This window comes from Mesorhizobium sp. LNHC229A00 (assembly GCF_000502415.1).
In the GTDB taxonomy this organism is placed as follows: Bacteria; Pseudomonadota; Alphaproteobacteria; order Rhizobiales; family Rhizobiaceae; genus Mesorhizobium.
In genome coordinates this window covers 1-115,343 of the sequence record NZ_AYWQ01000021.1, presented here as the reverse complement: position 1 = coordinate 115,343, position 115,343 = coordinate 1, and the positions used below count along the sequence as shown (strand labels likewise).

Sequence of the window (115,343 nt, the reverse complement as noted above, 5' to 3'; positions counted from 1 at the left end):
AACCGGGGCACGAGACGTGGAAGAACGACGCCTGGCAAACCGGCGGCGGCCCGACATGGGTGACGGGTAGCTACGATCCATCGCTCGATCTCGTGTACTGGGGCGTGGGCAACCCGGGCCCGGACTATAATGGCGACGTACGCCCCGGCGACAACCTGTACACCAATAGCGCGGTCGCGCTGCATGCGGACACCGGCAAGCTCGCATGGCACTTCCAGTTCACGCCCCATGACGAACACGACTGGGACTCGAACCAGACGCCTATCCTTACCGATCTCACCATCAACGGCGCCAAACGCAAGGTGATTTGCTGGGCAAACAGGAACGGATTCTACTATGTGCTCGACAGGGTCACCGGGGAATTCCTGACCGGCGTAAACTTCGTGGAGCAGAATTGGGCCGATGGCATGGATCACGCGGGGCGGCCGGTCCTGTCGGCGGGCGCTTCGACCCAGGGGCGCCTCATACGGCCGGGCGGCGGAGGAACGAACTGGCAAAATCCGGCCTTCGACCAAGGCCGAGGGCTGGTCTTCGTGCCGACGACCGAAGGGGCATCGATTTTTACGAAAACCGATCCGGACAATGTCCAACGAGGGGAGGGGGGGCTGTTTGTCGCAAGCGGGGCCGCGTGGGTTTCTCCGCCGGTGCGGGCCGTGCGTGCGCTCGATGCTGCGACTGGCGAGAGGAAATGGGAATTCCGCTCCCCCACGGCAAAGGACTCAGGTTACGGCGGCCTGCTGGCGACCGCCGGCGGGCTGGTTTTCGGCGCCTCCGGAGGGGTGCTGTTCGCGCTCGACTCCGCCTCCGGCCAGGAGCTTTGGCGCGTGCCGCTTGGCGGAGAGACGAGAGCCGCTCCGATCTCGTTCACCGTGGACGGCCGGCAGGCCATCGCGATCGAGGCCGGCCGCGCGCTGTTCGTCTTCGGACCGTAGGACTCGAGCTCCAAAAACACGGTTTCGGCGGTCCCTGAGACAACATCCGAAAGGATTAGGCGCGCACCAACCGAATGACCTATTCGGCGGCAGGGCCTCGTCCAACAGGGCATTCCGACCGCCTATTGGCGTTCTCGCCCAGCTCTTTGAGCCTCGGTAGGCTCTGCACCATCACTATCTGCTTGAGGAAGATGCGCGATGAAAGTCATGGTAACCGGCCATCAAGGCTATATCGGATCGGTGATGGTGCCGATGCTGCTTCGTGCCGGGCATTCGGTGATGGGCTATGACAGCGATCTCTACCGGCGCTGCACCTTTGCCGCTGGGGGCGAGCGGGCTTCAATTCCATCCATCCAAAAGGATGTCAGGGACGTGCATGCGCGCGACCTCGAAGGGTTCGATGCCGTCATCCACCTTGCGGCCCTTTCCAATGACCCGCTGTCCGACCTTGATCCGGACATCACCTACGAAATCAACCATAAGGGCAGCGTCCGCTTTGCGAAGGCGGCCAAGGACGCCGGCGTGTCGCGCTTCCTGTTCGCCTCGTCGTGCAGCAATTACGGACAGGCAGGCGACGGGATGGTCGATGAAACTGGCGAACTGAATCCGGTCACGCCCTATGGTTGGTCGAAGGTCCTTTCAGAACGGGATATTTCCGAACTGGCCAGCAGCAGCTTTTCTCCCACCTATTTCCGCCCCGCCACGGCCTATGGGCTCTCGCCGCGGCTCCGTTTCGACATCGTATTGAACAATCTGGTCGCGTGGGCGGTCACCAAAGGCGTCATCCTCCTGAAGTCCGATGGAACACCGTGGCGACCGATTGTCCATATCGAGGACATTTCCAGGGCATTCATTGCCGGGCTGGAGGCGCCCCGCGAGGCCATTCACAATCAAGCCTTTAACGTGGGACGAACCGACCACAATTACAGGATCCGGGACATCGCCGAGATCGTCGCCGAGATCGTGCCCGATTGCCGGCTTGAACTCGCGCCCGACGCCGGGCCCGACAAACGCTCCTATCGGGTCAACTTCGACAAGATCGCGCTTGCCCTGCCTGCCTTCAGGCCACAATGGGATGCGCGCAAGGGTGCCGAGCAACTCTACCAGGCATACCGGAAGTCGAATGTCACGCTGGATGAATTCGAGGGGCCGCGCTTCCAGCGCATCGGTCACATCAGGCATCTGTTGACCAGCGGACTTCTGGACGAGCGGATGCGGGTTGCTGGAGTATCCAAGCCATTGGAGGAGGCGCTCGGATAAGCTGGATGGAACACCTGAACCCCGCCGGGATCGGCCCGCCGGCAACCGGAGTCGGTCACGAAATTTATGCCCTGGCCGAACGTCTGTTTCCTATCTGCCGGAGCATCACCGGAAACGGCGTGCGAGCAACGCTGGATGTCCTTTCGCAGCATATCGAGCTGCAACGGCACGAAGTGCCCACCGGGACGCAGCTGTTCGACTGGACCGTTCCAAAGGAATGGAACATACGCTCTGCAACCATCACAGGCCCGGACGGACAGACGGTCCTCGATTTTGCGGATTCCAACCTGCACGTCGTCAACTACAGCTTGCCGTTCAAGGGCATCCTGCCGCTCGCCGAGCTGAGGCCGCACATTCATACTCTGCCCGAACAGCCGCAGCTGATCCCCTACCGCACCAGCTATTACGCCCCGACCTGGGGCTTCTGCGCAGCCCATGTGCGTGTGGCCGACCTGCCCGACGGTTTCTACCGTGTGGAGATCGACGCCGAGCTCGAGGACGGCACTCTCACATACGGCGAATACTTGCACCGCGGGCAGAGCGAGCGGGAATTCCTCCTCTCGGCGCACATTTGCCATCCCTCACTTGCCAACGACAACTGTTCGGGCTTGGCGCTGCTGGCAATGCTGGCGAGAAGTCTTAAGGCAAGGAAGACACGATACAGCTACCGCTTCCTATTCGCTCCCGGCACGATCGGCGCGCTCGCGTGGTTGTCGCGCAACGAGGACCGTACATGTCTCATCGACCACGGTCTCGTGCTGTCATGCGTTGGTGATTCAGGAGACCCGGCATACAAGCGCAGCCGCCGTGGGGACGCCTTTATTGACCGAGCCATGTCCCACGTGCTGGGGCGTCGAGCCGGGGCAAAGCTGATGGATTTCTCCCCCTACGGTTATGACGAACGGCAATATTGTTCGCCGGGCTTCAATCTTCCGGTCGGCATGTTCCAGCGAAGCGTCCACGGCACATTTCCCGAATACCACACCTCGGCCGACAATCTTGACTTCATCAGGCCAGAGCATCTCGAGGATTCCTTCCGCATCTTGATGGAGGTGATCGACATTGTCGAAGAGGACTGGACGCCGTTGAACCGCTTGCCCAAGGGCGAGCCGCAGCTCGGCAAACGCGGCCTTTATGCAGCCGTGGGAGGGCAGAAGTCGTCGGGCGCGACGTCGATGTCCCTGCTTTGGGTGCTGAACCTCGCCGACGGGCAGCATTCGCTTCTGGCCATTGCGGAGCGCTCGAACCTGCCCTTCAAGGAACTGGCCGCCGCTGCCAAACTGCTGTTAGAACATGAGCTCCTGGTAGCCTTATGAGGCCGTTGCGGTTCGCCGTCTGATAAGGGGCCAGCTTTTGTCCCTTTCCGACATGGCCGTCGGCATCAAGGGCCATCCGATGGACAAGGTGGGGTCATTGTAATGAACGCCGGTCGAAGCGTTGGGCGTATAGAACTGTGATATGAGATACGAGACCTCGGTGCCGTCGGTTAGGGTCTGGAGGCCGTGGGCGAACCCGGCAGGGATATAGAGCTGCTTCATGTTTTCGGAAGTCAGCTCGAAACCGAGCCATTTGTAGCGCGTCGACGAATTCGGGCGCAGGTCCACGACGACATCAAAAATCGCGCCGCGGACACAGGAGACCAGCTTGACCTCTGCGTAAGGCTCCTCCTGGTAGTGCAGCCCCCTAAGAGTTCCCTTTTTGATCGAATGAGCCCGGCTGTGCTGGACAAAGCGCGTCGCCAGACCACAATCGGCCATCTCCTTCTCACAGAAAAGGCGGGTGAAAGAGCCACGGTCGTCAAGCATGGGAGTAGGCTCGATTACCCAGACCCCTTGAAGCTCGGTTTCGGTAAACTGCATGGGTTGACTCCCCGGCGCCGAGTGAGACTGCCGCCTCAATTGTCAGCGTCGCCAGCCCACGCTGTAAGGGCTACCTAAGCCTTAGCTGGCCTCTCCGATAGCGGTACGTGCGGACGACAGCTGACTACCCGTTCGGCGAGCCTGGTATCGGCATCGCCGCCGCCGGCTCGCTATAAGGATTAATGCACCCGACGGATTGGCAAATCGAACCGGAGAGGGCCGGATCTTAACCTGTCATCTGTCTACGGAGGCGCGGCAGACATGGGTTCTGCGTAGCGCCTGCGTCTCCGTTAGACGGCGGATAGGAGCGGGGAAATGAACATTCAGCCTATCGAAACCGTTCGCGGTCACAATGCGGCAAGCCGGAATGTCGGTTGCAGGCTCTGCGGGTCGCGCCTGCGCCACACATTGGTCGATCTAGGCATGTCTCCACCTTGCGAAAGCTTCCTGCAGGCCGAGCAGCTTGACCAAATGGAAGCTTACTATCCTCTCAACGTGCTTGTCTGCGACGCCTGCTACCTGGTGCAGCTCAAGGAGTATCTGAGCCCCGAGACCATTTTCAGCGAATATGCCTACTTCTCTTCGTTCTCCTCCAGCTGGGTGGCTCATTCGAAAGTGTATTGCGAGGCCATCACCAGACGGCTTGGACTTGGCCGTGACAGTCTTGCGGTCGAGCTCGCTAGCAACGATGGTTACCTGCTGCAGCACTTTCTGCCGCTGGGCGTTCCTGTACTGGGCGTCGAACCGGCCGCCAATGTTGCGCGCGCCGCGATCGAGAAAGGTGTACCCACCCGGGTCGACTTCTTCGGGGTTCGGTTGGCAAGTCAGATGATGAGCGAAGGACATTGCGCCGACCTCATCATTGGCAACAACGTCCTGGCGCAGGTGCCGGACCTTAATGACTTCGTCGCCGGGATGAAAATCCTGCTCAAACCTCAGGGGGTGGTCACGCTCGAGTTTCCACATATCGAGCGGCTGATGGCGGAGAATCAGTTCGACACCATTTATCATGAGCACTTTTCATATTTCTCGCTGCTGACGATCGAACTGATGGCGGCGCGCCACGGATTGCGGCTGATCGACGTCGAGGAGTTGCCCACCCACGGCGGCTCGCTGCGTGTCTATCTCGCCCATGAGGGCAGTCGCTGGGGCGTGGATGACAGCGTGGGCAAACTTCTCGCCCGAGAAAAACGCCACGGGCTGACGGAGATGATTACCTATGCCTCCTTCGGTCACAAAGCGCAGCGTGCCAAGCGCGACCTCTTGGCGTTCCTTATCTCGGCCAAGAACGAAGGGAAGAAGATTTGTGGCTACGGCGCTCCAGGTAAGGGCAACACGCTGCTCAATTACTGCGCCATCGGCACCGACTTCCTCGACTTCACGGTCGACCGTAATCCTTACAAGCATGGTCGCTTCACACCGGGGATGCATATCCCGATCAAATCCGTCGAGGCCATCGACGAAGCCCGGCCAGATTACATCCTCATCCTTCCGTGGAACCTGAAGGACGAGATCATCGAACAGATGCGCCATGTCGCCTCCTGGGGTGCAAGGTTTGTGGTCCCAATTCCTTTTGTGGCGGTGATCGATCCATCGGAGTTAGGCAGATGAAAGTTGTCCTCTTCTGCGGCGGTCGCGGAACCCGGATCCGCGACTATTCCGACAGTATACCCAAGCCGATGATCCCGCTTGGCCACCAGCCGATCCTGCGCCACGTGATGCAGTGGTACAGCGATTATGGACATGATGAATTCGTCTTGTGCCTGGGCTACAAAGCCAATGTCATCAAGGATTTCTTCCTCAACACACGGCCGCAGACCTTTTCCGATTGCGTGGTCACGCAGGGAGGTCAAGACGTGAAACTGCTCGGCGACCAGGTCAAGGACTGGAGCATTACCCTGCTTGATACCGGGGTCTGGCGCAATATCGGCGAACGCCTCTGGGCGGCAAGGGACCAGGTAAAGAACGAGAAGATGTTCCTGGCCAACTACTCCGATGGTCTGACCAACGTCGATCTCGACGACGTGGTGGCGAAATTTGAAGCCAGCGGCAAGATCGGTTGTTTTCTCGCGGTGCGCGCACCACTGACATACCATTTGGCCGATATCGCGGAAGACGGTCGCGTGCGTGAGTTCCGCACAACCGATACCTCGGAGATCTGGATCAACGGCGGCTACTTCCTGTTCCGCCCGCAAATCTTCGACTATATGCGCGATGGCGAGGAGCTCGTTCTGGAACCTTTCAGGCGACTGATCGACGACAACATGCTCATGGCGTACAAACATGATGGCTTCTGGCGGTCGATGGATACGCTGCGCGATTGGCAATCGCTCGAAGACATGGTCGAACGGGGCGACATGCCCTGGAATAGAAAGGTTACCGCCGAAAAAACCAGACGCGGTCTGGTAATGGCCGCTTCGTGAGAGGGCTTGGCCTCGCACGTGGCGGGGAGGAACTCTCGATCCTCTGCCTTGGCGCCCATTCGGATGACATCGAGATCGGCGCCGGCGGCACTATCCTTGGTCTGATCGCGTCGGGGGTGAAACTGGACGTCCACTGGTGTGTGCTGAGCGCCGGCGGCCAGCGGGCGGTCGAGGCCCGCGCCTCGGCCGAAGCGTTCCTGAAAGGATCGAAGTCGTCCGTAATCGACATCGCGGATTTCGAAGACAGCTATTTCCCGGCCCATAGCCGAGCGATAAAGCAGCGGTTGATAGATCTAAGATCTCGCGTCCATCCCGACCTGGTGCTGACCCATGCTAGGTTCGATGCCCATCAAGACCACCGGGAGGTCAATCAACTGACCTGGAATGTTTTTCGCGATCATCTTGTGATCGAATACGAAATTCCCAAATGGGATGGAGATCTTTGCCAGCCAAATGCCTACGTGCCGCTCTCTGCTGCAGTGCTGGAACGCAAGATCGAGCTCCTGCAACAGCACTTCGGCACGCAGCGCTCCAAGGACTGGTTCGACCGCGACACATTCGCGGGGCTGGCGAGATTGCGCGGGATGGAGTGCAGGGCGCCGGAACATTTCGCCGAGGCGTTTACACTCAGAAAAGCCAGACTTCTTTAGCGGATTTCCGTCCCGATTTGCTTGAGGGCTTGTCTGAGCCAAGGGGGCACACCATCCTCGACGTGGTTGGCGATCTTCGCACGACACTTTTGGGGCACCACGCTCTGCCAGATCGAGGTTACCGGCTCATGAAGTGGATACGAGCCCGCGGGTTTCTGATTGCCGTTTGGTCTCACTGCTCGCTGGCCGAGGGTTCTGTGAGACCGCCGGTATCGGGGCCTGTGCATCGCCATTGTTGAAGCGACGAAACACGATCTGCGAGGGGCGGCCAACCAAAAATTGGCTTGCTCCCGAATCCAGGGCCTTCGCGTACACGCCCAGAGCACCATCGACGGCGTCTATGGTTTTCATGACGGCCGCGTCGTCGTGCGTGTAGCTGACGACGAGAGATGGCATCAGGACACCACGCTTGATCGTCTCCTGCAGGAACAGGGAACGGTATGTCTGTGAGGGCTTGCCGTCCTGGTCAAGCGTGGCGTAGGCGAGACAACTGGGACGGCCGACAACTTTGAAGTGCCGATCCAGTCCATGGTGTCTGGAAACCTCCATGATACCTTCCTTCAATTTCGTTCCCTGATGGTGCAGGTGTTCGATGACGGGCTGGTCCCGATAGACCCCTACGGTCGCGATGGCCGCGGCAAGCGCGTGGGTTTCCGCGCCATGCGTAGTCGACAGCAGAAACACACGGGGGCGATCCGTATGCTCGAGCCCACCCAGCCGCATATATTCGCGTTTGCCTGCCAGGGCAGAAACCGAAAAACCATTGCCAAGAGCCTTGCCGAACGTCGACAAGTCCGGTTCGATGCCATAGAGCCTTTGTGCTCCCGCTGCATGCCATCTGAACCCGGTGATCATTTCATCGAGAATGAACAGCGCGCCATTTTCCCGGCAAAGACGCTGGACATTATGCAGGAAGCCGTCGGCCGGATCGTCGCCACGGGAAGGTTCCAGGATCAGAGCGGCCACCTTACTCGGGTGCCTGTCGAACAAATCCTTGACACTAGCGATGTCGTTGTACCGGAAGGTGAGGGTCAGGTTTTGAACCGCTTCTGGAATTCCCGCATTCATCGGTGTGGTACCGATGAACCAATCGTCTGTCGAAAAGAAAGGGTGGTCGGCGCAGCACGCGACGAGATCGCGACCCGTGTAGGCGCGGGCAAGGCGGACGGCGCCTGACGTCGCGTCCGATCCGTCCTTGCAGAATTTTACCATCTGCGCGCCGACGAGTTCAAGGAAGGTTTCGGCGCAGTCAACTTCGATCCTTGCGGGGCGCGTGAAGTTGGCTCCGCCGGCAAGCGCCGCCTCCACCGCCCTGAGCACCGTTGGGTATGCATGCCCCAGCCCGACGGAACGGTTGCCCATGCCGTATTCGATGTATTGGTTTCCGTCGACATCCCAGACGTGGCACCCCAGACCACGTTCGATAAAGCCCGGCGCGAGAATGGGATACTGATCCTCGCCTTTCGCGTAGGTGTGACTGCCGCCTGGGATCAGCTCACGGCCACGTTCTTGAAGGCGTCCCGATTTGCGAAAACAGAGGCTTTGCTCAGGCATGCGGACTGCTCCAGTTCGACAGAAAGTCTAGATGTCTGAGCCTGGATTTTCGCGTTCTCCATAAGGTCACCGGTTTAGCACTTATGGTGGATAGAAGGCGCGATTGTGCGGTCTTGTGCGGCAAACGCGCCAACTGACAAGCAGCATCAAGGCGCAAGCGAATGAGTTGGCGCAGCGTTTCCCCATGCCGGGAGCAGCTAATCCAGCGTAGGTTGCTTGAACTAGGCTCAACGCTGGAAGCTGGGGGAACAATTTGGCGTGCGCGAAAACGCGCTGAGGAGCATTGCGCCGCGGCTGTTGCTAAGTACGATCCCTCACCCGGACATCCCGGAAATTCCAGGCGATCCTGCCAAATAGCGGTCCCTCACGTGATCACGCCATTCCCGGGAAAGAATCTTATGGTAAACAGCTAGCAGCGGTCGATTCCCCCGGGATGTAGCCGCTCAGAATGAAGCCCGCCCGGGTCGCTACCGTGGCGGGCTTTTCGTTGACCGCGACCCGCTTGGTGCGTTCGCTACATAAGACCGCGATCGTACATTGAGGGAAGGCGGCGGATTGCGATCACCGTTCAGCCGCAGTTCCTTCCGCGAAGAGATCATTGACCTTGTATGCGACTTCCGTGCGGTTGGTCGCCTTGAGCTTTTTCATGATGTTGCGGATGTGCACCTTCACCGTGCTTTCGCGCAGGTTCAGTTCAAAGGCGATGATCTTGTTGGCCTTGCCGCGTCGGAGCGCCTGCGCGACCTCAGCCTGCCTGAGCGTGAACATGCCGGTCAAAGGCGCATCACGGCTGCCTGAATCTATCAGGTGCCGCATAGACAGAACGCTACTTGCCGGAACGAAGATGCCTCCCGCTGCCGCAAGATTGATTGCCTCGACACAGACATCGATCCCTACAGAGGTTGGAATGTAGCCACGCGCGCCACATTCGAGAGCCGTCAGTATCTGTGCGAGGTCTTCGGTGTCCGCCAAAATCACGACGGGCACCGACTTGAATTCGCACGAAATTCGCCTGATCTGGTCCGCGATACCCTGGTCGGTGACTTTCCGGCCGCCCAGATTGAAGAGAATGGCTGCAAGGGTCATCCCCTCTTTGGCGCGCCATTCGGCAATCGATCCCATGGCCTCGACGGCCATGCCGAGATCGTGGTCTTCCAGAGCCGATGCGAGACATTCGCGGTCGAGCGCCCTTCCGTCCAGGATGAGCAGACATTCCCTGCCTGCTCGTTGCACCATTCCCGCTCCGCCCGCCGGGATTTCTGCCTGATCTGCCGAAGTATATTTATGCAGTTCTACTGTGGAGCCCATACTCTTACCCACCCTTTTTCCAAGCGATCCGCCCTGCGGCGGCCCAATTAGCCCCTCACTCTTCAGTTCCTTCAGAAATTGAAAAATAGCGCCCACCGTTTTGGGAGCTTCAGCTGGAATTTGCCCAGCCTTGCACCCACTGCTGTTCCCTGTTCCCAATCCCAACCAGAACAACCTGAGCTTATGGGCTATTTATCAGCCAGCGCTAACTTAGATTAACATTTGGTTAAATTTTTGAATCAGCGAAAAACACTGACGGCTAGCGCCGCCGCAGGCGCTACCGTTTTGGGTAAACATGCGAGCTGGCCGGTCGATGTTGTGGAGCGTCTGAGTATCGCAGGACATCGCAACACTCTGAAGGTGAACCATCCGAAGACGGCTGGCCTGGGCGGTCCTCACCCATAGGCGTAGCCGAGGACTGCTTGCCCCGCCGGCAGTCAAAAGCCATGTATCTCCAAAGCATCGGGGGAGTGCATAGGCGCGGGCACTGTCATCTAAGCGCCTGCTTCGCGCAAAGGACCGCGTAGGGCATCTTCCTGGCGCTCCTTGGACGCTGTGGCAAATGCCAGCTCGTTTGGTTGGGAAGGCAAGGCAAATCCGCCAGCATCCCTTGCGGACATGAGGGTCCGAAGCAGCACACGGTGCCGCCGCACTTACACCGACAGAGCTACGCTATGTACAGCTCGGGCTCAGGCGGTCCCCTGGGGATCATTCTCGGTCAGCCAAGATGCGTCCAGAACAGGTCCGGCATTCTGGACATCGGCTTCGAAGGCGTCGATCAACCTCTTGGCGGCTTTGCTGGCGATATGACTCTCAGGGTAGGTGGCCTTCACGGCCCGTGCACACTCGTAAACCTCCTTGAGTTTCCTAACCTGCTTGAGCCCTAACGCGCGATATACTCCCTGGCTGGTCATATCGCCTCTCCTCCCTATCGTGGAATTCTCCGCTGCCCGGCCTACTATGCGTCAGCCTGACAGTGGGTTTCCTGGCTGAAATCAAAAACTGCCGTGCGACTGTAGTAAGATCGTCGGCTTCCCGGGTCGAGGCGTTCTTTAGGGGGCCCGCCGGAACCTAGGCTTAGCCATTCGCGGGAGGGTATGACCCGTTTCCCGCTCCTTTCGCACACCTGCTTTGTTCTCGCTTGATGATCAGGGCCCGGTCATGTTTAAAATGGACGGCGATGTTGATTAACCGGCGACCTTGGGCTCGAACGCCCTTGGCTGGGGCGCCGGTCGTCTGGCAAGGAGAGGAGGGTTGCCGCCAAAGCCGGTCGCAGCCTGCGGGCTCTGCCGAATTAAGTGCAACACGATGGCGCCACAAGCCTGCCTGACCTGACCTGCGCATCCGACGGCTATATCGTTGCGGGGCAGCTCATCCGTGCGAAGCTGATGCCGGTTTTGCGGATTTTCAGAAGACTTTTATATTGCAATCAATATTTGCTTCCATCACGGGCCTACGGCTTTCGTCGGATACGACCACCGAAAGCTTGCTTTGCAACTCGCCCTGAACTTCGTCCTGTGCCATGGCGACCAGCATTCTGACTGCGTCTACCCGGGCCTCGCGCGCACCGACGTAATGGGTGCCCTCCGTGTCGGGAAAATGGGACTTGCCGTCTCGGACATCGAAAAAAAACAGTGGCATTTTGCATCCGCGCTTAACAACAAACCGCTCGTCAAAGCGGGGTTTGCATCTTGCTCACGGCTGCTTAGGGCATTCTCCCGCAACATTCTAGCAACCTCAGATGGTCCACCGGAGACGGTTGTGGAGAACCCAAATCGGGTTGATCACAAAATATTAAAAGCATTGATCGGCCGGCAGAACCGCTTGCCGAGACTCCCCCTCCTGCATTATCGGGAACGCGCTTTCATCGCCATTCCAAAAGCAGTGTCGGCCCGCTCAGGGGCCCACACTCACGCTCGTCGACTGTCGCGACAGGCTCAGCCAAACTGATAGATAGGCCTGAGGAACGGTTCCAGTAAGCTACCGCCTTGACAAGCGAATGTGTGTCGTTTGCCTCCTGCGGAGTTTCCTCTCGTGCCTCTGAATTTCGTTTCCGAAGCCCGGCCCAACACGTTCGCGTTTGAAACCTCNTGTCGTTTGCATCCTGCGGAGTTTCCTCTCGTGCCTCTGAATTTCGTTTCCGAAGCCCGGCCCAACACGTTCGCGTTTGAAACCTCTGCGCTGATCAAGGCATGCGGATTTAGGGAATATGACGCGCGCTGGTGGTTTGGCCAGGTCGCGCCAGAACTCAATCTGATTGGCGTCCAGGCGCTTGGCATGGGGCTCGGCACGATGATCCGCCGTCTCGGCGTCGGGCCCGACATCGTCACCGGGCATGATTTCCGTTCCTATTCGCTTGGCATCAAGCTGNCACTGCTGGCGCCTTTGCCCCTGAAGCGCTGGAACGGATCGGCTGCGAAGTGATCCCGCTCGATGTCGAGCTTGACCATACGTTTCCAAACTACAATCCCAATCCGGAGGACATGCAGATGCTGCATGCCATCAGGGACAAGGTGCTGGAGACAGGGGCCGATGTCGGGTTGGGATTCGATGGCGACGGCGACCGCTGCGGTGTCGTCGACAATGAAGGCAACGAGATCTTTGCCGACAAGGTCGGCGTCATGCTGGCGCGGGATATCTCGCGGCNCCCCCACTGCGCGGACGATGTGAAGTACGGCGTCGTCGAACGGGTGGTCTCCGATTTTCAGGCTCTGAAGCGTGAAGGCTCCAGTTTTGCCGGCCAGAAGATCGGCGACCTCGTCACCGTCAATGGCGTGCGCGTCGTTGCCGAGGACGGCACCTGGGGTCTGGTGCGGGCTTCGTCGAACAAGCCGGAACTGGTCGTGGTCGTCGAAAGTCCGGTCTCGTCCGAGCGTCGCCGCCAGATGTTCGATGCCGTCGACGCCGTGCTGCGCCGCAGTCCGGAAGTCGGCTCCTACAATCAGACTTTTTGACAGGCCCAAGCGGCAGAATGGCGGCTTGGTGCAACTGATTCATTGCAAAGTGGGACGACGGATCCTTGCATCCGCATGCTGCAGGGCAGGCTCTGCCGGGGTTCGCAGCGTCAAAGGTGTGCCGTAATGGGTCACCGGCAAAATGGTCCTTTAATTGCATCTCCCGTCCGGCGTCAGGGGTGAACCTTTGGCGAGCGCTGGGATAACCATGATGATCGCAAACTCACCGCAGCTCGGCTGCAACAGGTGCAAACTTCCTCTTGTCGGCGATGAGACACGACCATCGAATGTCTTGAGATGCCCCGGTTGTGGGGCTTCAGACACGTGCGAAAATGTGATGCTGGAGATCGACGAAAGGCGAGCCGAAGCACTTTCGCGCGCTCTTTGCCGTCCTGAAGTGCGGAATGTAGGAACGGGTCGGAAAAGAGTGTACCGTTTCGCGCTTCTGTTTGGGGCAGGGCGGCTCGTGCGTGCCGACGTCAAAGATCGGCAGTAGCATTGCGCCGGCGGTCGGACCTTGCCTTGCCGTGCCGACAGCACCGGCAAGATCAGGTGCTTCTGGTGACCTGGTCGGGAGCGGCAATGGGAACCTGTATTCCTCGACGGTTAATTGTCTGCCAGGCTCTTCCTTAGGCAAACGATTTCTGGGCAGTATGCAGCCCTATGGTAGCTATCTGTACCGAGCAATGCAGGTAACGGCCCGCGCCGAGATCCATGGCAGCTGCCGGAAGTACCTGCGGCTTCGAGAATTGTTCGGAGGATCTTCGTCCGTAAGGCTTACTTGAATACTTGCAAGACTATGATGCATACTTGAGGCCACAGATGGTCCTTGGCCGGGCTATCTCAGTGCTGAGCAAGTGGCACTCGGATTACCGGTCGCCTTTAACGGAGCTCAACAATGACGCCCAAGCGCTTCACCCGCCCGGTGCAGGTATTTGTGGGACTTGGTGTTGCGCATGAGGTGTCGTCTGTCATGGACGCCTATCAGCTTCTCGACGAATGGGTCGGGTTCCGCAGCCCAACACACGCGGCCACGCTTGCGCTTTTCCGGTCTGCCCTTGCAGACGACAAAGATGCTGAAACGGCTCGCCTTGCCTTTGAGGCATTCGCTCGATCTCGGGGAATTCTAGCCGCGGAGGCGATCGAGTCCTCTGGTGGTGCTGCAGAAGAGTGGATGACAGCCTATGACAGGCGGTCAGAGATCGTGGTGGACAGCTAACGCAGTCGCCCAACAGTGACCTCGGTTGGGCAAGACGACAGATAAACCAACGATCTCAATTCGTTTCGACGCGAAGCGCTTAGGTGATGACCCGCGGTGGCTTGCAAGCTCTGAACGTGTCCGCACGAGGCCACTTTCGCGGGCGATCCCGCTACGAGCCTGACGATTTCTTGGCAAAATCGGCAAAGCTCAACCAGATACGGGCCCCGCGAGTTCGTCGGCCGCTTCACTGATGCCGCAGGCAGCCGCGCGCTCAAGCCAGACCCGGCCGGCCTCGGGGTCGCACTCGCCGGCCAGCCCTTTGACGAGGTAACGCCCGAGCATGAGCTGGGCTTGGCCATGCCCACGCCCGGCAGCGGCGGCGAACCATTTTTGCGCCGCCTTGTAGTCCACAGGCAGGGCCTGGCCAGCATCGTACAGCGCACCTAGCGCAAACATCGCACCAGCGTGACCGTCGTCGGCGGCCCCTTGGAACAGCTGCACTGCGGTCTCTGGCGTGCTCGTGCCGCCGCGCCCGTTGAGCAGCATCTCGGCAAGCGCGACCTGCGCATCGAGGACGCCAGCATTGGCCGCCCGGGCAAACCAGACGCGGGCCTGCCTTGGATCGGTCGCTACGCCGCGGCCATCCTGGAGGAGGCGGGCATACATATATTGCGCCTCCCCGACACCTTCGGCGGCCCGCCTCAGCCACTGCGCCGCTTGTCCCTCATCCTGGCGCACGCCAACGCCTTTGGCGAAGCAGAGCCCGAGATTGAATGCTGCAATCAGGTCGCCCGATGAGGCGGCGGCCTCGAACCAACCGGCAAGGCTTGCGCGGTCATCGGGCTCGCCGGCTCCTCCGAGCACGAGATTGGCGAGGTCTATCTGTGCGTCCTGATTGCCCGCATTCGCGGAGGCGCGCAGCCAGCGTGCTCCCTCTTCGACGTCCTCAGCCACGCCGTTCCCCGTTAGGTAGAGAGAGGCCAGTGCGCGGGCGGCGGCCTGGTGACCCGCTTCGGCCGCCCGCCGATACCAGTTGGCGGCTTCCGCGAAATCGGGCCGCTGCGTTTTCACATAGCGATCGCCCAGGAGATAGGCGGCCTCGACATTGCCGGCTAAGGCGGCACTGCGCATCCAGGCCTCGCCAGCAGCGGGATCATGGTCGACGAGGCCCCCGTCAATCAGTGCCAAGCCCAGCCGGAACTGGGCGGAGGGAAGGCCCTTCTCCGCAGCGGCCTGATAAAGTTGAGCGGCCGCCGCCAGGTCGCGTGAGACGCCGAGCCCGTGCTCGGTTAGGACCGCCAGAAGATAGGTTGCGGTCGGCAGGCCGGCGTCGGCCGCGCGTCGTACCTCGGCCGCGATCCTGACCCGGTGTTCGCGATTGCCACGCCGGGCGAGCGACAGGGCTAGGCCAAGACATCCTTCGGCACAGCCGGCGGAAGCCGACTTCTCGTACCAGTGATGCGCGGCTTCTGCATTGCGCATCGGCTTAGGACCGCTGGTGAGGATATAGCCAAGGATAGCCTGTCCGGTTGGCGAGCCCGCCTCGGCCGCCTTGGTAGCCAGTTCGAAGGCTGCCGTGAAGTCCGGTTCGCCTGGGCGGTCCCGTTTGAACAATTCTTCCGATCCGGCGCCTTTACTGGCGGCTTCCGCCGCGACCAGCCCGGTGACGTAGAGCGCGGCAAGGAGCGCCTGCGCATCGGCGCTGCCGTGGTTGGCTGCCCGCCGCAGCCAACGCGCCCCTTCCACACGGCTGGGCGGCACACCCGATCCCTCGAGATAGCAACGCGCGACCCGGTACTCGGCGTCGACAATCCCAGCGCGCGCCGCTACCGCCATAAGCGGAAAGGCTTCAGCGGGCTTGCCGCTGTCATAGAGCTGGATCGCCCTGCGCAACGCTGCCGCAGGGGAGGCAAGACCAGCCAGCCGATCTAGGATTGTCATCGAGTCTCGGTTCCTCCAGTGCTCTACGGCTCCCGCATCGCTTCCTGACCGATCGGGAGCATCGCACCGAGAATGTACTTGAGCACTGTGCGCCGGCCGACCTTTACGTCGGCGGTCACCGGCATGCCGGGGCTGACGGTGAAACCGGCAGGCACGCCGTGGAGGGCGACCTGATCGATGGAAATGCGCACGCGATAGAACGGCTCGGCGTCGGAAGGCAGCATGGCCAGCGAGCTGTTTGGATCGCGCGCTTGCTCCTGGGCAGAAAAGGAATCCGGGCTGAGCGTCCGCACGGTGCCATGCGCGAGCCCGTATTGCGAATAGGGGAAAGTGTCGAACTTGATGACCACCTGGTCGCCGACATGGACGAAGCCGCTGCTGCGGCCGACGATGTTTGTCTCGATCTCGAGCGGCGCGTTAGCCGGCACGAGCGTAATCAAGCGTTCGCCGGACTGCAGGACCGAACCGACCGAGACCTTGGCCACCGATTGGACGGTGGCGTCGGCTTCACTCTTCAATTCAACCAACTGCTTGCGCAGCTTTGCCTTGTTGAGAAGTTCGCGGGCGTCGGATATCCGCGAACTCGCCTCCGAAAGGCTTTGCGAGACATCGGCTCGCCATCCCTGAATGTAGCCGTCGCGCTCGGCGGCCACGGCCTGCTGCTGGAGCCTTGCGGCTTGGGCCGTCTGCTCGGCATTGCCAAGCGACCGGGACATTTCGGCGCGATTGTCTTCGGCCATCAGTGTGTTGAGGCGGCTGCCCACCTGCCGTGCTTCGAGCTGCTTGCGCATCTGTTCGATCGAGGCCGCCACTGCGAGCCGCTGGCGGTAGCCGTCGGCATCCGACAGCGAGCGCGAGATCACGGAACCGAGTTCGTCGCGCTGGCGGTCGAAATTTTCGACCTTGGCGTCGTAAACCGCCTTGCGGCGTTCAAAGATCGATGCCTGCAGCGTCCAGCTTGGGTCCAAACCATCATAGTTGAAGACCTTGCCGTCTGCTTCCGCCTTCAGGCGCGCCACTTCGGCTTCAAGCGTCGAAACTTGCATGGCAAGCGCCGCCAGGTCGGCTGAAGCAAAGGTCGCATCGAGGCGAGCAAGCACTTGACCGGCCTGAACGTGCTGTCCCTCACGAACGTCGATCGAACGCACGATCGCCGTCTCCAATGGCTGCACGAGGATGTTGGGCGCGTTTGACACCACCAGCCCCCTTGCCGTCACAACCTGATCCACGGGTATTAGTCCTGCCAGGGCGATCAGCGCCATGACGAGGCTGGCAATGATCCAGACGATGCCGCGCGCGGTGCGCGGAATGGGTGCATTGGTGACGGCGCTCGACGGCCACTGGAACTCGAGTATGGCCGGGGTTGTCGGATCTCTCGTTTCCATGCGCTGCCGTCGGGCGGGGAGGGCGATGATCGAGGTGCTACTCATGGGTTACCGGACCTGAAGCGTATATTGTCTTGGCATCGTCAAACCAGCCGCGGCGGGATGGCGACCGGACGGCCTTGGCGGCCATCGAGATGCCGGTTTTGCTGCGACCACAGCTGGCGATAGAGCGTGCATCGCTCGAGCAGCGTCGCGTGCGGTGCGACGTCGAGCACCTTACCTTGATCCATGACCAGGATGTTGTCGCATTCTGTCAGCGAGGACAGCCGGTGCGAAACGATGATCATGGTGCGCCCGCTGGCGATGCGCATGAGGTTGGCGCTGACCACGGCCTCGCTCTCGGGGTCGAGTGCGCTGGTCGCTTCGTCGAGGATGAGGATTGTCGGATCGTGGATGAGGGCGCGCGCGATCGCCAGCCGCTGCTTTTGACCGCCCGANTTGTCGCATTCTGTCAGCGAGGACAGCCGGTGCGAAACGATGATCATGGTGCGCCCGCTGGCGATGCGCATGAGGTTGGCGCTGACCACTGCCTCGCTCTCGGGGTCGAGTGCGCTTGTCGCTTCGTCGAGGATGAGGATTGTCGGATCATGGATGAGGGCGCGCGCGATCGCCAGCCGCTGCTTTTGACCGCCCGACAGATTGGGCGAACCTTCCTCGATATAGGTGTCGTAGCCATTGGGCATCCGCTCGATGAATTCCTGGGCGCCGGCCAGATGCGCGGCACGCATGGCATCCGAAAGCGTCAGGCCTGGGCGCCCGGCGATGATGTTGTCACGGATCGAGCCGCGGAACAGAAAGTTGTCCTGCAGCACCACGCCAAGCCCTTGGCGAAGATGGCGCAGGTTGATCTCCTTGAGGTCGACGCCGTCGAGCTTGAGGAAGCCGCTGTAATCGCGGTTGATCCCCTGCAGCAGGCGCGCGATTGTCGATTTCCCGGACCCGCTGCGCCCGACAATGCCAAACATGGTGCCGGCAGGAATGTGGAAGCTGACGCGGTCGAGCGCGGGCGTCTTTGTGGCGATATAGCTGAAGGTGAGGTCGCTGAACGCGACCTCGCCGACGAGCTTGGGTCTCAGGCCGGTCGAATTCGAGCTGCTTTCCAGCGGCCGGTTGAGAACCGACGCTGCCTCGCCGATCGCCGCGCCGACCTCCTCGTAGTCTTCAACCAGTCGCGCCAGGCCGACCAGCGGCTGCGCCACGCGCTGGGAGATCATCATGAAGGCGAACAGGCTGCCGACCATGTAGCCGGAACGGTCGTTCATCGCGAGATAGGCGCCGATCAGCATGGTGCCGAGCACCATCACGCGTTCGATCGGCGTGACCAGGGTCTGCGGCCAGCTGGCGAACTGGCCGAAGGCGAGACGGGCCTTTCCCGCTTCGGCCACCCGCTCATCCCAGAGCGCCTTGCGCTGCGGCTCGAGGCCGAGCGCCTTCACCGTCTTGATGCCGACGACCGTTTCGCCGAGCGCCGCCGACTTCCAGGTCTCGGCTTCGACCACCCGTTGGTACCTGCGGCGCAGCGGCTTGAGATAGGCGAGGATGATCAGCATGATCACGACCGCGCAGGCCACCACGATCCAGGCCAGCGTGGCGTTGATATAGAACATTACGGGCACCAGCACGCACAGCGTGATCAGGTCCAGGAACGTGCTGAGGAGCTTTCCGGTCAGGAATTCGCGGATACGATAGACCTGGGCGAGATGATACATGGTCTCGCCGGCTGGATGACGCTCGAAATAGTCGAGCGGCAGGCGCAGGAGCCGGCTAAAGACGTGCAGATGCAGCTTGGTGTCGAGACGGGCGCCGACGACGTTGATGATCATTCGCCGCGCATGGCCAAGCAGGGTCTCGTAGACGAAGACCACGGTAATGATCGCGGACAAGAGCACCAGGGTGGAGAGGCTGTTGAACTGCAGCACCTTGTTGACCAACGTCATGACCATCAGCGGCGGCAAGATGGTAAGGACACTCAGCGTGAAGGATGCAATGGCAATGTCGCGCAGGGGACGGCTTTCCAGCCGCACCAGTTCGGCCAGCCAGTGCAGGGTGAAAGGCGCGTCCGCCGCCACATGCGACCGTGTCGGGCGCAGCAGCACGGCCTCGCCCGTCCACACCTGGGACAGCCGCAGCTCGTCGACGGCGGTGACCTCGCCGTCGTCTGGCGCATCGGCACTTTTAAGGAAGACGACGTTGCGCTCGGCGCTCGCGCCGGTAAGGAGACCCGCGCCGCCATCGTTGAACAACAGGACGACCGGTCCGGTGTCCTGGAACCGCAAGAGGTGGGTCCAGCGGATGCGAATGGCGCGCGACCACATGCCGGCGTTCTGCGCCCACTCGGAGAGATCGGCGGCGCTCGGGACCGGGTTCGCCGTCCTGAATTCCGAGGGGTCGAGTTCGACGCCGTGATAGCGGGCGGCCCGCAGTACGGCCTTGAGGCGCGCCCCGAGCTGGTCGAGCTCGGCGGGACCGCCGGGCGGGTTCTGGCCGTCCGCCTGGCGAGCCGCGGCCTCTACTTCGGTGCCGGCGCGGATCCGGAGCGGCTGATTCTCGGCATTTACGGGAACGTTTACCACAGGCTTCCTATCCGATACGCAGCGCCAAGGACCAGAATGCCCAGGCCGAGGCGTTTCTGCCGAGGTTCCCGGCAATGCCGCACTGTACTCCGAACTGATCGGGAGCGCGACTCTCATGGCATTCCCTCTCTCGAGATGATGAACGCGCGGGTGCCGATTTCCAGCGAAGCCCGCGCGCCCGTTCTTAACCTGGACCAGTTACAGTCCAGTCCGTTCGCCGCTCACTCATGCGGCATCAAGAGATCCTTCAGGGTCGTCTTGGCGGTATGGTCGTTGCTGGCGTAGCCGGCGCCAGGCTTGGTCTGGTCGGAGGTAAGATCCGTGCTCGCCCCCGTCGGCTTGTTTTGGTTCTGACCGGATCCGCTGATCGTCTTGAGGACGTTGAGCAGGTCTGTCGTCACCGATGTCGCTGCAAGCCCGATCAGGCTGCGGAACGACGCTTGGCCGCCGGGGTCACCGCCGTTTCCTATCGAGCTCGACGGCAGGAATTTCGTGGTGTCCTTGAGGCCGAGCGAGTCGGACGTGACCTTGGCGGTCTTCTGGGTCGTTGTCGCCAGGGTCGGCGTGACAATCGAGTCGTGATGACCGCTCGAGGGTCCCGTCGGACCGGTTGGTCCGGTTGGACCTGTCGCGCCCTTGGGCCCGGTGTCGCCCTTAGGTCCGGTCGCGCCAGTCGAGCCGGTTGCGCCGGTCGGACCCGTGGCGCCCTTCGGCCCAGTGTCGCCCTTCGGCCCGGTGTCGCCCTTCGGCCCGGTGGAGCCGGTGGCTCCTGTTGCGCCGGTCGAACCGGTCGCGCCCTTGGGTCCGGTATCACCCTTGGGGCCGGTGTCGCCCTTCGGTCCGGTCGAGCCAGTAGAGCCGGTTGCGCCGGTCGCACCCGTCGCGCCCTTGGGGCCGGTATCGCCTTTCGGTCCTGTGTCGCCCTTAGGCCCGGTCGAGCCGGTTGAGCCCGTGGCACCAGTGGCACCCGTCGCGCCCTTGGGTCCGGTATCACCCTTGGGCCCGGTGTCGCCCTTCGGTCCGGTGTCGCCCTTAGGCCCGGTCGAGCCGGTCGAACCCGTGGCGCCAGTCGCACCCGTCGCGCCCTTCGGTCCGGTTTCACCCTTCGGTCCGGTCGAGCCGGTCGGACCCGTGGCACCGGTCGACCCCGTTGCACCAGTCGAGCCGGTGGCACCAGTCGCCCCGGTATGACCTGTTGCGCCGGTAGAGCCGGTCGAGCCAGTTGCACCTGTGGAGCCGGTGGCACCAGTCGCCCCGGTATGACCTGTTGCGCCGGTAGAGCCGGTCGAGCCAGTTGCACCTGTGGAGCCAGTCGCCCCGGTAGAGCCCGTCGCTCCGGTATGTCCTGTTGCACCTGTGGCTCCGGTTGCCCCGGTAGCGCCCCTGGCACCCGTGTCGCCGGTCGCACCTGTGGCGCCGGTTGCTCCGGTCGAGCCTGTGGCGCCGGTATCGCCGGTCGCACCTGTGGCGCCGGTATCACCAGTTGCGCCAGTGGCTCCGGTTGCTCCGGTCGAACCGGTCGAACCGGTCGCTCCGGTGTCGCCGGTCGCACCGGTTGCCCCAGTTGAGCCAGTTGCTCCGGAGTCGCCGGTAGCGCCTGTGGAACCGGTTGCTCCAGTCGAGCCTGTGGCACCCGTATCGCCGGTTGCACCGGTGGCGCCCGTCGAACCCGTGGCGCCGGTATCGCCGGTCGCACCTGTGGCTCCAGTTGCACCAGTCGAGCCCGTGGCTCCAGTCGAACCTGTGGCGCCTGTATCGCCGGTCGCACCCGTATCGCCGGTCGCACCTGTGGCGCCGGTTGCTCCAGTCGAACCCGTGGCTCCCGTATCGCCGGTCGCGCCTGTGGCTCCGGTGGCACCTGTCGAACCCGTGGCGCCCGTATCGCCGGTCGCACCCGTAGAACCTGTGGCTCCGGTCGAGCCGGTATCGCCTATTGCACCTGTGGCTCCGGTTGCGCCGGTCGAGCCCGTGGCTCCAGTCGAACCTGTGGCGCCTGTATCGCCGGTCGCACCTGTGGCTCCGGTCGAACCGGTATCGCCGGTTGCGCCCGTCGAACCCGTGGCACCCGTATCGCCAGTCGCACCTGTGGCTCCGGTTGCTCCAGTCGAGCCAGTCGCTCCGGTATCGCCGGTGGCACCGGTCGAACNCCGGTCGAACCCGTGGCACCCGTATCGCCGGTCGCACCTGTGGCTCCGGTTGCGCCAGTCGAACCGGTCGCTCCGGTATCGCCGGTCGAACCCGTGGCACCCGTATCGCCGGTCGCACCTGTGGCCCCGGTTGCTCCAGTCGAGCCAGTCGCTCCGGTGTCGCCAGTTGCACCAGTTGAGCCTGTGGCTCCCGTATCGCCGGTCGCACCTGTGGCTCCGGTTGCTCCAGTCGAGCCAGTCGCTCCGGTATCGCCGGTGGCACCGGTCGAACCCGTGGCACCCGTATCGCCGGTCGCACCTGTGGCTCCGGTTGCGCCAGTCGAACCTGTGGCGCCGGTATCACCAGTTGCTCCAGTCGAGCCTGTGGCACCAGTCGAACCCGTTGCACCCGTATCACCAGTCGCTCCGGTATCGCCGGTGGCGCCGGTCGAACCAGTTGCGCCAGTCGAGCCTGTGGCTCCGGTCGAGCCAGTCGCTCCGGTATCGCCGGTCGCACCCGTATCTCCGGTCGCACCTGTGGCTCCAGTTGCTCCGGTCGAGCCCGTTGCACCGGTGTCGCCAGTCGCACCTGTGGCTCCGATTGCTCCAGTCGAACCAGTCGCTCCGGTATCGCCAGTTGCACCAGTTGAGCCCGTCGCTCCGGTATCGCCGGTCGCGCCTGTGGCTCCAGTTGCTCCGGTCGAACCCGTTGCGCCTGTATCACCAGTCGCACCTGTTGCGCCGGTGGCCCCTGTAGAGCCCGTGGCGCCCGTATCACCAGTTGCGCCTGTGGCTCCGGTTGCTCCGGTCGAGCCCGTGGCACCGGTATCGCCGGTCGCACCGGTGGCTCCGGTATCGCCAGTTGCTCCGGTCGAACCCGTGGCACCCGTATCGCCGGTTGCGCCCGTTGCGCCCGTGGCTCCAGTCGAGCCCGTGGCACCCGTATCGCCGGTCGCACCCGTGGCACCGGTTGCTCCNTGCTCCGGTCGAGCCCGTGGCGCCGGTATCGCCGGTCGCACCCGTGGCTCCGGTTGCTCCGGTCGAACCCGTGGCACCTGTATCGCCGGTCGCACCTGTGGCTCCAGTTGCTCCTGTCGAACCCGTGGCTCCCGTATCGCCGGTCGCACCTGTGGCTCCGGTTGCTCCGGTCGAGCCAGTCGCTCCGGTATCGCCAGTTGCACCAGTTGAGCCCGTCGCTCCGGTATCGCCAGTTGCTCCGGTCGAACCCGTGGCACCNGTATCGCCGGTCGCACCTGTGGCTCCGGTTGCTCCGGTCGAACCCGTGGCACCTGTATCGCCGGTCGCACCTGTGGCTCCGGTATCACCCGTCGCGCCTGTGGCACCAGTTGCTCCAGTCGAACCCGTGGCACCTGTAGAGCCCGTGGCTCCGGTATCGCCGGTTGCACCGGTGGCGCCTGTTGCTCCGGTCGAGCCAGTCGCTCCGGTATCACCCGTCGCGCCTGTGGCACCAGTTGCTCCAGTCGAACCCGTGGCACCTGTATCGCCGGTCGCACCCGTGGCACCGGTTGCTCCGGTCGAACCCGTGGCACCGGTTGCTCCGGTCGAGCCCGTGGCCCCTGTAGAGCCCGTTGCACCGGTGTCGCCAGTCGCACCTGTGGCTCCGGTTGCTCCAGTCGAGCCAGTCGCTCCGGTATCGCCAGTTGCACCAGTTGAGCCCGTCGCTCCGGTATCGCCAGTTGCTCCGGTCGAACCCGTGGCACCNGTATCGCCGGTCGCACCCGTGGCACCGGTTGCTCCGGTCGAGCCCGTGGCCCCTGTAGAGCCCGTGGCACCCGTATCGCCTGTCGCACCCGTGGCGCCTGTTGCTCCGGTCGAGCCAGTCGCTCCGGTATCACCCGTCGAGCCCGTGGCACCCGTATCGCCGGTCGCACCCGTGGCACCGGCTGCTCCGGTCGAGCCCGTGGCGCCGGTATCGCCGGTCGCACCCGTGGCTCCGGTTGCTCCGGTCNTGCTCCGGTCGAGCCCGTGGCGCCGGTATCGCCGGTCGCACCCGTGGCTCCGGTTGCTCCGGTCGAACCCGTGGCACCTGTATCGCCTGTCGCACCCGTGGCGCCAGTTGCTCCGGTCGTACCCGTGGCGCCGGTATCGCCGGTCGCACCTGTGGCTCCGGTTGCTCCGGTCGAACCCGCGGCGCCGGTTGCACCTGTCGAACCTGTGGCGCCCGTATCGCCTGTGGCGCCTGTCGTGCCCGTAGCTCCGGTTGCTCCGGTCGAGCCCGTGGCTCCGGTAGCGCCGGTTGAGCCAGTAGCGCCAGTTGAACCTGTGGCCCCGGTTGAGCCAGTCGTGCCGGTTGCGCCCGTTGAACCTGTGGCGCCAGTAGCCCCCGTAGCTCCGGTGGAACCCGTTGCACCCGTCGAGCCCGTGGATCCGGTCGCACCTGTGGCGCCGGTCGCGCCCGTAACACCTGTCGAACCCGTGGCTCCGGTAGCGCCCGTGGCGCCCGTCGAACCTGTGGCGCCGGTTGCGCCTGTGGCGCCGGTTGAGCCAGTCGCGCCGGTCAAGCCAGTGGCGCCGGTCGAACCCGTAGCGCCCGTCGAACCCGTCGCGCCCGTCGAACCTGTGGTGCCCGTCGAACCTGTGGCACCGGTCGCACCCGTAGCGCCGGTTGAACCTGTGGCGCCGGCCGAGCCCGTGGCACCGGTCGAGCCCGTGGCGCCCGTTGAACCTGTGGCGCCAGTCGCGCCCGTGGCGCCGGTCGAGCCCGTGGCACCGGTCGAGCCCGTGGCGCCCGTTGAACCTGTGGCGCCAGTCGCGCCCGTGGCGCCGGTCGAGCCCGTGGCGCCGGTCGAGCCCGTGGCACCGGTCGCACCAGTGGCACCAGTGGCATTGGCAGCCAGCATACTGGTGGTTATTGATCCGGTCTGTTCATTGTTGACTGTATACTGTCCTGCACCTGAGCCGTTGCTCGAATTGAAGGTCGCGTTGTATACACTAATATCAAAAGTGCCGGACGCCGGGGGCCCGACAGAAGCGTCACCGACGTCATAACTACCAGTATTAGAAACAAATACTGGAATCGTATAATTACCTGCCGCACTGCCTGCGGGAACGACAAAATTACCAACGACAGTCTGTGCGCCAGAGCTATTGGTAATTACTACAAAGTATGTCCCCGCTGTTGTATTGACAGGCCAAGATCCATAGAGGTACCAGATACCCGCACTGGTTACATTTATCGTTTCGGCGAGCACCCCCGCATATTGCTCCGTCGCCATCACCGTTAGCGGCGGTCGCGCCGCAGTTCGACCCGGCAGCGCCTCCAGCTCCCACTTTCCGCCGAGCGCTGCCGCGCCGACGAGACCCGTCGCCGCCGTTACGGGCGCGCCGGCTGCTTGCGACAGTGCATCTACAAACGCCCGACCGCGAGCGCCTCCGCCTGTGCTGCAGCCCCACAGCAACAGATCGCCATCAGGCTCCAGGGCAATACCGATCGCCGCGAGATCGTCGAAATACCGGTCGACGTTCGCAAGCGAAAGTGCACCGCTGCTGAAGCTGAGCTCACCCGGGCGACCATGGACGACGATGTGGATCGCATCGAGGCCTTCGCGGCCGCGCAAGGTGTGCGCGATCTCTTGGCAAGCGGGTCTTGCGCCGCCCAGAAGAACCGGCTGAACGCCCGGCCTCAGCCCTGCGACAAGCAAGGCAATGTCGGCGATGGCCGGATCGATGAAGACGATCTCGCGAGCGTTGTTCATCTTGCTGCCCCCCGGTCAGTCTGGTTGGGGGTGACGTCACCTATGTTGTTCAGGGTTGCCGATATCGCCGGGTTGAAGTCGCCGACGGACCATGTCCCAGCATTGTTGCCAGAAGAACTCCAGCGGCCATTGTAGACCGCGATCGTATTCGGGCCTGGAGCGCTTGGACCCACAGTGTAGCGCCCGGCAGGAAGGGCTTCGGAGATCGCAAAAGTGCCGCCGAAATTTGTCGGAACGATAAATTGCCCGACGACATTCAGTGTCCCGCCTTCGTTCAGGACGATGAAATACGTGCCCGCCGCTGTGCCGGCAGGCCACTGCCCGAAAACGGTGAGCCGTTCGCCTTGGCCCGTCGAGGTCAATGGCACAGCCAGCACTGCTGCGTAATTCATGATACCCCCCGGGGTCAGCGGCGGCCGCGCCGCGGCCTCTCTCGTTCGCATGTTTAATTTCCAGTCGCCGCCAAGCGCCGGCGACCCAACCAGGTCGTCGGCGGCCGCGACTGGCGTTCCCGCCGCTCGAGACAGCGCCTCGACAAAATCGGTTCCGGCAGCACCGGCGCCGGCGTTGCAGCTCCACAAAAGCAGTTCGCCGTCCTCGCCCAGCGCCTGGCCGATCGTGGCGAGATCGGCCTCATCGTCCTGCAGCGTCCGCGCCGACCATTCGCCGGCCGCGAAGCACACCAGGCCGGGCGCGCCGTGGGCGATGACGTGCACCGCGTCGAGGCCGTCGCGCCCTTCGAGCGCCAGCGCAATCTGGCGCGCGGCCGGGCGCTCGGAGTCGAGCAGGATCGCTTCGACCTGTGGCCTCAGGTTCGCGAGGACCGTGCCGAGATCGGCTACTGAGGGATCGACGAAAAGGATTTCGGAAGGGCGGGGCGCATCAGTCCCCGCGTTCGGGCGATCAGTCGCAGCGTCCGGTAGCGGATCAATCCGGCGCCCGTCGAACCGCGGGAATGCACCGACGCCCCCATGGGGCACACGCGACAACACTTGACTCACAGCCACCCAACTCCCATCGCCGGTGCCGCCGATGTCTCGACGGCAAACTCGCGAGTGAACTCCGGAATGGGAAACCGTCTGCCTTCCGCCGAAGCATAGGCAACGGACGCGACATGTAACGGTACGCCCTGTGGACGCACCTTCTTCATGCGCGAAATTGCCTTGCTACCCGATCCCTGTCCAACCCACCTGCACAGACCTTACGGCCACCGACCGTGCGATCTGCGGGCACCCTCCATACCCCGCATATTAGTAAATTCGAAAATTAGGCATTTGTAAACTATTAAGTAGGGAATTGGTAAATTTCGGAGAGCGAGGCAGCAGACCTCACTCAATAGTGAGGCATCTGCCTCGCCCAAATTGTTCCTGAAATCGAATACTTGCCGGCTTTCTTTCAGTTGCTGTGAACCTGTGAATAATCCCCGTGGCCGGGCCAGCGGCGGAGTTTGCCGGGTGCCCAGCTGGTCTGACCATGATCGGCGATGGAGGCGCTGCAGGAAGCCAACAAGGAACAACGATCGGCGCGCGGGCTTCCAGCGAAGCCCGCGCGCCCGTTCTCAACCCGGACCATTCACCGTCCGGTCCGTTTGCCGCTCACTCATGCGGCTTCAAGAGATCCTTCAGTGTCGTCTTGACGGTATGGTCGTTGCTGGCGTAGCCGGCGCCAGGCTTGGTCTGGTCCGAGGTGAGATCCGTGCTCGCCCCCGTCGGCTTGTTCGGGTTCTGACCAGATCCGCTAACCGTCTTGAGGACGTTCAGCAGGTCTGTCGTCACCGATGTGGCTGCAAGCCCGATCAGGTTGCGGAACGACGCCTGGCCGCCGGGATCACTGCCGTTTCCGCTCGAGCTCGGCTGCAGGAATTGCGTCGTGTCCTTGAGCCCCAGCGTTCTGGCGGTGACGTTGGCATTGTGCCCGCCGTTCCCGCCGCCAGAGTTGCCCTGACCTTGGTGTCCGCTGTTGTCGGCATTGTTGTGGTCCCCGGAATTACCCGGCGCGGGCTGTTCTCCGTTGCCGTGGCCGTTATTGGCATGGCCAGTGTCACCACCACCCGAACCCGTTCCTCCGGTCGGGCCTGTCGGACCTTGCGAGCCTGTTGCACCGGTCGAACCCGTTGCTCCGGTCGAGCCTGTGGCACCCGTCGAACCCGTTGCGCCGGTCGAGCCAGTGGCACCGGTCGAGCCTGTCGCTCCGGTCGAGCCAGTTGCTCCGGTCGAGCCAGTGGCACCAGTCGAGCCTGTTGCACCGGTCGAGCCAGTCGCTCCGGTCGAGCCTGTTGCACCAGTTGAGCCTGTCGCTCCGGTCGAACCAGTGGCACCGGTCGAGCCAGTCGCACCGGTCGAGCCTGTTGCACCAGTTGAGCCTGTCGCTCCGGTCGAACCGGTGGCTCCAGTCGAGCCAGTCGCTCCGGTCGAACCAGTGGCACCGGTCGAACCGGTTGCTCCGGTCGAACCGGTTGCTCCGGTCGAGCCCGTGGCGCCAGTCGCACCCGTGGCACCGGTCGAACCTGTGGCACCCGTATCGCCGGTCGCACCTGTGGCTCCGGTTGCACCAGTCGAGCCCGTGGCACCGGTCGAGCCGGTCGCACCTGTGGCACCGGTTGCGCCAGTCGAGCCTGTTGCGCCCGTCGAGCCAGTGGCACCGGTCGAGCCAGTGGCACCGGTCGAGCCAGTGGCACCGGTCGAGCCGGTTGCACCAGTCGCGCCGGTTGCGCCGGTCGAGCCAGTGGCACCGGTCGAGCCGGTTGCTCCGGTCGAGCCTGTCGCTCCGGTCGAGCCTGTTGCACCAGTCGAGCCAGTGGCGCCGGTCGAGCCTGTGGCGCCGGTCGAGCCAGTTGCACCGGTTGCTCCGGTCGAGCCGGTGGCGCCGGTCGAGCCTGTCGCTCCGGTCGAGCCAGTCGCTCCGGTCGAACCTGTTGCACCGGTCGAGCCAGTTGCCCCGGTAGAGCCGGTCGCTCCGGTCGAACCGGTCGAGCCGGTCGAGCCGGTCGAGCCAGTCGCACCGGTAGAGCCCGTTGCCCCGGTCGATCCGGTTGCTCCGGTCGAGCCAGTCGCTCCGGTCGCGCCAGTCGACCCCGTGGCACCGGTCGAGCCAGTCGCTCCGGTTGAACCAGTTGCTCCGGTAGAGCCCGTTGCCCCGGTCGATCCGGTTGCTCCGGTCGAGCCAGTCGCACCGGTGGACCCGGTGGCCCCGGTCGAGCCAGTCGCACCGGTGGACCCGGTTGCTCCGGTCGAGCCAGTCGCACCGGTGGACCCGGTTGCTCCAGTCGAACCGGTCGCTCCGGTCGAACCGGTGGCGCCTGTCGACCCGGTTGCTCCGGTCGAGCCAGTTGCTCCGGTCGAGCCAGTGGCACCGGTCGAGCCAGTTGCTCCGGTCGAGCCAGTTGCTCCGGTCGAGCCAGTCGCTCCGGTCGAGCCAGTTGCACCCGTCCAACCGGTTGCCCCGGTCGAGCCGGTGGCCCCGGTAGAGCCAGTTGCGCCGGTCGAGCCGGTGGCCCCGGTAGAGCCAGTTGCGCCGGTCGAGCCTGTCGCTCCGGTCGAGCCTGTTGCACCAGTCGAGCCAGTTGCGCCGGTCGAGCCTGTGGCGCCGGTCGAGCCAGTTGCACCGGTTGCTCCGGTTGCTCCGGTTGAGCCGGTGGCGCCGGTCGAGCCTGTGGCACCCGTCGAGCCCGTGGCACCTGTGGCTCCGGTCGCGCCAGTGGCACCGGTTGCTCCGGTATCACCCGTCGCGCCCGTCGAACCTGTTGCGCCGGTCGAGCCAGTCGCTCCGGTCGAGCCGGTTGCGCCAGTCGAGCCGGTCGCTCCGGTCGAACCTGTTGCGCCGGCCGAGCCAGTGGCACCGGTCGAGCCGGTTGCGCCAGTCGAGCCGGTCGCTCCGGTCGAACCTGTTGCGCCGGTCGAGCCAGTGNCCAGTCGCTCCGGTATCACCAGTCGCTCCGGTATCACCAGTCGCTCCGGTATCACCAGTCGCGCCAGTCGCCCCGGTAGAGCCCGTTGCACCAGTCGAGCCAGTCGCGCCTGTGGCCCCGGTTGCGCCGGTCGAACCTGTCGCTCCTGTATCGCCGGTCGCACCTGGGGCTCCGGTCGCGCCGGTTGCACCGCTCGCTCCGGTCGCACCGGTCGAACCTGTGGCGCCAGACGAACCTGTGGCACCCGTATCGCCGGTCGCACCTGTGGCTCCGGTCGCGCCGGTTGCACCGCCCGCTCCGGTCGCGCCAGTCGAACCTGTGGCGCCGGTAGAGCCTGTGGCACCGGTCGCACCGGTCGCACCCGTCGCGCCGGTCGCGCCAGTAGAGCCGGTTGCACCGCTTGCTCCTGTCGCCCCGGTCGCCCCGGTCGAACCCGTGGCCCCGGTCGAGCCAGTCGCACCCGATGAGCCGCTCGCGCCAGTAGAGCCNCCCGTGGCCCCGGTCGAGCCAGTCGCACCCGACGAGCCGCTCGCGCCAGTAGAGCCCGTGGCTCCTGTCGCGCCCGTGGCTCCAGTCGAGCCAGTCGCACCCGACGAGCCGCTCGCGCCAGTAGAGCCCGTGGCTCCTGTCGCGCCCGTTGCGCCGGTCGAGCCTGTTGCGCCGGTAGCACCCGTGGCTCCGGTCGGGCCTGCGGGGCCTGTCGCACCCACGGTGCCAGCACTCGCGACAGTTAGGGTGCCGTTAGCAAAGTGATTGCCGTCATTGCCCGGCCCGAAATCGTTGATAGGCGTGGTGACGAAAGAATAAGTCGGCGGGTTGGTCAGTTGGAGGCCATTGTTCGGATTGCCGTCGGCGTCGACAGGAGTAAGTGTACCATACAGGTCGAAGCCGCTATCGTAAATTAGATAGGTATGAGTAACGTCCGGAACTGTAATAGTTGCGGAAAAAGTTGGGACTCTTCCGTTGCTTCCAGATGGAAGATTAAAGCTACCGACGACTGTGTCGTCGGAGTTAAGAGCCGTACCATTTGTATCGACAAGGTAGTACGTGTTGATATTGTTTCCGTTACCAGTAGCTATAAGTCCAGTAAGTGTCAGATCGCCCGATGTTGCAAGCACACCGGTGTAACTTGCCACACCATGCGAAGTCAGCGGCGGCAAAGGCGCTCTAACCTGTGTGGATAATTCCCAGGTGCCGCCCAAGGCGGCTGCGCCAACCAGCGATCTCGATGCGCGGACGTCCGCGCCGACAGCCTCTTCCAGCGCCGCTACGAAGCTCTCGCCAGCATTCCCAGATGCCGTCTCGCAGCTCCAAAGCCGCAGTTCGCCGTCCGCTCCAAGCGCCCTGCCGATTGCGGCAAGATCCCCAGCCGCTTCCTTTAATGTGGCGACCGACCACTCTCCGGCGCTGAAGCTAACCCGGCCAGGCGCGCCATGCGCGATGATGTGCACCGCGTCGAGTCCATTGTGCTCGGCCAATGCGGCAGCGATCTGCTTCGCAACTGGTCGACGGCTATCGAGCACGATCGCTCGAACCTCCGGTCGCATGTTGCCGATAGCAGTCTCGAGGTCGGAGATCGAAGGATCGACAAAAAGAATTTCAGAGGCGCGGGCCATGACTGGCTCCTGTTGGCTTCGAATTCTGTTCAAGAGGAAACCGCCGGGCTTGGCCGGCGTGCGGTCGGGAGGAGGGCTTGGGCGCGGTCATCTTCCAGACGGCCCGACGGCGCCGTCGGGACGTTCGACAGCGGGGCTCTCTACGCGGAGGAAGCTGCAGGCCTGGAAATTCCCGCCATCGTCAAACGTGCCAATCGCAAATGGACCGGCTGCGGCCGGAACCTTAACGGTGACAGCCACGGCGAGACTTCGCTTGACGGCCTTGGGAAGAATGACCTGGCCAACGATCGCACTCTTGGCCGTGTCCAGGATAAAATAAGTCACATTTTCGGTCGCATCACCGATCGGCAAAACGCCCCTAACCGTGACTTCCATAACCGCAAACCCTGCTGTGTAACTCATACTATCCTCCTCGGTCGCAGCGACTCCGCGGCGCCTTTCGCGTTCGGCCTTCTAGAAGCGCCCGACCGAGCGCGACGCGGTCGGTCTTGCGGGTGGGTGGCATCTGGTGGGTGGGTGGGCGACGCCGGGCGCCTTTGTGCACCAAGTGTTCCAATGGCGCGCCGCGCTGATGTTTCGATTGTTCGCCTGGCAGGCGGCAGACCGATAACCGATCTCTCGATCGGCTCCGATGTCCAGCCGCGAATGGTTGGGGGTGGCGAAGCTGATGCTTCACATTTCCTGCGATGCGCACGCGATTCTACCGGACTCACGACTCACTCCCGTCATGTTCACGCCGATGTCTCGGCGAAAACTTGAGAGGGATCTCCGGAACGGGAACCCGTCCGCCTCCAGCAGAAGGACAAACGTATACGCGGCAGCGCACGCTTTGCGAACGCACCTGTTCAGCCGCGAAGTGGCCTAGCTACTCCAGAACTTCTAAAACCCTCTCAAGAACGCCAACCCACCCGCGATCTGCGCGAGTGCCCCTCAAAGCTGTATATTAGTAAACAGAAAATTAGGGATTTGTAAACTATAAGCGAACGGATAATTGATCAGGGAGCGGATGGGGGCCATTCTTTAACGCAGTTGCTGAAAATTGTTCTTCAGAACCCTGCCCTTAACGTCTCCTCTCCAGCCCTTGCCATGTCGCAATTGGTCAACGTCAAGCGTGGCACTCCTCTGGCGGGACGCCACTTAGAACCTCGGTTCGACGTTTCTCGATCTTGACGACACCTGGCAAATGGCGGTGAACTAATCGAGGGGCGGCGTGACGGACCGCCGCTCGGAGCCGACGATTCAGATGACAAGCCGCAAGCGCCTCTGCCTCAACATGATCGTCAAGAACGAGATGGCGAACCTTCAGCGCTGCCTTGGAGCGGTGGCCGACCACATCGACTGCTGGGTCATCGGCGATACCGGCTCGACCGACGGGACCCAGGATTTCATCAAATCGTTCTTCGCTGCCCGCAACCTGCCGGGCGAACTGCATGAGTTTCCCTTCCTGAATTTCGAGCAGGCGCGTAATGCGGCACTTGATCACGCCTACGCCTCGGCACTCGCTTACGACTATCTGCTATTTGACGACGCCGACATGGAACTGGTGGTCGAGGACGTAGGCTTCCGAGAACAACTCGTCAGTCCGGGCTACCGGCTGCTGCAGCGATCGGAGTCCGGCCTGACCTATTGGAACACCCGCCTGGTCAGGCGCGACGCCGGCGCGCGCTATCACGGCGTGACCCATGAATATCTCGACGTGCCCGACGGTGTGCTGGAACTGCGCAGTGCCTGGTACAAGGACCACGCCAGCGGATCGAACCGGGTCGACAAGTTCGAGCGTGACGCGAAGCTGTTGCTCGAAGGTCTTGATAGGGAACCGGAAAATCAGCGCTATTGGTTCTATCTGGCGCAATCCTATCGCGACGCCGGCCGGACGGCTGAGGCTGCGGTGGCTTACGCCAAACGCGCCGTGATGGGCGGCTGGGACGAGGAAGCGTGGAACGCACGCCTGCAGGGGGCCCGCTGCTTGCGCAAGCTCGGCGACGAGCCTGGCTTCGTTGAGCAGGCGCTTGCCGCCTTCAATCAACGGCCGCAACGTGCTGAGCCGCTCTATGACCTCGCCAGGTTCTACCGCGACAAGGGAATGAACGATGCCAGTCTGCTGTTTTCCGAAGCGGGGCTGGCGATCAAGCGGCCCGAGCAGGACATCCTGTTTCTCGAGGACTACGTCTACACGACAGGCCTGCTGGAAGAGTTTGCGATCGCCGCGAACTATTCGCGCGATCCTGTGCGCAAGGACCGCGGCTTCGCGGCTTGCAACTGGCTGGCGCTGAACCGGACCATTGGCGACGGACCGAGGGAGCTGGCGTGGTCCAACCTGTTCTTCTATGTGCAGCNCGTGTGCTCTTCCGATCTCTGAACCGGACCATTGGCGACGGCCCTAGGGAACTGGCGTGGTCCAACCTGTTCTTCTATGTGCAGCCCGCCAAGACAATGATGCCGTCCTTCAGCGCGCGTCCGGTCGGCTTCACGGCGCCCGATGGCTATCGGCCATCAAACCCGTCGGTGGCTCGATTGGGCGACCAGATCGTGTTCCTGCAGCGGACGGTTAATTACACCCTGGCCGAAGACAACCTCCAATACGACACGCCGGGCGGCGCTCCGGTTCACACGCGCAATTTCCTGCTCCGATTGAGCGATGAACTTGCCATCCAGTCCGCAAGCGAGATTTTGCCGCCAGTTGACATGCCGGACCCCGCTAATGGCCGGGTTCTCGGATTCGAGGACATGCGCCTGTTCGGTTGGCGTGATGCGCTGTGGGGCGTCTCATGCGTACGCGAGCTGACAGAGGAGGGCTGGTGCGAGCAGGTCGTCGCGCGCATCGACGAGAGTGGCGCCTGTCGGCTGACTGACTGGCGCGTGCTCCATCCGACAGGGCCGCGTGTGCACGAGAAGAATTGGATGCCGCATGTAAAGCCCGGCAAGACGGGGGCAGGGGCAGAGACGCTGCGGTTCATCTACCTCTGCGACCCCACCCGGATTGTGGACGAGCAGGGCGCGACGCTCAGCGAGACTTCTCCCGCGATTGCCGCCCAGAGTTTCAGGGGTGGAACCCAGCTGATCGCATTCGCCGGCGGATGGCTCGCCTTGATTCATGAAGTCCAGTGGCGGACAGCGGAGAAGCGGCGTTATTACCTGCACCGGTTCGTCTGGTTCGATGAAGCCGACACGTTGCGAAAAGTAAGCCGTCCGTTCTTCTTCGACAAAAAGGGCGTCGAGTTCGCCGCCGGGCTGGCGTGGCACCCGGACGAAAGGCAGTTGCTGATTTCCTATAGCATCACCGACAGCCAGTCCTGGATCGCGACCGTCGAGGAGGCGGAGGTGAGGTCGCTGCTGGAGGACGTGGATGGCCTGCCATCGGGTCTGGCTGATACAGCGTCGAGGCTGACGTCGGCCGGTGGGCACAGCAGCACGCCAACGAAAGCAGGGGTCAAGCCTGAACGCGCTGAAGACGATGGGGCCATGTGTGATGCCAGCCAGACGGCGTCGGAAGGCAAGGACGTAGGCGCCAGCGGCATCAAGTCGACAGATGAGATCTTCCATGATCTCGCGCCGTTTCTGCGCGACGTCGATTCTCCGCTTGAGCGACGGGAACGATCGCGCCAGTTCGACACGCGGATTTCTCCCTTCCTTGGCGGCGACGACACCGCCCTTCCGCAGATCAACTGCTTCTACCAGGTGATGTCCGACAAGGCCGAGCATCGCACCATGATTGCCGCCACGACGTCGATGCGGGCAGCGGGCCATCCGGTGCGGGTGTGGAGCTATGCGCCGGAGAAGCTGGAGTTCATCGTCGCGCATGGGGTCGAAGTCCGCAATGCAGACGACGTCATGCCGCGGGCCTTGTTCGAGCGGATCGTCGCCGGCTCCGAGATCAGGTATTTCAGCGATATCTTCCGCTACGCCCTGCTCTACGAGCATGGCGGGCTATGGATGGACTGCGACGTCATCCTGCTGCGGCCGTTCCCGTTTCGCGGCGATCATTTCTTCAATCTGCAATGGCGCGGATCGCACAAAGGTCATTTTGTTTGCGGCAACATCATCTATGCCAAGCCCTATAGCCGCCACCTCAGGGCGCTGTACGAGATGTCGATCTCGCGCTTCCATGACACCAGCGGCAAGGAATTCGGAGACATCGGCCCCAAGCTGCTATCCGACTACATAGCCTCCGATGCGGGAGCGGAACTGCGAGAATGGGTGTTCAGCCCGATGTTCTTCAACACGATCGATTGGAATGAGATCGACCGGTTCGAGAAGCCGATAACGGAATTGGCCGACTATCTGAGCGATGAACGGGTGTTCGGCATCCACCTGTGGACGGCGCGCAACGAGGCCCGGCCGGGCGGCGAAGGGGCGCCGCTTATTTCGACGCTGATCAGCCCACTCGAAAGCTTCCCCACATTCACAAGTCTCGCCGATCGCTTCAATACCGACAAGAACCGGCACACCGGAAACCGACACGCCTATGCCCGGATCTACGATCGCCTGCTGTCGAGCCGAAAATTGTCCATGCGGCGACTGATGGAGATCGGTCTGTGCCGTGGTTTGGCCGAAGGCAACCAGACCGAGACCCCTTCCGTCTCACTTTGGCAAAGCTATTTTCCGTTTTGCCAGGTGGTTGGTGTCGACCTGACGGATTTTTCGCAGCTCAACAATGAACGGTTCAAGTCGTTTGTCGGCGACCAATCCAAGCTGGACGACCTGCGCGGCGTTGCCGCGAAGCTCGATCTGGGATCGCTCGACGTGATCATCGACGACGGCAGTCACGCCTCGTTCGACGAGCAGTTGACGCTCCGCGAGTTCTTCCCGCTGCTCGCCGAGGGTGGTTGGTATTTTCTCGAAGACCTCGACTGGCAGCCGCCCGGCGAGGATGCCGCCAAGATCACGCTGACGAAGAACTTGCTGCGGGAAATCCAGCAGCACGGCAGTGCGCGCTCGATCGATCCGCTGGGGGTGAGCGCGCTTGCAGGTCAGTTCGCAGAGGTTCTGTTCTTCGACAGCCACTATGAGTTGAACCGGGCGAAGCTGACGGGCGGCCTCGTGGCCATACGAAAGCGCGCAGAAACAGGGCATCTTCGGTAAAAATCGCAGCGAGAACCCTCGTTGTCGTATCGGACCAAATTGAATGTTTGAGAATTCGAACGATATTCAGCTGCTGTCCGTCCCGCCTGACCCAAGGCGCTATCTGATTCTGATACGAGCCGGATCGAAGCGCCGCCCTTCCTTTTTTTCCGAGATTCCCGAAGAGGAGCGCCAGTACGACCTCGCCGTAAATTACTACGCCACGCCACACCCGGATGACATTCTTCGAAATAGGGCCGAAATTGTTTTTGCCGGCGGCCGATCAAAAATGCATGGCGCTAAACGGTTCTTCGAGGCTACAGGCCTTCATAACATCTATGAGGGAGTTCTATTCCTTGATGACGATATAGAAATTCTCTTCAATCCTGATGCTTTTTTTGCCATTTGCGATGAGTATTCGCTTGATCTCGCTCAGCCCGCCTTGACTCCGGATTGTGTCGACGCGATGGGGCTGACACGCGAGCATCCTGGCCTCAAGCTGCGGATCACGAATTGGGTCGAGGTTATGGCCCCTTTCTTCAGGCGCGCTTTCCTGAAGGAGATGCTCCATTCCTTTGACCTATCAATCTCGGGATGGGGACTCGACCTATATTGGGGTCATCACCTCGCGGACCGCTGGACTGCCGGCATCGTCGACGAATTTCTGATGCGGCATACCCAAGTAAGCAATCACGAGACGGGTGCATTTTACTCATATCTTCGCTCGATCGGTGTTGATCCTTATGAAGAGATGAAGTCAATTCTTACCATGATTGACACCAATCCATACATCGCCAGGCCGATACGTTTTGTCTACCGAACTTACTCCTTTCGAGCATAGATCCTATGGAAGATTTCTGGTGAAAGTAGCCGTCTACACCATTGCGTTGAACGAGGCCGCAAACGCGGAGCGCTGGGCCAATTCGGCCGTCGACGCCGACTATCGCATTGTGGCCGACACCGGCAGCACCGATGACACGGCGGAACGGCTGACTGCGGCCGGCGTTACGGTGCACCGGATAGCGGTGCGCCCTTGGCGCTTCGACGACGCTCGCAACGCCGCCATGGCGCTTATCCCCGACGACGTCGATGTGTGCTGCACAATGGATATGGACCGGTTTCTCGAGCCCGGCTGGCGGCCGAAGCTCGAGGCGGCCTGGACTCCCGAGACGACAGCCCTTTATTGTCAGACAGTGTACAGAGCGAGCGTCGACAATCCGACCCCACTTCGTAGCTGGCCGGCGAAAAACTTTCATCATCGCTGGGGATATCGCTTCAGGCGGCCAGTCCACGAAGCTCTGGTCTTCACCGGAGAAACGGAAGTCACGGCGAACAGCAGTGACATTATCATGTTCGAGGTGCAGGACCTCGCCAAGCCAACAAGGAGCAACTACCTGCCGCTGATGCAGGTGGCACACAAGGAAGACCCCGACGACGCGCAGATCTGCTTCTGGCTCGGACGGGATTTGATGTGGGCCAACCAACATGAGCGGGCCGTTCCGTTGCTTGAGCGCTACCTTGACTTGCCGACAAGCAAGTGGGCGGAAGAACGCTCCGAGGCGATGCGTTACATCGCGCGCATGCGGCCGGAGCAGAGATTGTCCTGGCTGGACAAGGCCCGGATGGAAGCGCCTCACCGGCGCGAAATGTGGCTCGACCTGGCAGAGGAGTTCCACGGCAAGGCCGACTGGCTGAACCTCTTCTGGGCCTGCACCAATGGGATCGAGAAGACCCACCGCACCGGTAGTTATCTGGACGATCCAAACTGCTGGGGCTTTCGGCTGTATGATCTCGGTGCGATCGCGTCGTGGCGCCTCAATGCCATGGCCCGGGCGGTCGAGTGGGGGCGAACAGCTCTTGAACTCGATCCGAACAACCAGCGTCTCAGGGACAACCTTGATTTTTTCATCGGTCACAGAGACAGCTTACGAGCAGGCGCATGAGCGGTTCTTCTTTCAAACCTGCGCGGCTATTTACTGTGTTCGGCACCGTCATGTACGTCGAGCCCGTCACGGGTGAGTTGCGACACGGCCCCATCGAGAGCAGTCTGGCGAACGCATTTTTTGAGTCGGGCGCGTGTTCCGGAGGCAGCCGTCTGGGTCAGTTGACCCATGTCGTCAACGGTTCACACCAACCGATTGCCTGCTATGCTGAAACCTGCTTTTCCGTCTCACAGTCGGGGCGCGAAAATCCGACAGTCGATCCCACGACATTCGAATTGATACCGCTGGAGCGTGGTCTGCTGACGCTGAAATCCGGCGGTCTTTTCTTGTCGGCCACACCTGACGGCCAAATGAGGCTCTGCGCTGCCGTTTGCAGCACTTGGGAGCTATTCATCGCTTCGGAGATCTGGTGCACTGAGACGCCTGGGTTCGAACTTGGCAACGCCTGGCGCTCCAGTGATCTCGCCTTCGATCGACGAGGGATTGAGAGCTATATTGTTCATCCTTCAATACGGGTGAACGCGAACAGGCAACCACGGGCCAGGAAGATACTAATCTATGGATACACGAAGTGGTCGCATGGGCGTGTGTATTATGATTTGTGTAGGCATCTCCATGAGCAGGGCTATATAGTAGATATACTAGACTGGCAGATGGATAATGCTGACCGCATTCAAGAGATTAGTCTTTATTACGATCTCATTATAGCGGCTCCAGATGGAATTTCCACATTGGTCGGTGCATATGGCATTCCGTACGAAAAAATCATCGCCGTTTCACATCATGAATTCGACATTCGAATGTTGAGTGAGCAGAAGGGGATCGATGTCTTCGACAAATTTGCTAACTATGGGGTGGTGAGCGAGTACGTATATTGCGCGTCAATGATGCGGGGTGTGTCGCGCGCCCCAATGGTTGCGTCGCTAGGCATTAACTACGATGAATTCTATGCCAAGGTCCCGGAATGCCTGACAACAGTTGGTTACGCCTCCTCCATGTCCGTCAAGACTTATGGAGTCGAGTGGAAACGTGGCGATCTCGCGGAGGCAGCTACACTGGATGCGGGTCTCGCGTTCAAAGTCGCGGGTTCAACCGGAAATCAAACCTCCTTTCACGATATGCCCGACTTCTACAAATCGGTTGACGCCGTGGTGACCAGTTCAATCAGCGAGGCTGCTCAGTTACCTGTCATGGAAGCGGCGGCCGCCGGACGGCTTGTGATCGGCACGCCAGTGGGGCATTTCCCGCTCAAGGCTTATCACGGGGGTGGTATCGTTGCCCCGGTGGAGCCCAACAAGTTCAAAAGCTTTACGACAGCCACGCTACGACATTATAAGGAAAATTCAGCCGCTTATGTAGATAAATGCTGTTCGATCCAGGAAGCGGCTCGGAAGTTCGATTGGAAATATTCAATTTTTGAATGGGTTGACCTGATAGAATCAGCAAACATCTGAACTGTGCCAAAATCTGGACGTCTTGTTAAATATTCGGAACATAAGGATTCTCGTGTTTGCGTGTTTTGTCAAACCACATAATTTCTGAAAATGCGCAGGGAGCTCGCATCCTTTGCGCTATTACTTTTCACTTCGATCGAACACGCCTTGGCTATCTAGCGGAAGTCCTGCGCTCGCTTGCGGAATATCCGGTGGCCGCGATGGATGTCATAATCGTAACGAACACGCTCCAAAAAGATGAATTGAGCCTACTCAATCGCCTTTGCAGAGAGACGCTGCCGCCGAACGAGGTGTCTGTTCGCAGTTACGGTGATCTGACCGACGGTTGGGATCTGACGTGGTGTCACAAGACGATCATCGCCAGGGAGTTCATCTACGAGAATCCCGGTCGCTACACGCATTTCATCTATCTCGAGAACGACATTCGCCTTAGCTTCCTCAATTTTTGCTATTTCGTCGAATACCGTGAGGCACTTCGCCGATTCGGGCTGCTGCCGTCATTCATTCGGGTGGAATACAGTAAAGCCCTTGGCGGCTTCACCGCCAGCGACGTTTTTTGGCCGGTTTACGTGCCAGTTCAATCCCATGTGGTACTTGGTGACATGGTGCTAGTGAACATGCCGAACCCCTACAATCCCCTGTTCATCCTCGATCTCGAACTAGGTGCGGAATATGTCCAGTCGCCCTCGTTCGATCGACAGGCAAGCGGGACAGTATGTCCATGGGGTGTGGCGGAGCGGGCAGCAATGGGGCTGTGCTTGGAAAATGTCCCGGCGCCCTTCCAAAGTCGCTACGTTACTCCAGTTTATCGGAAATCTGATACGGCCCCGGCCTTCGCGTTGGTGTGGCACATGCCGAATAACTATGCGGACAATCCGCGCTCGGCTCTGGGCAAAGTTCGGGTTGATCGTATGTTCATCGGCGCGGGAGAGCTGGGACAAGACGGCCGCTGGAGCATCGCAAATTCCATCGCAGTCGCCGCTGACGATCGGGGCGATGAGAGTCTGGGAACCTCCGATGAGTCCGGCCGTTCCCATGCCAGGGCTGTCAGCAACGCCGACCACGACACTGTAGGCGCCGGCGCTTCACTAGTACTCGAGAATGTTCTGTCGTTGCCAGATCAGTATTACCTCATTACTCATCATGATACAGTAGTATTCTTAGATACCGATTCCAGACTGGTTCGCCATGCACCCTTTGGTATTGCGGCGTGGAGCCTCGTGATTGAGTTAGCGGGTCAGAAGGGCCGATTGCTGAGGCGAGGAAAATCTCCTGGGGAAGTTCGCCAGCTATCGGCAGGGAGATTTGACAGCGATACCAGCACGAAAATGGTTCCCACGAATCTCGATTGCGATATTGAGAATTTTTCCGATGGCAGCATCGGCATCCGTGCCGGCGACCACTATCTGGGATCAGACCTGGATGGCTTGGTTCGCCTAAAGGATTGGTGTCGGGACTGGGAGCGTTACCAGCTGGTTAGGGAGGACACGATCGAAGGTTTGACGCTTCTGCGCCGTTACTCTTGGCTCAGCCACACCGATCGACGGGTACACTCCTTGGCCGCGCAGCCGATCGACTTTGGCAGAGAGCGCCCGGCTGAATCCAGCGCGCTGGCGGCGTCGCTTGCACCGGGAGCAATTGCCTTCCGTCGTAAGGTCGCATTCGGGCCAGCTGCCCTGAAGCTGATCGAGAGGCGCCCGCAAATCGTCTTTGAGCCAAGCAATGCGGCTCTCGAGCAACTCATTCCCGAGCGAGTCAAAATACTCGACAGCGACACGGAGGCTCAAAGCGTTTTTTCACTCTTTCGACCGCTCATTCATTTCTGGCTCGGAAACGACCATTCGGAGTTCGAAAAGCTTCGGCATTCACTGGACTCATTAAGCCGGGTGGCAGGACTTGATGCCACAATTTGCATTGCGAGCACTCAATCCAAGACCCACCTAAGACAGCTGGTTCCGGAGAAGTATCGCAATGACGCTTTGTTTTTGGATGCCGATACGACAGGTGCCTATGCGGGCATACACGACTATCATCCTGTGGTTCATGCGTATGTGGGATGCACATTTGGTGTTGATCTCAAGGAAGGCCTCATAGAGTTGCTGCTCTCGCTCAAGGGAGAGTTGGTGCTAGGCTCTGGATTAACAGCGTACGCAAGCCTGCCAAATTTTCTAACACAAAGCGAAAACTTGGATGGTCCCCGGCTATGAGCGTCACGAGCCACAAGAAGCGAGGTAGTGATTCCTGCGTGTTCGGCTTTTACTTGCAGGAAGCAGAACGCCCCACTCCTGTATCGGTAAGAGTGTTAACGGCTTCGCCCAATGAAGAACTTTGTCAATCGTGATTTGCAAGATCGGTAACCCTCCACCACACTGCGCAGCCATCGATTGGAATTAATGGTGACGTAATACCCTCTCTATTCCGGAATTCATTTACAGCTTGAGCGCACGGAGCGAGAAAGTAATCATCAATGATTACAAATCCACCGTATGATAGCTTGCGATAAAGCGCGTCAAGAGCTTGAATTGTTGATTCATACATGTCTCCGTCAAGTCTGAGAATCGCTAATTTTTGTATCGGAGCGCTGGGGAGTGTGTCCTTGAACCAGCCTTCAAGGAAGACAACTTGCTCGTCAAGCAGGTCATATCTGCGGAAGTTTTCTTCCACGTCCTTCCGGGAGATCGCCAGTTGCGTATGCGTGTGGTGAATGTCCCCAGCGTCCGCTGCATAGAGTTCCGGGCTCGGAGGAGGAAGGCCAGCGAAACTGTCAGCGGCGAAGACGCGACGTTGAGTCTCGGCGTACGAGGCAAGAATACCTCTCATAAAAATACATGCCCCGCCGCGCCAAACTCCTGTCTCAATGAAGTCCCCAGGAACATCATTCAAGATCACAGTTTCGCATAAATGCCGCAGATTGCGCATCCTCGCTGAGCCAATCATGGTTTGCGCCAGTCCCGGCCAATCCCGCCCAAGGGCACGCTTGTTCGGATCATATTTCCCGCCCGTCCACGGATCAATGGGCGCGTCGCCATATAGGGTTCCGGTGAGCGATGCTTCCAGAACATTAAGATACCTATTTCGCATCTTCATTGCCGCGGTCACGAAGTCATGACTGTCACTCAACGTTTGTCTCCTTCTGCGAGCCTTAAACGGACCGACACTCCCCGCGCTGGGAACGCGCTCGAAGTCCTTGCGTATCATCGTGTGGAAGATCAATCCAATAGAAAGGTGCCGCAAGATTTTGAAGTTTGGCTGTCTCAAGGCTGAGTAGCCCGATGTTTACATTTGGGAAAAGATAGCCTTGCCCACTTCCAATGCCCTAGCTACTGTCCGGGCCTTCACCATTGGTGGATTATCATGGTAGTTTATATGTGACCGGTGGGACATCAGGAATCGAGTGCGACGACGAGATTTCGTTACACTTTTGGGAGGCTCAGCGGCCGGAGGCCTGCTTCCTGCGGCGTTGACGGATCGGGACGCCCGCGGGGAAAGCAATGCGACCATGGCACCGACTACTCCGTCTCTTCTCTCCGCTCCCATGGAACTCACCGGCGATTGGGGCCACATGCTTCCCCGCTCGGCAGATCAGGTCGTCGAGCGCATGCGGCATGCGTGCCTGGATGGCGTCCGCCTGGTCTCCGATCGCCAGCCGACGCGGCTTCGCGTCGACGAGCATACGTCAGGCGCACCGTCCGTCTGGCTGCACTTTGACGGCACCAGCATGGCGTGGATCATTGTCGACATAGGCGAGCGCGACTGGTCGAAGCTTGCCTACCAGTTCGGGCACGAGCTCGGCCATGTCACGTGCAACAGCTGGCAAGTCGATGCCAAGCCGGCACCGCCCTGCCAATGGCTCGAGGAGGCGATGGTCGAGGCCTTCTCGCTGCGCGGCCTGGGGCGCCTGGCGAAGGGCTGGAAGGAGAACCCCCCATTCGCCGACGACAACGCTTTCGGCGGAGCGATTGCCGAGTATCGCGACAACATCATCCGAGGCTATACCGCACTCGCCGACAGCCAAGGGCTCACGGGCGACGCCGCGGCGTGGTTCGCCGGCCATCGCAGCGAAATCGAAATACCTGGCCTCAATCCTTTCGCCCAGGCGATGTCGGTCACCATTCTGGCCGAATACGATCACGCGCCGGACTGTGTCGAGGCACTGGGTGCACTTAACCGCTGGCCCGGCCGCACCGGTATCCCGATCGCCGAGTACCTGAAGCGATGGGAGGCGAGCTGTGCCGAACTGCAAGCCTCGCCCCGACTGCCGGTCCGCATGCGCGAGCTGTTGCGCATCGCCTGACGAGGTGGGCGAGGATCGTCGGAACCGCCACGCAGAGGCAAGGCCGCCGCGCTGACGCGCAGAATGAAGCCCGTATGCGTCTGCCGGCTCCGCCGGACTTCCCAAGCGCGCTGGGACGTTGACGCGATCGCCATAGAGCACCCCTCCCGATATCGCCAAGAGCGATGCCGATGCCCAGCAGGAGGTGGTGCGTCAGAGGCAAGCCTGTTGCCTCTGTAGGTCAATCGCTGCGGTCATAGCGCTCACCGCACCAGCGTACTGCATTGACGGTGCCGGCTTGGCGTCGGCCTGCCAGCTGTTGGCCGTGACAGCATGGCCGAGTTCGTGCCCGAACTGGTAGGGCAAGCCTTGACCAGTCGCGCTCGCCGATGTCGACGATGATCCACGCCATGCTGCTGCCGTCGGGACGCAGCCAGATGGCCGGCGTACCGGAGGTGTGCTCATCGACGCGCAGCCGCGTCGGCTGGCGGTCGGAGACGAGCCGAACGCCATCCAGGCAGGCATGCCGCATTCGGCGATGCCATTGCCGAGTATCGCCAAAACATCATTAGAGGCTACACCACGCTCGCCGACAGCCAGGGGCTCACCCGCGACGCTGCGGTGTGGTTCGCCGACCATCGCAGCGAGATCGAAATACCCGGCCTCAATCCTTTCGCCCAGGCGATGTCGGTAACCATCCTTGCCGAATATGAAAGCGCGCCCCATTGCGTTGAGGCGCTGGGCGCACCCAACCGTTGGCCCGGCCGCACCGGTGTCCCGATCGATGAGTATCTCAGGCGATGGGAGGCGAGCTGTGCCGAACTGCAGGCCTCGCCCCGATTTCCGGTGGGTGTGCGCGCATCGTGTAGTTGGCGGCTCCATGCATGGCGGAGCTGCCGGGTGCGGGCTCGTGCGGCAGATCGGACACCCGGAAAACCGTGCGACAGCCCGGGACCAAGTGGCTGCAAAGCGGAGAGGGTACTGGCCGCGAAGCGACGGCCGAGGCGAGATAATTTCATTCGCCCAATCCGTTGTCGTCCCTGCAGGGCCCCGATACCACCGCAGGCTCGGTCGCATCGCCAGCTTATTGCGGTACCCACGCCACTGGGTGAGATTGGACTTCGCAGACGAGAACACAATCAGCTCGGATTTGCCGTTCAGCTCTGCCTGATGCGATATCCGGGCAGGGTGTTAGTCTAGCGGCCGATGAAACTCCGCCTCGCGCAATGTTAAAGTACGTTGCTGAGCAGATTGGCGTCGACGCTGGAAAGTTTGCGCTCGATGCACGCCGTGAAGAAACGGCCAATGCACTCAGCCTCTCCTTCTTGTGCTCGCGCAAATGCTCCATATCAAGGTAGCGGCGAATACGGCGAAGCTGCAATGCGGCACCGCCATCAGCAATTCGAAAAGGTTGGCGCCCTTCCAATCGGCCGATACCAGAAGGTCGTGTGGGGACGAAAGCGCGATGATCCGCTGCCGGACTTCGCGACAAAGGCCATAGCCGCAGGCTTCGAAGCTGGACTGTTTCCCAAGGGAAGTGGCTCCAAACCTTCTTGTGATCGCTAGGTGATATCGATAACATGGGGCGCAAGTCGCTAAGTCTGGCGGACGTTAGATTGGCTGGGATGTACTGTGGAGCAGCGTGATGGCCAAGGCAGCTGCATCGAGACCGGGCGAAAGCCACACGCCGACGATGGTCGACGTGGCGCTGCGNGTGGGGACGAAAGCGCGATGATCCGCTGCCGGACTTCGCGACAAAGGCCATAGCCGCAGGCTTCAAAGCTGGACTGTTTCCCAAGGGAAGTGGCTCCAAACCTTCTTGTGATCGCTATGTGATATCGATAACATGGGGCGCAACGCTAAGTCTGGCGGACGTTAGATTGGCTGGGATGTACTGTGGAGCAGTGTGATGGCCAAGGCAGCTGCATCGAGACCGGGCGAAAGCCACACGCCGACGATGGTCGACGTGGCGCTGCGGGCCGGTGTGTCGACCATGACGGTGTCGCGCGCCTTGAAGGAAGGCAGCCGGGTTTCCAAGGCCACGCGCGAAAAGATCATGGCGGCGGTCAACGACCTCGGCTACGTGCTCGACCAATCGGCCGGCAGTCTGTCCTCGCGCAAGACGGGGTTCGTCGCCGCGATCGTCCCTTCGATCAACAATTCCAACTTCGCCGACACGGCGCGCGGCATCACGGACGAGCTTGAAAGCACTGGGCTCCAGCTCTTGCTCGGCTACACCGACTATACGGTCGAGAAGGAGGAACAACTGATCGAGGCGATGCTGCGCCGGCGGCCCGAAGGCATCATCCTGACGGGCGGCGCGCATACAGACCGCGCCCGCAGCCTTCTGAAAAGCGCCGGCATTCCCGTGGTCGAAACCTGGGAGTTGCCGGCAAAGCCCATCGATCAGGTGGTCGGGTTCTCTAACGAAGAGGCGATGGGGCTGCTGGTCAAGACGCTCGCAAAAAAGGGCTACCGGAAGTTCGGTTATATCGGCGGCACGACCTCGCGCGACACGCGCGGCAGCCAGCGGCGCGAAGGCTTCGTCAGGGCCATCGAGGAACTTGGCCTGCCGACCGGCCGGCTCGTTTCCTTCGGCGTGCCGCCGATCTCCATCGAGCAGGGCGGCCAGGCTGTCGTCAGCATGCTGGAACGCTGGCCGGACACCGAGGCCGTGCTTTGCGTCTCCGATCTTTCGGCCTTCGGTGCGCTTATGGAATGCAAGCGCCGGGGCATGCGAGTGCCGCAGGACATCGCGATAGCCGGCTTCGGCGACTATGAGGTCGCCGCCTTCTGCTATCCCGGCATCACCACCGTGAATGTGGACTGCTACGGCATCGGGCAACAGGCTACCCGAAGATTGATCCAGGTGATCCGCGGCGACGAGAAACGCCACGGCCAAGAGATCGTCCTGACCGGCTATCGCGTTGTCGAGCGCGAAAGCACCTGAGGGTCTTCTGTTCCGAAAACCGGTTCCCACTTCTGCGGATCATGCTCTAATTGAAAGCGATCTGGACCTTCATCGACTTGTTTCGGTCACCGGCGATCTCGAAAGCCGCAACCGCCTCGTCGAGAGGATAGATGCCGGTCAGCAGCAGTTTGACATCCACCCGGCGACGGTTGATCAGATCGACGGCGAGCGCGAACTCGTCGTGGAAGCGGAAGCTACCGCGCATCTCGATCTCTTTGGCGACGATCAGGTTCTGCGGGATCGACACGTCGCCGCCGAGGCCGAGCTGCATCAGCACGCCGCGCGGCTTCAGGACATCGAGGCCGGACCGCATGGCGCGTTCGTTGCCGGAGGCTTCGAACATGACGTCGAAACTGCCCTTGTCGACATTGTAGGCCGCGAGCTTTTCGACGTCGGTCGCGACATTGATCGTGCGGTCAGCGCCGATCTCCAGGGCCTTTGTCAGCACGCCGTCCATGACATCGGTGGCGACGATTTCACGCGCGCCGTGGGCTCTGGCTGCCAGGATGCAAAGCGCGCCGATCGGACCGCAGCCGGTAACCAGAACGCGCTTGCCAAGCAGCGAGCCAGCACGGTTCATGGCATGCAGCGTCACCGCAAAGGGCTCGGCGAACGCGGCTTCGTTGATGGAGACATGGTCAGCTATTCTGTGGCACTGCCACGCCTCGGCGACCAGGCGCTGGCGGAACGCCCCCTGGATGTGCGGCATCGGCATGGCGCTGCCGTAGAAGCGCATGTTCAGGCACTGGTTCTGCATTCCTTGCAGGCAGAAGCGGCAGGCATTGCAGGGGCGGCTGGGCGAGACAGCGACGCGGTCGCCGATGGCAAGCGCGGAAACGCCGCCGCCGATGGCCTTCACCGTGCCGGCAACCTCGTGGCCGAGGATCATCGGCTCGCGCAGGCGGATCGCGCCGAAGCCGCCATGGTTGTAGTAGTGCAGATCCGAGCCGCAGATGCCCCCGACTTCGACAGCGATTTCGACCTGCCCATCGCCGAGGACGCCTGGATCGGTCTCTTCGATCCTCAGGTCCTTTGCGGCGTGGATGACGATCGACTTCATAAGGTGATCCTTTCTCAGACGACCGGCGTCAGCAAGGTCTGCCCACTGAAATGGGCCGCGAGATTGTCGCGAACCAGCTGACCCATGGCCTTGCGGGTCTCCACCGTGCCGCTGCCATGGTGCGGTTGCAGCACAACGTTGGAGAGCTTTCCGAAGCGCTCGTCGATCCTCGGTTCGTTCCAGAACACGTCGAGCCCGGCGCCCTTGATCGCACCGCATTCCAGCGCGGCAAGCAGCGCGATCTCGTTGACGGTGCTGCCGCGCGATATGTTGATCAAAATGCCGTCCGGCCCGAGCGCTGCCAGAACCTGTGCATCGACGATGTTCTTGGTGCCTTCGCCACCGGCCAGGGTCACGATCAGGAACTCACTCTGGCGTGCCATCTCAACCAGATCGCTGACGAAGTCGTAAGGCAGGTCGTCGTGTTTGCGGGTGCTGAAATAGGCGATCTCGCAGTCGAAGGCAGCCGCGCGCCGGGCCATGGCCTTGCCGATGCGGCCCATGCCGACAATGCCCAGCCTTTTTCCGTAAACGCGCGTCACCAGCGGCATGTTGGCCTGACGCCAGCTGCCATCGCGCACATAGGCATCGGCCTGAGGAATCTGGCGCGCCACGGCGAGCAGCAGGCCGATGCCGATATCGGCCACATCCTCGGTCAGCACGTCGGGGGTGTTGGTGACGCGGATGCCGTTTCCCCTGGCGTAGACAAGGTCGATGGCGTCGGTGCCCATGCCGTAGCAGGAGACGATTTCGAGCATCGGCAGTTTCGCCATCAGCGCGGCACTGGCGCCAAGCTCGCCGCGCGTCGCAATGGCGCGGATAGCGCCGGCATGGCTTGAGATCAGTGCGCCCTTGTCGTCAGCCTGCCAAAGCTTGTGGACGCGATATTTGACTTCGAGGTCTGCCATGTCCCAGTCCGGATAGGGACCGGTCATCAATATGTCGGTCACGGCATCGTCTCCCGCGCAACTGCATTTTTCCATTGACTATGTTATCGATAACATTCATGTCAATAGGCACTGACGGCGGCGCGGCGGAAATCGTATCCCGCTTCAGGGACATTCCTCGGGAGGAGCACGTGAGCAGTTCGTTGTTCGATTTGACCGGCATGCGGGCGCTGGTCACCGGTTCGGGGCAGGGCATCGGGCTGGCCTTGGCGGAGGGGCTGGCGCAGCACGGCGCCGAAATCGTGCTCAACGGCCGCAGCGGCGAAAAGGTCAAAGCAGCCGCGGATGCGCTGGCGGCGAAGGGATACAAGGCCCATAGCGCAGCCTTCGACGTCACCGATCACGCGGCGGTGGCCAATGGCGTTGCCGAGATCGAGGCGACGATCGGCGCCATCGACATCCTCATCAACAATGCCGGCATGCAGTTCCGCATGCCGCTTGAGGATTTTCCCGCTGACAAATGGGACGAATTGCTGCGCACCAACATCTCCAGCGTGTTCTTTGTCGGGCAAGCGGTGGCGCGGCACATGATCCCGCGCAAGCGCGGCAAGATCATCAACATCGCCTCGGTGCAAAGCGAGCTGGCGCGGACCAACATCGCGCCCTATACGGCCACGAAAGGCGCGGTGCGCAACCTGACGCGCGGCATGTGCGCCGACTGGGCCAAGCATGGCTTGCAGATCAATTCCATCGCGCCGGGCTACTTCAAGACGCCGCTCAACCAGGCGCTGGTTGACAATCCCGAATTTTCAGCCTGGCTGACCAACCGCACGCCAGCAGGACGCTGGGGCGACGTCGGCGAACTGGTCGGGGCGGCGGTGTTTCTGGCCGGACCGGCCTCATCCTTTGTCAATGGACACACGCTCTATGTCGACGGTGGCATCACGACCTGTCTTTGAACCCGCGCTCATTGTCGTGATGGGCGTCAGTGGCTGCGGCAAGACCGAAGTTGGCGTCGAGATCGCCGCGCGGCTTGGTATCGCCTTCGTCGAAGGCGATACGCTGCATCCGCGCGGCAATGTCGAAAAAATGTCGGCGGGCATACCGCTTGCCGACGACGATCGCTGGCCGTGGCTGGACCTGGTCGGCGCGGCCTTGCGCCAGGCGCGTGAGGAGGGCCGCGGGCTCGTCGTCTCTTGCTCGGCGTTGAAGAAGTCCTATCGCGATCGACTTCGCCATGTGCCGGGCGGGCCGCTGTTTTTTGTATTCCTGGACGGATCACGCTCGCTGCTGCAAGCCAGGCTCGCCGCGCGTCGCGACCACTTCTTCCCGCCGGCGCTGCTCGACAGCCAGTTCGCGGCGCTGGAACATCCTGGCGACGAAAAGCTGGTGGTTACAGTGGACATCGACGCCCCCATCGACAGGATTGCCGATGCCACATTGCAAGGGCTGGGCGCCTTTGGGATCGCCACCGCCAGATCAAGGAAAGAGGCTCGTTAAGATGATGCAAGCTGCAAAAGTCGCCGTTGTCGGCGCCGGCATCATGGGGTCGGCAATCGCCACCCGCCTGATCGAGGCCAGGCAGGCGGTCACGGTGTTCGATCTGGACAAGGCCAAGGTCGCCGCCCTGACCGCGAAGGGCGCGGCTGCCGTGGCGTCGGTCGCCGAGGCAACACGAGCGAACGACTTCGTCATCCTCAGTCTCAACCATGCCGATATCGTGCGTTCGGGGGTGTTCGGCGATGCCGGTGTCGCGGCCGCGGCATCATCCGACAAACTGCTGATCGACATGTCGTCGATCGACCCGGCCGACACTGCGCAAATGGCGAAGAAGCTCGCGGCCGAGACCGGGATGAAATGGCTCGACTGCCCGCTGTCGGGCGGCGTTCCCGGCGCGCTGGCCGGCCGGCTGACGGTCATGGCGGGCGGTGACGCCGCAGATTTCGAACGCGCACGCACGGTGATGCAACATCTCTGCGCCAACTACACGCTGATGGGGCCGAGCGGGGCAGGGCAGACGACCAAGTTGATCAACCAGCTGTTCTGTGCGGTGCTGTTCCAGGCCGTTGCCGAGGCGGTGAAACTCGCCGAAGCCGGCGGCGTCGATCCGAAGGCAATTCCGGCCGCACTCAAGGGCGGGCGTGCCGATTCCAGCATCATGCAGGAGTTCATGGCAAAATTCGCCGCTCGCGATTTTTCAGCCACCGGTCGCATCGACAACATGCTGAAGGACCTGGATTCGCTGCAGGCCTTTGCGCTGAAAACCAAGACGCCGATGCCGATGACCGGGCAAGTGGTCGAGATCCACCGCCTGCTCTGCGCCGCTGGACTGGGGCCAAGGGATTCGGCCGAAATGATGCGCCTGCTCGACGGCAAGACCAGCTAAGCTTCGATGCCTGATATTGTCGCTTGACGCTCAGAAATGTTATCGATAACATTCTCTGGCGATCTCGGGAGGAACGCTCCGTGACTGAAGAAAAACTGATCGAGTTCAAGTCGATTACGAAGGAGTTCGGCGGCACCCGCGCGCTCTCCGACGTGTCGCTCGATCTGCACAACGGCGAGATCCTGGCACTGCTCGGCGAGAATGGCGCCGGCAAGTCGACGCTGATCAAGACGCTGGCCGGCATCTACCGCCCCGATGGCGGCAGCATCCTGTTTCGCGGCGAGCCCTATCACCACCGCCCGCCGCGGCCGAACCAGCGCCAGTCCGTCGCCTTCATTCACCAGGATCTCGGTCTGATCGAATGGATGACCGTCGGCGAAAATGTCGGTCTCGCCCAGGGATTTTCGCTGCGCTCTGGCCTCATCGACTGGCGCTCCACCGAAAAGCGGGCGCACGAGGCGCTGAAGCTGGTCGGTTGCGATTTCGATCCGACGACCCGCGTTCAGGATCTGACCCGCACCGAGAAATCGCTGGTCGCCATCGCCCGCGCCCTTGCCACCGAGGCCGATGTGCTGGTGCTCGATGAGCCGACCGCCAGCCTACCGGCCGACGAGGTCGACCGCCTGTTCGACGCCATCCGTCCGCTCAAGCAACGCGGCGTCGGCATGATCTATGTCTCGCACCGCCTCGACGAGATTTTCCGCATCGCCGACCGCGTCGCCGTGCTGCGCGATGGCAGGCTGGTCGGGGAGAAGAAGGTCGCCGACACCAGACCCGACGAGCTGGTCGAGATGATCGTCGGCCGTCCGGTCAGCCAGGTTTTCAGCAAGGCTCAGACGCAGGCCGGCCAGACGGTCTGCACTGTCCGTGACCTGGTCTGCGCCGGAGCCGGCCCGGTGTCGTTCGACGTGCGCAAGGGCGAGTTGCTCGGCCTGGTCGGACTGCGTGGCGCCGGGCAGGAGCTGGTCGGCCGGACGCTGTTCGGTTGCCAGGCCTTTTCCGGCTCGGTGACGATCAATGGCGTTACGCCCGATCTGTCGAGCCCGATCGCTGCGATGTCGGCCGGCGTCGGCCTCATCGCACGCGACCGGACGGAGGAATCGATCGCGGCCTCCTTGTCGATCCGCGAAAACAGTTTCCTCAATCCCGGCGCCGGCAAGCGCAGCCTGTTTTCCTTCTTGGCGACGCACAAGGAAGCAGCACTCGCTCAAGCCATCGGTGCCTCGGTTGGTTTGCGCCCCAACGATCCGAACCTGCCGATCGAGGCCCTGTCTGGCGGCAACCAGCAGAAGGTGGTCGTCGGCCGATGGCTCCACACCGGGCGTACATTGCTGATCGCAGAAGATCCGACCGCCGGCGTCGATGTCGGCGCCAAGGCCGAGATCTATCGGCTGATCGGCCGCGCGCTTGAAGCCGGCCTCGCCGTTGTCGTGGTGTCGACCGATTTCGAGGAGATTGCCCATATCTGCCACCGCGCCCTGGTGTTTTCGCGCGGACAGATCGTGCGCGAACTCACCGGCGACAACCTGACCACATCCGCCGTGATTACCGCGGCATCGGCTTCCGAAGCCGCCTGATTTTTCTGGGAGCGAACCCATGCAATCGATCGAATCCAGCGCACTCGAACCGACCCGCGGCGAAATGGCGGGTTTATCGTTGGGGCAGAAGATCACCCGGCTGCTGCCGGTCTACGGGTTGGTGATCCTGACGGCGCTGCTGATCCTTTTGTTTTCGATCCTGCTGCCGAACACCTTTCCGACGCTGCTCAATTTGCGCTCGATCATATCCGACAAGGCGATCATCGCGCTGCTGTCGCTGGCGGCGATGATCCCGATGGCGTCCGGGCGCATCGACCTCACCGTCGGCTACGGCATCGTGCTGTGGCACATCCTCGCCATCAGCCTGCAGACCATGTTCGGCGTTCCGTGGCCGCTGGCGGTGATCATCGTGCTGCTTCTGGGTGCTGCGACCGGCTTCCTCAACGGACTGCTGGTCGAAATCGCCCGTATCGACTCGTTCATCGCCACGCTCGGCACTGGCACAATGCTCTACGCGCTGGCGCTATGGCACACTGGCGGCCGGCAGGTTGTCGGCGTGCTGCCGAACGGGTTCTACGCGCTCAATGGCACGATGGTGTTCGGGCTGCCGATCACCGGCCTCTATGTTTTGGCGATTGCCGTCGCGCTGTGGACCATCCTCGAATATCTGCCGATCGGGCGCTACGTCTATGCTATCGGCGCCAATCCGAAGGCCGCGGCGCTGAACGGCATTCCGGTGCGCCGCTTCGTCATCGGCGCCTTCATCTCATCGGGTTTCCTGACGGCGCTGACAGGCGTGCTGCTTGCCTCCAAGCTGCGCATCGGCCAGGCCAGCGTCGGGTTGGAATATCTGCTGCCGGCCCTGGTCGGTGCCTTTCTCGGGTCGACCACCATCAAGCCGGGACGCGTCAATGTCTGGGGCACGATGACGGGCGTCGTCATCCTGGCGGTCGGCATTTCCGGCATCCAGCAGTTCGGCGGCTCGTTCTTCGTCGAACCGCTGTTCAACGGCGTGACGCTGCTCGTCGCCATCGGCATCGCCGGCTACGCCCAGCGCAAGCGCGGCGCCGCGCTCCGGGCCAGGACCAAGACCGTGGCGCAGTCCTCGAACTGACCAGCCGAACCATCCCGGGTCCATGACATGAGCGACTACGAGATTCTGGACGACCGCTTCCGAAAGCTGACGATCGGGCATGCCAAGCTCGAACGGCTGTGGACCGGCAGCCGCTGGGCGGAGGGGCCGGTCTACGTTCCCTCAGCAAAGCATTTGCTGTGGTCGGATATCCCTGACGACCGGTTGTTGCGCTACGACGAGAGCGACGGCTCGGTCAGTGTCTTCGAAACCCCTTGCAACAACCAGAACGGCCACACGCTTGATGGCGAAGGCCGCGTCGTCGCCTGCGAACATCGTGGCCGGCGCATCTCCCGGCTCGAGCATGACGGGCGCTGGCAGCCGCTTGTCGAAGCCATCAATGGCAAGCGGTTCAATTCGCCGAACGATGTGGTGGTCAAATCCGATGGGACGATCTGGTTCACCGACCCGGTCTACGGCATCGACAGCCACTATGAAGGCATGATTGCTCGGCCGGAGATCGGCGCGTCCCATGTTTACCGATTCGACGAAGTAACCGGCGACGTGGCAGCCGTCATTACCGATCTGGTGCAGCCGAACGGGCTGGCCTTTTCACCCGACGAGAGCATCCTCTTTGTGTCGGATACCGGCGCAAGCCATGTTCAGGGCCTGCCGCGGGCGATCAAGACCTATGATGTCGCCGTGGACGGACGCTCGCTGCGGTCGCACGGCACGCTCGCCGAATGCGAGGCAGGATTTTTCGACGGGTTCCGCGTCGATCGCGATGGCAACATCTGGGCCTCCAGTGCCGATGCGGTTCGCGTCTACGCGCCGGACGGGACGCTGATCGGGCGCATCCTGGTCCCCGAAATCGTCTCCAATTTGTGCTTCGGCGGTCCGAAGCGCAACCGGCTCTACATCACCGCGCAGACGTCGCTTTATTCCATCTATGTCAACGCGCATCCAGCCGGTTTGGGCCCGGTGGCTGGGCATGTCAGTCAGTGACCTGGCGCCCGAAGTCGAGTTCCGGAAGACCAGACTATTTTTTTGAAACCAAGGGAGGTACCAACATGCAACGCAGAACATTTCTAAAATCATCCGTCGCCTTGATGGCCATGACCATCGCTGCTCCGGTCCTGTTCGCCGGCCAGGCACGGGCGGACGCGATGGCCGACGCCATGGCGGTAGTCGAAAAATATGCGCAGAAAGTCACGGCCTGGGACGGCCCGACCACCGGTCCGAAGGCGCAGCCGGGCAAGACGATCGTCGTGCTCGCCGGCGATCTCAAGAATGGCGGCATTCTCGGCGTCACCACCGGCGTCGAGGAAGCGGCCAAGGCGATCGGCTGGCAGGTCAAGGTGATTGACGGCGCCGGTTCGATCGGCGGCCGCACCGCAGCCTTCGGCCAGGCGATGGCGCTGAAGCCGAATGGCATCGTCATCAACGGCTTTGACGCTGTCGAGCAGGCGCCGGCGCTGGAACAGGCTAAGGCCGCCGGCATCCCGCTGGTTTCCTGGCATGCCGGACCGGTGATCGGCCCCGACGAAAAGAGCGGCGTCTTCGCCAACGTCTCGACCGACGCCATGCAGGTCTCGACGGCTGCGGCCGACTGGGCCTATGCCGATGCCAAGGGCAAACCCGGCGTCGTCATCTTCACCGATTCGACCTACGCCATCGCCATCGCCAAGGCCGACAAGATGAAGGCGGAGATCGAGCGGCTGGGCGGCAAGGTGCTCGAATATGTCGACACGCCGATCGCCGAGACTTCGCAGCGCATGCCGCAGCTCACCACCTCGCTCTTGCAGAAATACGGCGATGCCTGGACGCATTCGCTGGCGATCAACGATCTCTATTTCGACTTCATGGGCCCTTCACTTGCCGCGGCCGGCAAAGCCGGCACCGACGCACCGATCAATGTCGCCGCCGGCGACGGTTCGGAATCGGCCTATCAGCGCATTCGCGCCGGCCAGTTCCAGAAGGTGACGGTGGCCGAGCCGCTCAACCTGCAGGGCTGGCAACTGGTCGACGAATTGAACCGCGCCATCGCCGGAGAAAAATGGTCGGGCTATCAGTCGCCACTGCATGTGGTGACGGCCGACAATGTCGAGTTCGACGGCGGCCCGAAGAACGCGTTCGACCCCGGCAACGGCTACCGCGACGGGTACAAGAAAATCTGGGGCAAATAGGCATTCTCCAACGCGGGCGCATCACGCGATGCGCCCGCAAGCCGGCATCCGCGACATTGGTTCGCAAAGGCGGATCTCCAATGTCCAAGCGCAAGAAAATCAGGAACCATCGTCATGATCATTCGCTACGCTCTCTTCGAAGGTGAGATACACGCCGGACGGGAGAGTGAGTTCCGGCATTTCGTGAGGGAGCGGTTGGTGCCGCTGTGGACGCAGTTTCCGGGCGCGGAAGAGGTGCGCGTCCTGGACGGAACGGCGCGGGACGAGGGCGCCCCCGCCTACGCCATGGCGCTCGCCATCAGCTATCCTGACATGGATAGCTGCAACCGCGCCCTCCAGTCCGAGGTGAGGTTCCAGAGCCGCGACGTAACCGGCGAACTGCTGAAGATGTTCACCGGCCGCGTGCATCATCATGTTTTCGAGGCCAATGAATACGCAACCAACTAATCTTTGATCGACGGTCCTGGCGCAAATGTTACGACAGCCTCGTGAGGCCCGCCATTGTCCGCCAAAAGCTGCTGGCGGTGACATCATGCTCGCCCTCGTTGGAGCGGGCAATTCCGACGATGATGGACCGGACGCAGACGGGCTTTTTGAACGACACCTGCGTCCGAGTTCATAGGCTGGCAATCGTGGGTGTGGGCGACCCCTGCCATTGAAGACGCCAAATGCCACCCTGTCTGAGATTTTGAACGAGATCGGGATAGAAGGCGGCGAGGCAGGTGCCGCTCTGATGTCTCACTGACGGGTAGACGATTCCAATCCCCTGTTCGTCTTTTCGGAGGCGCTTTGCCAGAGCCTGTCCCGCCGGATACGCTGTGGCCGGATCTGAATGCAGCACCGCATCGGTATGAGAGTCTGGCCCGCGCAAATCGTGAAACGACCCGACAAAATCAGCAACCAGCTCCGCATAGTCGGTGACATTGTCGAACCGATCGATCGCCTGCAGCTCGCGCGTCAAGTGGAACGAGACCTCGCCCAATGCCGTCTCCGCGTCAAAGGCACAATACCAGGTGCCGCGGTCGTCATCATTGAAGCGGTTGCCGCCCGGCCTCGTATAGGCGAATGCCGCATTGATAAAATTGTGCCCTGGCCGCCCGAATACCAGTTCGCGCGGGTCAAGGTCGGGCAGCCCACCTTCCTGGGCCTGCAGGCGACCGCTGGTGGCGCCTTCTAGCTCGGCCAGATCCTCCATGGCGCCGTGGTTTTCTGCCAGAGGAAGCAGGACAGGCTCCTTGAGTCGGCCAGTTGGGATCAGTCTGACGGTGTCACGCTGAGAAATGTCAGCGCGCGGCGGAAGTCTCATTCAAAGTCCGCCACGCAATGCATCGATATGACGGCGGACCTGCAGCAGTTTGGGGATGCCCCCTTCGATCATTATATCGAGAGGACGCCGGCCGCCATAGAGTGGACCCTTGTTGGGCAGCCGTATCCATTCATCACCCAGCTGTTCCGAGAACAGCAGCCGCAATCCCTTAAAGATACCAACAAGAGCACTGATCCGCGTCAAGGAATCCTGAGACAGGACTCCGTCCCATTCTCCCTTCTTCATCCGAAACCAGGTTCGCTCCGAAACATCACCGATGAGGGAGCAAATTTCTGTGCTTGTAAGCCGCCACAAATCTGCCAGGCGGACGACGCCGGTCACCGCAGCCGGTGTAAGCCGTTGCCGCGAAGCGGCGTCCGCAAGATTGGCCGGCGGCTTTATCGTTCCGAAGTCACGCGCAGCGTGGGCAACAGCCATTCCGAGCTCCTGTGATTTGGCAACTAATATACTGCCAATTGGCAGTTTTTCAAGAGCGAAGAATGATCTTCTGGAAAATCGGTCCTGGATCGGTGACCCCAAACGAAATCGCCCGGATCTTGGTTCGCGATGAAAGTTCGCGACCTCCTCGACGCTTGGCGGCCGCCGGATGGAGGTCGGACGATGCCTCTTGACGAAGTCGATGCTGACTTGCTCGAAGAACCGCTCGGCTGTGACATGTCCCTTGAGCATCTCGGGGTCGGAACAAGAGCAGTTCGAAGTCGTACGCTAAGGTCGAACGGAGCAGGAACGTTATGCGGCACATAGTAGCCGTGCCGGGAGGCGGAGCGACCTGAAGCCTTCCGGGAGATGCTGCTCGCCGTCCCAGGTGTAGATGCCCGTCAGGTTAATATGCTCCCAACTCAGCGGCGAGATATGCTTCAACAGCGTATCTGGGATGTTCCTTCCCGCTCGTTTGAGCTCTGTGACCGCGCGGTCGAGATAAACAGTGTTCCAGTGGACGATCGCGCTGACGACAAGATTGAGGCCCGATGCGCGGAATGCCTGACTTTCGAACGACCGGTCGCGGAGTTCGCCACGCCCATGAAAGAAGACGGCGCGTTTGAGTTTGTGCGCTGCTTCGCCCTTGTTGAGGCCGGCTTGGCAGCGCCGGCGCAGTGTCAGAGCTCGAGTACCATTCGATCATGAAAAGCGATCGCTCGATGCGGCCGAGTTCCCGAAGAGCCTTGGCCAGTTGGCTTTCCTTCGGTGGCTTTCAAAGCACATCGGGGCGCCGTCAACACCACCCTGATCCTCGATCACTGGGATGATCTGCTTCATCCGCGGCGTTGATCACCACCCGTGCCGTTGTGCCCTCGACGATCTTGAAGAAGCTCTCGGCAGTTTAAGTAATATCACATAGTTGCGAGAGACCGTGTGCAAAAATCGCACAGGAAAGTTCTGCTTCTCTTCTTTTTTTCGTCCCACGACGGAGCCGCCGACAGCCCTATTCGGACGCTCTTTTGCCGACGATATTGACCGCTCCATTGCGGACGTTCGCCGTGATATCCATGACCCTTATTGTCCGACGGGCGTCCAATTTGCCTGGGGTTCCTGGAAGCTTTTCGAACTTACTGCGTCGCGCGTCAGCCCGAATTGCGGTTGCTTATGGACAAAGTGGGACACTAGATTCGGTTTTTGGATAGCTTTGAAGGCAGCGACTTCTGACACATGCGCCAGATAGCGCGTCAGCGCGAACTTCCAAGCGTGCTACCTTTTGAACGGCGGCCCCAATGCTGCCGGGCGGTAATGCGCCTCCTTATCCTTTGAGCCTAGCCGTGATTAACGAACCTGCGTTTCAGGCCTCCCAGTTTGGAGCAAAAGGAGGGTCCACGTAACGTAGGTCCTTCGGCAAAGCCGCGATGGTCGCGCGGTCCTGATCGTCGAGGCGAATGTTGAGCGCATCGAGATTGGCTATCTGGCTCGAGGGGTGAGCGGCTTTGGGAATCGCGATGACTCCTTCCTGGTCCAGAAGCCAGGCGATGGCGATCTGGGCGGCGGTGGCGCTGTGCTTTTCACCGATCCTGGCGAGGACGGGATCCTTTGCGGCCCGACCCTGCGCAAGCGGCGCATAGGCGGTCATCGGAATACCCTTGCCACGAAGATAATCCAGCATCGGCGTCTGCGACAGGAACGGATGATATTCCACCTGATGAACGGCGATGGGGGCGCCGATATCCTCAACAGCGCGCCGGATCATGGGCATGTTGAAGTTGCAGACGCCTATGGCGCGGGCCAGCCCTTCTTCCTTCAGTTTGGTGATCGCTTCCAACGTCGCACCCATCTTCATGTTCGCCGACGGCCAATGGACCAGAAAGAGATCGACATGGTCGAGACGAAGCTTGCCGAGGCTGGCATCGAACGATCGGCGCAGGGCGTCGGGGGCAAGCTTGTCGTGCCAGACCTTGGTGGTGATGAAGAGATCCGCACGCTTCAAGCCGGAAGTGGCGAGTGCGGTCCCGACGGCGGCTTCGTTGTCGTACATGGCTGCCGTATCGATATGTCGGAAACCGAGGGCAAGCCCGCTTTCGACCACGGATCGGGCGGCATCGCCCGGCATCCGGAATGTACCAAGCCCCAGACGGGGGATGGCGACGCCTTGAGTTTCAACCGTTTCCATGATCGTTCCTTTCAATTTGCGAGGGACGCGGCGGCAGAGGCAGAAGCCGTCCGCCGCCCGTTCTCCCGGCGGGCTCAGGCGGTCTCGCTCGCGGCCGCCTGCCGGACCAGCGCTTCGATCACCTGCTCAAGTGACGTCGTGCCCATGGCACGGTTTTCGCCGTCTGCCTTGAAGTCGATCCAGCCTTCGTTGAAGCCGTCGAGCATGCGCATGCGCGGCTGTGGGTTACGCGTACCCTGGGCACGGAACAGGTCCTCCCAGCTTTCCCGAGGGACGATCTCCACCCGCACCGGATGCCCGAGCACCGACGCGAAGGCATTGGCGAGATCGTTGGGCGAGACCCGTGCGGGGCCTTCCAGTTCCACGACCCGCTTGCCGATCCATTGCTCGCGGATCAGATCTGTGGCAAGCCGGCCGATATCCTGCGTCGCCACCATGGCGAAGGTCTTGTCGGCAGGCTGGAGGAAACTGTGCAGCACGCCTTCATCGCGGGCCGGCGCGACGTCCCAGGCCGCATTTTCCATGAACCAGCCGGGCCGCAGGAAGGTGACGGGAAGATCGAGCTCGCCGAGGGCTTGTTCCAGCATCGTCCGCTGGCTCAACAGATTGTCCTCTTCCGCGTCGGCGCCGATGGTGGAGAGGCAGACGACTCTTTCCGGGCGGGCAGCAAGGAGAGCGGTCGTCAGCACCTCATTCTGCTTCGCCGCTTCCGGATAGCCGGGCGCCGGGTCGAATTCCGATGGCGGCAGGATGAACACGCCAGTGGCGCCCTTGAAGGCGGCAGCAAGCTGCGCGGCGGCGTCCATCTCGGCAAAGGCGATTTCGCAACCTCGCTTGCGCCAGATTTCCGCCTTGGCGGGGTCGCGCAGCACCGCACGGACCGGTTCTCCGGCATCGATCAGGGCGTTCGCCAGCGCGCCGCCGACCTTGCCAGTAATTCCTGTAATCGCATACATGATATGTCTCCTGGTGTTGAGGTCGGGATTGATCAGGCGAGGCTGTCGTAGAGGCCGCGCTCGAATGTGCCGTAGAGCTTCACGACCTTTTCGTCGTAGAAGGGCAGAAGCTGGGTGAAGATGGCTCCGGTCACCTTCCTGACCGGGTCGAGCCAGAAATAGCAGTTGAGCAGGCCGGCCCAGGAAATGCTGCCTGCCGACCGACCGTTCGGCCCGGGCAGCGTGTTGATGTCGAACGAATATCCCCACTTGTGGGGCTCGCCGGGAAACTGGTCGAAGCTCTGCGAATAGGCAGGCTGGGCGGTCCTCATGGCATGGACGTCGAGGTCGCCGATCTGGTTGCGCATCATCGACTCGACCGTTTCCGGCTTCAGCACCCGTACGCCTTTATGAGTGCCTCCGTTCAGCAGCATCCGCAGGAAGGCCATGTAGTCGCGCGGCGTACTGAAGCCGCCGCCGCCGCCCATGAAGAATTCCGGCCGCTGGGGCATTTCGAAGGGCGCGGGCGTAAAGCCGCCGTCTTCGCGACGGTTATGGAAGGTGGCGACCCTGGCCTTCTGCTTGCTTCCGATCAGGAAGCCTGAATCGGTCATGCCGAGCGGGGCGAAGATGTTCTCGCGGAAATAGACTTCCAGTGACTGGTCGCTGACCGCTTCCACCAGCTTTCCGACCCAGTCCATGCTGATGCCGTATTGCCAGCGTTCGCCGGGGTCGAATTCGAGCGGTGCCAGGAAGGCGCCGTTCTTGCATGTGGCGATGTCCGGCATGCCGGTGACGTTCTCATATCGGGTTAGAGCATCGCTCCAGATCGAATAGGTATAGCCGGAGGTATGTGTGAGCAGGTGACGCACCTTGATGGCCCGCTTGGCCGGACGCAGGCGCGGCTTGCCGTCGCTGTCGAAACCCTCCAACACCATCGGATTGGCGAGTTGTGGCAGATATTTCGCCGCATCGTCCTCGGGATTGATCCTGCCCTGCTCGATTAGCTGCATGCAGGCCGTGGCGGTGAAAGCCTTCGTCATGGACAGTAGCCAGAATACCGTATCGGTGCGCATCGTTGCTCCGGTGACGGTATTGGCCTTTCCGAAGGTTCCTTCGTAGATCATGCTGTCTGGTCCTGCCGCGGTGGCAACGACGCCGGCGACGGTACCGTCCCGCACCGCCTGATCCATGGCCATGTCGATGGACTTGAAGTTGCCGGACCGCGCTTGCGGGTTGGCCGCGAGTGCGTGGACTGGCGTATTCACGGCGGCCGCGCCCACCGCCAGCAAAAGGCCGCCGCGCGCCAACAGGCTTCTGCGTGAGATCGCATTCATGGATGAATTCCTTCTCTGCAAGGCCGGAGACTCCCGCGGTCCGGTGTGCCGCTGCGCCGTCCGGGCGCTCAAAAATCATCTATGGGAAGCGATGCGATGATTCACGCGCAATAAAATCAAAGATAAGATGACTCAAAATCATCATGATGGGACGTTTGAGATCACCGGCCTTGCAAAGGAGAGAGGGCATGAGTTTCGACACGCGGTTGTTGACCGGGGTCGGCGTTTTCGGGGCGGTGATGGAAGCGGGCAATTTTGTGCGGGCCGCAGATGTTCTCGGTCTCACGCCATCGGGGGTCAGTCGTGCGGTGGCGAGGCTCGAACAACGCGTCGGTGTCAGGTTGTTCGACCGCAATCCGCGCGAGGTCACGCTGACGGAGGAGGGCGCCCGCTTCCATGCCCGGATAATGCCGCTGCTGGCCGGACTGGAGGAGGCGGCCTCCGAAGCCGCCGGTTCGGCGGCATTCGTCGGCGGACGGCTCAGGGTTTCGATCGATCCCTGGTTCGCGCGAATGGTGCTGGCGCCGAGGATCGGTGAATTCCTGGCACGCTACCCCGCACTGTCCCTCGATCTGACCACCAGCAACTATCGCGAAGAGATGATGAGCGGCGCGGATGTCGCCGTGCGCTTCGGTCCGCCGGACGAATCCTCGCTGATCGCGCGCAAACTGCTGGACGTACCGGTGCTGACCTGTGCCGCCCCAAGCTATCTCGACCGTCACGGCATTCCAGCCACGCCCCACGACCTGATGCACCACGATTGCATCCTATTTCGCGACCCGCAGACCGGGCGGCCGTTTACCTGGGAATTCCGAGGGGATAACGGAGTTATCGAGATCAAGGCGTCGGGGCGGTTGGTCATGGACGATCCCTCCGCTGCCGTCGCGGCCGGTCTCGCTGGGCAAGGCATATTCCAGAGTCTTGCTATCGGCCTCGATGAGTGGCTTGAGAGCGGGGCGCTCACGACGATCCTTGCGGAATGGTCCGACGAGCAGTTTCCGCTTTACACCTATCATCCGTCACGCCACATGCCGCCGGCAAAAGTGCGGGCTTTTCTGGATTTTGTGCAACGGATCGCGGCGGCGTAGCGCGGGGGCATTCTTGCCGCGCACGACCCTGGCTGTCCGCCGGCAAAATGCTTGCCGCCTCGCGTGATGGTGTTGCATATCGGTCATATGAGCCGACAGGGAGCGATCACGCCACGCATCGAGCGGCCGACGCAATCAGCGACTCAGCCGCTGGAAATCATCGCCTTGCGGCGGGTGACGCATGCTACAGCTTTGTCGACGGGTACATGGTCGAGAAACTCGGCGACCGCCTTCGCACGCGCGTGGACATTTGCGCCCAGGCGATTGCCTCTGGTTTTGGAGAGGATGTGAGCTTTCCGTAAGACAACGGCGCGTTGTCATTGAAAACCGTTGCGCCGCTGTTGCCTTGCAGCCGAGATCCACCTCGCCAAGGAAGGCGTGGTGTTGTCGCGAGACTCGCGATCCTCGGAAAAGTTCATGCATGGCATCAAGGTGCTGATGGCCAAAAACTACATCGACAACCTTTCTGAGGAAGCCCGGAAAGGGCAGATGGAAAAGGCGGAACAGGGGATCTGGCCGTCCAAGGCGCCGCTCGGCTATCTCAATGTCACGGCCAAGGACGGTAAGAAGGTCATCGAGCCGGACCCGGTGGTAGCGTCGGCTATCACCAAGCTATTCACGCGCTACGCGACCGGCCAGTATTCACTCAAGGCGCTCACGAAGGCGGCGCATTGCGACGGCCTCATCCATCCAAAGAGCGGCAACCCAGTACCGGTCAGTACCGTGCACACGATTTTGCGCAATCGGCTCTATACGGGCCTGTTTCAATGGAATGGCAGGCTGCACCAGGGCAAACACGAGCCTCTGGTATCGATCGACCTCTGGGAGCGGGTCCAGGGCGTCCTGGCAGGCCGGAACGCGACCCCTATCCATTCCTATGGTTATGAGTTCGCCTTCTCGGGTCTCATGACCTGCGCTGAGTGCGGCTGTGCGGTCGTAGCGGAGGTCAAGAAGAAGGGGAAATACATCTACTACGACTGCACGGGACATGCGGACAAAGGCCGGGGCGGCTATGCCGACTGTCGTCGCAAATATGTTCGCGAGGAGGTGCTGGATAAGACCTTTGCGGGCCTCCTGGACCAACTCCATTTCGATGAGGACGTTCTGGAATGGGTACGCGACGCGCTGAAGGCGAGCCATGCAGATGAGCGGCGGGAGCAGGAACAGGCGATCGAGCGGTGTCAGACGCAGTACAAGCGTCTCGAAGACCGCCTCAACGCCATGTACCTGGACAAGCTCGACCGTCGCATCGACAATGCCTTTTACGACCGCATGTCGGCGCAATGGCGCGTCGAACAAGCGCGCCTGCTGCGTGAGATAGAGCGCCATGGCGAGGCGCAAGAATCATACACGGACGATGGAATTCAACTGTTTGAGCTAGCCCGCAACGCCAGCCAAATGTTCACTCGTCAGGCCCCAAATGAGAAAAAACGACTGCTGAATCTGGTGCTGTCGAACTGCGAATGGAATCGCGGCGAGATCCGCGCAGTCTTCAGGCAACCGTTTGATTTACTTGCGGAAACGGCCGCGTCTGCGGCAAATGCACAAGCTCGTGGGGATGTGTCGTTGACGAGGCATCCAATTTGGCTGGGGTTCCTGGAAGCTTTCGAACTTTCTGGGTAGCCGACGAGGTCCTTCGGGGTGGCCGTGGCTGGCGCATACGTGCCCTCCGGATCATTTCGCGGGTTCCAGCCCCGCCTGTCAGGCCCGATGGGACCTTCAGCACCGGTTGGGCCTTGGCTGCCCGTGGGGCCGGTGTTGCCCTGCGGACCTGTGTTGCCTGCTGGACCCTGAATGCCCTGAGGACCTTGGATGCCGGCGAGGCCCTGGATGCCTTCCAGGCGCGGCCTACGCAGCACTCATATGCACGGCTGCAATGGCGGATAGGGCGTCAGCTCAGGATGCCGGGAGAGCATTCCTTTTGGCTGCCTCGGCACAGGGGAAACTAGATGTCGCTCCTTTGGTTCAGCCCCAACGTCCCTGTTAGGACGGAGGTCGGGCATCGCTACAATTGCAACAATGTCCAGGGAGCCATCACGGAACTCCTGAAGTGGTCCAAACGCGGCCGTAAGCCGCAGATAGCTGCGGACCTCTGCCTCGACGCGCTGGATCATAAGGTCAGACCCGAGGTCCTCCGAGACGCCTTCCGCGAGGCTGCTGCTGAGCAAGGGGTTCTGCTTCCCACGCTATGGCTCCCGCGTGCTGTGCCGCATAGTGCCGGCCATCTGGTCACCCGCTGTGGAACCCTTTTGGCGACTAAACGTTGGGGGCGCGGGTTCGTCGGGGGCTTCCTCATGGTTTCAACCGAGCATTACGCCTGGTTGCGGCTCCTCAGGTCGAGGGACTTTCGGACACAGCTCCCGAGAGTCCTAGGCCTGGGCGTGGAGCTAACTCTGCCTGATCCTTGGGTGGCCCGGCTAGAGAACCTTGACAAGGCTGAGATCGCCCATGAACTTGCCAGCAAAAGAATGCCACCATCGCCATCCATTGGTTCTTCCACCGGTCCCCATAAGGACCACCCAGGCCGGGGTTCAGCTCCACCTCAACAACGTTGAGGCTGCCTACTCGGAACTGCTGAAGTGGCAACCGCGGACCCCACTGGAACCGTGCGGTGAGCGTTTGCATGGCCGCTCTGATTGATCTAGCGACACCCGAGGAGGTCCGAAAGCTCTTTAGGCTGGCTGCCGAGAAGGAGGGAGTCATCCTACGAGATCGGGATTGAGGAGGTCTCCAGTGTCCCTATTTCCCTAAGCCACCCTAGGCCATGCTGGTTGATCCCAGCACTCCAGACCTTGCCCCGCCGCCTCACGGTGGCGGGCCTTTTCATTTTAGCGGCGGCTTGGAAATGGTCGGCAGATGTTGTTGCAAAGGGGAGAGCGATGAAAAAGATTTACGAGAAGCCGACGTTAGTGAGGCGTGTGAGGCTCGGAACTGTAACAGCCCTCACGGTGATTTCGAAGACGGCTGGCTAAGCATCCAGGAATTAGCCGTCACTCCTTCGGGGGTGACGCCTTTTTGCGTTCGGGAACTGTTTCAGCGCCAGCTAATTGTGTAGCGCGCGCCCGGTTCTTCAGCGGCTGGCTGCTGGCCAACGTTCGGGATGACCTTGGTCGGCCCGCGCTTTTCTGCCGAGGGGCGGGGGCTTCCGGGGTCGCAGGGCGCGCACTCAAACCGAGCGCGGCAACTGGCGATCCTGGGCATAGATGGAGCGTGCCAGCACGTCTAGGCGCTTGAGCGCCTCACTCGGCTGATCTGAAACAACCATGTCCTGATCTCTCGCGGCTTTGACAAAGGCTGCAAACGCGACGGATTGCCGGCAGGTTCCTGCCTNTTCGGCCACCGACGAGATGGCCGTCGTCGTTTGGAGGTTCATAAATGCAATCCGCACAGGCAGGAAAGCGCTCAAGGTCAGACCCTCCTCGACGATGATGAGGTTCCCAACTTTTCAGGCTCAAATTGGTTGCAGTAGCCGCTCCTTTTGCTCGCAACCACGAGATAGCGGTTGCCCTATTATCACGACCAGCCAGCAACATTACTCGCTCCCCGTTCATGTTGTTGGGCCGCGAGGCGTTAACTGATACCGCGCCATGATGCTACGTAGCCATTTGACGAGGCTGATCTGTGCTGGTCGGCTGTCCGCTTCTTTGATGGCTGTTTCCAGCGTCAGTGCGACTAAATTGTCGGCCGCCGCCGACTGGGCCCGGTAGGAGCGGCCAAGAGTCTAATCGCGGCGATCAGCCGAGAGTCGGTGGCTTCCGACCAGTCGCGATCGATAGTGTGCTCGAACGACCGAAGGCTCTTGCAGTATTCACACATAGCTCTCATCCCCGTTTTGGGCGAAAGCACGTCTGTATGCCGGAACGGCGGGCGACGACGCGAGCATATGTTTGTTAGTATTTCTGGCAACAAATAACTTGACTGGGGTGGAGAGTCGGCCGACGCTTTAGCTACACCGCCGGCCAAGCGGCCTTCAGGTCCGCCACGCGCTCACAAATCCGAATGGCTAGGTAGATTCGCTATCTGCCTCAATAGGGCGTACGGTGCCCTGGTCGCCCGTGAGATTTACCGGCAATCGGACGCTTGGAAGTGACAATCATGCTTTCGCCCTACAAGGGAAAAAGCGATGTTTCACAATGGCTCTGCCGAATCTGCGCAACTTTCGATGCTCGCCAGGGTTCTCAGCAACTACTGCAACGAGGCTGGTATCCCTGCATGGCACCCCGCAAAAGAGCAGTTCAGACGGCGGCTCATGATCCTATTTCGATCCGGGATAAACCAGCCGGACGATTTGAAAGCTCAAATGAACTCCGGCTATGATGAATGGCTCGGCGAGATCGGCGCGACCGCCCATTTAACGCCGCCGAGCCTATCCACCGAAGACCGCCTTGTAGATGACAATATCTTGCCGAGATGGGATCTTCGAGGCAGACCAGTGCCTCGCAAAAGCAATGGCGGTTAGCGCCCATTAGGGTGCTACACCCGGGCATGAGCAAAGACCCGGCGTTCATCGTGTATGGTCCACCTGCGAAGGGTTTCCCCTTCCTGGCCGTCATCCTAAAACCAGATGGCACAGCCAGCGCCCCTTCAATACCGGAGAAGAGGCTTCACTCTTCAACCGGGAGGCAGCGACAGCGCTTGGGCACGGCATCTAGGCGGGCGGCGGCTACGCCTAGGGCTGGATAGCTACACGCGGGTGTAGATGCCAGCTTGGGGAAAGTCCCGTAGATCATTAGCGCCTGAGAGCTACCGCGCCGGCCACGCGACCCAACCGATCAATGAGCCTGTGCTTGACGGTGTGCCTTGTGGGCGCGCGGCGGCGTGGCTGTCTGGGGAGGTGCGCTGAGACTTGCCCGGCTCGTTTATTCGAATGACGCCAGCTCGGCAGCCAAAACGTTAGCTTGGTTTTAGGGCTGGCGTCGCTGCCAGCCATGCTCGGCGGTTCTGCCCCGCGTGCCCCTTAATCGCCGAGCCGCTATTTCGCAGACATGCTAAGTAGCTCGTACATGTCAAACAGGCCCAGTGCAGACCAAGCGCCGGGCCTTTTCTTTTTGGATCTACCGGCCGATCGTGTCTGACTCGCCGGCAAGCCGATCTAGCAGCTTGCGGGATTCCTCGATTACGCGACGCGCTGTCCGATGGTCCAGCGAAGATCATCAATCTGTGCCGCCGCCCTTCCTTGTGCACGCGCGCACTCTCGTTGACGAACATGCCAATTTCCCACGGTTCCATCCTTCAGACCCGTTGGATACTATTTCGAACGTAACTTTTACCACAAGCAGCGGTTCGCTACTAAGGGCCGGCCTTCGCTAAGCCAGGTCTCCGCTGCCTCTCGGCTATTCGCAGCTATGGGCTTCAGCAAGCGGTTGCTGATCCTTCTGCATCTGATGGATGGTGAGAGATCGGTGTCGGAGATGGTCTCTCTAATTGGTGCGTCACGGACCGCCCTTTCACAGCATTTGAGCGGAATGGCCAAACTCGGCATTGTCAAATCCCGCACCCAAGGCAAACGGCGGTTCTATTCCTGTACGTCGGAGCAGGCGAAGATGGTCGTCAGCTTCCTCAGTGACCTCGCTATTTCACGGGCGAGCTTAATCAACACCGTACAAACTCCCGATCGAGGTTGGCGTCAACGCACTGCGAGACCTCCAATCGCCTGATTTGACGCAGGTTTGAAATGACCAGCAGCCCTCTTCGGGCAAGGTGATGAGCCACCGCCCTGGCTTGAGGGCATCGGCTCGGCTATCAAAACACTTTCCGGTTTGCCACACAGGCTAAGACCGGGTCGCCAAACCGGAAGCGGCACCACGACTGCCTTGGAACACAGGAGCAGCAAGGAACATGAAAGAACAAGAAGCGATCATCAGCGCCTTGGGCGTCGCTGCGAGTTTCGATGCCGCGGTGGAGGCCCGCCGGCGCATCGACTTTTTAAGCGGGTACCTGCGTGCAGCCGGCCTCAGTACGTATGTGCTGGGCATAAGCGGCGGGGTGGATTCGCTCGCGGCGGCACTTCTGGCTCAACGAGCCGTAAGCGAACTGCGGGGCGCAGGATACGACGCCAAATTCCTTGCTGTCCGACTGCCGTATGGCACACAGGCCGATGAGAAGGACGCCCAGCGGGCACTCGACACCGTCGGAGCGGACGAAGCGCACAGGCTCGACATCAAACCGGCGGCCGACGCAATGCTCGACTCGATCAGGTCGGCTGGCGTGGAGCTTGGCGATGCTCGTCGGCAGGATTTCCTGCTGGGCAACATAAAGGCCCGTCAGCGGATGATCGCCCAGTTCGCCCTCGCCGCTGCCAGACGAGGACTGGTCATTGGTACCGATCATGCGGCCGAGGCAATGATGGGCTTCTTCACCAAATTTGGCGACGGCGCCGCTGACCTTCTTCCCCTTTCCGGGCTAAACAAACGCCGGGTGTGGGCGCTAGCGGCGCATCTGGGCGCTCCCTCGCAACTCGTCAACAAGGTGCCGACCGCAGATTTGGAGAACCTGGTGCCGCTTCGTCCTGACGAAGATGCATACGGGTCACCTATGATCAGATCGACGACTTCCTCGAAGGTAAGGAAATCGACGAAGCGGCGCGACAACGTATCCTTGATGCGTATTTCAGCACCGCTCACAAGCGCTCGCTTCCGGTGGCCCCCGATCTCTCGCTCCGCTAGCAGCGTTTGTTCCGTGCGACCGTCGGACCGACACCCGGCGCTGGGCGGCATTGGGCGGCCGAGCCGCTTGAACATCAATGCATTTGAAGTTGAAGGGTGAGACCGCACGCTGGGGTGCCGTTCTCTCGTTCACAATTTTCGGTAATCGGCCTCAACAAGAATTGGGAAATTGACGGAACGCGCGATGTAGCAAACCTCATGAATTCGATGATGGATGGCTTCAGCCTTGTGAAGATCGATGCCGCTTTCGACCTCAATCCTGGGCCGCAATGTGATGCCCACAAAACGCCCGGCTCCGTTTGGCTCGCTCTCTCCATGGCCCACCGGTTCATCAGTATATGAGTGGACGACAATTCCCGCGTCGCTCCCCAGATGCAGGTACCAAAGCATGTGGCAGGCCGAAACTGATGCGAGGAGGAGATCTTCGGGGTTGGGTAGCGCCGGATTGCCCCCAAGCAGCGGGTCGTTGGAGCACTTTATCACAGGCTTTCCAATCGTGGTTATATCCCATGTCCGGTCGTAGCCCCGATACGTTCTGGTGCCCTCGCCGCGATTGCCGGTCCATCCTATGCGGCAGGTGTAGTCGTGGAATTTAGGCATTGCTATATCTCTTCTGTGTTTGGATTTTCTCTATCGGCCCTCCGGCGCCACGTCGCGCAGGCGCCTCGCCAGCTCTGCGACCTGGTCTGCTGTCCACTCCGAGTGTGTTCGTCGGCAGCTCGCTGGATTGTGCTCAAGCCCGAGACAGGAGCCTGCGCGCCACTCACGACCGGGCCGGATCGGCCTTGCTGAAAAATTTCCGCCGCAAGTCGGGCAGACGTCGTGCAGGACCGTCGAAACGCACTCTGCACAATAGGTGCACTCGTAGCTGCAGATTCGGGCCTCCGAACTGCCCGGGGGCAGATCGCGGTCACACCATTCGCAATTGGGCCTGAGCTCGAGCATGGATCATACCTCCTTTCCTCGCCGTCTGGATTGCACAAGGTTCTCGTGGCATAAATGCCATTATGACCTCGAATTCTGCCAATGCGCACCGCGAAAGACTGATCGCCTTTCTGCTGTTCGAGCGCACGAAGCTTCTCGATGTCACCGGCCCGCTGCAGGTCTTCAATGACGCCAAGCGAGCAAGCGGAGAACCTGCATTTCGTACCATTCTTGTCTCGCAACGAGGCGGGCCGATCGAGACGGATGCTGGCGTTGCTCTCCACACCGTCAGTTTCGATCATTGCAGTAAGTTCACAATCGACACACTGCTGATTTCAGGCGGGGGAACGGCCTTAGAGGCTGCAAGATCCAGTTCTCTTCGGGGTTGGTTGATCAAACAAGCAAACGACGTGCGTCGGCTTGGCTCCATTTGTCTGGGAGCGTTCATTCTGGCCGAGTGCGGTCTGTTGGATGGCCGACGCGCCACGACCCATTGGGAGCGTTGCGCGGAACTTGCAGAGCGATTTCCTGCGATCGACGTCAGGCCGGATCCCATTTTTGTACGATGCGGGGCCGTATGGACGTCGGCAGGGGTGAGCGCCGGCATCGACATGGCCCTGGCAATGGTTGAGGAAGACCTCGGGCACACGACAGCCTTGGCAATCGCACGGGAGTTGGTCCTGTACCTGAAACGCCCCGGCGGACAATCCCAATTCAGCACTGCGCTTCGTCAACAAATCAGAGACCGCGTCGGCCGCTTCGAGCGTCTGCATGCTTGGATTAGGGAAAATCCTGGCGCCGATCTGTCCGTCCCGGCACTTTCATCCTTCATGGCCATGAGCCCGCGGAACTTCGCCCGGGTCTATTCAAAGGAGAATGGACAGACCCCAGGACGAGCCGTCGAGGCTCTGCGGGTTGAGACGGCACGAGACCTTCTGGAGACCAGCCGCCAATCTGTCCAGCAGATCGCCCATGCGGTTGGGTTCGGCGATCCTGAGACATTCCGGCGGGCTTTTGTAAAATCGCTCGGGGTTGCTCCAAGCGACTACAGGAGCCGATTTGGCAGACCCCTCTTAATTGAGAGTGGAACCGACCAAGTTGGTTAGCCCTCCCACAATGTCACGGCACCTGCGCTATTTGGCCGGTCGCATGCGCTTGGCGGCACCTCCGATTGCGTTGCGAAAGGCAGCATCGAAATTTACGCCGGCTATCTCCCACCTTTTATCTTCTGTACCAAGTGGCAGGCGCCAAGCCGCATGCCAGCCCGGCTCTTTGGTTTCCCAATCGAGGTGGCCGACCAAGATCTCGTCAGCTCCCAACCTGGATTTCAGTCTGGCCAGGCTCTCATCAGGTATTGCATCGACGTTTTCCAGCACGAGCGCCGATACATCGGCCTCTTTCGCAAATATGATCGGTATCGCGAAGCGGGCCGAAGCATCTTCAAAGCTTGCGCGCAGGTCCGATCCGTGGACGCCATCGGCGGCGAGTACATACCTGCGTGCCATATCGGTAACCTCGACGACGAGCGCCAGCTTTGGGCGCGCCCCCAACCACGGCCTCTCGCCCAGCAGCGCCATCGCATGGTCCATTCGCTTCCGGTCGAACTGGAACGTGAGATCGAAAGGGCGATCGCGTGTGCCCTGCTCGTCGTGAATTGGCCTGCCGAACATGCGGTCATGATAGGTGTAGGACCAAACCATGGCAGGCGCCCCGGTCGCCAGCGAAGCGAAGGTTGGATTGTGCACGACGTCGGGATTTCCGGTCAGCTTTTGCGCTGCCAGTGCGAAACCCTCCGGGATGGCAGGGACGCGCGTTTCCTCACGATCTCCGGTGACGATCACGCTTGAGCGATAAAGGACATCGTCGTTTGCGTGGGCAGTGATTGCAAACGCAAACCAGGACAAGACCGTCAACAGAGGCTTCTTCATTTGACCCTTCTGCCCTCTTGAGTAACCATTTATCAGGTTACATATTGACGATGATGGAATCAACGGAATTTGTCCGGACCTATGTCTCGCCGCGCGGCCCTATGCGCATGCTAGGTGGTGCGCCCGCTCTTGACCTTGCTAACACATTACACTGGCGCGACGGGGCAGAGATCGACTGCATACCGAGCTATCAAGATCTGTTGGTTTTTTGCATTCCGGCCCTGTTGTTGTCGGAAAATGAAGGGCGGGTCCTCGAGCGTCGTGCCGTAACTTACCCACGCGTCGCCCGCGATGTGCATCTCGAGGTGCTAAAGCTACGCGCCGCCCTCAAATCGTGGCTCAATGTCTGTGCGAAAAACTTCGGCCATGGGGTCGCCTCGCAAGCCGTTGCGCTGCGCAGCTTTCATAAGGCGATAGGGCAGGCGGGCGGGCCGGCTTGCCTTGGCGACATCTTGAACCTCCAATCCGCGTCGGCAAACGAAAGGCTATACCTGCCGCTGCGCCGGTCAGCAGCGGCCGCTGCCATGCTGGTGCTGTTCCCCTCAGGAAACGACATCCGGCGATGTGAGGCTGACAATTGCGGCGGCTTTTTCATTGACGACAGCCGCTCCAAACCGAGGCGCTGGTGCTCGATGGACAGTTGCGGCAACCGCGCCAAGGCGGCCCGCTACCGCCTGGCACATCGGAAGTAGCGCAGAATGGAAAGGCCGGCCGGCAGTTTTCAAGGCGACGAAGGGCCCCAGTGCGTCCCTTCGCCTCCTCAGCTGCCCTGAAACTCGTCGGAACGGTCGAGTGATATTCAGCGATAACTCGACCCGGCAAATACCCTGCGTGCCCGACGGCTGTACTTTAGTACACGACGGAGCAGGAACTCGGCGGCGGCGTCCCTGCCCCGCCGCAGGTGGCATTTTTTCCTCCAGCGAGGAGGCAGCGAAGAAGGGGCCTGCCAAGAAGGCCACCCCCAGGAAGGCAGCTACGAAGAAGGCATCGAGTGGGAAGGCGAGCGCGGCCAAGAAGACCGGAGCCGCCCCGGCTATGGCAGCCCACTCAAAGAACGCCGGCTCAAAAAGCCAATCTGGTCAGTCCAAATCGGCCGCTAGGAAAAAAGCGGCGGCCCAATAAATTGAAGAATTCCGCTTAGGCGGGGTTCCTACCGGCCGGGACTTTGAGTGGAAAAGACATTCGGAAAAATTGCGAACGCCGTTGCTCGTGGAGCGGGTCGGCCGAGCACATTCATACTTTGTATCGCGGTGATCGCGGTGTGGGGCTGCTCCGGACCTGCCCTCGGCTTTTCTGAAACCTGGCAGCTCATCATCAACACCTCGACGACGATCATTACCTTCCTGATGGTCTTCCTGATCCAGAACACACAGTACCGGGATGGGGCAGCGGTACAGGCTAAGCTTGACGAGCTTGTGCGCGTGAGTAACGGGAAGAACAGCTTTATCGGGATAGATTCTTTAACGGCGACCGAAGTTGAAGAGATCAGGGCGACCTGTGAGGCCGCAGTGGCCCGCGTCCACTCACCCGGGCAGGTACGCAGAGGAAGCGAGGCGCAATGAAAAAGAACATCGCCAACGGCAAGTAAGAGAAATGGCATTAAGCCGCTCCTCGCCAATGAAACGAAGCATGGGCAACATGCCCTGCGATCTGTGGTAGCTCCGTATGCCTCACATCCAAAACGGGCGAGCGATCACGCGGCCTAACTCCTCTTCCAAAAATTCTCCATGGAGAGCTAGGTGAACGAGGCCGTCCAGCTCAACGGCACCAGGCCAGTGAGCGCCTCTCATGAGGCAATAAGTCGGATCGGACCTCCGGCCCTGATGTCGCCCACGCCCAGCGTCGTTGGTGTCGGAGAAATACAGGAAATCGACCCATCCATCTGAGATTTTTCCGACGATTTCGCCCGAACAGCCGGTAGCTATGGAGCCCCCAGAAGACGAAACCGTAGAACGCAATCTCGACAGTATGCGCGGCAAGCGCTCCGAAGATTACGATCAGAAGTCGTCCTCGGCTTGGAACCCGCCGACCTCGGCTGAACGGGCAGAGCTCGCGACCATTTTGAACGCCTCGTAGTGGACCAGAACGCACGCTATCACCAGAATGAGCGAAACGACACTGACTGCGATGACGATGCACCGTTCAAGGAGGCTCGTGTTGATCGCGCGATTTAGTGCCTGTGAGAAGGTCTGGTTTCCGCGGCACAGACTTATCGTCAGCCGACTCGAGCGGGTTTGGCGCGTCCGCCTGATGTGGCAGCCATCTGTCACCGTCGCCGCCTTTGACGTCTCGCGCCGAAGCCGCCCCAATCGTGGCCGATGCTGTCTCCGCCATGAAGCCGAACTTGTTGAGCGCCGTAGGTTTCTCACCGCAGGTGCGACATGGGGCGGCGTGTCGGCTAGGGCGGATCCGGATCTGCTCTGGTCATATCTCCCGTTCGGACTAGGCGAACTTCTTCGCACCGGACCGTTCCACTGGGGCTTCAGAGCCCTAGTTGTCCTGATCAGACCTTACCTGGGGCCGCCATGAACGATCTCTCAATCCTCACCCTGGGGATGATCCTGCTCACCGCTTCTTTGGTGGCGATGATCTCCAGACGGCTGCAACTTCCTTACAGCGTCGGGCTTGTTGCGGCAGGTATCGCGCTTGGCTTCATGCCCGGCGTCGTCGAACTTCCCCTCAGTCGGAATCTGATTTTCACGGTCTTTTTGCCGCCGCTGATTTTCCAGGCGGCACTTGCAATCGAATGGCGTCATTTCCGCCTGAATCTGCCGGTCACAGTTCTGCTCGCTTTTCCCGGGGTCGCTATTGCCGCCGCAGTGGTTGCGGCTGGCATGCATTTCCTGCTCGGATGGACTTGGATCGGAGCCGGGCTGTTTGGCGTGCTGATAGCGGCGACCGATCCGGTGTCGGTTATCGCGGCCTTCAAGGAGACGAAGATTCAGCCCCGCCTTGCTCTGCTTGTCGAATCGGAAAGTCTCCTCAATGACGGCGCAGCCGCGGTTGGCTTCGGCATCCTGGCGGCAATGGCGGCAGGCGCCGAAGCGACGCCCCTGAGCATTGCTGCGTCGCTGTTCTGGACGGTCGCGGGTGGGATTGCCTCCGGCGCGGCCGTGGCAGCTGTGCTGCTTTTGATTGCCGGCCGGACCGAAGACCATCTTGTTGAAATAACCCTAACGACCATCGCGGCCTATGGTTCGTTTCTGCTTGCTGAGGATCTTGGCATGTCGGGCGTGCTGGCTACTCTCACCGCAGGCTTGATCGTCGGCAACGTCGGATGGAAAGGCGCTATTTCCGCGAATGCCAGAAGTCACGTTCTGGCGTTCTGGGAGTATGCGGCCTTCCTGGCAAATTCGATCGTGTTCATCTTGATCGGCGGCCATGAAGCCCATCAGCCACTTGGGATATTCGCAGGCACCTCAGTGGTCGCCATCACGCTGGTGCTGGTTGGCCGGACATTGGCTATCTATCCTTTCTGTGCCCTACTCGCAGCGACGCCCCTGAAGCTGGATGCCAGCTATCAGCACATTCTGGTCTGGGGCGGGTTGCGCGGTGCCCTCGCTCTGGCCCTGGCGCTTGCACTTCCTGATGACGTCGCCGAGCGCAGTCAAATAATCGTTGTCGCGTTCGCGGTCGTAGCTTTCTCAATCTTTATTCAGGGGTTGAGCATGCCGTGGCTTATCAGACGGATGGGGCTGACCGCCGAAAGGGGAGGTTCGACTAGCAAGTGACCGTAGCAGCCGGTGAAGAAGTGGCGATTATGTCATTGACAAACCTAAACGGAAAATAGGAATTCGACAGGCCAACATTCGAACTTTGCTAAAATCGGCTGTAGCTATCGCCCAGGACAGCGCGAATCCTCTCCTCGTCGCCCGTGACGGTTTCTGGCAATCGAGCGTTTGGAAGTGATCAGCATGCTTTCGCCCCAACGGGAGGAAAGCTATGGCTTCCATACAAGAGCACTATTCGAAGATCACCCGCCACTATGAACGCGATCTCGATTCAGGATCGGCTCCTTGAACACAATCGCCAGTGCGGCTTCCCCATTGAGAAGAACGAAGAATATCTGAACCGCTTACGCGACGGTTTGAATGCCGCGCGACGCATGCTTAAGAGAACTGGGGACGGGTCATCCGTCTGGAATGGAACCCAAAGCCACCCAACTCGTTAAAATGGTAGCGGTCGATTCCTCTGGATGTAGCCGCGCCTAATGAAAAGCCCGCCAAGGTACCGACCCAGGGCGGGCTTTTCAGCGCTACCCATCCGTGCCAGACCCACTAAGCGGTCGGTTCGCTTGGGGCTATCGGATTATGCTGATTAAGCAGTGTAGAGAGGGCCGTGATGATCTGGGGCATCGCGAACGGCTTGGTGATCATAATGCTTTCCGGAACACCCTCTACGCCCCAGTGAACCGCGCTATCCCCGCTGATGTACACCACAGGAAAGGTGGGACTGGTGCCTCTCAGGTGCTTGGCTAGTTCCCATCCGCTTTTTCCCCGACCTAGTCGAATGTCAGTAACCAGGCTGCTGAACTTCCCGGCTTCTCGCTAAACGCCTCAATGGCCGCTTCAGCATTGCGAGCTGCCACAACTCGAAACCCAGCCTCTCCCAAGCCCGTTTCGATATCGAGCAAGATCAATGGCTCGTCTTCAACGACCAGAACCGAACTGTTTTCCATGCTGGACCCATACAGCCGGCGCCACGACGCGCAACCCGCACTTTAGTGCAAACTAATGTATCGAGCATTAACTCACTTGTTTAAGCTCTTCTGCCGAGCAGCTGCTCGCTGGGCTGCATGTGAGAGGCTGCCGGGCGCAACTATCGAGGTCGCGGGCGCTGCTTCTCCACCCTAGCCGGGATTGGCAATAAGGATGTGACAGGAAATTCCGGAAGGTAGCGGGTCAATTTGGGCGCTACCAAATTCTACAGGCAGCACGTCCAGGATCAGTCTCAAGCCGAACCCTTGGTCAAGCTTTGTAGGAACAGGAGGTCCGCCGCTTTCGCGCCAATGGAGCTCGATCCCTCTGGCCGTGGTCTCCCATTCGATACTGACAGTTCCTTCCGCGTTCGAAAGTGCGCCGAACTTGGCGGCATTGGTGCACAGCTCATTGAAGACGAGCGCTAGCGGCACATTCATACGCGCTGGCAGTTTAATGTCCTTGCCGTGAAGTTCAAATCTGTTCGGGGACAAGAAGGGTCTCGCAACGCCGACGATCAGGTCAGTTAGGCTAAAGGGTTGTCCCTGCTGCGCAACAGCCAGATCAGTCGCCTTGGCCAACGCAGCGAGCCTGCCCAGAAAGCCGTTCAGCGCGGCTGGGTTGGCAGCACTTCGTCCAAACGACTGGGTTGCAAGCGCCTGGATCACGCTGAGCGAGTTCTTCACACGATGATGGACCTCGCGCAGCAGCAAGTGCTTCTGCTCGTCACCGCGCTTGCGCTCGTCAATGTCCATCAACACGCCGATGATGCGCTTCGGCTCGCCAGACGGAAAATTTTGAACCTCGGCCCGGAGCAGTCTCCAACGCAATGAGCCATCGGGAAATCGGCAACGGAATTCTGCCTCAAAGTACGGATCAGCAAGGTCGGCCGCTCTGCTGCGGATTTCCGTGATCCTCTCAAGGTCACCTGGACCCAACAACGTGCGAAGTTCGCCAACGGTCGGACAGGAATCCTCCGCCAGGCCGAACATACGGTTGAGCTCGGGGGTGACCATCAAGCGGTCCGCTGGCACATCCAGTTCCCACACCGCCATTCTGGCGGCATCTATGGCCAGTCGCTGTCTGAGTTCGGCCTCACGCAGCGCGTTTTCAGCCTGCTTGCGAGCGGTTATATCCTCGATGGTGCCGAGGAAGCGCACCGCTTTCACGGTGTCGCCGCTCCGCTGAAACACCACCTCGCCGTAGGCCAGAGCCCAACGGATCTCGCCGGTGTCGGCGCGCACGAGCCGATATTCGTATGGCTCGTTGTTCCTGATCTCAGGGTCCAGCGCCATGCGGGCCTGCTCGCTGGTGACCGGCAAATCAGCTGGGTGGGTGACGGCGCGAACTTTCTCGATGGTGATCGACTCGTCCGGAGAAAACCCACAAATCGCCCGGGCCCGGGGCGAGTAGCTCATCTCGTTGGTTTCGAGGTTCCAGTCCCAAATGCCTAGGGGAGCGGCGCGGAGCGCCAGCCTCAGCTTCAGATTATCATCCCTGAACTTATCAAGCGGTCGACGCACGGTTCCCCCAAGACAGCCCAAGTTTACACGACGTTGGTCTCAGCTACGAAACTCATGCTGACGGGCCCGCTGATCCCTGGCGTCCCGACAGGGCGGAATGCAACGAGTTGGCCAGTTTCTCCTTGGAGTAGGGTTTGTCGATGATCGGAGCTCCTCTTGCGAAGTCAGCGGCGCCCTGACCGTAGCCCGTCGTGCACACCATCGGGATGCGCCGTTCTCTCAGGGCGTCTGCGACGCGATGGCTCAACTCCCCGCGAATGTTGAGGTCCAGCACGGCCGCGTCGATATTGTGGGCCGAAATCAGGTCCAAAGCGGCGTCGATCGACGTGGCCGGACCAATGACCTCTACCCCAAGGTCGGTGAGAAAATCGTTTGCCATCATGGCAATCAGGGATTCATCCTCAACCAGGAGGACGCGTCTGCCCAACAGTGTCGTCATTGTGCGAGTATCCCCTCTTGCAGCGGAGCATCAATCTTACAAACAAGCCCTTGGGGCTGAAACTCCATTGCGACTTCTGCCTCCAAATCTGCCGCCAGGCCTCCGACAATCAGCCGCGTGCCAAATCCCCGCTGCGATGGAGCCGACACTGCGGGGCCGCCCAATTCGCTCCAAATTAGCTTCAGCCGGGGCTTGGGATTTTCGGTGCGAGCCCACTCGACCGAAACCTTGCCGGCATCGTTGGAAAGGGCACCATACTTGACTGCGTTGGTCAGCAGCTCATGAAGCGCGAGTGCGACGGAAAGGGCCTGGTTCGGCTGCAAACGAATCGCTGGCCCGCTCGTTGTGACCCGGTTGGTAAACGTGCCTCGGATCTGGAGACTGTCGGAAACCAGTTGGTCCAATGATGCATGCTCCCAACTGGTCTGGGTCAGGATGTTGTGCGCGGCGGAGAGAGCCATGAGGCGACCCTCAAAGGCGGCATGAGCCTCGGTGGCCGGAGTTCCCCTGAAGGTCTGATGGGCGATTCCCTGGACCACCGCCAGCGTGTTCTTCACACGATGGTTGAGTTCAGCCATCAGCAGGTCTCGCTGGGTCTCTGACCGTTTTCGCTCGCTGATGTCGACGATCGAGGCGAGTGTCATCAAGCCTTCGCTTGTCTGGATTGGGCTGATTCCAATCTCAACCGGCACTTGGCTTCCGTCCTTGCGCCGGGCATACAGGTCTCTGCCCGCACCCATCGGTTGCGCCAGGGGGCGACTCCCATACTTGCCGCGGAACAGGGGATGCGAACTACGAAACTGCTCGGGTACCAGCATTTCGATGCCCCGGCCAATCATCTCCTCCCTCTCATAACCAAATACGGCTTCGGCGTGCAGGTTGACGAGGATGATGCGGCCGTTCCCGTCTGTCATGACCATGCCGCTGGGGGCCGCCTCCACGGCCGAGCGAAATCGCTCCTCGCTGTGGCGTAGCGCTGCTTCCGCTCGCTCGCTTTCCGTTATGTCGACATTGACCCCGATCAGTCCGCGAAATTGGCCTTTTGTGGAAAAATGGGGGCGGGCGACGGTGAGCAGGACGCGGTATTCGCCCTTGTGGTTCTTGTAGCGACCCTGGACCGTGACACTCGACTGTGTCGTCAGCGCGTCCATCATCCGGGCTCCGATATCGGCAGCGTCGTCCGGATGGATGGTCGGGTGCCAACTGAAGGTCGGGATCTCCTCGCTCGTGACACCCCAGAACTCGCGCAGCATGCTGTTCAAATTGGTGCACTTGCCGGATGCGTCACACGTCCAGATCATGACCGGCGCATGTTCGGACATCAGGCGGAACTGTTGTTCGGATGCTCGCAACTCGTCTTCGGCAAGTTTGCGGGCCTCTTCCGCCCTGGTCCGCTCGAGATAGAATCCGATCAAGATCAAGCTCGTGGCCGGCAAAGGAATGCTTCTGCTCGTAGTAGGTCATGAACTTGCCCACCACTTCGCCTTGCGCAATCAATGGAATGAACGCCAAACCAACGATGCCTTCGCTGGCGATCCTGTCCTTGACGCTGGTCGGTTCAGAGGTCTCTGCGATGTCCGTTACAAGGATCGGCTCCGCATTGCGTTCGCCCGCTTTCCAAGGCGAATGTCCCGCCAGCGCGTGTCGGTAGGAATCGGATAGTCCCCGCCAAGCCACGAAGCGCATCACCCCTGCGTCGTCGAAAAGCAACATTGACGCCCTTCGACACCCGAGCCCATCGCGGATGGCATCCAGGCCAGCCTCGAAAGCTTCGTGATTGGATTTCGCCCGATACAGGCGGTCTGTCAGCACGTAAAGCGCGCTGAGTTCATCCACCCGTTCCGTGAGTTTCTCGCCCCCCGGTATCTGCATCGCCTCCCCTCCTTGGCGAACAAATTAGCACGACGGCATATAACGAAGACGCCGCGTCTTGGTTCCAGTTCGAAAATCAGTGGCCGCTTGGCCCATCCAACGCAATAGTCCGCACAGGCTTACGGTCAGATCATAAGGTAAGCATTGCATTACCGGGGCGGACCGTTGTCCGGCCAGTCCGGAGGGGCTAGATGACCTGCATTGCGAGCAACCGCTACCAAGGCCGCCTGCATTCATCTCATATCTCGTCTGACGCTAGGCTCGCATCGTGGTGCGCGTTCATCCGGGATCAGGTCAACTCATAATAAAAGTCGCAGATCAAATCCGCGACCGTCACAGCTTCAAAATCCGTCATCTTGGCGGGCGTCTCAATAGCGACCGTTTCCATGTTGTCGTGGTCCTCGGCAAGAAGATCCAAGGATCTTGGCGAACTTGATCTTGAGCTCTAGGTAAGCCCTATGACCGTCGCTGGTTGGCTCCTCGCGATTCGCGAGGCGAAAGATCGTCCATGAAGCCCATCGCGTATTCGCCGTCACGCCCGTCGACCAGCCACGACATGACAAGCTTGGTGGCGTCATCGATGCCGTCATGTCTATGTGTCGCCAGCGCCTTCCGGGGCAGCTTTGGCTACCCCGACGTTCATTTGCTTGGCGTAGGTAAACGACCAGATTTCATCGACCTGAATGCGCTTACCGGTCAGGTTGGAAAGCTCTTCGTCCTGAAAGGCGGCGCACACCGCACCAGCGTCCGAAAGCAGCTTGGCGACTGTGTTCTTGCTATGCCTATCACGCGTGTTTGGCGCCGCGTGAGCATTGCTTGATCTCAGCCCGGATATGGCTTGTTGGGGCAGGGATCCTGTCGGAGGTATGCCGCCTGCAACGTTGCCGATCGCAACCGGCCCATCAAAACATTGGGGATGGTCGGCGGCTCCCGGAGACTATTCGTGGAGGCTAATATAAGGTGGCGATCCATGTCTTACGAAATTCGCTTGGTCATATCGGTCCGGTTGCGATCCAGCCAGGTTGCGTTCGTTGACGGCGTAGATTGTCAGCCATCTTTGATCTGCGCACAGCTGATCCGATAGGCCGCTGGGCCGATCTCGAGGATAGTCACGTTTTCGCGGTGCATTGAACCAGAGCCTTCCGGGGCCGGCCGTCTCTCGTTTTACGAGTTCACGACCCAGCTTGCCACTCACCACGAGATTGCGTCGTTTCGCGCCGATGAAGATGGTCGCCCGATCACGGACCCGGTTCAGTCGATTATGGCGAAGCACAATGGCGCTGCGGGGCGCCGTGTGGGCTCGAATGGTTAAGCGGAGTCCAACTTCGCTCGGACCAGGTTCGCTTGCCAATGCAATTCGTCGTCGCAGCGCAATCTTGTTTGTGGGAGCGGGGGTTTCGATCAGCGTCGGACTTCCCTCTTGGGAGAAGCTCATAGAGCGAATGGCAAAGGAGCTCGGCGTCAATGATGAATTTTCCATGCAGCGCGATCGTTTTCAGACCTTGGCCGAATACTATCGAATCAAGCATGGCAGCATTGGGCCGCTTCGCAGTTGGATGGACAGAAATTGGTCTGTCCCCAAGGACCGACTACGTCTAAGTGGCCAATGCACGCGATGTAGCGCAGGCCCGCCAGGGCATTACCCAATCGTTAAGTTTCAAGGGCGACTTCGACGAGGATAATTCTCTCGTCCTTACCGAAACGGACTACCTCGATCGCCTCTCGTTCAATTCTCCCCTGGACGTGCGTTTTCGCTCGGATGCACTTGGCAGCACGATCCTCTTCATCGGCTATAGCCTTTCCGACCCCAACATACGGTTGTTGTTGCACCGTCTTTGGCAGACGTGGCATCGCTCCGGCTATGAGAAAGATCGCCCCCCCCCTCGTTCATCTTCATGACCAGCCGCAACCCCGTGGAGGAAGCCGTTCTTGAGCGGTGGGGCATTTCGGTGATCATCGGCTAAGTCGACGACCCGCAAGCCGCTTTGGTGGACTTCCTCGGCCGGCTGGCGGAGATAGTGGGAGAAGCCGGGATGAGCGATGATCGATGATGGAACGGTCGCGGGTCGGCAACCGGCTGGAACAATCGCGGTAAGGGGCAGTTAGGCGGGCTCCCGAGGAGCGCCCGCATGGCAGAAAACACCGTCCGAAATTTCAACATCAATTTCGGCCCCCAACACCCTGCCGCACACGGCGTGCTTCGCTTGGTTCTTGAACTGGATGGAGAGGTCGTCGAACGGGTGGACCCTCACGTCGGGCTGCTGCATCGCGGCACGGAAAAACTGATCGAAACCAAAACCTACCTTCAGGCCCTGCCTTACTTCGACCGCCTCGACTACGTGGCACCGATGANGAGTTCAGACGTGTGCTCTTCCGATCTCTCACGTCGGGCTGCTGCATCCGGCACGGAAAAACTGATCGAAACCAAAACCTACCTTCAGGCCCTGCCTTACTTCGACCGCCTCGACTACGTGGCACCGATGAGTCAGGAGCACGCCTGGTGCCTCGCGATCGAAAAACTGACGGGCTTGGCCGTACCGCGGCGCGGGCAGTTGATCAGGGTTCTCTACAGTGAAATCTCGCGGATCATGTCTCATCTGCTGAATGTGACAACTCAGGCCATGGACGTGGGCGCGCTGANTATGCCCAGGTCATCACCGCAACCGGCTCCGACGCTGTGCTGATGGAAGGCTCCGCGCCTCCGCCGGTGCTCAACCCGCGCCACAAGGCGTAACAAAAACGGTCGAGGCTCTAATCGCAGCTGGATGACAGTTCAGTAGCAGGTCAGCTGTACCGCGGCGCTGGCAGTTGATCAGGGTTCTCTACAGTGAAATCTCGCGGATCATGTCTCATCTGCTGAATGTGACAACTCAGGCCATGGACGTGGGCGCGCTGACGCCTCCCTTGTGGGGCTTTGTTGAACGTGAGAAGCTGATGGTCTTCTACGAGCGGGCAAGTGGCTCCCGGATGCATGCCGCGTATTTCCGGCCAGGCGGCGTGCACCAGGACCTTCCGCCAGACTTGACCGCGGACATCGGAAACTGGATCGACCCGTTTCTCAAGACAGTGGACGACCTTGACAGGTTGCTGACCGACAACCGGATATTCAAGCTGCGCAATGTCGACATCGGACGAATCTCGCAGGATGAAGCCTGGGCCTGGGGCTTTTCCGGCGTGATGGTGCGTGGCTCAGGTGCTGCATGGGATTTGCGCAAGTCACAGCCATACGAGTGCTATGCGGAGATGGACTTCGACATCCCGGTCGGCAAGAATGGCGATTGTTACGACCGCTATCTGTTACGGATGGAGGAGATGCGCCAGTCGGCCAAGATCATGCGCCAATGCGTCGACCTGCTGAAAAGGGAGGGAACTGGACCTGTTTCCAATCCCGACGGCAAGGTAGTTCCTCCCAAACGTGCGGCAATGAAGCGGTCCATGGAAGCGTTGATCCACCACTTCAAACTGTACACCGAGGGTTTTCGGGTGCCAGCCGGCGAGGTTTACGCCGCGGTGGAAGCACCGAAAGGAGAATTTGGCGTCTACCTGGTATCGGATGGCACGAACAAGCCCTACCGATGCAAGCTGCGGCCTCCGAGCTTCGCCCACCTCCAAGCCATGGACCACCTTTGCCGCGGCCATATGCTGGCCGATGTCACCGCAGTCCTTGGATCACTGGACATCGTCCTGGGGGACGTGGATCGGTAGCTGGCCCGTGGCAGCAGCGCGCACTGTCCTCGTGGGCAGCCTGCCGGCTGCCTCGATCAGCGTTCAGATGCCCTTATGACCGGCAGAATTCGAAACCTGCCGAGGAACTTGATGGTATTGAGGTCCTGTGTGCGCAACGAGCATTGGGGGCAATATGGCTATTCGATGCGGGAGACCACGAGCAACAAACGGCGGCACGGTGGCTGGCGCCGGCGCGGGTGTACGCAGGCAGAGCGACAGGCGCCGCCAACAAAGTTGCACGCGATAGCGACCCAGCTGATCTGGACGCCAATCAAACACGTTCCAAGTGGCTGCTTTACACCGGCCTTGGAGCGTGCCCTCGGTAATGGCCCGACCGTTGGAGGGTTCCGACATTTCGGTGCTACTGCTCCGGTACTGCGGAGGTTTGTGGCTGGTTGCGTGCCGCCTCGGCGATTTCCGGAATGAACTTCGTCGCGGTGCAGCTTCGGTTTACATTGGCGCGGGCGGTAAATACCTCTTGCCCGCAGACCCGCGAAGCGAGCGCGATCGGCACATGCACCGCCAGAGGTATCTCGGCCTCAGCCATTCCCAGATGCCTTGCAACCTGTTGCTTCACCTCCGGCCGGCCGAGCGAGACGTCAACGCCGACATCATCCTTGGCGGTCGGCGACGATCCTTGCGCCGGTAGTCGATCCTGCTTGGCTGTTTGCGATGAGTAGCCGGATTGATGCGCCGGCTGACTTGTCTGCGCAGAGGCCTGGGCGCCCAAAGTCAGCGAGGCCCCCAGCCCTCCAAAAAAAGCCCGGAGCCCCAAAGACACAATCCGAAGTCCGAATGCGCTCACTGCCATGTTCCTACCGTGAGTTCAAACCTAATGCCGCCCCCGGTTAGAGTTCCGTGCTGCTTCGGCCCCGTTCGAAGACCGGTAAGTCCTCTTCGTCCTCATCATTGTCACTGGTTGGCATGTCCTCGGCGTAGCTGCGGGTTAGTTCTTCGGTCTCGCTCAGCCCGTCTATCGTCTCATTGGCGCCGGCTCCTTCGTCGTGACTACCGGTAATTTCGCTGCGGGGCGTCGCGCCGATCGGCTGGTCGACATCGTCGGCTCCGATAAAGTCTGGATCAGCGCCGTGCCTGTCCTCATGGCCAGCAGGGCTGTCCAATACCGCAGCATCCTCGGGGCGGATGGCTTGATAATTGGCGAAGTCGCTTCGTTTCGTTTGCGGGGTCTCTGTTTTACTTGGCATGTCAGGTACTCCTGTTCGCTTGCCAACGTCCGAGAACGCTGGACGTTGCACGCCGGACAACCCGGACCAAGGTATCTTTGCGGCATTTGAAAACCAGGTGCCTTGCAGCCTGCCGAGGAGGAGGCGTCAGGGGTTGGCGGCAGGCTATACACCGGGAGAGGGCTGTACCGGCCCGCAGGCAGGCGAGACTCACTCAGTGATAAGCGCTTTCACAAAATGCATGTTGTTCTCCTTCAATAATGCACGCGACTGGGCGCCGAACTCGGCCGAGATAACGTTGTTCCCCGCCCTCGTCCTGGTCGAACGCGACCATCAGCCCATGCCGGACCGCAAATCGCCGCGACCAGCTCGTCGAGTTCGCCGTCGGTATGCTCGCAAATGGGTGCCAGGTCCCTGATCACCATGACCGCATCCCGGGTCGGCACTACCGAGGACGGCCTCCGGGAATGCACGAAGGCCTCCGCGACCTCCGCGACGGATGATGCTCGGTCGAAGCCACCTTACCTGCACCTGTGCCGACCCTAGGCCCAAGCTCGGTCCGTGCAAATTGTTCCCATCGGCTTCTGTCGGTCGAGGAGGAAGCTGTCGTTGTGGCGCAACATCGGGAGCGAAGGAGGTCGACCCGTCCCTTCAGGCTGCCCCGGAACAATTGTAAGTCGCTCGTGTTTGGCAACTAAGTCAGTGAGGCATGTAAATGGTCGGCCATGCTGAGCGCAAGGGCATTCGACAAAGCTTTGCTGGAGACGGTGCAACGGCCATCGAGGCGTTCGGCTCAAACGCGGAGCGCCCGACGCGGCGAGCAAGCCGAGGGGAGATTCCGGTGATCGATCACTGCATTCGTTCTTTTGTCAGCGAGGCGGCGACCCTGCACGCCCCATTTCGCGTCGCTGGACATCTCGCATGAAAGTTCTTGTCACAGGATCGAACGGTCTTATCGGTACAGCCGTCTGCGCGCGCCTGATCACCGCAGGGCACAAGCTCGTCCGGGTATCACGGCGCACACAAGCCGGGCTGGGTGAGGCCGAAGCGATTGCCATTGATATGGCGAAGGCGCTCGCCCCTGAAGAGTGGAGTGAGGCTCTTCAAGGCGTCGATGCGGTGGTGAATTGTGCCGGCGTTCTGCAAGACAGCGCCAGCGAGCACACCACGGACGTTCATGCGTCAGGCGCGGAAGTATTGTTTATTGCCTGCCGGCAAACCGGAGTCCGCCGAGTCATTCACTTTTCAGCCATCGGTGTCGACCGCGAGCAGCCCTCGGCGTTCTCCGCCAGCAAACGCGCCGGCGAGGAGGCGCTGATGCAGCTCGACCTGGACTGGGTCGTGCTGAGACCTTCCGTTGTGCTCGGCCGCCCTGTTTTTGGAGCGAGTGCACTGTTTCGTGGACTTGCGGCGCTGCCAGTGCTCCCATCGATGCCGGATACCGGGCTGCTTCAGGTGGTCCAGCTTGAGGACGTGGTGGAAACGGTGGCCCTTCTGCTTGGTGCCGACGCGCCGTCCCGGGCCTGTCTCGACCTTGCTGGTCCTGACGCGTTCACCATGGAGGAGGTAGTCGCGCAGTATCGCAGATGGCTTGGATGGGAGAAGGCCCGCGTCCTGGCTCTCCCAAGATGGGCGGCGCGTCCGCTCTATCGGGTAGGAGATGCCGTCAGTGTGCTGGGATGGCGCCCGCCCATGCGTACCAACGCCGCCCTTGAGATCAGCCGGGGCGCCACCGGTGATCCGCGACAGTGGAAGGTAACCACCGGGATCGAGCCGCAATCTCTGCCTGCCGCACTCGCCGCCAATCCGGCCACGGTGCAGGACAGGTGGTTTGCTCGGCTGTTCTTCCTCAAGCCCGCCGTCTTCACTATACTGCCGTTCTTCTGGATCGTGACCGGCATCATATCGTTGACAACGGGGTGGCAGAGCGGTGTCCAACTGATAATCAATACCGCAGTGGGTGCGCTTGCGGTGCCTTTGGTCGTGGCCGGGGCGCTGGCCGATCTGGCCATCGGCGTTCTCATCGCGCTTCGCAGGACGGCACGCCTTGGTCTGTGGGCAGCGACTAGCATATGCCTTTTCTATGCATTGGCCGGCACGCTACTGCGCCCCGACCTGTGGAACGAGCCGCTCGGCCCCCTGATGAAGATCCTGCCGATCTTTCTTCTACACCTCGTGGCGTTGGCAATCCTGGAGGAGCGCTGATGCTCTACTTCGCCCTCAAATATCTGCATGTCGTCGGCGCGGCGGTGCTGTTGGGTACGGGTGCTGGGATCGCCTTCTTCATGCTGCTTGCGCATCGGACCGGAAACCCGGCCACCGTGGCAGCCGTCGCGCGGATCGTCGTGATTGCCGATTTCCTTTTCACCGCAACCGCGGTTGTTGCGCAACCGATCACCGGTGTCGCGCTTGCTTGGCAGGCAGGGTATTCGCTCTGGGAGGGCTGGATCGTGCTATCGATCCTTCTCTACATCCTGACCGGTCTCTTTTGGCTTCCCGTCGTCTGGATGCAGATGGAAATGCGAAATCTCGCATCGTCGGCGATGATAGCCGGCCAGCCGCTTCCGCGCCGTTACCACCGGCTTTTCCAGCTCTGGTTCCTCTTCGGCTTCCCGGCCTTCAGCGCTGTCGCGGCGATTTTTTGGCTGATGATCACCCGCCCTGCTATAGAACTTGTCGGATCCCAGTGAGGGCGAGGGCCTGGGCGACGACCATCCCGGATTGTGCGAACCGGCTTCTGGCGCGTGGCTGGCGCGACACAGCCTTCTGAAATCGTCGCGGCGTGGGCGAAGTCTAGCCGGCGGAACAATCATCTTGTTCCGCTGGAACGACAGGGGCGGTCGGCGTGTTCGTCGCTGTCGCCGGGAAGTGACATCGCGCACTGCCATATGACCGCATGATGTCAGCTTGCCAACCCCCGGTCCGCATTCCCGGGGGAAGGCGCGGTGCACAGGATGTCTCAGGTGCCGCAGAAGGTCTGCAGGACCCGCTCGTCCGGCCGGGGCGGCTCGGCGTAGCGCTCCATGCTGGGTTGCTCATCGAAGGGCCGGCTGACGACCCCCAGAATCTCCTCGAAAGGTGCAAAGTCGCCGCCGAGCGCCGCCTGGATCATCGCCTCGATGCGATGGTTGCGAGGGATGAATTTGGGATTGGCGGCATGCATCGCTGCCCGGCGCATGGCCGTGTCGGCTGCTTCGCTTGCGATACGCTCGCCCCACCGCGCCGACCAGACATCGAATGCGCCTGGATCCTGAAACAACTGCCGTGCCGTGCCTTGGCCGTCAGCAGCGTCGAGGTCATTGCCAAGGCGCCGGAAGCCGAGCGTAAAGTCCACTTCGCCGCGAGCCAGCACATCCAGAAAATCGGCCGCGAGCTGCAAGTCGCCTTCCGCCTCGGTCAGCAACCCGAGCTTTCTGCGGAAACCGCGCTGCAAAACAGTCTCATAGCAGGACTGAAACGACCTCAGCACATCTTCTGCTTCAGAAACTGCCTCATTCTCGTCCGTGTTCATGAGGGGCAGCAGCGTCTCGGCAAAGCGCGCAAGGTTCCATGTGGCGACACGGGGCTGGTTGGCGTAGGCATAACGACCGCCGCGGTCGATCGAACTGAACACCGCGCTGGGGTCATAGGCGTCCATGAAGGCGCATGGGCCATAGTCGATCGTCTCGCCCGACACCGCCATGTTGTCGGTGTTCATGACGCCATGGATGAAGCCGACCAGCATCCAGCGCGCCACCAGATCAGCCTGTGCGACGACAACGGCCTCGAGCAAAGCGCGGTACGGCCGTGCTTGCCCCGCCAACTGCGGGAAGTGACGCTGAATTGCATAGTCAGCGAGGATCTTGACCGCTTCGGTATCGTTGCGCGCGGCGAAATACTGGAAGGTTCCTATCCGAATGTGGCTTGCCGCCACTCGTGTCAGAACGGCGCCGGGCAACCGGACCTCGCGATAGACCGGGTCGCCGGTGAGCACCGCCGCCAGGCTCCGCGTCGTCGGAATGCCCAGCGCGGCCATTGCTTCGCTGACGACATATTCGCGCAGGACAGGGCCAAGGGCTGCGCGGCCGTCACCGTTGCGCGAGAACCGCGTCGGTCCCGATCCCTTCAACTGGATGTCGCGCCGAATGCCATTGACGTCCACCACTTCGCCAAGCAGCAGAGCGCGTCCGTCGCCGAGTTGGGGCACGAAATTTCCGAACTGGTGGCCAGCATAGGCCAGGGCGACTGGTTGCAAGCCTTCCGGAAATCTATTGCCGGCAAGCATCGCCACTCCGTCCGGGCTGGTAAGCTGATCGGGATCGAGTCCGAGTTCCTCGGCGAGTGGCCGGTTGAACCGGATCAGCCGGGGTTCGGACACCGGCTTCGGATCTGTTTGCGCGAAGAACCGCTCCGGCAACTGCGCATAGCTGTTGCGCAGGGCGGGAAGCTGCATCGGGATGGCTCGGGATTGTTCAGCGGTCTCGGGTGACGTCATGCAAACTGTCTCTGAAGCGCAGGGGATGGGAGGCTCGCGTGATCGAGCCTCCAACCGATATAGGGATGCAAAGTCGGTGGTGCCATCCAGATCAATCAGCCCGGCCCCGATAAACTGGGAACCACCCGCCTCCGCCGAGGTTCGGGCGGGCTACCAGCTCGACAGGCAAGTGGTTGATTGTCGTGCCGGGCAGCCGACTCTGGAGACCAATGGAGAGCAGTCATGGCCGGGTCGATGAAGACCAGCCCCGCCCGACCGAAGCCTGAAGCTTGGGCCGCGCATGGCCATTGTCACCGGGTCCGACTCGGGCATTCCTTTCGCGCGCGCCGATGGGGTCGACTGGGATGTGAGAGCAGTTTATTCAGCCGCGTCGAGGGTGATACCTTCAGCCTGCAGTCTCCACATGCGAGCGAACAAACTGCCGTGAGCTCTCAGCTCCGCAGCGCTGCCGTCTTCGACCACGCGGCCGCCATCCATCACCAAAATACGATCGAAGCTGGAAAGGGTCGAGAGGCGATGCGCGACCGCGATCACGGTGCGATCTCGAAACATCTTGACCAGCGAAGACTGGATCACCAATTCCGACTCGGTATCCAGGGCAGATGTTGCTTCGTCCAAGACAATCACGGGAGCAGCCTTGAGGAACGCGCGGGCAATGCCGATTCTCTGACGCTGGCCGCCGGAAAGCTTCACGCCGCGCTCGCCAACGAGCGTGTCGTACCCCTTAGGTAACCTCGTAATAAAGGCTTCGCAGTGAGCAGCCCGCGCAGCGGCGTAAACTTCTTCCTCGCTGGCCTCAGGACGTGCGAACCGAATGTTCTCCATGACTGTCCGGTGAAACAGCAGGATCTCCTGCGGCACGACGGCCAGCGCTTCGCGCAGGCTGTCCTGTGTGACCGAGGCTATCGGCTGACCGTCAATCAGGATCTGGCCCCCCTGAACGTCGTAGAGCCGCTGCAGGAGATGGACAAAAGTCGATTTGCCCGCTCCGGACGGACCAACGATTCCGACCTTCTGGCCCGGGGGAATGGACAGGTTGAGATTGTGGATCGCGTCGACTTGAGTGCCGTAAGTGAATGACACCTTGCGGAACTCGATGGCCCCGCCACCCGGACGGATGGCCGGCGCATGAGGCAGGTCTACCACGGTCTGCGGCTGGCCGATGATGCGCAGCGTGTCTTCGATGAAGCCGAAATGCTGAACCATGTCCACGAGCGATAGCGCCATGTCGCGAGACCCGTGAAGGATGCGGAACGTCAAAGCGCTGACCAGGACGACGTCTCCGGGCGTGATTTCGCCCCGGCTCCATTGCCGGACGGCCCAGGCGAGCATGCCGCCGGCCATCACCCAAAGCGCGATGTCGTGGATGAGGCGCGCCTTTTCCGTATACATCCAGCTGTCGCGCTGTGCATCGGCTTCGGTTCGGAAGCTCGCGGCCAGCCTGGCGTGCTCGCGTGATCGGGCCGAGAATGCCTTCACCGACCACATGTTGGTGATGACATCGATCAGGCTGCCGCCGACCTCGTTGGCATAGGATGCATAAGTGCGGTGCAGGTGCCTTCCCCGTTCCCCGAACGCAAGCAGCCCGCCCATGATGACGACGACAGCGGAAGCCAGGGCCACGGCCATGCGCCAGTCGACGACCGTAAACACGATGACGGTGCCGATAAAGTCGACGGCCGGCGGCGCAATCCGCCAGATGACAATGTTAGTCAGGGCGCCGAAATTGCCCGCCGTCGCGGTAACCCGCTGGCCAAGCGAGCCGGCGAGGTTCTCAGCAAAGTACTTCATCGGCTGGCCGTTCAGGAAATCGAACAGGTCGAGCCGCATCTGAACGCCGATCGCGAGCGTCGCCTTGCAGCCGAGCCAGCCGCAGAGACGCCAAAGGATGCTCTCCACCGCGATGAGGCTGATGAAAATGGCGAGAGCCGTCTGCGCGGCAGAGCTGTCGCGAGGGCCGGCCATGGCGTCGACCAGCACCTTCATCACGTACTGGATGGCGACGGCGCAGGACGCGGCGGAGATCACCAGCACGGTCAGGAGGATGAACTGTGGCAGCTGCCTGTGGACATAGTGCCTTATGAACGCGGCCGACCCCTCCAGAAACGGAGGCAGCGGATTACCTGCTTGAGGCTTCAGATACCGCATAAGTCCCTCCGGCATATGTCCGTGACGTGAGTTCACGCTGAAGCGTCAGCAGTTTCCGGCTCTGCTCGGCCAATTCGTCCGCCATGCGCTGGCACACCGGGCGCCTGCCATGCTCTCCCATGGGACCGAGCAGGCCGACATCGCACATCCGACCATTCTCCCATCCGGGGTAGTCGATGATGGGGTAAAGGCAAATTCCCTCTAACTGGACGCCCCACTGCATGGCCTCGACGACTTCGGCGACGACGTAGTGAAACCAGGAGGGCCTTGCCGTGCGCTCGGCGCCGGTTTCGGAAATGAAGACGGGCCGATTGTAGCGTTGTGCAACTTCCACAAGCATGTCGGCCAGCGGCTTATAGGCATGATCGCCAAAGGGAATTGTCGGGCCGTGCAGGAGCCATTGATTGTCGGGATAGAAATTCACGCCGACGATATCGAGGTATTCGGGCCGGCCGCCCAACTCCGGTTCCTGAATCCCGGCAAGCATGTCGAGCGCTTCGAACTGATAGAGCCTGTAACGCTCCGCCTCGAGCTGATGCTCGACATCATGGGCATAGCCGACAACGTTGATCAGCGGTTCCGCGGTGATGAAGCGGGCCCGGGAATCAACGCGCCGGATCGCGTCCATGGCGGCAATGGCGGCTCGTACCAGGATGCGCTTCAATTCGCCTCCAAGGCCGCTCGCGCACGGGTTGATTCGGCCGGTGTCGCCACCCGCCCATGACCAGTACGAAATTTCGTTCACCGGGCAGAAGTAGGGTACCGAACCGATCTCATCGTGAATGACCCTGGCGGCGGCTTCCGCGAACCGGGCGAAACGCTCCACGAATTCCGGTGAAAAGATGTCGATATGGTCGGGCCATCCGTAATGGCAGAGATCCCAGACAACCTGAGTGCCGGTGGCGTCGGCGGCGCGCAGCATCGGAAGAAAGCTCGACCAGTCGTAATTGCCGGGCTCTCTCTCGATAAGGTGCCAGCGCAGACCGTCACGGACGGTGCGGATACCACGACGCTGAAGTTCTAGGTAGTCCGTTTCCGATGCCTCGTCGTGGCAGGTGGCGCGAAGCAGGTCGAGGCGGACGCCATCTGCGCGACGATGGCTCGAGCACTCGAAGCCACCAAGGAAAAAGCTGTTAAACGCGGTCGGTTCTCTCATCTCGGCCTCTTGGATTTCTTTGTCGCTTCTCAGCTGCCCAAGGCAGCGGAGGTCTTGTTCCAGCGGACATCACACTCACGCAGGAAGCGGCCCAGGGCGCTTGCCAGGGAAGGCATGAGTTGACCCCGTTCGCTGGCCAGCGCGGCGGGCGCGAGGTCCCCGGCGCCGCCATGATCCCGCAACACCAGTCGCGGATCGAGGCCGAGCGAATCGGCAACCTCTCTTGCCCATTCGTACCAGCTGACCGCGCCGTCATTGGCGAGGTGCCATAGTCCCGTCTCGCCATCGATCAAGAGGTCGAGGGCGGCGTGGGCCAGGTCCGGAACGTAGGTGGGGGAGCAGACTGCGTCCGCCGGCAAGCGGAGCGCGCGGTCCACAGCGATTTTATCCAAGATCTGGGAAAGGGCGTCGCCGGTGTTCCATGGTCCGAACACGGCGCTGGTGCGGATTACCAGCGCACCGGGATGATGCTTCATCACCATCTCTTCGACTGTGGCGTTGAGGTTCCGGATCCCCGATACCGGGGTGACGGGGCAGCTCTCCACCAAACCGCCCGACAGGGTTTTGGCGACCAGCGCATCCGACGTCACCGTCATCAACGCCACCCCGGCCGCGGCACAGACGGTCGCCAGCACCGCTCCATCCGCTGGACCTTCGCCAGTCGCGTGCTGCCCGTCGAGGCGGCCGTCGGCGGGTTGCGCGCTCGCCAGGCGGATGAATGCCCATGGCCGATGCTTGAGCAGCACGCGACGCACGGAATGCGGCTCCGTAATGTTGAGGTCATTCGCGTCAAGAGCAATGAATTCCAGGCCCCGGTGTGCAGCGACGCGGCAGAAGGCACCACCCAGTGCAGCGTCCTTGCACAGGATGAGCACTTTGCGGGCGTTGCCCTCGGCACCGAGTTCGGCCGTTGTTTCCGGAGGCGGCCGGAAGAACCGCGTGTCCCGGCGCCACCAGCCGGGACTGTCGAGAACCGGATGCCTCGGGCGCGCGCCGGAGGCCATCTGCCGCACTGCGCGTCCCAGGGCGGTCAAGCGCGGCGATGGGCTGCGGACGTCGAAGGCTCCCGCTTCATAGGCCCCTTCCTCGCGCATCAGCAGGCTGTTCCAGTCGACGCATCCGAACAGCGCCCAGGCTGTGACGGCGGCGATGTTCTTGCCTTCGCCGGCGAGGCGGTTTGCGGCGCTCCAGACCTCGTTCAGCCAGCGAAGCTGTTCATCGCGACTGCAGCCGTGGTGAACCTCGGTAACGGCGACTGGCCGGTCGTATCGTGCACAGACCTCGCGCAAGCGCGGCTCAGGCCCCAATGATCCAAGCGGAAGATGCATCCTCACTGCGTCGAGATCGGCATAATGATGCCGGTCATTGCCGCCGACCAGGGCTCCGGCGGGTAGCTTGGAGCGGCGGTGGTCAAGGAAACGCTCGCTGGTCGGATAGTGGTTCACCCCGACAATATCGGGAGGGCAGGGCTCGTCGACGAAGGCCTGGAGCTCCTGCTCGGCAATCCCATGATCGATAAGCCGGGAGAACCAGGGGTGGCTACGATCCACGCGGCCGAACAGCAGGTCGAACGTCAGCCAGCGGCGTTCATTCTCATAGTCCGCCTGGTAACCAAGCAATGGCGTGCTGAACGTCTTGCCGAGATCCTCGGTCTGGACAAGGGCCGCATGCGGCGTCACCTCGCGGATCGCCCGCATCGCAAGCGCCACGCCGCGGCACTGATTGATCAGCGCCCGCGCGAAATCCGGCAGTCGGCGGCGGTGGGGATACCAATGTCCGTAAAGAGCGCTGAAACGGGCGGTTGTCAGCGGCTCGTTCACCGGCGTGAAGCGGCGGATCTCGGGGTAGCGTTCGGCGACGCGCCGGGCATGCCCCGCCAGTAGCTCGGGAAAGGCTGGATCGAGCAAGTTTGTGTAGCGGGGGCCGCTGCCATGGTGAAGCAGTCCGGCGATGACGTCGATGCCGAGCTCTTTCAGCCGCGGCATGCGCTCGTCGTGCCAGGAGAAGTCGGCCGTTTCGATGTCGTCGGGCGAGATTGATTCCCAGAGCAGCGGGTAGCGGAGCGTTCTTATGCCCAGATCTCGGATACGGTCCAGGTCGGCCAGCCTGCCGGTATGGCCTGTCTCGGCAGTTTCGTCACGCCATCGGTTCCTCAGCCGAATGATGCTGCATTCGACTCCTCCCCAGATTTCAGGCGTCGCTAGCACGGTTCCGGTCTGCATGGTGCGGGCCGTCATTGCGTTGCTTGCAGAATGCCGTTCATCTTGGACACCGCCGTCTCAAGAGGAGCGCGGTTGGCGCCGGGGACCGAGGCTTCTATTCTACGGAATGTTGCCAAGGCCTGGCCGACCACCTGGTCCATGTTGTAATAGCGGTAGGTCGCCAGTCTGCCGACGAACCAGACGTCCTCCGTCGTCCGCGCCAGCGCCTCATACTTCCTGTAGCGATCCGCATTCTCGGCGGTCGGCACGGGATAGTACGGATCTCCTTGCGCCGTCGGGTATTCGTACGTCAAGCTGGTGCAGGGGTGCTGCTGGCCCGTGAGGTGCTTGTATTCGGTCACGCGGGTGTAGTCGTGCTCCATCGGGTAGTTCACAACGGCAACCGGCTGATGCCATTCCTGTTCCAGCGTCTTGTGCTCGAAGCGCAGAGAGCGATAGGGAAGCCGCCCGTAACAGTAGCCGAAATACTCGTCGACCGGCCCCGTGAAGATCAGCCGCTTGTAGCCGAACTCTTCGCGCATCTGCGAATAATCGGTCTTGAGCATGACCTGGATGTTCGGGTGGTCGAGCATGCGCTCGAACATGCGGGTGTAGCCCGCGGCGGGCATATACTGAAGCTTGTCTGTGAAATAGCGGTCGTCGCGATTGGTCCGGGTCGGGACGCGCGCCGTGACGGATTTGTCAAGTTCGGACGGGTCCACTCCCCATTGCTTGCGGGTGTAGCCCCGGAAGAACTTCTCGTAGAGTTCACGCCCGACACGGCTCACCACCACGTCTTCGGACGTGAGGATATCCTCGACCGGCTCGGCGCGCGCGGCGAACCAGTCTTCGAGCTGCTCCGACGTAAGATCCAGTCCGTACAGCGTGTTGATCGTGTGGAGATTGATCGGCACAGGCACCAGCGTCTTGTCGACTTCGGCCAGGACCCTGTGTTCATACGGACGCCATTCCGTGAATTGCGACAAATGATCGAAGACCTGCTCGGAATTGGTGTGGAAGATGTGGGGTCCATATTTGTGGATCAGCAGGCCTGCCTCATTGTAGCAGTCATACGCGTTCCCGCCGACATGCGGCCGCCGGTCGACAACAAGGACCCGGTCTCCACGCTGGGAGGCGAGCCGCTCGGCGAGCACGCTCCCGGCAAAGCCGGCGCCGACAACCAGCCAATCAAACATAGCTGCTCTCCGACGCATTTATCGCGTGCTGACTAGATGTGTGCCCCCCTCGCGTTTCGGCTATCAGCGACAGCATTCCTTCCCAGGTGGATATCCAGGACATGCCGGCCAGGTGTCGATCCACCTTTCGCAGCCAGTCGTCCTTCGGGCGAGCCAGCAAATGTTCGGCCCGTGCTATGAACTTCTCCGCGTCATCCGCGATTTCGACCAGGCCAAGCTGTCCGTAGGGCCGCACCACATCCCGGATTGAGGTGGATATCACCGGCACGCCTGCGGCAAGAAATTCCGGGGTTTTGGTCGGGCTGATGAATTTCGTCGCCTGATTCTTGGCGAACGGCATTATTCCGACGTCCCATCCGGCCAGGTAGCTGGGGAGCTGCTTGTAGTCCCTGCCCCCCAGCCAATGAATATTCGGCCGGCGTGGAAGGCCTGCCGCTTCGATCTTGACCACCGGTCCGATCATCACGAACTGCCAGTCCGGCCGCAAGGCCGCCATGCGGTCCACCAGGCCCAGATCCATTCGCTCGTCAATGACACCAAAGAAACCAAGCCTGGGGCGGGCAATCTCTTCCTGGTCGAGAGACGACGCACCGGGAAGCCGGGCCTTGCCGAAGTGGGCCTTGTCGATGCTGCTTGGGAATGGGTGGATGTTGCGATGACGATGCTGCTTGGCTTCATAAAGGCTCTGGCCGCCGGTGAAGACGACATCGGCGCGCCTGAAAAGTTCGCGCTCCAGCGCCATCATCCGGGGCGGCGCCCCACGGAAGCTCGAAAGCTCGTCCATGTTGTCGTAGACGCAAAGCTCAGCGGAAATGTGCCGGCTGAAAGGCAGGGCCATGGGCGTATAGTACCAGAGCAGTGCCGGCGTCGCTTCGAGGCTTTCCACCAGGCCGTCGACCAGCTTGCGTTGCGCACGCGTGATCTGGGGTCCGTTGAAATATCTCGGGATGTACGGCACCACGACCACCACCCCCTCCGCGGTCGTGTAGCTTTTATGATAGGCAGTGGTTTCTTCCGTTAGTATAGGTTCTTCGAAAAAAAATACATTGTAGAGTTGGGTTGCCTGTTCCAGAATGTGCTGAGGCCTCTGGAAAACGAAATCCCACCTCAGGTGTGAGAAACACAACAATATTTTTCGGGTTTGCGGCTCATTATCCTCTTTATGCCGAAGATTTATATACATTTTGATCCTTGTAAGTCTCTTGGGAGGCGTTCAGATCGAGCCTAACCTCACCGTCGCGCGGATGTTCCGGCACGATCCATAAAATGACGCTGGGAGTGATGTTGGATTATGGTTTGCCGTCGGTACACCGCAAGTTGGCAGCTCTGGCTGCTGAGGTGCCGAGGTGATAGAGCTTCAATAGGCCGGGCCGGTTGCCTCCGGTCAGCCGTTCGCATCAACAAACACGCTCAAGGTGCCTTGCAGGCTGCCGAGGAGGAGGCGTCAGAGGTTGGCGGCAGGCTATACACCGGGAGAGGGCTGTTCCGGTCCGCAGGCAGGCGACACTCACTCAGCCCTGAGAACCGCTCTTGCTCAGTTGCTGGGCATGTTTGAGATGCTGCCGGATGACCGGCGCGGTCTTTTTAGCATGGGCTGCCAGATGTTTTGCCCGACCGTTTTTCGCGTAGGAGGTCATCAGCGCCAGGGCCCCCTGATGCGCTGCCACCTGGCCTCGACATAGGCGTTATCGAACGACTCGCCGCTGACCTTGCTCAGCGCTTCCAACTGGGCAGCATGTTTGCTTGTCATCTCCGGTTCAACAGGGAGGTCGTCCTTCTTTGCGGCCGACAAGAGCCGCTTGGAAGAAGTCGTGTGGTCCTTAATCATCATGCGAGCGAATTCCTTCACTCGTGATGTCTGCGATTTGCGCAGCGCCAATTCACTCGAGCGGATTTCAACATGTCTGAACTCGCAGCTGCTTTGACAAATTCCTGCGGGGACCTCTTCGCGGTTTGAGCCATTGCTGCCGGGCTGATGAGACTGATCGCAATCGCGGCGATAAGCGCTTTCACAAAATGCATGTTGTTCTCCTTCAATAATGCACTCAGCGGGCGCCGAACTCCGCCGAGATCACCTTGTTCCCCTTGAATGACAAAAAGCGAGGCAGCAGGTGGAAGGAGAAAGTTCACTGGGCGGATACGTCGACGGCATAGGCGGACCAGGCCGGCGGTCGATCCATTTGAGATTCAGGTCGGCGGCTTGAATGGCCCGCATCATCGCCGCCGGTTCCATGCCGGCCCGAAAGACGAGGATGGGATTGGCCGCGCCGTTGAAGAGCGGTCCGGCCCCCGCTGACAATCCTGCAAGCAGGACGATGCTGGTCAGCGCCGCCGAAGCACCGCGTGCCGGTCCGCCGCGGTTCGGCAGCACCAGCACCAACGCCAAGGGCGCGATGCCGAAGATGATCAGTCACGCAATATCCCATGCGAGCGGTATGTCGCTGTTCATCTTGATCCGGTGCAGGCCCAGCAGCCAATGGAACACAGCGGAATCCACACATGCCAGACGCCGGACCCGACCCAGACGCCGAACCCGACCATGGCGAGCCGCAGGATCTCGGTCGTCCTCCCTGGACGCGCGCCGGAAGCCCTGGCGGCACCAGCAGCACCGCGCCGGTGACCGCCAGCACGTACATGAACAGGTGGAACCGGCCGTCGGCCATGATCTGGAAGCGCAGGTCGGAGCCCGCCGGGCCGGCCAGGCCCGAGAGAAGATGATCCCATTGCAGGATCTGATGCAAGACGATGCCGTCCACGAAACCGCCGAGCGCGAAGCCAAGCAGCAGCCAGCCGGCTCTTGTTCTCGAATCGAGTGTCGCGTGATCGCGCCCATGTCAGGACCATCGGCTCCAAGCCGGGCGTTCAATTGCCTAGGCACAGACATGTCCGGCGGCGTGGGGTCATGGAGACCATGACGCGCCTCGATCCAGAAGGCGGATATCAGCCCGCCAACCACCGTCGTTAGAACCAGGCTCGCAGCAATTATCGCCAGCATGGACGTGGATCCTCAGCCGTGCAGGGCCGGCCCCGCGGAACCTAACCGCAGCTTCCGTGGAATGTTCCTACCGCCGGTTCGGTGAGGGAACAATCAAGTTCCAGCACGGTTCGGGTGCTGGTTGACGGACAGGTCAAGCGGAGAAGGTCATGAGCGAAGATACGGCGGCAGTTCCAGGCAGTCGCGACGACCATAAGCCAAGCGGCATCACCCGGTGGCTGTTCTCGACCAACCACAAGGACATCGGCACACTTTATCTGATCTTCGCTTTCCTCGCGGGCATCATTGGGATGCTCTTGTCGGTGGGCATGCGAATCGAGCTGCAGCAACCCGGCATCCAGTTTTTCCCGGGACTGGCGTCGATGATCTACGGCTACCAAGGCGACGAGGCGGTAGATGCCGGAAAGCAACTTTATAACGTATTCACCACGGCCCACGCGCTGATCATGATCTTCTTCACCGTGATGCCCGCCCTGATCGGTGGCTTCGCCAATTGGATGGTTCCGATCATGATCGGCGCCCCCGACATGGCGTTCCCGCGCATGAACAACGTATCGTTCTGGTTGCTGCCGCCGGCATTCATGCTGCTTTTGTTGTCGATCTTCATGCCCAGCGTCCCCGGCGGCTATGGACCCGGCACCGGTTGGTTCCTCTACCCGCCGTTGTCGACGTCGGGCCATCCCGGTCCTGCCGTCGATCTGGTCATTCTTTCACTTCATATTGCAGGCGCTTCCTCGATATTGGGCGCCATCAATTTCATCACGACGATCTTCAATATGCGCGCTCCGGGCATGACGTTGCACAAGATGCCCCTGTTCGTTTGGTCGATCCTCATCACCGGTTTCCTGCTGCTGCTGGCTCTGCCGGTGCTGGCCGGCGCCATCACCATGCTCCTGACCGATCGCAATTTCGGAACCACGTTCTTCGCGCCGGACGGCGGAGGCGACCCGCTGCTGTACCAGCATCTCTTCTGGTTCTTCGGCCACCCGGAAGTCTACATCATGATCCTGCCGGCGTTCGGCATCGTCAGCCAGGTGATCTCGACCTTCTCGCGAAAGCCGATCTTCGGGTATCTGGGGATGGTGTACGCAATCGTGGCGATCGGAGTGATCGGCTTCGTCGTCTGGGCCCACCATATGTACACCAGCGGGATAGGCCTCGACACCCAGCGCTACTTCACCTTCGCCACGATGGTGATCGCAGTGCCGACCGGGATTAAAGTGTTCTCCTGGATTGCAACCATGTGGGGCGGTTCGATCAGCCTGCGGACGCCGATGCTCTGGGCCCTCGGCTTTATATTCCTGTTCACCGTTGGCGGCGTGACGGGCGTTCAACTCGCAAATGCCGGCCTCGACCGTGAACTGCACGACACATACTTCGTCGTCGCGCATTTCCACTACATACTTTCACTGGGAGCGATCTTCGGCATTTTCGCGGGCTGGTATTACTGGTTTCCGAAAATGACGGGATATCTCTACAATCCGCTTCTGGCTGGGATCCATTTCTGGACGACCTTCGTCGGCGTGAACCTCGTCTTCTTCCCCCATCACTTCCTTGGATTGGCTGGCATGCCGCGTCGCTATGTCGACTATCCCGACGCATTCGCCGGCTGGAACATGGTGTCCTCGTATGGATCGTACCTGTCGGCCGCCAGTGTCGTGATTTTCCTCCTCGGCATCTTGGAAGCTTTCTACCGGCAAAGAGCCGCCGGCATGAATCCGTGGGGGCCAGGAGCTACCACATTGGAGTGGGACCTGACCTCTCCACCCCCTTTCCATCAATGGGACAGGCTGCCGCAAATCAGATGAGGCGCGCGCAGGCCACGCGAGGCCGTGAACCTGCTATCGGAAGCTGATTACGAGCACGGCGAAAAAGCTGACGAGCGCTACTGCCCAGCAAAACAACCAGTTGGCGATCAGCAGGACCGATTTCAGCACGGTGGCGTGGCAGTAGTCTTCGATGATCGATTGCATGCCCAGCCGCATGTGGACGCAGTTGACCAGAACGAAGGCGATGAGGGCGGGTGCGACATAGATCGATCCGATGACGCGGATGACGACATCTCGAGGCTCTCCAATCAGCCTTATGACGACCGCTACGACGTAAATAACGAGGATCAACAGTGCAGCAGATGTCAGCCGCTCCAGCATGAACGCTTCGGTTCCGTGCTTAGCCGATCCAAGGCCCCGCACTCGAGCTAACGGAGTTCTGATCGAGCGCCTGTCAGCCATTTTGCTCCTCCAAACTTACCTGGTTCCGTTGCCCGCAACTCAAGCTGTTGCTGTCCAATGCTCCGGCTCGCGTCACCGACGGATAGTGCGCAAGCGCGCTCTCCAGTTTGCAAGGCGAGGTTTTTGAGCGGCTAGCTCGTATCCTGAACGCCATCCAATCTTCTTGGGTCTGCCAGCTTTCCACAACTCGCTTTCAAGGAGCGAGATGCTGAGGCGGACCGCCTCGATCTCTTTGACCAGCGCGGCCTTAACCAGATTCCGACGCTGCATGGCCGTACTTCCGTTGTGCAAGGGTGGCGCCAAACACAGGGCATTTGGAAATGTTCCCCCGTGGCCGTCCGGCGTTGAAAATCTAAACGCCTCGATGCTGCGCTTAAAGCGGTCGCCACGAGCCCAAGCCCGGCATACGGCACTCGGTAGCTGGGATCTCTGTACAGTCCGTGGTTTGTACGCCATCCTGGTCGGGGCTCGCCTCCAATGGGCCGAGGCGTGGCGGGCGAATGCTTAGGAACGAGCAGCCGGAATGCTTGGCCTGCCCCTCGCGGCAGGTAGGATGATTAGACTCTGTTCTTTGGCCAACATATGTTAAAAGGGCTTTTTGTTTCCCTGTCCTGCAAAAAGATTTGCATCTCGTAGCCGGGAACTGACCGACCCTCAACAAGTTGCGGGATTAGTCAGGAGAAACGGACTATGTCGGACACCGAAATTCATCGAAACGCTTCGCGTTTTCGCACTATCCGTGTCGAGGACGCTCGGGTGTTCCGCGGCCCCCATCTTTACAGCATGACACCTATGGTCCAGATCCGGATAGACCTCGGAGACCTTGAAGCGTTCCCGACAGACAAACTGCCCGGATTCACCGAAAACATTGTTCGCCTGTTGCCCGGCCTTGCGGCCCATGGCTGCAGCTATGGCGTCGCCGGCGGGTTTGTCCGCCGCATGCAGGAAGGAACCTGGCTCGGCCACGTCGTCGAGCATGTCGCCCTGGAACTGCAGAGAATGCTCGGTGACCGGGTGACACGAGGAAAGACACGGTCGGTCAAAGGCAGTCCGGGCACTTACAACGTCATGTTCGCCTATAAGGATGAGCTTGTCGGGCTGCTTGCGGGACGCCTCGCGCTTGAACTGGTGGACAGCCTGTTGCCGGCCAATCTGCGTGGCGTTGATGGGCTCGGCGACATTGCGGAAACGCAGGGGCCATTCGAGTTCGCAGCTAGGCTGCAGCAGCTCAAGCGCCTGGCCGCCGAGCGTGCCTTAGGCCCCACGACTGCTTCCTTGGTGCGCGAGGCCGAGAGACGGGGCATTCCCACGGCGCGGATCGACGACAGCAGCCTCGTGCTGTTTGGTCACGGAAAGCACCAGAAGCGGATCCGCGCCAGTTGCAGCGACCTCACTTCCGAGATTGCGACCGAGATCGCCTCGGACAAGGACTTGACCAAATTCCTGCTGAAACAGGCGGGGCTACCGGTGCCACGCGGGGAACTGGTGCGATCGGCGCAGGACGCGGTCGCAGCAGCAGCACGGCTGGGCTACCCTGTGGTCACCAAACCACTCGATGGCAATCATGGAAGCGGCGTCAACATCGGTCTCGCAACAGAAGACGACGTCCGCTGGGGCTTCGAACAGGCGCGAGAACACAGCCGCAGCGTTATCGTCGAGAAGCATTTCGTCGGCTTGGACCACAGGATCCTGGTGATCGGCGGAAAGGTGGTGGCGCTTGCCGAGAGGGTTCCGGCCCATGTGGTCGGCGATGGCCGGAGTTCTGTCGCCCAGCTCGTCGAAGAGACGAACCGCGATCCGCGGAGGGGAGAGGGCCATTCCTCGGTATTGACCCGCATTGAGATCGACGAACGCGTCGAGCATTTCCTGTCAAAATCGCAGCTCACCCTGGCGAGCGTTCCAGTGCCTGGTCAAATGGTGCTGTTGCGGCCCACCGCCAACCTCTCCACCGGCGGGACGGCGATCGACCGGACGGAAGAAATCCATCCCGAAAACGCGCTGATCGCCAGGCGGGCGGCACAGATCGTCGGTCTCGATATTGCCGGGATCGACTTTGTCTGCCCCGACATCTCACGGCCGGTCAGCGAGACCGGCGGTGGCATCATAGAGGTGAACGCCGGTCCCGGGTTCCGCATGCATCTCGAGCCTTCCTCGGGTCGCGCCCGCAACGTGGCACGGCCGGTGCTCGATCTACTCTTCAGGGGTGGCAAGGACGGCCGCATTCCGATTTTCGCGATCACAGGGACAAACGGCAAGTCGACCACCGCCAGAATGCTGGCGCACATCCTGCAGGCGAATGGTGCAACTGTCGGGCTCACCTCGACCACCGGCGTGTACCTGAACGGCGAACGAATCATCGCAGGCGACTGCTCGGGTCCGCAAAGCGCCAGGATAGTGCTGCGCGAGCCGGGCGTCGATGTCGCGGTGCTGGAATGTGCACGCGGCGGGATCCTACGCGAAGGGCTCGCCTTCGGCGCGTGCGACGTTGGCGCGGTGCTGAACGTCCATGGCGATCATCTCGGGCTGAAGGGCATCGACACCATCGAAGATCTGGCCGAAGTGAAGTCGGTCGTCGCCGAGTCCGTCCGCCGCGGCGGATGGAGCGTTCTCAATGCCGATGATGTCCACACGTCCGCAATGTCGCGCGATGCGGGCGGCAGGATCTGCTACTTCTCGCTGGCGAGCAGGAGCGAGTGGCCCGATTTCTTGCGTAGCCACCTGGCGGAAGGCGGCCGCGCCGTGACCCGGGAGCCCGGCAGCGACGGTTGGGACATTTTCATCCACGAGGATGGGGAGTCGATGTTCTTGATGAGCGTCGACGAAATCCCCGCGACCTTCGAGGGTTCGGCCGAATTCAACGTTGCCAACAGCCTGGCAGCCGTCGCGATGGCGCATTGCCACGACATTCCGGCGGCAACGATCCGGGCGGCGCTGGGCGAGTTTAGCACCTCGTTCGAGCAATCTCCCGGTCGCCTCAACGTCTTCGACGGGCATGATTTCCGCACTATTGTCGACTATGCGCACAATNCGCCGGCTTGCTGCGGGAAGGTGCCTTGACCGCCGGCTGCGCCCCAGGCCGCATACACGCCGTCTGTCCCGAGAAGGAGGCCGTCGACGTGTGTCTCCGGCTTGCACGTGAGAACGACCTTGTCGTGCTCACCGTCGACGACGTTGAGGCTGTGTGGCGACAGGTGACCGGCTTCGGAGGCGCGACGCCTTCGAGGCGAGGGCCTGATCAGACCCATGTTCGCCATCTGAGGGCCGGCTGATGTGGTCGCTAATCCTGCATGGCGGCGCCAAGGAGATCGATCCGCAAGAAGAGGAGGCGCATCGCAATGGATGCATCGAGGCACTCGAGGCAGGTCGGGCCGTCCTGGCCGGCGGCGGAACCGCGGTCGATGCGGTGGAAGCTGCCGGTCGTGTCCTCGAGGCGGACCCGACGTTCAATGCGGGATATGGAAGTGCCCTCAATTCGGACGGCGAGGTCGAGATGTGCGCTGGCTTGATGGAGGGCAGGGACTTCAATGTGGGTGCCGTCGCAGTGATCAAGGGCGTGCGCCATCCCATCAGTGTCGCGAAAGCCATGCTGCACGAGAAGCCAATCCTGCTGGCATCGGAGGGGGCCCGGCGTTTCGCCGCCGACAAGCAGCTGGAGCTTTGCCATCCGGCGGATTTGATCACGCCGCAGCAGCGCGAGGCCTCCAGCAAGTCGGAGGCGAAGGATACGATCGGTGTGGTTGCCCTGGATCAGTACGGGGGCATCGCTGTTGGCACTTCGACCGGCGGACTGGACGGCAGTGCTCCGGGTCGTGTGGGAGATTCTCCGCAACCTGGTTGCGGCTACTATGCCGACAACCGGTTGGGAGCCGTGGCCCTTTCGGGAGACGGTGAGCATATCGCGCGAAAGGCTCTCGCCGCTCACGTCATGCAGGCACTCTCGGCGCGGCAGGCACTGTCCTCGGGACAGGCTGAGAGCGGCCTGGAGCAGGTGCTGAATCCCGCGCTCAACGAAGTCGAGGCGATCGGCGGCGAAGCCGGAGCCATCGTGCTTACCGCGACCGGCATGTCTGGATGGGCGCATAACAGCCGGGAGTTCGCAGTCGCATTCATGACCAGCGAGGACAACCACCCGCACGTTTTCCTGCGCAAGAAAGACGTGGGCAAATGACCGATAGGAAGAAAAAGCGATCCTCGAACGGTAAAGCCGGAACGCTCGTCATCATCGGCGGCCACGAGGACCATGATGGCGATCGTGTCATCTTGAAGGAGGTAGCGAGCCTGGTTCCGAACGGGCGCCTGGTGCTTGCCACCATCGCGTCTCATGAACCGGATGGCTATCTCGAGAAGTATCAGAAGTCCTTCGGTGAGCTGGGCATCAAGGATGTCATCGAACTCTACGTCAACGACCGCCTCGAGGCAGCTCATGAAAAAAAAATAAGTGCGCTTGCAGACGTGAGTGCGGTGTTCTTCTCCGGTGGCGACCAGCTCCGGATCACCAGCCAGATCGGCGACACGCCTATCGACGAGCGGGTGCACGAAATCTATGAAGCCGGAGGCATCGTTGCCGGCACGTCCGCCGGCGCGTCGGTCATGAGCGAGACGATGATGGTGAGGGGACCGAACGCGGCGTCCTTTCGGATCGGCCACATTCGCATGGCTCCCGGGCTGGGCCTGCTGCCGAATGTGATCATTGACCAGCACTTTGCGGAGCGGGGCCGCATTGGGCGGCTCATCGGGGCGGTGTCGCAGAACCCGCGCGTCCTCGGCATCGGCATCGATGAAGACACCGCAATCGTGGTGAAGGGCGAGATGTTTAAGGTCATTGGCAGCGGCGCTGTCTATCTGGTCGATGCAGCCGGCGTGACACATTCCAACATCGCGGAAGGCGAACCTGATGCCGCCCTTTCCATTCATGATCTGAGGGTTCACGTGCTGAGCTCCGGCGATGCCTTCGATCTCGGAAAGCGACGTCCGGCAGGGGTTCCATGAGACTTCGATACCTGATGGCAAAGATACGGCGGGTTAGGCGACGCCGATGCGGATGCGCAACCGCGACGCAACGGTGGACCACTGTAGACCCAGCGCTGGAGTTCAGTTTGTTTTCAAACCGGATAAAGCTCGCCACGCCGTTTGCGCTGCCGCCGTGTCGCCGGCGGCATACAATCACGCGCGCGCCAGGAAGGCCTTGGCTCCCCGTTGCATGGGACGCACTCTGAGGATCGACGGGGTGGACCTGAGCATCATCGAGAAAGGCAGCGGGCCTCCTTTGCTCCTGCTACATGGGAGTGGCTCGGTTACGGAGGATTTTGCGGTTAGCGGCGTGCTCGACCTGGCGAGTGCCAAACATCGGGTCCTCGCCTTCGACCGGCCTGGCTTCGGCGGAAGCACGCGACCGGCTCGAAAACGCTGGTCTGCGTGCGAGCAGGCCGACCTCTTCCACGAGGCCGCCGCCAACCTCGGCGTCCACAAAGATCTCGTGCTCGGACATTCCTGGGGCGCTTGGATTGCGCTGGAGATGGCCCGCAGGCATGCTCCCTCGGTCGCCGGCCTGGTGTTCGTCTCGGGTTATTACTATCCCTCACCGAAGCCGGGGCTCGCTCTTGCAGCACTACCGGCCGTACCGCTGATAGGTTCGGCATTCCGTCACACCTTGCTGCCACTCGCAGTAAGGCTCGGCTGGCCATCGGCCATGCAAAGATCTTCCGGCCCGGGCCGATCTCGGACGTTTTTTCGGTAAGCACAAAGGAGACAGCAGCGACGCGCTCTCGCCAGTTGCACGCTGACCATCATCGATCAGGGCAGCCTGGGGAAGGGCAGAGTGCTTGCGCCCAGCCGGTTCGCCGGCGTCGCCATTGCCCCCCGGCCGGGAGCCTACAATAGATTCCGATTCGCCCGACACCCAAGCGGCCGAGAACCGCCTCCCGAGGGCGTCGGGTCACGCCGGCGATGGATCCGCAGCAGAGCCTGCAGGAATTTGCTGCAAAAGATCGCCGAGGCGCCTGCCTCGCCTTAACCGGCGTTCTCGCCTGAACGATCGAAGGGATTGCGGCCACAGTCACAGCGCTTTCGGCGATCATGTTGACGAGACGGCGGTCGGGGGCCGCGGCGCTGGAAGGACCTCTTCAGAGCCTCGTGGGCAAGCTGTTGTGAGACCAGATCGCGCTGCTTTTCGGCTGCTCACATACCGGTACAGTGGCGTTGCCGGGCCCGCCGCATCAGATAGGGTCTACTAACCCCGCGGTGGATCTGCAGCATTCCTATCCGTGAAGGAACGTTTCATCTTCGGCCACCCGACGCAGCCATGCATTCCGCTCGACAGCAAGGTGCCTCGGCCGCATGCCGCAATGGTCGCTCGGCTGCGTCTGCCGGTCTAGACGGAGCCCGGCCCGCGGCATGAAGCGGATTGTTGAAAAGGTGTCGAGGTAGATCATGCGCCGCCATCGGTTGGGACGGTCAAGCGGCGATTGCTTCTACCGGTCGCCTGACCGCCGTTTCGCTTCCTCATCATCCTGCGCCCGGTATTCTTGAGAATCTTGAGTGCCTCGTCCTGGGGAGGCCGCACTTTCGGTCAAAGTATTTCGCTTCGATGGCCGTTCGCGATCCGCCCGAGGCTCGGTGTTCTGGTTGGCCTTCTTGCCCACCGATGCGATCGCCCCAATTTTATCGCCTGCTGGCGGTCGAGCACCCGCGCCGTGGGCGGGCCGACACAGGGATCGGGTCAGGCAGCTCCGCTGCCTGGCTCGAACTGCGGTTTGGCGATCGTTTTCTAGACCGCAAACTCGCAAGAGATGCCTGGCACCAGACTTGGCAGTGGCTTTCGAGGCCTGTCATCCCACCGCGCTTAACCTGCAGACAAATGCAGAGCTTCAACAGTTTTTCGCCGCTTTCATCCCTGACGGAATTTCCGCTACGTGGCCCTCGATGCGCCCGGCCGAACGCAGCCGGTAGATCAGCTCACACGACATGTGAGCCAGGCGCGAAAAGGCCTCGCGCAGTCCGACATTGATGACCCATTCCCTGCAGATGGCGGCGTCGATCAGCGACCGCCAGAACGCTGTCGCCGGTGCAAGATGCTGTTCGCAGATGGCGCGCAGCGTGTCGTGCCGCATGAAGCCGACACGCGATGGCGTCAGGGTCGACAAGCTGCAGTCCATCACCGAAAGTTGTTGTCCGTGCAGATCTGGATGTCGCCGTCACGAAGAATGTGTGATCTGCCGCTTACCCTCCCGGTATATTTGGTGGAGCCGACCAGGCCGTCGATGAGGACAAACGAATGGGAAGGCCGGTCGCCCTCACGGACAAGGTCATGATTGGCCTGAAATTCCTTCTCCTGGATCGGGATTCCTCTCAGGACAGCCAGATCGGATTCCCGCAGCTCAGAGATTCACTGCAGCTTGCGAATGAGGGCTTCCGAGGGTGAGGTTGGGGAGAAAAGACCTGGACATCTGTCTTAGCCGAACTTTCAATCGCCTCGAATGTCCCGGGCCCGGGAGCGGATCGAAACTGATGCGGGCGGGCCAAAAGGGCCAAAAGACCCCGCAGGGTCCTGTCTCGGAACAAATCATCCACGATCCTGTTGGGCGGGGATGCCACAACTTCATTCCAAATGTCGAGGTGTGACGACGGACGAAGGGAAGCTGAAGATGCCGAAATCTCCCTTCCGCGCCGCTCCCAGCGAGAGGCAAGATCGAAGCCGGCCCGAAATCATCTCCGCAACAGGATCCGGTGGAGGGGTCTCGCGAGACTATCGATCGCGAACTCGAGCGGACATGCGACGAAAATCCGACGCAGCGGAACGCTTGCGCCGAGACCTGCAAAAAGAGGTTGCGGAAGAGACCGAGCTGCCCGAACGCGGCTCGGCATAAGGACCTACCGGGCAGGACATGGAACGCTCCACCCGGGGCGGTATCGCTGCTTCTTCGTGCTGCCACGCCCGTCACAAACGGCGCCATACCAAGACGCCAGGCCCTTTCCGACACCAAACCAACCACCCAAGGCGTTGTGGCCTAGCGAGAAGCGACCTATCGCAGGTCGCATCTCGCCAGGGACGCTCTGTCAGGCCGCGCCGGCGTCCTGGCTACGCTGCGACCGGGCAAAGTCGCGGGCTGCGGCAGTGCCTCTGGGGAAGCCGCTGCGATCGCCGTAGTCGCGCGGCCTGGTCCCGCCGCGAGAGTGTCGCGCGGTCACGCCCTTCGCACCGATGATGTCGAGCAATGTGATGCCGGCGAACATGGCAAGCGCAAGGCCCACATTGTCGCGCTTGGGGTTGTCATGCCGATACGCTGTCAGCAACGTTGCAATGTCCAGGCCGTCGCCGGCGACCCGGCTCCACAGCCCGGCCTGCTTGTCCACTGAAAGTGAGAGTATGCCGCTGCTTATCTCCCGCGCCCCATAAGCACGGATGAGATCTTCCTTGCCGCTCATGCCGAGCGCTCGGGCGATCCGCTCGCCGCCGACAAGCTCCGCGACACCTAGCGCGATGCTGAACCAGCCGAGCCTGCGGGCAAGTTTTTCCGAGGCGCCGACCACACTTGGCCCAGCTTTCAGCACTTTAGGATCGCCAGGCGATCGGGTGACATTGGTAAGCTTCGCAACCACGTTCATGACGGTTTTCCTACGGCTTCAATACGACCTTGATGCAGCTGTCCTGCTTGTCGCGGAACACCTTGTACATTTCGGGTCCCTGCTCGAGCCCGACGGTATGGGTGATGACGAAGGAGGGGTCGATCTGGCCATCTTCGATGAGGCGCAACAGACCCTCGGTCCAACGGTTGACATGGGTCTGCCCCATGCGGAAGGTGAGCCCCTTGTTCATTGCCTGTCCGATCGGAATCTTGTCGACCAGCCCACTATAGACACCGGGAATCGAGATCACTCCGGCCGGCCGGCAGACATAAATCATCTCGCGCAACACATGCGGTCGATCGTTTTCCATCAGCATCAACTGCTTTGCGCGATCGTAGACGGTGTCGGGCTGGGCCAGCGAGACGTGGCTTTCCATGCCGACGCAATCGATGCACTTATCTGGGCCCTTTCCGGCGGTGAGTTCCTGCAGCCGTTCGACGACACTTTCCTGGGCGAAATTGATAGTGATGGCACCGCCGGCCGCGGCCATGGACAGCCGTTCCGGCAGGCGATCGATCGCCACCACCTGTTTGGCGCCGAGAAGCAGGGCGCTGCGTATCGCCATCTGCCCGACTGGCCCGCAGCCCCACACCGCAACCGTATCGGTGGGCTCAATGTCGCACTGTGCCGCCGCTTGCCATCCGGTGGGAAGAATATCGCCGAGGAAAAGGACCTGCTCGTCGGTGAGGCTGTCAGGCACCTTTACGTGCGTGGCGTCGGCGAACGGCACCCGCATGTATTCCGCCTGTCCCCCGGGATAGCCGCCGGTCAAATGAGTGTAGCCGAACAGACCCGCCGTGGGGTGCCCGAAAACCTTGTCGCCGAGATTCTTGTTGCGGTTCGTACGTTCGCAAACCGAAAAGTTCTGTCGCTTGCACTGGTCGCACTGGCCGCAGATGATGGTGAACGGTACGACAATGCGGTCTCCCTTCTTCAGAGCGCCGTCGACGCCCTTGCCGACCTCGACGACCTCTCCCATCATCTCGTGGCCCATGATGTCGCCGGGCAGCATGGCTGGCACATAGTTGTGGTAGAGGTGAAGGTCAGAGCCACATATGGCGCAACTCGTCACCCTGATGATCGCGTCACGTTCATCCTCAATTTCTGGATCCGAAACCTGATCGCAGCGTACGTCTTCCTTGCCGTGCCAGACCAACGCTCGCATAGCTCGCTCCTCTGTTCGCAAGATCTGAGGGTGGGGCCCCGCGCACGTCCTAAGCGGGCCGATGCTTTGTCGGATCGACTGCCTTTCGAACCGCAAGGGCGGACCGATGTTCCGGTGCGTCGAGAGAAATTTTGGAGCCATTCCAGACCGGGCGCCTTGTAAGGAGCTGTCCAAGGCGAGCAGTCCTTAAAGATTGGAGCGAACNGGCCGATGCTTTGTCGGATCGACTGCCTTTCGAACCGCAAGGGCGGACCGATGTTCCGGTGCGTCGAGAGAATTTTTGGAGCCATTCCAGACCGGGCGCCTTGTAAGGAGCTGTCCAAGGCGAGCAGTCCTTAAAGATTGGAGCGAACCGACGCTGCTTTATCAGTGGGGAACCACTCTGGAGCGCTCGCAAGCACGTTGCGCCACCCCCAAATACCGCCGTCTTCATCGTCGACTTCGCTTCTAGTCCTGGGTAAGCGGCCCCCATTTGATAGCGCCCGCAACTGCGCTGCAGCCGCCACCAAGGCGGCGCGATCTCTTCCGGTCGCCTTGATCAGCTCGCGAACCTGTTCCGCTGTGACGCCGGTTTGCCGGGCGAAGTCTTCGACGCTGTCGTCCGACAAATTCCGGCTCCTGTCGAGAAAGTCGCGCTCGCTTTATCATCTGCCATCTTCACTGCTCCTCACTGCGAGCAACGCACGATCCGCTCTCTTGTTGCAAGTTCCACGGAAACAAAAGGGATGTTGGGCGGGCGGGCGGAGAGAATCGGAACTGTCTGGCCTGTTCGCCGTTTGCAGGCATGGAACAGCTGAAGAAGGATCTTGCCGTTTTCGCGCATCCAGGCTTCCTGATCACGGTTGCGCTGCTGGTCACGCTTTACGCCGTGGGCGTAATAGAGCTCATCAGCACCTGCAGCTGTCTTTGACGATGCGAAGGCCGCCTGGACGCCAAGCGATCCGCCATCGGCCAACAGTTCCGGCAGTTAAAAGCACCGGCTCGTTGGAATTTTCCCAGCCACATGGAACATCTTCGGCCACTGGTGTTTAGGCCGGAATGACAATCATCTCTGTTCTTACGATCATCTACTGCTTCTCCATCTTTATCGGCGCGAAGCGGCGCAACCTGTTGGTGAATGCGAAGCTCGATAGAATCAGGCGCAATTTCGCTGGCGCAGAACTGGAACAACACGACCAGAAAGCCGTAACAGCGCCGATTGCCTCTCACAGCCAGTGTCGGCGACCGCCACTTCAGTTTTGGCGGCAAGTGGCTCGGCAGGAGAGCAAGGGCCGAGTCCTACGGGCGGGCGGGTGCATGGCGGAGCCGATTTGGGCGATAGCGGCGAAGCACCCTGTTGGCGGTACGCGCCATGCTGACTCGAATTGTGGAGCCGCTTCCATCGCTCGGGCCGGGCACTCTCCATGCGCTCAGGTCGACGTGCGCGAACGGTTTCGAAGGACTTAGCCATGAACGATGATCCTATAGATTCGCTCGCCAACGCAATTCGTCATCGCAGCGCAATCTTGTTTGTGGGGGCGGGGCTATCGATCAGCGTTGGACTTCCGTCTTGGGAGAAGCTCATAGAACGAATGGCAAAGGAGCTCGGCGTCGACGATGAATTTTCCATGCGGCGCGATCGTTTTCAGACCTTGGCCGAATACTATCGGATCAAGCATGGCAGCATCGGACCACTTCGCAGTTGGATGGACAGAAACTGGTCTGTCGCCAAGGAACGGATCGAGAAATCGGAGTTGCACCGTCTCATCGTGACGCTCGATTTTCCCGTCATCTATACGACGAACTATGACAGAAACCTGGAACTCGCTTTTGAGATTTACGGTCAAGAGTACGTGAAAGTGGCCAACGCACGTGATGTTGCCCACGCCCGTCGAGGCGTTACGCACATTGTGAAGTTTCACGGTGACTTCGACGAGGACTCGTCTCTTGTCCTCACCGAAACGGACTATCTCGATCGCCTCTCGTTCAACTCTCCCCTCGACGTGCGCTTTCGGTCGGATGCGCTCGGCAGCACGATCCTGTTCGTTGGCTACAGCCTTTCGGATCCAAACATTCGACTGCTGTTGCACCGGCTTTGGCAGACCTGGCATCGCTCTGGATACGAGAAGGATCGTCCCCCTTCGTTCATCTTCATGGCCAGCCGCAACCCCGTGGAGGAGGCCGTGCTTGGGCGGTGGGGCATTTCAGTGCTCGTTGGCGCAGGCGATGATCTTGAAGCCGGTCTAGTGGACTTCCTTGGGCGTTTGGTGGAAGCGGTGGGTGATGATGCAACGCCTGGATCATCCGTCGCGAAATGCACTCCGCCCTAGTGGAACAACGGCTTAGGCGAGAAGTTAGGCGGGCTCCCGAGGAGCGCCTGCATGGCAGACAACACCGTCCGAAATTTCAATATCAATTTCGGCCCCAACACCCTGCCGCACACGGCGTGCTTCGCTTGGTTCTTGAACTGGATGGAGAGGTCGTCGAACGGGTGGNAAAACTGATCGAAACCAAAACCTACCTTCAGGCCCTGCCTTACTTCGACCGCCTCGACTACGTGGCACCGATGACTCAGGAGCACGCCTGGTGCCTCGCGATCGAAAAACTGACGGGCTTGGCTGTGACCTGCCCCTAAGAATTTCCTCCATCTGAGATTAGAGTCCGGCCCTTGATCGAAGGACGGACTGATGAAGAGA

Annotated in this window: 88 protein-coding genes and 11 pseudogenes (1 of these 99 running past the window's edge); 47 read left to right on the top strand and 52 right to left on the bottom strand. The window is 61.1% G+C overall.

From position 1 onward, the window contains the following. The 3 genes from X742_RS0138385 to X742_RS143610 all read left to right on the top strand — a co-directional run. On the top strand, positions 1-932 hold the 3' end of the coding sequence (locus X742_RS0138385) for a PQQ-binding-like beta-propeller repeat protein (RefSeq protein WP_084569655.1). 1,189 nt of this gene lie to the left of the window's left edge; the window shows 932 of its 2,121 coding nt (coding positions 1,190-2,121); the start codon falls outside the window, past its left edge; the stop codon is at positions 930-932. A gap of 198 nt (positions 933-1,130) precedes the next feature. Next, the gene (locus X742_RS143605; protein WP_023774759.1) at positions 1,131-2,192 is read left to right on the top strand and encodes an NAD(P)-dependent oxidoreductase; all 1,062 of its coding nucleotides are present in this window, start codon (positions 1,131-1,133) and stop codon (positions 2,190-2,192) included. 5 nt (positions 2,193-2,197) lie between these two features. Continuing rightward, positions 2,198-3,508 (top strand): DUF4910 domain-containing protein, encoded by a 1,311-nt coding sequence (locus tag X742_RS143610; protein WP_023774758.1) that lies wholly within the window; start codon positions 2,198-2,200, stop codon positions 3,506-3,508. Here the strand turns inward: X742_RS143610 and rfbC are convergent. After that, positions 3,503-4,051 (bottom strand): dTDP-4-dehydrorhamnose 3,5-epimerase, encoded by a 549-nt coding sequence (rfbC, locus tag X742_RS143615; protein WP_023774757.1) that lies wholly within the window; start codon positions 4,049-4,051, stop codon positions 3,503-3,505. The genes X742_RS143610 and rfbC overlap by 6 nt on opposite strands. Before the next feature lie 315 nt (positions 4,052-4,366). Between rfbC and X742_RS143620 the strand changes: the two genes are divergently transcribed. The 3 genes from X742_RS143620 to X742_RS143630 are packed head-to-tail and all read left to right on the top strand — an operon-like array spanning position 4,367 to position 7,124. After that, a complete protein-coding gene (locus X742_RS143620; protein ID WP_031248475.1) occupies positions 4,367-5,662 on the top strand; it encodes a class I SAM-dependent methyltransferase in 1,296 nt (431 codons plus the stop codon). After that, the gene (locus X742_RS143625; protein ID WP_023774755.1) at positions 5,659-6,474 is read left to right on the top strand and encodes a sugar phosphate nucleotidyltransferase; all 816 of its coding nucleotides are present in this window, start codon (positions 5,659-5,661) and stop codon (positions 6,472-6,474) included. Before X742_RS143620 ends, X742_RS143625 begins: the two co-directional genes overlap by 4 nt. Then, on the top strand, positions 6,471-7,124 hold the full coding sequence (locus X742_RS143630; RefSeq protein WP_023774754.1) for a PIG-L deacetylase family protein: 654 nt from the start codon (positions 6,471-6,473) through the stop codon (positions 7,122-7,124). The genes X742_RS143625 and X742_RS143630 overlap by 4 nt, the downstream gene beginning before the upstream one ends. Positions 7,125-7,250: 126 nt before the next feature. On the opposite strand, the gene X742_RS143635 is transcribed toward X742_RS143630, so the two are convergent. The 4 genes from X742_RS143635 to X742_RS143645 all read right to left on the bottom strand — a co-directional run bounded on the left by X742_RS143635 (position 7,251) and on the right by X742_RS143645 (position 11,627). Further along, positions 7,251-8,678, bottom strand: a complete 1,428-nt coding sequence (locus tag X742_RS143635; RefSeq protein ID WP_023774753.1) for a glutamate-1-semialdehyde 2,1-aminomutase — start codon at positions 8,676-8,678, stop codon at positions 7,251-7,253. Between the two features lie 561 nt (positions 8,679-9,239). Further along, positions 9,240-9,914: a response regulator transcription factor gene (locus tag X742_RS03720; RefSeq protein WP_023774752.1), complete on the bottom strand. Its 675-nt coding sequence runs from the start codon at positions 9,912-9,914 to the stop codon at positions 9,240-9,242. 761 nt (positions 9,915-10,675) lie between these two features. Continuing rightward, complete coding sequence (locus X742_RS143640) at positions 10,676-10,900, bottom strand: hypothetical protein (RefSeq protein ID WP_023774751.1); 225 nt, start codon at positions 10,898-10,900, stop codon at positions 10,676-10,678. 493 nt (positions 10,901-11,393) lie between these two features. Beyond that, the gene (locus X742_RS143645; RefSeq protein WP_023774750.1) at positions 11,394-11,627 is read right to left on the bottom strand and encodes a hypothetical protein; all 234 of its coding nucleotides are present in this window, start codon (positions 11,625-11,627) and stop codon (positions 11,394-11,396) included. Between the two features lie 480 nt (positions 11,628-12,107). Here X742_RS143645 and X742_RS1000000173145 point away from each other — a divergent pair. Both X742_RS1000000173145 and X742_RS143650 read left to right on the top strand, forming a co-directional pair. After that, positions 12,108-12,940, top strand: a pseudogene (locus X742_RS1000000173145) (hypothetical protein). Positions 12,941-13,838: 898 nt separating this feature from the next. Then, complete coding sequence (locus X742_RS143650; RefSeq protein WP_023774747.1) at positions 13,839-14,159, top strand: DUF982 domain-containing protein; 321 nt, start codon at positions 13,839-13,841, stop codon at positions 14,157-14,159. A 189-nt stretch (positions 14,160-14,348) separates the two neighbouring features. On the opposite strand, the gene X742_RS143655 is transcribed toward X742_RS143650, so the two are convergent. The 4 genes from X742_RS143655 to X742_RS1000000176090 form a co-directional block, all read right to left on the bottom strand. Then, positions 14,349-16,082, bottom strand: a complete 1,734-nt coding sequence (locus X742_RS143655; protein WP_031248471.1) for a tetratricopeptide repeat protein — start codon at positions 16,080-16,082, stop codon at positions 14,349-14,351. 23 nt (positions 16,083-16,105) lie between these two features. Then, positions 16,106-17,512, bottom strand: coding sequence for an HlyD family type I secretion periplasmic adaptor subunit (locus X742_RS143660; protein ID WP_084569654.1), 1,407 nt, complete (start codon positions 17,510-17,512; stop codon positions 16,106-16,108). A gap of 38 nt (positions 17,513-17,550) precedes the next feature. Next, a complete protein-coding gene (locus tag X742_RS143665) occupies positions 17,551-20,040 on the bottom strand; it encodes a peptidase domain-containing ABC transporter (protein WP_023774744.1) in 2,490 nt (829 codons plus the stop codon). A gap of 221 nt (positions 20,041-20,261) precedes the next feature. Then, entirely contained in the window at positions 20,262-20,441 is a 180-nt protein-coding gene (locus tag X742_RS1000000176090; RefSeq protein ID WP_023774743.1) for a hypothetical protein, read from the bottom strand. A 298-nt stretch (positions 20,442-20,739) separates the two neighbouring features. Here X742_RS1000000176090 and X742_RS1000000176080 point away from each other — a divergent pair, with 298 nt between their 5' ends. After that, positions 20,740-21,231, top strand: a complete 492-nt coding sequence (locus tag X742_RS1000000176080) for a DUF4573 domain-containing protein (protein ID WP_280800200.1) — start codon at positions 20,740-20,742, stop codon at positions 21,229-21,231. A gap of 739 nt (positions 21,232-21,970) precedes the next feature. Here the strand turns inward: X742_RS1000000176080 and X742_RS1000000176625 are convergent. The 6 genes from X742_RS1000000176625 to X742_RS143680 form a co-directional block, all read right to left on the bottom strand. Further along, positions 21,971-25,882 carry a DUF4347 domain-containing protein gene (locus X742_RS1000000176625; protein ID WP_280800201.1) on the bottom strand — a complete coding sequence of 1,304 codons (3,912 nt, stop codon included), beginning with the start codon at positions 25,880-25,882 and terminating at the stop codon, positions 21,971-21,973. After that, positions 25,879-26,862 (bottom strand): DUF4347 domain-containing protein, encoded by a 984-nt coding sequence (locus X742_RS143675; RefSeq protein ID WP_245275625.1) that lies wholly within the window; start codon positions 26,860-26,862, stop codon positions 25,879-25,881. The genes X742_RS1000000176625 and X742_RS143675 overlap by 4 nt, the downstream gene beginning before the upstream one ends. Before the next feature lie 615 nt (positions 26,863-27,477). Continuing rightward, positions 27,478-27,657, bottom strand: a complete 180-nt coding sequence (locus tag X742_RS1000000176060) for a hypothetical protein (protein WP_023774740.1) — start codon at positions 27,655-27,657, stop codon at positions 27,478-27,480. A gap of 265 nt (positions 27,658-27,922) precedes the next feature. Then, positions 27,923-29,314 carry a hypothetical protein gene (locus tag X742_RS1000000176055; protein ID WP_023774739.1) on the bottom strand — a complete coding sequence of 464 codons (1,392 nt, stop codon included), beginning with the start codon at positions 29,312-29,314 and terminating at the stop codon, positions 27,923-27,925. 285 nt (positions 29,315-29,599) lie between these two features. Then, positions 29,600-31,336, bottom strand: a complete 1,737-nt coding sequence (locus X742_RS1000000176050; RefSeq protein ID WP_245275624.1) for a DUF4347 domain-containing protein — start codon at positions 31,334-31,336, stop codon at positions 29,600-29,602. Positions 31,337-31,492: 156 nt separating this feature from the next. Beyond that, complete coding sequence (locus X742_RS143680; protein WP_031248464.1) at positions 31,493-31,807, bottom strand: hypothetical protein; 315 nt, start codon at positions 31,805-31,807, stop codon at positions 31,493-31,495. 841 nt (positions 31,808-32,648) lie between these two features. On the opposite strand from X742_RS143680, the gene X742_RS1000000176785 reads away from it, so the two are divergent. The 6 genes from X742_RS1000000176785 (at position 32,649) to X742_RS143705 (ending at position 42,070) form a co-directional block, all read left to right on the top strand. After that, positions 32,649-33,764, top strand: coding sequence for a glycosyltransferase (locus X742_RS1000000176785; protein ID WP_156939452.1), 1,116 nt, complete (start codon positions 32,649-32,651; stop codon positions 33,762-33,764). A 155-nt stretch (positions 33,765-33,919) separates the two neighbouring features. Then, entirely contained in the window at positions 33,920-36,487 is a 2,568-nt protein-coding gene (locus tag X742_RS1000000171640; RefSeq protein ID WP_198019252.1) for a glycosyltransferase, read from the top strand. A 43-nt stretch (positions 36,488-36,530) separates the two neighbouring features. Continuing rightward, on the top strand, positions 36,531-37,307 hold the full coding sequence (locus tag X742_RS143690) for a DUF707 domain-containing protein (RefSeq protein WP_023774735.1): 777 nt from the start codon (positions 36,531-36,533) through the stop codon (positions 37,305-37,307). A gap of 19 nt (positions 37,308-37,326) precedes the next feature. Beyond that, positions 37,327-38,409, top strand: a complete 1,083-nt coding sequence (locus X742_RS143695) for a glycosyltransferase (protein ID WP_023774734.1) — start codon at positions 37,327-37,329, stop codon at positions 38,407-38,409. Beyond that, the gene (locus X742_RS143700; RefSeq protein ID WP_023774733.1) at positions 38,406-39,863 is read left to right on the top strand and encodes a glycosyltransferase; all 1,458 of its coding nucleotides are present in this window, start codon (positions 38,406-38,408) and stop codon (positions 39,861-39,863) included. Before X742_RS143695 ends, X742_RS143700 begins: the two co-directional genes overlap by 4 nt. Before the next feature lie 56 nt (positions 39,864-39,919). Beyond that, a complete protein-coding gene (locus tag X742_RS143705) occupies positions 39,920-42,070 on the top strand; it encodes a hypothetical protein (protein ID WP_156939450.1) in 2,151 nt (716 codons plus the stop codon). Between the two features lie 124 nt (positions 42,071-42,194). Here the strand turns inward: X742_RS143705 and X742_RS143710 are convergent, their stop codons facing one another. Beyond that, positions 42,195-42,983 carry a TylF/MycF family methyltransferase gene (locus X742_RS143710; RefSeq protein WP_245275620.1) on the bottom strand — a complete coding sequence of 263 codons (789 nt, stop codon included), beginning with the start codon at positions 42,981-42,983 and terminating at the stop codon, positions 42,195-42,197. 379 nt (positions 42,984-43,362) lie between these two features. On the opposite strand from X742_RS143710, the gene X742_RS143715 reads away from it, so the two are divergent. Further along, entirely contained in the window at positions 43,363-44,157 is a 795-nt protein-coding gene (locus X742_RS143715) for a hypothetical protein (protein WP_084569650.1), read from the top strand. Positions 44,158-44,377: 220 nt separating this feature from the next. Here X742_RS143715 and X742_RS143720 read toward each other — a convergent pair whose 3' ends face one another. Then, positions 44,378-44,668, bottom strand: coding sequence for a hypothetical protein (locus X742_RS143720; protein ID WP_023774729.1), 291 nt, complete (start codon positions 44,666-44,668; stop codon positions 44,378-44,380). A 578-nt stretch (positions 44,669-45,246) separates the two neighbouring features. Here X742_RS143720 and X742_RS1000000173100 point away from each other — a divergent pair. After that, a pseudogene (locus X742_RS1000000173100) lies at positions 45,247-45,437 on the top strand (DUF4158 domain-containing protein); the annotation flags it as partial. 10 nt (positions 45,438-45,447) lie between these two features. Here the strand turns inward: X742_RS1000000173100 and X742_RS1000000176780 are convergent. Further along, positions 45,448-45,696 (bottom strand): HWE histidine kinase domain-containing protein, encoded by a 249-nt coding sequence (locus X742_RS1000000176780; RefSeq protein WP_084569649.1) that lies wholly within the window; start codon positions 45,694-45,696, stop codon positions 45,448-45,450. 349 nt (positions 45,697-46,045) lie between these two features. Between X742_RS1000000176780 and X742_RS143725 the strand changes: the two genes are divergently transcribed. After that, positions 46,046-47,086 (top strand): LacI family DNA-binding transcriptional regulator, encoded by a 1,041-nt coding sequence (locus X742_RS143725; protein WP_023774728.1) that lies wholly within the window; start codon positions 46,046-46,048, stop codon positions 47,084-47,086. Between the two features lie 46 nt (positions 47,087-47,132). Here the strand turns inward: X742_RS143725 and X742_RS143730 are convergent, their stop codons facing one another. Both X742_RS143730 and X742_RS143735 read right to left on the bottom strand, forming a co-directional pair. Continuing rightward, positions 47,133-48,167: an L-idonate 5-dehydrogenase gene (locus tag X742_RS143730; RefSeq protein ID WP_023774727.1), complete on the bottom strand. Its 1,035-nt coding sequence runs from the start codon at positions 48,165-48,167 to the stop codon at positions 47,133-47,135. A gap of 14 nt (positions 48,168-48,181) precedes the next feature. After that, positions 48,182-49,150, bottom strand: coding sequence for a 2-hydroxyacid dehydrogenase (locus X742_RS143735; protein WP_023774726.1), 969 nt, complete (start codon positions 49,148-49,150; stop codon positions 48,182-48,184). Positions 49,151-49,275: 125 nt separating this feature from the next. Between X742_RS143735 and X742_RS143740 the strand changes: the two genes are divergently transcribed. From X742_RS143740 to X742_RS143775, 8 genes are all read left to right on the top strand, one after another. Continuing rightward, complete coding sequence (locus X742_RS143740) at positions 49,276-50,013, top strand: SDR family oxidoreductase (protein WP_031241675.1); 738 nt, start codon at positions 49,276-49,278, stop codon at positions 50,011-50,013. Continuing rightward, entirely contained in the window at positions 49,982-50,554 is a 573-nt protein-coding gene (locus tag X742_RS143745) for a gluconokinase (protein WP_051407725.1), read from the top strand. Before X742_RS143740 ends, X742_RS143745 begins: the two co-directional genes overlap by 32 nt. 4 nt (positions 50,555-50,558) lie before the next feature. After that, on the top strand, positions 50,559-51,440 hold the full coding sequence (locus X742_RS143750) for an NAD(P)-dependent oxidoreductase (protein ID WP_031248452.1): 882 nt from the start codon (positions 50,559-50,561) through the stop codon (positions 51,438-51,440). Between the two features lie 80 nt (positions 51,441-51,520). Beyond that, the gene (locus X742_RS143755) at positions 51,521-53,017 is read left to right on the top strand and encodes a sugar ABC transporter ATP-binding protein (protein ID WP_023774722.1); all 1,497 of its coding nucleotides are present in this window, start codon (positions 51,521-51,523) and stop codon (positions 53,015-53,017) included. Between the two features lie 19 nt (positions 53,018-53,036). Continuing rightward, entirely contained in the window at positions 53,037-54,092 is a 1,056-nt protein-coding gene (locus tag X742_RS143760) for an ABC transporter permease (RefSeq protein WP_023774721.1), read from the top strand. 27 nt (positions 54,093-54,119) lie between these two features. Next, positions 54,120-55,055, top strand: coding sequence for an SMP-30/gluconolactonase/LRE family protein (locus tag X742_RS143765; RefSeq protein ID WP_023774720.1), 936 nt, complete (start codon positions 54,120-54,122; stop codon positions 55,053-55,055). Positions 55,056-55,120: 65 nt separating this feature from the next. Beyond that, on the top strand, positions 55,121-56,236 hold the full coding sequence (locus X742_RS143770; protein ID WP_031248450.1) for a substrate-binding domain-containing protein: 1,116 nt from the start codon (positions 55,121-55,123) through the stop codon (positions 56,234-56,236). Between the two features lie 114 nt (positions 56,237-56,350). Further along, complete coding sequence (locus X742_RS143775) at positions 56,351-56,683, top strand: hypothetical protein (RefSeq protein ID WP_023774718.1); 333 nt, start codon at positions 56,351-56,353, stop codon at positions 56,681-56,683. Positions 56,684-56,852: 169 nt separating this feature from the next. On the opposite strand, the gene X742_RS143780 is transcribed toward X742_RS143775, so the two are convergent. The 6 genes and pseudogenes from X742_RS143780 to X742_RS143800 form a co-directional block, all read right to left on the bottom strand. After that, positions 56,853-57,431, bottom strand: a complete 579-nt coding sequence (locus X742_RS143780; RefSeq protein WP_245275619.1) for an RES family NAD+ phosphorylase — start codon at positions 57,429-57,431, stop codon at positions 56,853-56,855. A gap of 111 nt (positions 57,432-57,542) precedes the next feature. Beyond that, entirely contained in the window at positions 57,543-58,232 is a 690-nt protein-coding gene (locus X742_RS1000000176040; RefSeq protein WP_023774715.1) for an antitoxin Xre-like helix-turn-helix domain-containing protein, read from the bottom strand. A 60-nt stretch (positions 58,233-58,292) separates the two neighbouring features. Continuing rightward, positions 58,293-58,749, bottom strand: a pseudogene (locus X742_RS1000000173090) (Tn3 family transposase); the annotation flags it as partial. 588 nt (positions 58,750-59,337) lie between these two features. After that, positions 59,338-60,159 (bottom strand): aldo/keto reductase, encoded by an 822-nt coding sequence (locus tag X742_RS143790; protein WP_031248448.1) that lies wholly within the window; start codon positions 60,157-60,159, stop codon positions 59,338-59,340. 74 nt (positions 60,160-60,233) lie between these two features. Beyond that, on the bottom strand, positions 60,234-61,115 hold the full coding sequence (locus tag X742_RS143795) for an NmrA family NAD(P)-binding protein (RefSeq protein ID WP_023774712.1): 882 nt from the start codon (positions 61,113-61,115) through the stop codon (positions 60,234-60,236). A gap of 32 nt (positions 61,116-61,147) precedes the next feature. Further along, on the bottom strand, positions 61,148-62,431 hold the full coding sequence (locus X742_RS143800; RefSeq protein ID WP_023774711.1) for a serine hydrolase domain-containing protein: 1,284 nt from the start codon (positions 62,429-62,431) through the stop codon (positions 61,148-61,150). Positions 62,432-62,619: 188 nt separating this feature from the next. Here X742_RS143800 and X742_RS143805 point away from each other — a divergent pair, with 188 nt between their 5' ends. From X742_RS143805 to nadE, 4 genes and pseudogenes are all read left to right on the top strand, one after another. Further along, positions 62,620-63,519: a LysR family transcriptional regulator gene (locus tag X742_RS143805; RefSeq protein ID WP_023774710.1), complete on the top strand. Its 900-nt coding sequence runs from the start codon at positions 62,620-62,622 to the stop codon at positions 63,517-63,519. A 417-nt stretch (positions 63,520-63,936) separates the two neighbouring features. Beyond that, positions 63,937-65,142 carry a recombinase family protein gene (locus X742_RS143815; protein WP_084569659.1) on the top strand — a complete coding sequence of 402 codons (1,206 nt, stop codon included), beginning with the start codon at positions 63,937-63,939 and terminating at the stop codon, positions 65,140-65,142. A 2,500-nt stretch (positions 65,143-67,642) separates the two neighbouring features. Continuing rightward, the gene (locus X742_RS143825) at positions 67,643-67,978 is read left to right on the top strand and encodes a hypothetical protein (RefSeq protein WP_023774704.1); all 336 of its coding nucleotides are present in this window, start codon (positions 67,643-67,645) and stop codon (positions 67,976-67,978) included. A 1,379-nt stretch (positions 67,979-69,357) separates the two neighbouring features. Continuing rightward, a pseudogene (nadE, locus tag X742_RS03910) lies at positions 69,358-70,184 on the top strand (ammonia-dependent NAD(+) synthetase). A gap of 129 nt (positions 70,185-70,313) precedes the next feature. Here the strand turns inward: nadE and X742_RS1000000173070 are convergent. Next, entirely contained in the window at positions 70,314-70,784 is a 471-nt protein-coding gene (locus tag X742_RS1000000173070; protein WP_084569648.1) for an OsmC family protein, read from the bottom strand. A 30-nt stretch (positions 70,785-70,814) separates the two neighbouring features. Further along, a complete protein-coding gene (locus tag X742_RS1000000173065) occupies positions 70,815-71,129 on the bottom strand; it encodes a DUF1272 domain-containing protein (RefSeq protein ID WP_084569647.1) in 315 nt (104 codons plus the stop codon). Between the two features lie 62 nt (positions 71,130-71,191). Here X742_RS1000000173065 and X742_RS143830 point away from each other — a divergent pair, with 62 nt between their 5' ends. Continuing rightward, on the top strand, positions 71,192-72,214 hold the full coding sequence (locus X742_RS143830) for a GlxA family transcriptional regulator (RefSeq protein ID WP_023774700.1): 1,023 nt from the start codon (positions 71,192-71,194) through the stop codon (positions 72,212-72,214). Positions 72,215-72,241: 27 nt separating this feature from the next. On the opposite strand, the gene X742_RS143835 is transcribed toward X742_RS143830, so the two are convergent. Beyond that, positions 72,242-73,036, bottom strand: a complete 795-nt coding sequence (locus X742_RS143835) for a DUF2066 domain-containing protein (RefSeq protein ID WP_023774699.1) — start codon at positions 73,034-73,036, stop codon at positions 72,242-72,244. A gap of 50 nt (positions 73,037-73,086) precedes the next feature. On the opposite strand from X742_RS143835, the gene X742_RS1000000174955 reads away from it, so the two are divergent. From X742_RS1000000174955 to X742_RS143850, 3 genes are all read left to right on the top strand, one after another. Then, positions 73,087-73,728, top strand: a complete 642-nt coding sequence (locus tag X742_RS1000000174955; protein ID WP_084569646.1) for a CGNR zinc finger domain-containing protein — start codon at positions 73,087-73,089, stop codon at positions 73,726-73,728. A gap of 477 nt (positions 73,729-74,205) precedes the next feature. Continuing rightward, on the top strand, positions 74,206-74,598 hold the full coding sequence (locus X742_RS143840) for a low affinity iron permease family protein (RefSeq protein WP_023774697.1): 393 nt from the start codon (positions 74,206-74,208) through the stop codon (positions 74,596-74,598). A gap of 963 nt (positions 74,599-75,561) precedes the next feature. Then, the gene (locus tag X742_RS143850) at positions 75,562-76,767 is read left to right on the top strand and encodes a cation:proton antiporter (protein ID WP_031248440.1); all 1,206 of its coding nucleotides are present in this window, start codon (positions 75,562-75,564) and stop codon (positions 76,765-76,767) included. 770 nt (positions 76,768-77,537) lie between these two features. Here the strand turns inward: X742_RS143850 and X742_RS1000000176035 are convergent. The 6 genes and pseudogenes from X742_RS1000000176035 to X742_RS1000000176025 all read right to left on the bottom strand — a co-directional run. Further along, positions 77,538-77,714, bottom strand: coding sequence for a response regulator transcription factor (locus X742_RS1000000176035; protein WP_023774693.1), 177 nt, complete (start codon positions 77,712-77,714; stop codon positions 77,538-77,540). 171 nt (positions 77,715-77,885) lie between these two features. Continuing rightward, positions 77,886-79,256, bottom strand: coding sequence for a sensor histidine kinase (locus X742_RS143855; RefSeq protein WP_198019250.1), 1,371 nt, complete (start codon positions 79,254-79,256; stop codon positions 77,886-77,888). A 52-nt stretch (positions 79,257-79,308) separates the two neighbouring features. Then, the gene (locus X742_RS143860) at positions 79,309-79,695 is read right to left on the bottom strand and encodes a response regulator (RefSeq protein WP_023774691.1); all 387 of its coding nucleotides are present in this window, start codon (positions 79,693-79,695) and stop codon (positions 79,309-79,311) included. After that, a complete protein-coding gene (locus X742_RS0138320; protein WP_023774690.1) occupies positions 79,692-80,996 on the bottom strand; it encodes a PAS domain S-box protein in 1,305 nt (434 codons plus the stop codon). Before X742_RS0138320 ends, X742_RS143860 begins: the two co-directional genes overlap by 4 nt. Beyond that, on the bottom strand, positions 80,980-81,567 hold the full coding sequence (locus X742_RS1000000176030; RefSeq protein WP_023774689.1) for a GAF domain-containing protein: 588 nt from the start codon (positions 81,565-81,567) through the stop codon (positions 80,980-80,982). The genes X742_RS0138320 and X742_RS1000000176030 overlap by 17 nt, the downstream gene beginning before the upstream one ends. Before the next feature lie 443 nt (positions 81,568-82,010). Continuing rightward, positions 82,011-82,345 (bottom strand): annotated as a pseudogene (locus X742_RS1000000176025) (IS1 family transposase); the annotation flags it as partial. A gap of 821 nt (positions 82,346-83,166) precedes the next feature. On the opposite strand from X742_RS1000000176025, the gene X742_RS1000000176775 reads away from it, so the two are divergent. The 4 genes and pseudogenes from X742_RS1000000176775 to X742_RS143880 form a co-directional block, all read left to right on the top strand. Further along, positions 83,167-83,466, top strand: coding sequence for an SIR2 family protein (locus X742_RS1000000176775; protein WP_348524189.1), 300 nt, complete (start codon positions 83,167-83,169; stop codon positions 83,464-83,466). Between the two features lie 230 nt (positions 83,467-83,696). After that, positions 83,697-83,918: pseudogene (locus X742_RS1000000174300) on the top strand (NADH-quinone oxidoreductase subunit D); the annotation flags it as partial. A gap of 31 nt (positions 83,919-83,949) precedes the next feature. Then, positions 83,950-84,206 (top strand): annotated as a pseudogene (locus tag X742_RS1000000174295) (NADH-quinone oxidoreductase subunit D); the annotation flags it as partial. Positions 84,207-84,357: 151 nt separating this feature from the next. Then, positions 84,358-85,272, top strand: a pseudogene (locus X742_RS143880) (NADH-quinone oxidoreductase subunit D); the annotation flags it as partial. A gap of 382 nt (positions 85,273-85,654) precedes the next feature. On the opposite strand, the gene X742_RS143885 reads toward X742_RS143880, so the two are convergent. Beyond that, positions 85,655-86,098: a hypothetical protein gene (locus X742_RS143885; protein ID WP_031248436.1), complete on the bottom strand. Its 444-nt coding sequence runs from the start codon at positions 86,096-86,098 to the stop codon at positions 85,655-85,657. A 43-nt stretch (positions 86,099-86,141) separates the two neighbouring features. Beyond that, on the bottom strand, positions 86,142-86,498 hold the full coding sequence (locus tag X742_RS143890) for a hypothetical protein (RefSeq protein ID WP_023774682.1): 357 nt from the start codon (positions 86,496-86,498) through the stop codon (positions 86,142-86,144). A 900-nt stretch (positions 86,499-87,398) separates the two neighbouring features. On the opposite strand from X742_RS143890, the gene X742_RS143895 reads away from it, so the two are divergent. Both X742_RS143895 and X742_RS143900 read left to right on the top strand, forming a co-directional pair. Continuing rightward, a complete protein-coding gene (locus X742_RS143895) occupies positions 87,399-88,682 on the top strand; it encodes an SDR family oxidoreductase (RefSeq protein ID WP_023774681.1) in 1,284 nt (427 codons plus the stop codon). Further along, a complete protein-coding gene (locus X742_RS143900; RefSeq protein ID WP_023774680.1) occupies positions 88,682-89,167 on the top strand; it encodes a DUF2269 family protein in 486 nt (161 codons plus the stop codon). Before X742_RS143895 ends, X742_RS143900 begins: the two co-directional genes overlap by 1 nt. Before the next feature lie 269 nt (positions 89,168-89,436). Here the strand turns inward: X742_RS143900 and X742_RS143905 are convergent, their stop codons facing one another. The 9 genes and pseudogenes from X742_RS143905 to X742_RS1000000176015 all read right to left on the bottom strand — a co-directional run. Then, entirely contained in the window at positions 89,437-90,909 is a 1,473-nt protein-coding gene (locus X742_RS143905; RefSeq protein WP_023774679.1) for a protein adenylyltransferase SelO, read from the bottom strand. 399 nt (positions 90,910-91,308) lie between these two features. Continuing rightward, positions 91,309-93,099 (bottom strand): ABC transporter ATP-binding protein, encoded by a 1,791-nt coding sequence (locus X742_RS143910; protein WP_023774678.1) that lies wholly within the window; start codon positions 93,097-93,099, stop codon positions 91,309-91,311. After that, entirely contained in the window at positions 93,071-94,021 is a 951-nt protein-coding gene (locus X742_RS143915) for a beta-glucosidase (protein ID WP_245275618.1), read from the bottom strand. Before X742_RS143915 ends, X742_RS143910 begins: the two co-directional genes overlap by 29 nt. Before the next feature lie 263 nt (positions 94,022-94,284). Continuing rightward, positions 94,285-96,492: a sugar nucleotide-binding protein gene (locus X742_RS143920; RefSeq protein ID WP_023774676.1), complete on the bottom strand. Its 2,208-nt coding sequence runs from the start codon at positions 96,490-96,492 to the stop codon at positions 94,285-94,287. After that, positions 96,489-97,652: a UDP-galactopyranose mutase gene (gene glf / locus X742_RS143925; protein WP_023774675.1), complete on the bottom strand. Its 1,164-nt coding sequence runs from the start codon at positions 97,650-97,652 to the stop codon at positions 96,489-96,491. The genes X742_RS143920 and glf overlap by 4 nt, the downstream gene beginning before the upstream one ends. Continuing rightward, positions 97,645-98,835 (bottom strand): glycosyltransferase family 1 protein, encoded by a 1,191-nt coding sequence (locus X742_RS143930; RefSeq protein ID WP_031248433.1) that lies wholly within the window; start codon positions 98,833-98,835, stop codon positions 97,645-97,647. The genes glf and X742_RS143930 overlap by 8 nt, the downstream gene beginning before the upstream one ends. 328 nt (positions 98,836-99,163) lie before the next feature. Continuing rightward, positions 99,164-99,501: pseudogene (locus tag X742_RS1000000174950) on the bottom strand (DUF4142 domain-containing protein). Between the two features lie 222 nt (positions 99,502-99,723). After that, a complete protein-coding gene (locus X742_RS1000000176020; protein ID WP_023774672.1) occupies positions 99,724-100,038 on the bottom strand; it encodes a hypothetical protein in 315 nt (104 codons plus the stop codon). A gap of 271 nt (positions 100,039-100,309) precedes the next feature. After that, a pseudogene (locus tag X742_RS1000000176015) lies at positions 100,310-100,408 on the bottom strand (DUF2243 domain-containing protein); the annotation flags it as partial. 388 nt (positions 100,409-100,796) lie between these two features. Here X742_RS1000000176015 and ctaD point away from each other — a divergent pair. Further along, positions 100,797-102,455 (top strand): cytochrome c oxidase subunit I, encoded by a 1,659-nt coding sequence (gene ctaD / locus X742_RS143935; protein WP_023774671.1) that lies wholly within the window; start codon positions 100,797-100,799, stop codon positions 102,453-102,455. Positions 102,456-102,488: 33 nt separating this feature from the next. Here the strand turns inward: ctaD and sdhD are convergent, their stop codons facing one another. Then, positions 102,489-102,878 (bottom strand): succinate dehydrogenase, hydrophobic membrane anchor protein, encoded by a 390-nt coding sequence (sdhD, locus tag X742_RS0138295; RefSeq protein WP_031241491.1) that lies wholly within the window; start codon positions 102,876-102,878, stop codon positions 102,489-102,491. 690 nt (positions 102,879-103,568) lie between these two features. On the opposite strand from sdhD, the gene cphA reads away from it, so the two are divergent. From cphA to X742_RS1000000176010, 4 genes are all read left to right on the top strand, one after another. After that, on the top strand, positions 103,569-105,935 hold the full coding sequence (gene cphA / locus X742_RS04030) for a cyanophycin synthetase (protein ID WP_245275617.1): 2,367 nt from the start codon (positions 103,569-103,571) through the stop codon (positions 105,933-105,935). A 211-nt stretch (positions 105,936-106,146) separates the two neighbouring features. After that, positions 106,147-107,046, top strand: a complete 900-nt coding sequence (locus X742_RS143945; RefSeq protein WP_023774666.1) for an isoaspartyl peptidase/L-asparaginase family protein — start codon at positions 106,147-106,149, stop codon at positions 107,044-107,046. After that, entirely contained in the window at positions 107,043-107,867 is an 825-nt protein-coding gene (locus X742_RS143950; RefSeq protein WP_023774665.1) for a cyanophycinase, read from the top strand. Before X742_RS143945 ends, X742_RS143950 begins: the two co-directional genes overlap by 4 nt. A 238-nt stretch (positions 107,868-108,105) precedes the next feature. Continuing rightward, complete coding sequence (locus X742_RS1000000176010) at positions 108,106-108,615, top strand: alpha/beta hydrolase (protein ID WP_245275616.1); 510 nt, start codon at positions 108,106-108,108, stop codon at positions 108,613-108,615. Between the two features lie 1,129 nt (positions 108,616-109,744). Here X742_RS1000000176010 and X742_RS1000000171620 read toward each other — a convergent pair. The 5 genes from X742_RS1000000171620 to X742_RS1000000174285 all read right to left on the bottom strand — a co-directional run bounded on the left by X742_RS1000000171620 (position 109,745) and on the right by X742_RS1000000174285 (position 113,623). Beyond that, positions 109,745-110,020 carry a hypothetical protein gene (locus tag X742_RS1000000171620; RefSeq protein ID WP_156939445.1) on the bottom strand — a complete coding sequence of 92 codons (276 nt, stop codon included), beginning with the start codon at positions 110,018-110,020 and terminating at the stop codon, positions 109,745-109,747. Positions 110,021-110,933: 913 nt separating this feature from the next. Continuing rightward, positions 110,934-111,482 carry a hypothetical protein gene (locus X742_RS143955; protein WP_023774660.1) on the bottom strand — a complete coding sequence of 183 codons (549 nt, stop codon included), beginning with the start codon at positions 111,480-111,482 and terminating at the stop codon, positions 110,934-110,936. 10 nt (positions 111,483-111,492) lie between these two features. After that, a complete protein-coding gene (locus tag X742_RS143960; protein ID WP_023774659.1) occupies positions 111,493-112,668 on the bottom strand; it encodes a zinc-dependent alcohol dehydrogenase in 1,176 nt (391 codons plus the stop codon). A gap of 335 nt (positions 112,669-113,003) precedes the next feature. Continuing rightward, a complete protein-coding gene (locus X742_RS143965) occupies positions 113,004-113,276 on the bottom strand; it encodes a DUF3606 domain-containing protein (protein ID WP_023774658.1) in 273 nt (90 codons plus the stop codon). Positions 113,277-113,335: 59 nt separating this feature from the next. Next, positions 113,336-113,623, bottom strand: coding sequence for a hypothetical protein (locus X742_RS1000000174285; RefSeq protein ID WP_156939444.1), 288 nt, complete (start codon positions 113,621-113,623; stop codon positions 113,336-113,338). A gap of 493 nt (positions 113,624-114,116) precedes the next feature. Here X742_RS1000000174285 and X742_RS143970 point away from each other — a divergent pair, with 493 nt between their 5' ends. After that, a complete protein-coding gene (locus tag X742_RS143970) occupies positions 114,117-114,977 on the top strand; it encodes an SIR2 family protein (protein ID WP_023774655.1) in 861 nt (286 codons plus the stop codon). 51 nt (positions 114,978-115,028) lie between these two features. Beyond that, a pseudogene (locus tag X742_RS1000000173035) lies at positions 115,029-115,264 on the top strand (NADH-quinone oxidoreductase subunit D); the annotation flags it as partial. Between the last annotated feature and the right edge of the window lie 79 nt (positions 115,265-115,343).

Bases quoted from the DNA above. Each gene is read 5' to 3' on its own strand.
- X742_RS143680 (WP_031248464.1), bottom strand. From the start codon at position 31,807: ATGAGTTACACAGCAGGGTTTGCGGTTATGGAAGTCACGGTTAGGGGC.
- X742_RS143770 (WP_031248450.1), top strand. From the start codon at position 55,121: ATGCAACGCAGAACATTTCTAAAATCATCCGTCGCCTTGATGGCCATG.
- X742_RS03720 (WP_023774752.1), bottom strand. From the start codon at position 9,914: ATGGTGCAACGAGCAGGCAGGGAATGTCTGCTCATCCTGGACGGAAGG.
- X742_RS143825 (WP_023774704.1), top strand. From the start codon at position 67,643: ATGTTTCACAATGGCTCTGCCGAATCTGCGCAACTTTCGATGCTCGCC.
- X742_RS143950 (WP_023774665.1), top strand. From the start codon at position 107,043: ATGACCGATAGGAAGAAAAAGCGATCCTCGAACGGTAAAGCCGGAACG.
- X742_RS1000000173065 (WP_084569647.1), bottom strand. From the start codon at position 71,129: ATGCTCGAGCTCAGGCCCAATTGCGAATGGTGTGACCGCGATCTGCCC.
- X742_RS143610 (WP_023774758.1), top strand. From the start codon at position 2,198: ATGGAACACCTGAACCCCGCCGGGATCGGCCCGCCGGCAACCGGAGTC.
- X742_RS143625 (WP_023774755.1), top strand. From the start codon at position 5,659: ATGAAAGTTGTCCTCTTCTGCGGCGGTCGCGGAACCCGGATCCGCGAC.
- X742_RS143620 (WP_031248475.1), top strand. From the start codon at position 4,367: ATGAACATTCAGCCTATCGAAACCGTTCGCGGTCACAATGCGGCAAGC.
- X742_RS143720 (WP_023774729.1), bottom strand. From the start codon at position 44,668: ATGCGGCATGCCTGCCTGGATGGCGTTCGGCTCGTCTCCGACCGCCAG.
- X742_RS143780 (WP_245275619.1), bottom strand. From the start codon at position 57,431: ATGGAGGATCTGGCCGAGCTAGAAGGCGCCACCAGCGGTCGCCTGCAG.
- X742_RS143740 (WP_031241675.1), top strand. From the start codon at position 49,276: ATGCGGGCGCTGGTCACCGGTTCGGGGCAGGGCATCGGGCTGGCCTTG.
- X742_RS143900 (WP_023774680.1), top strand. From the start codon at position 88,682: ATGCTCTACTTCGCCCTCAAATATCTGCATGTCGTCGGCGCGGCGGTG.
- sdhD (WP_031241491.1), bottom strand. From the start codon at position 102,878: ATGGCTGACAGGCGCTCGATCAGAACTCCGTTAGCTCGAGTGCGGGGC.
- X742_RS143725 (WP_023774728.1), top strand. From the start codon at position 46,046: ATGGCCAAGGCAGCTGCATCGAGACCGGGCGAAAGCCACACGCCGACG.
- rfbC (WP_023774757.1), bottom strand. From the start codon at position 4,051: ATGCAGTTTACCGAAACCGAGCTTCAAGGGGTCTGGGTAATCGAGCCT.
- X742_RS143745 (WP_051407725.1), top strand. From the start codon at position 49,982: ATGTCGACGGTGGCATCACGACCTGTCTTTGAACCCGCGCTCATTGTC.
- X742_RS143860 (WP_023774691.1), bottom strand. From the start codon at position 79,695: ATGACGACACTGTTGGGCAGACGCGTCCTCCTGGTTGAGGATGAATCC.
- X742_RS1000000176040 (WP_023774715.1), bottom strand. From the start codon at position 58,232: ATGCTCAAGGGACATGTCACAGCCGAGCGGTTCTTCGAGCAAGTCAGC.
- X742_RS143730 (WP_023774727.1), bottom strand. From the start codon at position 48,167: ATGAAGTCGATCGTCATCCACGCCGCAAAGGACCTGAGGATCGAAGAG.
- X742_RS1000000176030 (WP_023774689.1), bottom strand. From the start codon at position 81,567: ATGCAGATACCGGGGGGCGAGAAACTCACGGAACGGGTGGATGAACTC.
- X742_RS1000000176035 (WP_023774693.1), bottom strand. From the start codon at position 77,714: ATGGAAAACAGTTCGGTTCTGGTCGTTGAAGACGAGCCATTGATCTTG.
- X742_RS143800 (WP_023774711.1), bottom strand. From the start codon at position 62,431: ATGAATGCGATCTCACGCAGAAGCCTGTTGGCGCGCGGCGGCCTTTTG.
- X742_RS143750 (WP_031248452.1), top strand. From the start codon at position 50,559: ATGCAAGCTGCAAAAGTCGCCGTTGTCGGCGCCGGCATCATGGGGTCG.
- X742_RS143735 (WP_023774726.1), bottom strand. From the start codon at position 49,150: ATGGAAAAATGCAGTTGCGCGGGAGACGATGCCGTGACCGACATATTG.
- X742_RS143970 (WP_023774655.1), top strand. From the start codon at position 114,117: ATGAACGATGATCCTATAGATTCGCTCGCCAACGCAATTCGTCATCGC.
- X742_RS0138320 (WP_023774690.1), bottom strand. From the start codon at position 80,996: ATGATCTGGACGTGTGACGCATCCGGCAAGTGCACCAATTTGAACAGC.
- X742_RS143645 (WP_023774750.1), bottom strand. From the start codon at position 11,627: ATGCCACTGTTTTTTTTCGATGTCCGAGACGGCAAGTCCCATTTTCCC.
- X742_RS143790 (WP_031248448.1), bottom strand. From the start codon at position 60,159: ATGGAAACGGTTGAAACTCAAGGCGTCGCCATCCCCCGTCTGGGGCTT.
- X742_RS1000000173070 (WP_084569648.1), bottom strand. From the start codon at position 70,784: ATGCCTAAATTCCACGACTACACCTGCCGCATAGGATGGACCGGCAAT.
- ctaD (WP_023774671.1), top strand. From the start codon at position 100,797: ATGAGCGAAGATACGGCGGCAGTTCCAGGCAGTCGCGACGACCATAAG.
- X742_RS143805 (WP_023774710.1), top strand. From the start codon at position 62,620: ATGAGTTTCGACACGCGGTTGTTGACCGGGGTCGGCGTTTTCGGGGCG.
- X742_RS143660 (WP_084569654.1), bottom strand. From the start codon at position 17,512: ATGAGTAGCACCTCGATCATCGCCCTCCCCGCCCGACGGCAGCGCATG.
- X742_RS143955 (WP_023774660.1), bottom strand. From the start codon at position 111,482: ATGAACGTGGTTGCGAAGCTTACCAATGTCACCCGATCGCCTGGCGAT.
- X742_RS143700 (WP_023774733.1), top strand. From the start codon at position 38,406: ATGAGCGGTTCTTCTTTCAAACCTGCGCGGCTATTTACTGTGTTCGGC.
- X742_RS143830 (WP_023774700.1), top strand. From the start codon at position 71,192: ATGACCTCGAATTCTGCCAATGCGCACCGCGAAAGACTGATCGCCTTT.
- X742_RS143690 (WP_023774735.1), top strand. From the start codon at position 36,531: ATGTTTGAGAATTCGAACGATATTCAGCTGCTGTCCGTCCCGCCTGAC.
- X742_RS143640 (WP_023774751.1), bottom strand. From the start codon at position 10,900: ATGACCAGCCAGGGAGTATATCGCGCGTTAGGGCTCAAGCAGGTTAGG.
- X742_RS143895 (WP_023774681.1), top strand. From the start codon at position 87,399: ATGAAAGTTCTTGTCACAGGATCGAACGGTCTTATCGGTACAGCCGTC.
- X742_RS143890 (WP_023774682.1), bottom strand. From the start codon at position 86,498: ATGCCAAGTAAAACAGAGACCCCGCAAACGAAACGAAGCGACTTCGCC.
- X742_RS143765 (WP_023774720.1), top strand. From the start codon at position 54,120: ATGAGCGACTACGAGATTCTGGACGACCGCTTCCGAAAGCTGACGATC.
- X742_RS143960 (WP_023774659.1), bottom strand. From the start codon at position 112,668: ATGCGAGCGTTGGTCTGGCACGGCAAGGAAGACGTACGCTGCGATCAG.
- X742_RS143655 (WP_031248471.1), bottom strand. From the start codon at position 16,082: ATGACAATCCTAGATCGGCTGGCTGGTCTTGCCTCCCCTGCGGCAGCG.
- X742_RS143920 (WP_023774676.1), bottom strand. From the start codon at position 96,492: ATGACGGCCCGCACCATGCAGACCGGAACCGTGCTAGCGACGCCTGAA.
- X742_RS143760 (WP_023774721.1), top strand. From the start codon at position 53,037: ATGCAATCGATCGAATCCAGCGCACTCGAACCGACCCGCGGCGAAATG.
- X742_RS143635 (WP_023774753.1), bottom strand. From the start codon at position 8,678: ATGCCTGAGCAAAGCCTCTGTTTTCGCAAATCGGGACGCCTTCAAGAA.
- X742_RS143650 (WP_023774747.1), top strand. From the start codon at position 13,839: ATGACGCCCAAGCGCTTCACCCGCCCGGTGCAGGTATTTGTGGGACTT.
- X742_RS143775 (WP_023774718.1), top strand. From the start codon at position 56,351: ATGATCATTCGCTACGCTCTCTTCGAAGGTGAGATACACGCCGGACGG.
- X742_RS143795 (WP_023774712.1), bottom strand. From the start codon at position 61,115: ATGTATGCGATTACAGGAATTACTGGCAAGGTCGGCGGCGCGCTGGCG.
- X742_RS143835 (WP_023774699.1), bottom strand. From the start codon at position 73,036: ATGAAGAAGCCTCTGTTGACGGTCTTGTCCTGGTTTGCGTTTGCAATC.
- X742_RS143905 (WP_023774679.1), bottom strand. From the start codon at position 90,909: ATGCAGCTTCCCGCCCTGCGCAACAGCTATGCGCAGTTGCCGGAGCGG.
- X742_RS143910 (WP_023774678.1), bottom strand. From the start codon at position 93,099: ATGCGGTATCTGAAGCCTCAAGCAGGTAATCCGCTGCCTCCGTTTCTG.
- X742_RS143815 (WP_084569659.1), top strand. From the start codon at position 63,937: ATGCATGGCATCAAGGTGCTGATGGCCAAAAACTACATCGACAACCTT.
- X742_RS1000000174955 (WP_084569646.1), top strand. From the start codon at position 73,087: ATGATGGAATCAACGGAATTTGTCCGGACCTATGTCTCGCCGCGCGGC.
- X742_RS143930 (WP_031248433.1), bottom strand. From the start codon at position 98,835: ATGTATATAAATCTTCGGCATAAAGAGGATAATGAGCCGCAAACCCGA.
- X742_RS143850 (WP_031248440.1), top strand. From the start codon at position 75,562: ATGAACGATCTCTCAATCCTCACCCTGGGGATGATCCTGCTCACCGCT.
- X742_RS143915 (WP_245275618.1), bottom strand. From the start codon at position 94,021: ATGCTGCGCGCCGCCGACGCCACCGGCACTCAGGTTGTCTGGGATCTC.
- glf (WP_023774675.1), bottom strand. From the start codon at position 97,652: ATGTTTGATTGGCTGGTTGTCGGCGCCGGCTTTGCCGGGAGCGTGCTC.
- X742_RS143715 (WP_084569650.1), top strand. From the start codon at position 43,363: ATGGCACCGACTACTCCGTCTCTTCTCTCCGCTCCCATGGAACTCACC.
- X742_RS143605 (WP_023774759.1), top strand. From the start codon at position 1,131: ATGAAAGTCATGGTAACCGGCCATCAAGGCTATATCGGATCGGTGATG.
- X742_RS143945 (WP_023774666.1), top strand. From the start codon at position 106,147: ATGTGGTCGCTAATCCTGCATGGCGGCGCCAAGGAGATCGATCCGCAA.